Annotated in this window: 97 protein-coding genes and 3 tRNA genes (2 of these 100 cut by a window edge); 46 read left to right on the forward strand and 54 right to left on the reverse strand. The window is 62.9% G+C overall.

Translation table 11 applies throughout. From position 1 onward, the window contains the following. The 3 genes in view from FQ755_RS20880 to FQ755_RS20890 are tightly spaced (at most 13 nt apart) and all read left to right on the forward strand, a layout consistent with a single transcriptional unit that may run on beyond the window. Positions 1 to 2,183: the 3' portion of an FUSC family protein gene (locus FQ755_RS20880; protein WP_144156677.1), read on the forward strand. Its footprint begins 37 nt before the window's first position; only the last 2,183 of its 2,220 coding nucleotides appear in the window; the start codon falls outside the window, past its left edge; its stop codon occupies positions 2,181 to 2,183. Further along, the gene (locus FQ755_RS20885) at positions 2,173 to 2,373 is read left to right on the forward strand and encodes a DUF1656 domain-containing protein (RefSeq protein WP_144156678.1); all 201 of its coding nucleotides are present in this window, start codon (positions 2,173 to 2,175) and stop codon (positions 2,371 to 2,373) included. The genes FQ755_RS20880 and FQ755_RS20885 overlap by 11 nt, the downstream gene beginning before the upstream one ends. A gap of 13 nt (positions 2,374 to 2,386) precedes the next feature. Next, a complete protein-coding gene (locus FQ755_RS20890; protein ID WP_144156679.1) occupies positions 2,387 to 3,247 on the forward strand; it encodes an HlyD family secretion protein in 861 nt (286 codons plus the stop codon). Between the two features lie 712 nt (positions 3,248 to 3,959). On the opposite strand, the gene FQ755_RS20895 is transcribed toward FQ755_RS20890, so the two are convergent. After that, on the reverse strand, positions 3,960 to 5,630 hold the full coding sequence (locus tag FQ755_RS20895; RefSeq protein WP_144156680.1) for a methyl-accepting chemotaxis protein: 1,671 nt from the start codon (positions 5,628 to 5,630) through the stop codon (positions 3,960 to 3,962). Between the two features lie 421 nt (positions 5,631 to 6,051). Between FQ755_RS20895 and FQ755_RS20900 the strand changes: the two genes are divergently transcribed. After that, a complete protein-coding gene (locus FQ755_RS20900; RefSeq protein ID WP_144156681.1) occupies positions 6,052 to 7,311 on the forward strand; it encodes an MFS transporter in 1,260 nt (419 codons plus the stop codon). Between the two features lie 148 nt (positions 7,312 to 7,459). Next, entirely contained in the window at positions 7,460 to 9,373 is a 1,914-nt protein-coding gene (locus FQ755_RS20905) for a propionate--CoA ligase (RefSeq protein WP_144156682.1), read from the forward strand. Here FQ755_RS20905 and FQ755_RS20910 read toward each other — a convergent pair. Together FQ755_RS20910 and FQ755_RS20915 are read right to left on the reverse strand one after the other, a co-directional pair. Then, the gene (locus FQ755_RS20910; RefSeq protein WP_144156683.1) at positions 9,370 to 10,170 is read right to left on the reverse strand and encodes a 5'-methylthioadenosine/adenosylhomocysteine nucleosidase; all 801 of its coding nucleotides are present in this window, start codon (positions 10,168 to 10,170) and stop codon (positions 9,370 to 9,372) included. The genes FQ755_RS20905 and FQ755_RS20910 overlap by 4 nt on opposite strands. Continuing rightward, positions 10,167 to 12,518, reverse strand: coding sequence for a UvrD-helicase domain-containing protein (locus tag FQ755_RS20915; RefSeq protein WP_144156684.1), 2,352 nt, complete (start codon positions 12,516 to 12,518; stop codon positions 10,167 to 10,169). The genes FQ755_RS20910 and FQ755_RS20915 overlap by 4 nt, the downstream gene beginning before the upstream one ends. Positions 12,519 to 13,269: 751 nt before the next feature. Here FQ755_RS20915 and FQ755_RS20925 point away from each other — a divergent pair. The 3 genes from FQ755_RS20925 to FQ755_RS20940 all read left to right on the forward strand — a co-directional run bounded on the left by FQ755_RS20925 (position 13,270) and on the right by FQ755_RS20940 (position 19,829). Next, the gene (locus FQ755_RS20925) at positions 13,270 to 16,149 is read left to right on the forward strand and encodes a valine--tRNA ligase (RefSeq protein WP_144156686.1); all 2,880 of its coding nucleotides are present in this window, start codon (positions 13,270 to 13,272) and stop codon (positions 16,147 to 16,149) included. Positions 16,150 to 16,209: 60 nt separating this feature from the next. Beyond that, a complete protein-coding gene (galU, locus tag FQ755_RS20930; protein ID WP_074263933.1) occupies positions 16,210 to 17,091 on the forward strand; it encodes a UTP--glucose-1-phosphate uridylyltransferase GalU in 882 nt (293 codons plus the stop codon). A gap of 389 nt (positions 17,092 to 17,480) precedes the next feature. After that, the gene (locus tag FQ755_RS20940) at positions 17,481 to 19,829 is read left to right on the forward strand and encodes a PAS domain S-box protein (protein ID WP_144156687.1); all 2,349 of its coding nucleotides are present in this window, start codon (positions 17,481 to 17,483) and stop codon (positions 19,827 to 19,829) included. Positions 19,830 to 19,855: 26 nt separating this feature from the next. Here the strand turns inward: FQ755_RS20940 and FQ755_RS20945 are convergent, their stop codons facing one another. The 4 genes from FQ755_RS20945 to FQ755_RS20960 all read right to left on the reverse strand — a co-directional run bounded on the left by FQ755_RS20945 (position 19,856) and on the right by FQ755_RS20960 (position 23,248). Further along, on the reverse strand, positions 19,856 to 20,089 hold the full coding sequence (locus tag FQ755_RS20945; RefSeq protein WP_144156688.1) for a sulfurtransferase TusA family protein: 234 nt from the start codon (positions 20,087 to 20,089) through the stop codon (positions 19,856 to 19,858). Positions 20,090 to 20,320: 231 nt separating this feature from the next. Next, complete coding sequence (locus FQ755_RS20950; protein WP_144156689.1) at positions 20,321 to 21,355, reverse strand: Gfo/Idh/MocA family oxidoreductase; 1,035 nt, start codon at positions 21,353 to 21,355, stop codon at positions 20,321 to 20,323. Beyond that, positions 21,355 to 22,374 carry an inositol 2-dehydrogenase gene (iolG, locus tag FQ755_RS20955; RefSeq protein ID WP_144156690.1) on the reverse strand — a complete coding sequence of 340 codons (1,020 nt, stop codon included), beginning with the start codon at positions 22,372 to 22,374 and terminating at the stop codon, positions 21,355 to 21,357. The genes FQ755_RS20950 and iolG overlap by 1 nt, the downstream gene beginning before the upstream one ends. Continuing rightward, positions 22,367 to 23,248 (reverse strand): MurR/RpiR family transcriptional regulator, encoded by an 882-nt coding sequence (locus FQ755_RS20960; protein ID WP_144156691.1) that lies wholly within the window; start codon positions 23,246 to 23,248, stop codon positions 22,367 to 22,369. The genes iolG and FQ755_RS20960 overlap by 8 nt, the downstream gene beginning before the upstream one ends. Before the next feature lie 278 nt (positions 23,249 to 23,526). Between FQ755_RS20960 and FQ755_RS20965 the strand changes: the two genes are divergently transcribed. The 7 genes from FQ755_RS20965 (at position 23,527) to iolB (ending at position 32,613) form a co-directional block, all read left to right on the forward strand. Further along, positions 23,527 to 24,573 (forward strand): sugar ABC transporter substrate-binding protein, encoded by a 1,047-nt coding sequence (locus FQ755_RS20965; RefSeq protein WP_144156692.1) that lies wholly within the window; start codon positions 23,527 to 23,529, stop codon positions 24,571 to 24,573. A gap of 197 nt (positions 24,574 to 24,770) precedes the next feature. Further along, positions 24,771 to 25,943 carry an ABC transporter permease gene (locus tag FQ755_RS20970; protein ID WP_144156693.1) on the forward strand — a complete coding sequence of 391 codons (1,173 nt, stop codon included), beginning with the start codon at positions 24,771 to 24,773 and terminating at the stop codon, positions 25,941 to 25,943. A 13-nt stretch (positions 25,944 to 25,956) separates the two neighbouring features. Then, positions 25,957 to 26,811, forward strand: coding sequence for an ATP-binding cassette domain-containing protein (locus FQ755_RS20975; protein ID WP_260858734.1), 855 nt, complete (start codon positions 25,957 to 25,959; stop codon positions 26,809 to 26,811). Between the two features lie 94 nt (positions 26,812 to 26,905). Then, positions 26,906 to 28,930 carry a bifunctional 5-dehydro-2-deoxygluconokinase/5-dehydro-2-deoxyphosphogluconate aldolase gene (gene iolC / locus FQ755_RS20980; protein WP_144156694.1) on the forward strand — a complete coding sequence of 675 codons (2,025 nt, stop codon included), beginning with the start codon at positions 26,906 to 26,908 and terminating at the stop codon, positions 28,928 to 28,930. Then, complete coding sequence (iolD, locus tag FQ755_RS20985; RefSeq protein WP_144156695.1) at positions 28,927 to 30,882, forward strand: 3D-(3,5/4)-trihydroxycyclohexane-1,2-dione acylhydrolase (decyclizing); 1,956 nt, start codon at positions 28,927 to 28,929, stop codon at positions 30,880 to 30,882. The genes iolC and iolD overlap by 4 nt, the downstream gene beginning before the upstream one ends. Before the next feature lie 10 nt (positions 30,883 to 30,892). Continuing rightward, on the forward strand, positions 30,893 to 31,819 hold the full coding sequence (gene iolE / locus FQ755_RS20990; RefSeq protein WP_144156696.1) for a myo-inosose-2 dehydratase: 927 nt from the start codon (positions 30,893 to 30,895) through the stop codon (positions 31,817 to 31,819). After that, positions 31,816 to 32,613, forward strand: a complete 798-nt coding sequence (gene iolB, locus FQ755_RS20995; RefSeq protein WP_144156697.1) for a 5-deoxy-glucuronate isomerase — start codon at positions 31,816 to 31,818, stop codon at positions 32,611 to 32,613. Before iolE ends, iolB begins: the two co-directional genes overlap by 4 nt. A gap of 165 nt (positions 32,614 to 32,778) precedes the next feature. Here iolB and FQ755_RS21000 read toward each other — a convergent pair whose 3' ends face one another. From FQ755_RS21000 to FQ755_RS21025, 6 genes are all read right to left on the reverse strand, one after another. After that, a complete protein-coding gene (locus FQ755_RS21000; RefSeq protein WP_144157091.1) occupies positions 32,779 to 34,956 on the reverse strand; it encodes a hypothetical protein in 2,178 nt (725 codons plus the stop codon). A 636-nt stretch (positions 34,957 to 35,592) separates the two neighbouring features. Next, positions 35,593 to 36,039, reverse strand: a complete 447-nt coding sequence (locus FQ755_RS21005; protein WP_144156698.1) for an acyl-CoA thioesterase — start codon at positions 36,037 to 36,039, stop codon at positions 35,593 to 35,595. A 37-nt stretch (positions 36,040 to 36,076) separates the two neighbouring features. Beyond that, positions 36,077 to 37,225: an iron-containing alcohol dehydrogenase gene (locus FQ755_RS21010; RefSeq protein WP_144156699.1), complete on the reverse strand. Its 1,149-nt coding sequence runs from the start codon at positions 37,223 to 37,225 to the stop codon at positions 36,077 to 36,079. Positions 37,226 to 37,413: 188 nt separating this feature from the next. After that, positions 37,414 to 37,944, reverse strand: coding sequence for an NUDIX domain-containing protein (locus tag FQ755_RS21015; RefSeq protein WP_144156700.1), 531 nt, complete (start codon positions 37,942 to 37,944; stop codon positions 37,414 to 37,416). A 109-nt stretch (positions 37,945 to 38,053) separates the two neighbouring features. Then, a complete protein-coding gene (locus FQ755_RS21020) occupies positions 38,054 to 39,085 on the reverse strand; it encodes a threonine aldolase family protein (protein WP_144156701.1) in 1,032 nt (343 codons plus the stop codon). A 93-nt stretch (positions 39,086 to 39,178) separates the two neighbouring features. Beyond that, a complete protein-coding gene (locus FQ755_RS21025; RefSeq protein ID WP_186308620.1) occupies positions 39,179 to 40,336 on the reverse strand; it encodes a YbfB/YjiJ family MFS transporter in 1,158 nt (385 codons plus the stop codon). Positions 40,337 to 40,565: 229 nt separating this feature from the next. Here FQ755_RS21025 and FQ755_RS21030 point away from each other — a divergent pair, with 229 nt between their 5' ends. Further along, complete coding sequence (locus tag FQ755_RS21030; RefSeq protein WP_144156703.1) at positions 40,566 to 41,486, forward strand: LysR family transcriptional regulator; 921 nt, start codon at positions 40,566 to 40,568, stop codon at positions 41,484 to 41,486. A 138-nt stretch (positions 41,487 to 41,624) separates the two neighbouring features. Here FQ755_RS21030 and alaS read toward each other — a convergent pair whose 3' ends face one another. After that, positions 41,625 to 44,249 carry an alanine--tRNA ligase gene (alaS, locus tag FQ755_RS21035; RefSeq protein WP_144156704.1) on the reverse strand — a complete coding sequence of 875 codons (2,625 nt, stop codon included), beginning with the start codon at positions 44,247 to 44,249 and terminating at the stop codon, positions 41,625 to 41,627. A gap of 327 nt (positions 44,250 to 44,576) precedes the next feature. On the opposite strand from alaS, the gene FQ755_RS21040 reads away from it, so the two are divergent. Next, positions 44,577 to 45,797 (forward strand): CaiB/BaiF CoA transferase family protein, encoded by a 1,221-nt coding sequence (locus tag FQ755_RS21040; protein ID WP_144156705.1) that lies wholly within the window; start codon positions 44,577 to 44,579, stop codon positions 45,795 to 45,797. A gap of 156 nt (positions 45,798 to 45,953) precedes the next feature. On the opposite strand, the gene FQ755_RS21045 is transcribed toward FQ755_RS21040, so the two are convergent. Beyond that, positions 45,954 to 46,520, reverse strand: coding sequence for an RBBP9/YdeN family alpha/beta hydrolase (locus FQ755_RS21045; RefSeq protein WP_144156706.1), 567 nt, complete (start codon positions 46,518 to 46,520; stop codon positions 45,954 to 45,956). A gap of 44 nt (positions 46,521 to 46,564) precedes the next feature. Further along, on the reverse strand, positions 46,565 to 48,301 hold the full coding sequence (gene ggt / locus FQ755_RS21050; RefSeq protein WP_144156707.1) for a gamma-glutamyltransferase: 1,737 nt from the start codon (positions 48,299 to 48,301) through the stop codon (positions 46,565 to 46,567). Positions 48,302 to 48,553: 252 nt separating this feature from the next. On the opposite strand from ggt, the gene FQ755_RS21055 reads away from it, so the two are divergent. Beyond that, positions 48,554 to 50,263 carry a glutamine--tRNA ligase/YqeY domain fusion protein gene (locus FQ755_RS21055; RefSeq protein WP_144156708.1) on the forward strand — a complete coding sequence of 570 codons (1,710 nt, stop codon included), beginning with the start codon at positions 48,554 to 48,556 and terminating at the stop codon, positions 50,261 to 50,263. A gap of 110 nt (positions 50,264 to 50,373) precedes the next feature. Then, positions 50,374 to 51,258 carry a transporter substrate-binding domain-containing protein gene (locus FQ755_RS21060; RefSeq protein WP_260858778.1) on the forward strand — a complete coding sequence of 295 codons (885 nt, stop codon included), beginning with the start codon at positions 50,374 to 50,376 and terminating at the stop codon, positions 51,256 to 51,258. Between the two features lie 79 nt (positions 51,259 to 51,337). On the opposite strand, the gene FQ755_RS21065 is transcribed toward FQ755_RS21060, so the two are convergent. Together FQ755_RS21065 and FQ755_RS21070 are read right to left on the reverse strand one after the other, a co-directional pair. Further along, entirely contained in the window at positions 51,338 to 51,787 is a 450-nt protein-coding gene (locus FQ755_RS21065) for an NUDIX hydrolase (RefSeq protein ID WP_144157093.1), read from the reverse strand. After that, entirely contained in the window at positions 51,784 to 52,173 is a 390-nt protein-coding gene (locus FQ755_RS21070) for an RT0821/Lpp0805 family surface protein (protein WP_144156710.1), read from the reverse strand. The genes FQ755_RS21065 and FQ755_RS21070 overlap by 4 nt, the downstream gene beginning before the upstream one ends. A 217-nt stretch (positions 52,174 to 52,390) precedes the next feature. On the opposite strand from FQ755_RS21070, the gene FQ755_RS21075 reads away from it, so the two are divergent. Further along, entirely contained in the window at positions 52,391 to 52,621 is a 231-nt protein-coding gene (locus tag FQ755_RS21075; protein ID WP_144156711.1) for a hypothetical protein, read from the forward strand. Between the two features lie 172 nt (positions 52,622 to 52,793). Then, positions 52,794 to 53,423 carry a glutathione S-transferase family protein gene (locus tag FQ755_RS21080; RefSeq protein ID WP_144156712.1) on the forward strand — a complete coding sequence of 210 codons (630 nt, stop codon included), beginning with the start codon at positions 52,794 to 52,796 and terminating at the stop codon, positions 53,421 to 53,423. Between the two features lie 10 nt (positions 53,424 to 53,433). On the opposite strand, the gene FQ755_RS21085 is transcribed toward FQ755_RS21080, so the two are convergent. Both FQ755_RS21085 and FQ755_RS21090 read right to left on the reverse strand, forming a co-directional pair. Further along, positions 53,434 to 54,969, reverse strand: a complete 1,536-nt coding sequence (locus tag FQ755_RS21085) for an MFS transporter (RefSeq protein WP_144156713.1) — start codon at positions 54,967 to 54,969, stop codon at positions 53,434 to 53,436. 93 nt (positions 54,970 to 55,062) lie between these two features. Next, positions 55,063 to 55,554, reverse strand: coding sequence for a MarR family winged helix-turn-helix transcriptional regulator (locus FQ755_RS21090; protein WP_144156714.1), 492 nt, complete (start codon positions 55,552 to 55,554; stop codon positions 55,063 to 55,065). Positions 55,555 to 55,765: 211 nt separating this feature from the next. Between FQ755_RS21090 and FQ755_RS21095 the strand changes: the two genes are divergently transcribed. The 3 genes from FQ755_RS21095 (at position 55,766) to yfcF (ending at position 59,063) form a co-directional block, all read left to right on the forward strand. Continuing rightward, positions 55,766 to 57,769, forward strand: coding sequence for an AI-2E family transporter (locus tag FQ755_RS21095; protein ID WP_144156715.1), 2,004 nt, complete (start codon positions 55,766 to 55,768; stop codon positions 57,767 to 57,769). 95 nt (positions 57,770 to 57,864) lie between these two features. Next, positions 57,865 to 58,368, forward strand: coding sequence for a M48 family metallopeptidase (locus FQ755_RS21100; RefSeq protein ID WP_144156716.1), 504 nt, complete (start codon positions 57,865 to 57,867; stop codon positions 58,366 to 58,368). 26 nt (positions 58,369 to 58,394) lie between these two features. Beyond that, a complete protein-coding gene (gene yfcF / locus FQ755_RS21105) occupies positions 58,395 to 59,063 on the forward strand; it encodes a glutathione transferase (protein WP_260858737.1) in 669 nt (222 codons plus the stop codon). Positions 59,064 to 59,081: 18 nt separating this feature from the next. On the opposite strand, the gene FQ755_RS21110 is transcribed toward yfcF, so the two are convergent. Beyond that, positions 59,082 to 59,158: transfer RNA gene (locus tag FQ755_RS21110), tRNA-Arg, on the reverse strand. Between the two features lie 199 nt (positions 59,159 to 59,357). Beyond that, positions 59,358 to 60,188 carry an undecaprenyl-diphosphate phosphatase gene (locus FQ755_RS21115; RefSeq protein ID WP_144156717.1) on the reverse strand — a complete coding sequence of 277 codons (831 nt, stop codon included), beginning with the start codon at positions 60,186 to 60,188 and terminating at the stop codon, positions 59,358 to 59,360. Positions 60,189 to 60,826: 638 nt separating this feature from the next. Here FQ755_RS21115 and FQ755_RS21120 point away from each other — a divergent pair. The 3 genes from FQ755_RS21120 to FQ755_RS21130 all read left to right on the forward strand — a co-directional run bounded on the left by FQ755_RS21120 (position 60,827) and on the right by FQ755_RS21130 (position 63,153). Beyond that, positions 60,827 to 61,753: an aldose epimerase gene (locus FQ755_RS21120; protein WP_144156718.1), complete on the forward strand. Its 927-nt coding sequence runs from the start codon at positions 60,827 to 60,829 to the stop codon at positions 61,751 to 61,753. Positions 61,754 to 61,963: 210 nt separating this feature from the next. Continuing rightward, on the forward strand, positions 61,964 to 62,704 hold the full coding sequence (locus FQ755_RS21125) for a peptidoglycan DD-metalloendopeptidase family protein (RefSeq protein WP_144156719.1): 741 nt from the start codon (positions 61,964 to 61,966) through the stop codon (positions 62,702 to 62,704). Between the two features lie 122 nt (positions 62,705 to 62,826). After that, a complete protein-coding gene (locus FQ755_RS21130) occupies positions 62,827 to 63,153 on the forward strand; it encodes a hypothetical protein (protein WP_144156720.1) in 327 nt (108 codons plus the stop codon). A gap of 766 nt (positions 63,154 to 63,919) precedes the next feature. Here the strand turns inward: FQ755_RS21130 and FQ755_RS21135 are convergent. Continuing rightward, positions 63,920 to 64,630, reverse strand: coding sequence for a pentapeptide repeat-containing protein (locus FQ755_RS21135; RefSeq protein WP_144156721.1), 711 nt, complete (start codon positions 64,628 to 64,630; stop codon positions 63,920 to 63,922). Between the two features lie 185 nt (positions 64,631 to 64,815). Here FQ755_RS21135 and FQ755_RS21140 point away from each other — a divergent pair, with 185 nt between their 5' ends. Beyond that, positions 64,816 to 65,124 carry a DUF2288 domain-containing protein gene (locus tag FQ755_RS21140; RefSeq protein WP_144156722.1) on the forward strand — a complete coding sequence of 103 codons (309 nt, stop codon included), beginning with the start codon at positions 64,816 to 64,818 and terminating at the stop codon, positions 65,122 to 65,124. A 261-nt stretch (positions 65,125 to 65,385) separates the two neighbouring features. Here FQ755_RS21140 and FQ755_RS21145 read toward each other — a convergent pair whose 3' ends face one another. Then, a complete protein-coding gene (locus FQ755_RS21145; protein WP_144156723.1) occupies positions 65,386 to 65,586 on the reverse strand; it encodes a hypothetical protein in 201 nt (66 codons plus the stop codon). 184 nt (positions 65,587 to 65,770) lie between these two features. On the opposite strand from FQ755_RS21145, the gene FQ755_RS37550 reads away from it, so the two are divergent. After that, positions 65,771 to 65,944: a hypothetical protein gene (locus FQ755_RS37550; protein ID WP_186308614.1), complete on the forward strand. Its 174-nt coding sequence runs from the start codon at positions 65,771 to 65,773 to the stop codon at positions 65,942 to 65,944. A 39-nt stretch (positions 65,945 to 65,983) separates the two neighbouring features. On the opposite strand, the gene FQ755_RS21150 is transcribed toward FQ755_RS37550, so the two are convergent. Next, positions 65,984 to 66,589, reverse strand: a complete 606-nt coding sequence (locus FQ755_RS21150) for a helix-turn-helix domain-containing protein (protein ID WP_144156724.1) — start codon at positions 66,587 to 66,589, stop codon at positions 65,984 to 65,986. Positions 66,590 to 66,712: 123 nt separating this feature from the next. On the opposite strand from FQ755_RS21150, the gene FQ755_RS21155 reads away from it, so the two are divergent. The 5 genes from FQ755_RS21155 (at position 66,713) to FQ755_RS21175 (ending at position 70,060) form a co-directional block, all read left to right on the forward strand. Next, positions 66,713 to 67,480, forward strand: coding sequence for an SDR family NAD(P)-dependent oxidoreductase (locus FQ755_RS21155; protein WP_144156725.1), 768 nt, complete (start codon positions 66,713 to 66,715; stop codon positions 67,478 to 67,480). Further along, a complete protein-coding gene (locus tag FQ755_RS21160) occupies positions 67,477 to 68,586 on the forward strand; it encodes an S-adenosylmethionine:tRNA ribosyltransferase-isomerase (RefSeq protein WP_260858739.1) in 1,110 nt (369 codons plus the stop codon). The genes FQ755_RS21155 and FQ755_RS21160 overlap by 4 nt, the downstream gene beginning before the upstream one ends. 86 nt (positions 68,587 to 68,672) lie before the next feature. Further along, positions 68,673 to 68,749: transfer RNA gene (locus FQ755_RS21165), tRNA-Pro, on the forward strand. 166 nt (positions 68,750 to 68,915) lie between these two features. Beyond that, positions 68,916 to 69,110: a hypothetical protein gene (locus FQ755_RS21170; RefSeq protein WP_144156726.1), complete on the forward strand. Its 195-nt coding sequence runs from the start codon at positions 68,916 to 68,918 to the stop codon at positions 69,108 to 69,110. Between the two features lie 5 nt (positions 69,111 to 69,115). Beyond that, entirely contained in the window at positions 69,116 to 70,060 is a 945-nt protein-coding gene (locus tag FQ755_RS21175; RefSeq protein ID WP_144156727.1) for a LysR family transcriptional regulator, read from the forward strand. Between the two features lie 8 nt (positions 70,061 to 70,068). Here the strand turns inward: FQ755_RS21175 and FQ755_RS21180 are convergent, their stop codons facing one another. After that, positions 70,069 to 71,013, reverse strand: a complete 945-nt coding sequence (locus FQ755_RS21180; protein ID WP_144156728.1) for a cupin domain-containing protein — start codon at positions 71,011 to 71,013, stop codon at positions 70,069 to 70,071. 287 nt (positions 71,014 to 71,300) lie between these two features. Here FQ755_RS21180 and FQ755_RS21185 point away from each other — a divergent pair, with 287 nt between their 5' ends. After that, on the forward strand, positions 71,301 to 71,672 hold the full coding sequence (locus FQ755_RS21185) for a Rap1a/Tai family immunity protein (RefSeq protein WP_144156729.1): 372 nt from the start codon (positions 71,301 to 71,303) through the stop codon (positions 71,670 to 71,672). Positions 71,673 to 71,799: 127 nt separating this feature from the next. Here the strand turns inward: FQ755_RS21185 and FQ755_RS21190 are convergent, their stop codons facing one another. Next, positions 71,800 to 72,117, reverse strand: a complete 318-nt coding sequence (locus tag FQ755_RS21190; RefSeq protein ID WP_144156730.1) for a DUF4148 domain-containing protein — start codon at positions 72,115 to 72,117, stop codon at positions 71,800 to 71,802. 552 nt (positions 72,118 to 72,669) lie between these two features. Here FQ755_RS21190 and FQ755_RS37555 point away from each other — a divergent pair. Beyond that, complete coding sequence (locus FQ755_RS37555; protein WP_186308615.1) at positions 72,670 to 72,840, forward strand: hypothetical protein; 171 nt, start codon at positions 72,670 to 72,672, stop codon at positions 72,838 to 72,840. A 91-nt stretch (positions 72,841 to 72,931) separates the two neighbouring features. Here FQ755_RS37555 and FQ755_RS21195 read toward each other — a convergent pair whose 3' ends face one another. From FQ755_RS21195 to FQ755_RS21205, 3 genes are all read right to left on the reverse strand, one after another. Further along, a complete protein-coding gene (locus FQ755_RS21195) occupies positions 72,932 to 73,423 on the reverse strand; it encodes a hypothetical protein (protein ID WP_144156731.1) in 492 nt (163 codons plus the stop codon). A 317-nt stretch (positions 73,424 to 73,740) separates the two neighbouring features. Next, positions 73,741 to 74,010 (reverse strand): DUF4148 domain-containing protein, encoded by a 270-nt coding sequence (locus tag FQ755_RS21200; RefSeq protein WP_144156732.1) that lies wholly within the window; start codon positions 74,008 to 74,010, stop codon positions 73,741 to 73,743. Between the two features lie 187 nt (positions 74,011 to 74,197). Continuing rightward, on the reverse strand, positions 74,198 to 75,094 hold the full coding sequence (locus FQ755_RS21205) for an AraC family transcriptional regulator (protein ID WP_144156733.1): 897 nt from the start codon (positions 75,092 to 75,094) through the stop codon (positions 74,198 to 74,200). A gap of 160 nt (positions 75,095 to 75,254) precedes the next feature. Between FQ755_RS21205 and FQ755_RS21210 the strand changes: the two genes are divergently transcribed. Continuing rightward, a complete protein-coding gene (locus FQ755_RS21210) occupies positions 75,255 to 76,034 on the forward strand; it encodes an SDR family NAD(P)-dependent oxidoreductase (RefSeq protein ID WP_144156734.1) in 780 nt (259 codons plus the stop codon). A gap of 36 nt (positions 76,035 to 76,070) precedes the next feature. On the opposite strand, the gene FQ755_RS37560 is transcribed toward FQ755_RS21210, so the two are convergent. Both FQ755_RS37560 and FQ755_RS21215 read right to left on the reverse strand, forming a co-directional pair. Continuing rightward, complete coding sequence (locus FQ755_RS37560) at positions 76,071 to 76,229, reverse strand: hypothetical protein (protein WP_186308616.1); 159 nt, start codon at positions 76,227 to 76,229, stop codon at positions 76,071 to 76,073. Positions 76,230 to 76,524: 295 nt separating this feature from the next. Continuing rightward, positions 76,525 to 76,800, reverse strand: a complete 276-nt coding sequence (locus FQ755_RS21215; protein WP_144156735.1) for a DUF4148 domain-containing protein — start codon at positions 76,798 to 76,800, stop codon at positions 76,525 to 76,527. Between the two features lie 536 nt (positions 76,801 to 77,336). Here FQ755_RS21215 and sixA point away from each other — a divergent pair. After that, a complete protein-coding gene (gene sixA, locus FQ755_RS21220) occupies positions 77,337 to 77,795 on the forward strand; it encodes a phosphohistidine phosphatase SixA (RefSeq protein WP_144156736.1) in 459 nt (152 codons plus the stop codon). 134 nt (positions 77,796 to 77,929) lie between these two features. Beyond that, a complete protein-coding gene (locus FQ755_RS21225; protein ID WP_144156737.1) occupies positions 77,930 to 78,745 on the forward strand; it encodes a GNAT family N-acetyltransferase in 816 nt (271 codons plus the stop codon). 124 nt (positions 78,746 to 78,869) lie between these two features. On the opposite strand, the gene FQ755_RS21230 is transcribed toward FQ755_RS21225, so the two are convergent. Then, positions 78,870 to 80,450, reverse strand: coding sequence for a Ppx/GppA phosphatase family protein (locus tag FQ755_RS21230; RefSeq protein WP_260858742.1), 1,581 nt, complete (start codon positions 80,448 to 80,450; stop codon positions 78,870 to 78,872). Positions 80,451 to 80,661: 211 nt separating this feature from the next. Between FQ755_RS21230 and ppk1 the strand changes: the two genes are divergently transcribed. Next, positions 80,662 to 82,725 (forward strand): polyphosphate kinase 1, encoded by a 2,064-nt coding sequence (gene ppk1 / locus FQ755_RS21235; RefSeq protein WP_144156739.1) that lies wholly within the window; start codon positions 80,662 to 80,664, stop codon positions 82,723 to 82,725. Positions 82,726 to 82,842: 117 nt separating this feature from the next. Here the strand turns inward: ppk1 and phoR are convergent, their stop codons facing one another. From phoR to FQ755_RS21290, 11 genes are all read right to left on the reverse strand, one after another. Further along, on the reverse strand, positions 82,843 to 84,156 hold the full coding sequence (gene phoR, locus FQ755_RS21240; protein ID WP_144156740.1) for a phosphate regulon sensor histidine kinase PhoR: 1,314 nt from the start codon (positions 84,154 to 84,156) through the stop codon (positions 82,843 to 82,845). Between the two features lie 145 nt (positions 84,157 to 84,301). Next, positions 84,302 to 85,003: a phosphate regulon transcriptional regulator PhoB gene (phoB, locus tag FQ755_RS21245; protein ID WP_006051991.1), complete on the reverse strand. Its 702-nt coding sequence runs from the start codon at positions 85,001 to 85,003 to the stop codon at positions 84,302 to 84,304. Between the two features lie 27 nt (positions 85,004 to 85,030). Further along, positions 85,031 to 85,735 (reverse strand): phosphate signaling complex protein PhoU, encoded by a 705-nt coding sequence (gene phoU, locus FQ755_RS21250; RefSeq protein ID WP_144156741.1) that lies wholly within the window; start codon positions 85,733 to 85,735, stop codon positions 85,031 to 85,033. Between the two features lie 29 nt (positions 85,736 to 85,764). Beyond that, positions 85,765 to 86,613 (reverse strand): phosphate ABC transporter ATP-binding protein PstB, encoded by an 849-nt coding sequence (pstB, locus tag FQ755_RS21255; RefSeq protein ID WP_144156742.1) that lies wholly within the window; start codon positions 86,611 to 86,613, stop codon positions 85,765 to 85,767. 15 nt (positions 86,614 to 86,628) lie between these two features. Continuing rightward, positions 86,629 to 87,525, reverse strand: a complete 897-nt coding sequence (gene pstA / locus FQ755_RS21260; protein ID WP_144156743.1) for a phosphate ABC transporter permease PstA — start codon at positions 87,523 to 87,525, stop codon at positions 86,629 to 86,631. Further along, positions 87,522 to 88,508, reverse strand: coding sequence for a phosphate ABC transporter permease PstC (gene pstC / locus FQ755_RS21265; RefSeq protein WP_144156744.1), 987 nt, complete (start codon positions 88,506 to 88,508; stop codon positions 87,522 to 87,524). Before pstC ends, pstA begins: the two co-directional genes overlap by 4 nt. Positions 88,509 to 88,619: 111 nt before the next feature. Next, a complete protein-coding gene (gene pstS, locus FQ755_RS21270; RefSeq protein ID WP_144156745.1) occupies positions 88,620 to 89,651 on the reverse strand; it encodes a phosphate ABC transporter substrate-binding protein PstS in 1,032 nt (343 codons plus the stop codon). A gap of 381 nt (positions 89,652 to 90,032) precedes the next feature. Beyond that, entirely contained in the window at positions 90,033 to 91,391 is a 1,359-nt protein-coding gene (glmM, locus tag FQ755_RS21275; protein ID WP_144156746.1) for a phosphoglucosamine mutase, read from the reverse strand. A gap of 28 nt (positions 91,392 to 91,419) precedes the next feature. Continuing rightward, entirely contained in the window at positions 91,420 to 92,328 is a 909-nt protein-coding gene (gene folP, locus FQ755_RS21280) for a dihydropteroate synthase (protein WP_144156747.1), read from the reverse strand. 92 nt (positions 92,329 to 92,420) lie between these two features. Beyond that, entirely contained in the window at positions 92,421 to 94,310 is a 1,890-nt protein-coding gene (gene ftsH / locus FQ755_RS21285) for an ATP-dependent zinc metalloprotease FtsH (protein WP_144156748.1), read from the reverse strand. Between the two features lie 191 nt (positions 94,311 to 94,501). Then, complete coding sequence (locus tag FQ755_RS21290; RefSeq protein WP_144157100.1) at positions 94,502 to 95,164, reverse strand: RlmE family RNA methyltransferase; 663 nt, start codon at positions 95,162 to 95,164, stop codon at positions 94,502 to 94,504. A 198-nt stretch (positions 95,165 to 95,362) separates the two neighbouring features. On the opposite strand from FQ755_RS21290, the gene FQ755_RS21295 reads away from it, so the two are divergent. Beyond that, positions 95,363 to 95,923, forward strand: a complete 561-nt coding sequence (locus FQ755_RS21295; protein WP_144156749.1) for a YhbY family RNA-binding protein — start codon at positions 95,363 to 95,365, stop codon at positions 95,921 to 95,923. A gap of 71 nt (positions 95,924 to 95,994) precedes the next feature. On the opposite strand, the gene FQ755_RS21300 is transcribed toward FQ755_RS21295, so the two are convergent. The 7 genes from FQ755_RS21300 to gloB all read right to left on the reverse strand — a co-directional run bounded on the left by FQ755_RS21300 (position 95,995) and on the right by gloB (position 106,317). Then, on the reverse strand, positions 95,995 to 96,510 hold the full coding sequence (locus FQ755_RS21300) for a DUF4149 domain-containing protein (RefSeq protein ID WP_144156750.1): 516 nt from the start codon (positions 96,508 to 96,510) through the stop codon (positions 95,995 to 95,997). A 43-nt stretch (positions 96,511 to 96,553) separates the two neighbouring features. Next, positions 96,554 to 97,030: a transcription elongation factor GreA gene (gene greA / locus FQ755_RS21305; protein ID WP_074263878.1), complete on the reverse strand. Its 477-nt coding sequence runs from the start codon at positions 97,028 to 97,030 to the stop codon at positions 96,554 to 96,556. Positions 97,031 to 97,183: 153 nt separating this feature from the next. Beyond that, a complete protein-coding gene (gene carB, locus FQ755_RS21310) occupies positions 97,184 to 100,438 on the reverse strand; it encodes a carbamoyl-phosphate synthase large subunit (RefSeq protein WP_144156751.1) in 3,255 nt (1,084 codons plus the stop codon). 225 nt (positions 100,439 to 100,663) lie between these two features. Next, positions 100,664 to 101,821, reverse strand: a complete 1,158-nt coding sequence (carA, locus tag FQ755_RS21315) for a glutamine-hydrolyzing carbamoyl-phosphate synthase small subunit (RefSeq protein WP_144156752.1) — start codon at positions 101,819 to 101,821, stop codon at positions 100,664 to 100,666. 419 nt (positions 101,822 to 102,240) lie between these two features. After that, positions 102,241 to 103,473 (reverse strand): MFS transporter, encoded by a 1,233-nt coding sequence (locus FQ755_RS21320; protein WP_144156753.1) that lies wholly within the window; start codon positions 103,471 to 103,473, stop codon positions 102,241 to 102,243. A gap of 191 nt (positions 103,474 to 103,664) precedes the next feature. Continuing rightward, positions 103,665 to 105,371 carry a transglycosylase SLT domain-containing protein gene (locus FQ755_RS21325; protein ID WP_144156754.1) on the reverse strand — a complete coding sequence of 569 codons (1,707 nt, stop codon included), beginning with the start codon at positions 105,369 to 105,371 and terminating at the stop codon, positions 103,665 to 103,667. 154 nt (positions 105,372 to 105,525) lie between these two features. Continuing rightward, positions 105,526 to 106,317, reverse strand: a complete 792-nt coding sequence (gene gloB, locus FQ755_RS21330) for a hydroxyacylglutathione hydrolase (RefSeq protein ID WP_144156755.1) — start codon at positions 106,315 to 106,317, stop codon at positions 105,526 to 105,528. Between the two features lie 19 nt (positions 106,318 to 106,336). Between gloB and FQ755_RS21335 the strand changes: the two genes are divergently transcribed. The 4 genes from FQ755_RS21335 to FQ755_RS21350 all read left to right on the forward strand — a co-directional run bounded on the left by FQ755_RS21335 (position 106,337) and on the right by FQ755_RS21350 (position 108,548). Further along, positions 106,337 to 107,152, forward strand: coding sequence for a class I SAM-dependent methyltransferase (locus FQ755_RS21335; RefSeq protein WP_144156756.1), 816 nt, complete (start codon positions 106,337 to 106,339; stop codon positions 107,150 to 107,152). Next, positions 107,149 to 107,595, forward strand: coding sequence for a ribonuclease HI (gene rnhA, locus FQ755_RS21340; RefSeq protein ID WP_144156757.1), 447 nt, complete (start codon positions 107,149 to 107,151; stop codon positions 107,593 to 107,595). The genes FQ755_RS21335 and rnhA overlap by 4 nt, the downstream gene beginning before the upstream one ends. A 95-nt stretch (positions 107,596 to 107,690) precedes the next feature. After that, positions 107,691 to 108,425: a DNA polymerase III subunit epsilon gene (gene dnaQ / locus FQ755_RS21345; protein ID WP_144156758.1), complete on the forward strand. Its 735-nt coding sequence runs from the start codon at positions 107,691 to 107,693 to the stop codon at positions 108,423 to 108,425. Positions 108,426 to 108,473: 48 nt separating this feature from the next. After that, positions 108,474 to 108,548: transfer RNA gene (locus FQ755_RS21350), tRNA-Val, on the forward strand. A gap of 435 nt (positions 108,549 to 108,983) precedes the next feature. Here the strand turns inward: FQ755_RS21350 and FQ755_RS21355 are convergent. The 3 genes from FQ755_RS21355 to FQ755_RS21365 all read right to left on the reverse strand — a co-directional run bounded on the left by FQ755_RS21355 (position 108,984) and on the right by FQ755_RS21365 (position 113,420). Further along, positions 108,984 to 110,330, reverse strand: a complete 1,347-nt coding sequence (locus FQ755_RS21355) for an AAA family ATPase (protein WP_144156759.1) — start codon at positions 110,328 to 110,330, stop codon at positions 108,984 to 108,986. Positions 110,331 to 110,332: 2 nt separating this feature from the next. Further along, positions 110,333 to 111,319, reverse strand: coding sequence for a reverse transcriptase domain-containing protein (locus FQ755_RS21360; RefSeq protein WP_144156760.1), 987 nt, complete (start codon positions 111,317 to 111,319; stop codon positions 110,333 to 110,335). A gap of 676 nt (positions 111,320 to 111,995) precedes the next feature. Then, positions 111,996 to 113,420, reverse strand: a complete 1,425-nt coding sequence (locus FQ755_RS21365; RefSeq protein ID WP_144156761.1) for a phospholipase D-like domain-containing protein — start codon at positions 113,418 to 113,420, stop codon at positions 111,996 to 111,998. Between the two features lie 504 nt (positions 113,421 to 113,924). On the opposite strand from FQ755_RS21365, the gene FQ755_RS21370 reads away from it, so the two are divergent. Continuing rightward, a protein-coding gene (locus FQ755_RS21370; RefSeq protein WP_144156762.1) for an ABC transporter ATP-binding protein crosses the window boundary here: on the forward strand, positions 113,925 to 115,343 show its 5' portion. The gene runs 468 nt beyond the window's last position; only the first 1,419 of its 1,887 coding nucleotides appear in the window; its start codon is at positions 113,925 to 113,927; its stop codon lies off the right edge, out of view.

Consider the following 115,343-nt stretch of genomic DNA (forward strand, 5'->3'; position numbering starts at 1 on the left):
TCGGCTTTGCGGCGCTCTACGCAGCCGCCGCCGACTGGGCGCGCACCGACGGCCTCGCGTGGATCTACGTCTTCAAGGCGTTGACCGCCGCGTTTCTCGCGCTCGGCATCGCCATGAAGCTCGACCTGCCGCAGCCGCGCACGGCGATGACCACCGTGTTCATTCTGATGACGCAACAAAGCGGCCGCGTGCTTGCCAAAAGTTTCTACCGGATCTGCGGCACGCTGGTCGGGCTCGTCGTGATGCTGGTGTTCATCAGCCTGTTTTCTCAGCAGCCCGAACTATTTATTCTCGCCACGGCAATCTGGGTCGGCATCTGCACTGCCGGCTCCGCGCGCAACCGCAACTTCCGTTCGTATGGCTTCGTGCTGGCCGGCTACACGGCGGCGCTAATCGGCATTCCGGCCTCGCAGAATCCCGATGGCGCCTATATGTCGGCATTGACGCGGGTGGCCGAGATCACGCTCGGCATCGTCTGCTCGGGCGCCGTTAGCGCGCTGCTGTTTCCGCAGCACGTCGGCGAGCAGATGCGCACGACCGTGCGGGCGCGCTTCAGCGGCTTCGTGGAATATGTCTCGGCGACGCTCGCGGGGCGCATCGACCGCGCGCAGATCGAGGCCACCAATGCGCGCTTCGTCGCGGACATCGTCGGCTTCGAGACGACCCGCAGCGTCGCCGTATTCGAAAGCCCCGACTCGCGGATGCGAAGCGGCCGGCTCTCGCGCCTGAACAGCGAATTCATGACTGCCGCGACGCGTTTTCACGCGCTGCATCAGTTGCTGAACCGCCTGCACGATGCGCAGGCCACCACGGTGATCGACGCGTTCGAGCCGTATTTCAAGGAGATCGCGCCGCTGCTGCACAAGTCGGGCGAGCCGGTTTTAACCGCAGCGGATGCCGCGCAGGCCGCCGCGCAACTCGCCGCGTACAAAGCCGAATTGCCACAGCGCGTGCGCGCGACGCGCGCCGAACTGGAAGCGCGCACCGAGTCCGCCGTGCGGATGCTCGACTTCGATACCGCCTCGGAACTGCTGTACCGCTTCATCGACGATCTGCACGCCTACGCCGCCACGTATGCGTCGCTGGCTGTGGACACGCACGAACGCGAACGCTGGGTCGAACGCTACACGCCGAAAACCAACGCGCTGGCGGCGGCCATCGGCGGGCTGCGCGCGGCCTTCGTGGTGGCTCTGCTGGGCGCCGTGTGGATCGCAACGGCATGGCCGAGCGGCGTCTCGCTGGTGCTGACGGGCGCGGCGGTGTGCGCGCTGGCGTCGTCGTCGCCGTATCCGGCGCGCATGGCTTTTCATATGGGGATGGGCACGGCGCTGGCGTCGATCGTCGGGCTGGTGTTGACGTTCGGCGTGTATCCGCACATCGACGGCTTTCCGCTGCTCTGTGCCGTGCTGACGCCCTGTCTCGGCCTCGGCGTATTCATGACGACGCGTCCCAAACTGCTTGGCTACGGCTTCGGCTATTGCGTGTTTTTCTGCACCCTCGCAGGCCCCGACAACCTGCTCCACTACGACCCCACTGCGTTCATGAACGACGCAATGGCGATCGTGCTGTCGATGCTGGTGACATCCGTGGTATGCGCAACCATGTTGCCGCCCTCGACACCCTGGCTGCGCAACCGTCTGCTGATCGACCTGCGCCGCGCGGTGGTGACAACCTGTCAAGCGCGACTGACGCCCCTCACGCGGCTGCGTGCGCGCTTCGAAAGCGGCGCGCGCGACCTGGTGTTCCAGATCAACGCCCTCGCCGCCGGCGAAACCGAATTTCAGCACGACACGTTTCGCTGGCTGTTCGCGGTACTGGAAGTGGGCAACGCGGTACTCGATTTGCGCCGCGAGGTGACGACGCTGCCCGCCGAGCCACGTTACGCCGCCAATACCGCGTGGCGCGACGCCGAACGCAAGACGCGCAATGCGGTAGCGGCGTTATTCGACCAGCCGGACGCAGCACGCATGGCAGCCGCATTGTCCGCGACGTCCATAGCAACCGCCGCCGTCCAGCATGTGCTGACCGCGTTCACACCGCCGCGTGAGGAGCGCCATCAATTGCAACGTATTTTGAGTCATCTGCATTTCATTCGTACCGCGCTGCTCGATCCGCAATCGCCGCTAGGACCGCTGGTGGACAAACGGAGCGAAGCGCCAGAAGGAGTTCGCCATGCCACGTGAAGTTGCTGTGCTTGATGCGTATGTGCCGGCCATCGTGCTGCTGTTCATGGCCGGCGCTGCGCTGACCTGGCTGCTGGACCGTGCGATTGCGTACACGGGTCTGTATCGCGTGGTGTGGCATCCCAACCTGTTCCGGGCCAGCCTGCTCGTGTGTGTGTGCGGCGTGCTGGGTCTCGCCGTTTATCGTTGATCAGAGTCGAATCATGACCATCCGAAATATTCTGGGTTTCGTCGCGACAGCTATCGTGTTCATTGTCGCGCTGCTGATTGGCCGCGCCTTGTGGGTTCACTACATGGACGAGCCGTGGACCCGCGACGGACGCGTGCGCGCGGACGTCGTCAACATCGCGCCGGACGTCTCGGGCGCGGTCGTCGAATTGCCGGTACACGACAACCAGCTGGTGAAAAAAGGCGACCTGCTGATGCAGATCGATCCTTCGCACTATCAGATCGCCGTGGAGCAGGCGCAAGCAGCCGTGGCGGCACGCAAGGCCGAGCTGCAAATGCGCCGCGACGACGCGCAACGCCGCGCGGACATGGACAGCCAGGTGGTGTCGAGGGAAAGCCAGGAAAACGCGACGCATACGGCGTCGGCGGCGGAAGCGGGCTATGAGCAGGCGCAGGCGGCGCTCGACGCGGCGAAACTGAATCTGGCGCGCACGCGAGTAGTGTCACCGGTGGATGGCTACGTGACCAACCTGAACGTATTCCAGGGCGACTACGCGACAGCGGGCGCGGCGAAACTCGCCATCGTGGATAGCCACTCGTTCTGGGTGTATGGCTATTTCGAAGAGACGAAGTTGCCGCACGTCAATATCGGTGACAAGGCGGAAATGCGGCTCATGAGCGGCGGCGTGCTGCAGGGCCACGTCGAAAGCATTTCACGGGGCATCTATGACCGGGATAATCCGCAGAGCCGCGAGTTGCTGGCCGATGTGAATCCCACTTTTAACTGGGTGAGATTGGCACAGCGGGTGCCGGTGCGGATTCAGATTGATCATGTGCCTGAAGGGATGGTGTTGTCGGCGGGGACTACTTGTACGGTTATTGTTAAGCGGGGGTGATTTTTTGCCTTGCGGGGCGCTTTGGTTGTCGTGTTTCTGGCTGTTTTGGCCTTTCCTTGCTGTGTTATTGGTTTGCCTGCGATGCCCCTGTGCGGGGCGGCACTTACTTTCTTTGCCGCCGCAAAGAAAGTAAGCAAAGAAAGCGGGCTTCCAACCGCCAGCCTGTAGGTGTCCGCCTCTTATGTGATGCCGGAGTGGTCCGAAACGAGACCTTCCCTCGCATTTCCCCGCCCTGGTGACACGGGGCTCATTCATCCCGCGAGCACACTTCGTGTGCCGCGGATGGGTCTGCCGGATTGCAGGCTTCGTTCGCGGCGGGCAGAAGGTGCCAGGCAAAATTCGCAAAAGCACCGGCCACCCATTTGATACGAACTACTAACGAAGTTTGACCACGAACAAAAGTTGGCGGCCGAAGAACCCGTTATGCCCGACGGCGGGGCGCGCAGCGCGACGCCGGAACGGATGAGCCCTGTGTCATTAGGAGTTGGAGGCGCGAGGGCACGTCTCGTTTTGGGCCGTTTCCCGTTGCAGACCGGGACGGCTCACTACCGACTAGCGGTGTGAGCCCGCTTTCTTTGCTTACTTTCTTTGCGGCGGCAAAGAAAGTAAGTGCCGCCCCGCACAGGGGCAACCCAGGCAAACCAATAAGACTGCAAGGAAAGGCCAAAAACAGCCAGAACAACCACCAAAGCGCCCCGCAAGGCAAAACCCCCTACACCTTTAACCTAAACCTCCCCACCATCACCTTCAAAGCCTGAGCCTGATCATCCAGCGACCGCGCAGCGGCCGTAGCCTGCTCCACCAAAGCGGCATTCTGCTGGGTCCCTGCATCCATCTGCGTCACAGCGAGATTGATCTCCTCGATCCCCGAGCTCTGCTCGGCAGACGCCGCCGAAATTTCTCCCATGATGTCCGTGACGCGCTTCACCGCTTTCACCACCTCGTCCATCGTCTGGCCGGCATCCTGCGCCAATGTCGAGCCGTTGCTTACGCGCTCCACCGATGCGCTGATCAAGCCCTTGATCTCCTTGGCCGCCGCCGCGCTGCGTTGCGCCAGATTGCGCACTTCCGCGGCCACCACCGAGAAGCCGCGCCCCTCTTCGCCCGCGCGCGCCGCTTCGACGGCCGCGTTCAGCGCCAGAATATTGGTCTGAAACGCGATCCCTTCAATCACGCCGATGATGTCGCCGATGCTCTTCGCGCTGTCGTTGATCTCGCTCATCGTCGCCACCACGCGCCCCACCACCGCGCCGCCCTTCTCCGCGATCTCCGAGGCATTATTCGCTAGCGTGCTCGCCTGCTTCGCGTTGTCGGCGTTTTGCCGGACGGTCGAGGTCAATTCCTCCATGCTGCTCGCCGTGCGTTCCAGCGCCATCGCCTGCTGCTCGGTCCGCTGCGACAGGTCGAGGTTGCCCATCGAAATCTCGCCCGAGGCCGTCGCGATCGCATCGGCGCTCGCGGCAATGTCGGAGACCGTCGTCGAAAGTCCGCTTTGCATGTCGTGCAGCGCCGCCAGCATGCTCGAATGATCGTTACGCGCCAGGGCAATCCGGTTCGACAGGTCGCCGGCGGCGATCCGGCTCGCGATCTCCTTGGCATACACCGGCTCGCCGCCGAGCTGGCGTGCGAGCCGCCGCACCACCGATTCGCTGACGACAAACGCCAGCACGATCAACCCGACCGTCATCGCGGCGATCATCACGAACGACGAGTGGTAAATGAAGGCCGAGGCCGCGATGGTCGCCTTCGCGGCGACGCTGCGCTGCTCGACCAGCGCGTCGACCATCTTTTCGAGCTTTTCGGTTTCCACCAGCAACGACACGTCCTGCATGCCGACCTGCCAGTTCATCTGCGAGAGGTCGAGCGGCTGCGCCTTCACCAGCGTCACGAAATCGCGCAGGTGGCCGCTCCAGGCCGTCACGGCGGCGGCGAACTTCTTCTGCTGCTCGACCTGGGCGGCGTCCGACGTGTCCACATAGGTTTGCAGCGTGCCCATCTGGGTGGAAATGCCGGCGAGACCCTTGTCGATGTCCGAACCGAGTTCGTCGCGCTCCTTGGCGGTGGTCGCCGTCAGCAGCATCTTTTGCGCGCGGCTTGCCCGCAGCACGTAGCCGCGCGCCTCCTCCGCCGCCCGGCTGGCGACGTGGCCCTGGTCGTAAATGGATTGCGCGGATGCATTGAGGCGGCCGATCTGCAGCAGCGAAAACACCCCGATCGCCAGCGTGCCGACCAGCAGCACGGCAAAGGCGAGCCGCAGCATAGCCTTGACGGATAAACCCTTGAGCCGCCCCACCGGCCTGTGTGCCGGCGTTGGGCCGCCTACCGGCTCGCCGCTCGCCACAAATCCCACGCCAGTCTGGCTACCCAGCGATACTGCTTTCATATTTGGTCCCCACGTATGACCTGCCGGAAGGTTGGCACCGGCAATGCTCTTTATCTCACCGGGTCTACGGCATCCGCGACCGCAATCTTTAATGCCGCCGTCGCGCAACGCCGCGCCCGCCGTGCGTCTTCACCTTCTTAATCCCGCCCCGCGAGCGTTTTATACACGGTCAAAATTCGCCCCGGCGGCGGTGGCGGCAATTTGCAGGGCCGCGGCAAACATGACAGACAGATGTCCACGCGCCCCATCGAGGTGCCTATTTTTGCCGAATTGATGTCCGGTTCGCGACAAAAGTTGTCCGAACATTTCACGCGAGCCACATTACACTTCGTGAAAGACGCAAAAAGCGCCGGTCGCCGTGTCGAAATGCCGCACCAGGTAAATCCGGCTCTCACCACCTTTTTCTCCTTTTTTCAAGCGTATGGAATCGAGCCTCGACAAAAACGCCCTGGCCGCCGCTGCGGCAAGCTCAGCCGGTGCCTCGGCGCCGCCTCTCGCCGCCAAAGCTCAGCGCACCGTCTACTCGGTGCTCGGCGCGATCAGCTTCTCGCATCTGATCAACGACATGATCCAGTCGCTGATCCTCGCCATTTATCCAATGCTGAAGGCCAATTTCGCGCTGTCGTTCGGGCAGATCGGCCTGATTACGCTGACCTACCAGATCACCGCGTCGCTGCTGCAGCCGCTGATCGGCATTTATACGGACAAGCATCCGAAGCCGTATTCGCTGCCTGTCGGCATGGGCTTTACGCTTGCCGGCCTGCTGCTGATGTCGGTGGCGCCGAGTTTCGGCATTCTGCTGGTGGCGGCGGCGCTGGTCGGCTGCGGCTCGTCGGTTTTCCATCCGGAGTCGTCGCGGGTCGCGCGGATGGCGTCGGGCGGTCAGCACGGCCTCGCGCAGTCGCTGTTCCAGGTGGGCGGCAACGCCGGTTCGTCGCTCGGACCGCTGCTCGCCGCGCTGATCATCATTCCGCACGGCCAGCGCAGCATCGCGTGGGTGTCGGTGGCGGCGCTGGTGGCAATCTTCGTGCTGACGCAGATCGGCCGCTGGTACAAGCGTCATCCGGCCGTCAAGAAGGCCAAGGGCGCCCAGGCCGGGCATGCGACGCTGTCGCGCAGCCAGGTGCTGTTTGCAATGGGCGTGCTGGTACTGCTGGTGTTTTCCAAGTACTTCTATCTGGCCAGCATCAATAGCTATTTCACCTTTTATCTGATCGACAAGTTCCATCTGCCGGTGCAGGCCGCCCAGGTCCATCTGTTCGTGTTCCTCGCCGCGGTGGCCGCCGGCACCATCATCGGCGGTCCGATCGGCGACCGGATTGGCCGCAAGTATGTGATCTGGGTGTCGATCCTCGGCGTCGCGCCGTTCACCCTGCTGCTGCCATACGCCAATCTGTTCTGGACCGGCGTGCTGACGGTGGTGATCGGCGTGGTGCTGGCTTCGGCCTTCTCGGCAATCCTCGTCTACGCGCAGGAACTGATTCCCGGCAAGGTCGGGATGGTGGCCGGGCTCTTCTTCGGCTTCGCGTTCGGGCTCGGCGGGATCGGCGCGGCGGTGCTCGGCCAGCTCGCGGACGCGACCAGCATCCCCTACGTCTACAAGGTCTGCTCGTTCCTGCCGCTGATCGGCGTGCTGACGGTGTTCCTGCCGAATATCGAAGGCAAGCGCGCCAAAGCCTGAACCAGCCAAACGCGAGGGTGACGAAAAAGGCGCTGCGGCGCCTTTTTCCATTGACGACGCCCCTATGGTGAACCCGCGTTGTCCACGCGGGCGGCCCTGCTCTATGCTTGTGCGGAGCCTACCCATTCCGCCGCAGAAAGGATCGCCGATGAGCCGTTACCGCGAGTTCCACCGCCGTTCCATCGAAGACCCCGAAGGCTTCTGGCGCGACGAGGCGCGGCGCATCCATTGGGAGACGCCGTTCGACACGGTGCTCGACCGCTCGAATCCGCCGTTCGCGCGCTGGTTCGTCGGCGGCCGGACCAATCTGTGCCATAACGCCGTCGACCGCCATCTGGCCGAGCGGGCGCAGCAGAACGCGCTCGTCTATGTGTCGACGGAGACCGGCATCGAGCGGCGCTACACGTATGCCGAGCTGTACGCGGAAATCAACCGCATGGCCGCGGTGATGCGCTCGCTCGGCGTGAAACCTGGCGAGCGCGTGTTGCTTTACCTGCCGATGATCCCCGAAGCGGTGTTCGCGATGCTCGCCTGCGCGCGGCTGGGCGCGATTCACTCGGTGGTGTTCGGCGGCTTCGCGGCGCCGAGCCTGGCCGCGCGCATCGACGATGCAAAGCCGGCGCTGATCGTCACCGCCGACGCCGGCGCGCGCGGCGGCAAGGTGATCGACTACACGCCGCTCGTCGACGAAGCGCTGGCCCGCGCGCAGCACAAGCCGCCGCACGTGCTGCGGATCGACCGCCAGCTCGCGCCGGAACGTCTGAATGCCAGTTACCTCGTCGATTACGAACCGCTGCGGGAGCAGTTTTTCGATGCCCACGTGCCGTGCGAATGGCTCGAATCCAACGAGCCGTCGTATGTGCTTTACACCTCGGGCACGACCGGGCGGCCGAAGGGCGTGGTGCGCGACGTCGGCGGCTACGCGGTCGCGCTCGCCGCGTCCATGGAGTACATCTACGAAGGCCGCGCGGGCGACACGATGTTCACCGCCTCGGATATCGGCTGGGTGGTCGGCCATAGCTACATCATCTACGCGCCGCTGATCCCGGGACTCACCACGGTCATGTACGAAGGCACGCCGATCCGTCCGGACGGCGGCATCTGGTGGCGACTCGTCGAGCAGCATCGGATCAACCTGATGTTCACCGCGCCCACCGCCCTGCGCGTGCTCAAGAAGCAGGATCCGGCGCTGCTGAAGAAGTCCGACCTGTCGAGTCTGCGCACGCTGTTTCTGGCCGGTGAGCCGCTCGACGAACCAACCGCCTCGTGGATTGCCGACGCGCTCGGCAAACCGGTGGTCGACAACTACTGGCAGACCGAAACCGGCTGGCCGATGCTGGCGATCCAGCGCGGCGTCGAAGCCCTCACGCCGAAACTCGGCTCACCGGGGCTGCCGGTCTACGGCTACAACCTGACATTGCGCAACGAACAGACCGGCGAAATCTGCGCGCCGGGCGAGAAAGGCGTGATCACGCTCGGCTATCCGCTGCCGCCGGGCTGCATGTCGACGGTATGGGGCGACGACCGGCGTTTCGTCAGCACCTACTGGTCGAGCGTACCGGAACACCAGCTTTATTCGACCTTCGACTGGGGCATTCAGGATGGCGACGGCTACGTGACGATCCTCGGCCGCACCGACGATGTGATCAACGTGGCGGGCCATCGACTCGGCACGCGGGAAATCGAAGAGGCGCTGTCGAGCCATCGCGCCGTAGCGGAGGTCGCGGTGGTGGGCGTGGCCGATCCGCTGAAGGGCCAGGTGGCGATGGCCTTCGCCGTGCTGCGCGATGCCGACGCTTATGCGGCAGACAAGGCGCGCGTCAAGCTGGAGGCCGACCTGATTGCGACGGTGGATCGTCAGCTCGGCGCGATTGCACGGCCGGCGCGGGTGCATGTGGTGTCGATGCTGCCGAAGACGCGCTCCGGCAAACTGCTGCGGCGCGCGATCGCGGCGCTGGCGGAAGGTCGCGAGCCCGGCGACCTGCCGACCATCGAAGATGCCAGCGCCTTGCAACAGGTGCGCGACGCGCTGGCCGCGAGTGAATCCGCGAAGAAAAATTAACGGACGGCGGCAGCGGCGCGCGCCGCTAAAAACCGCTTGAGAACACCGTTCGAATAGGTCCCGGCAATCTCGGTGAGGAACGACGTGAACGAGGCGGGCGCGTGCGCGTCGGCAGTGTCCGAGATGGTTCGCACGATCGCGCACGGCACGCCGTATTCGTGACACACCTGGGCAATCGCCGCCCCTTCCATTTCGACGGCCAGCGCGTCGGGCAGCGCCTCGCGCAATGCCGCGACCGCCGCCGCGCTGGCGACGAACTGATCGCCGCTGATGATGAGCCCGCGATGCACCCGCGGCAGTTGCGTGCCGAAGCGGGCCGCGAGCGCGCCGCCCTCTTCCGCGACAAACTTCTCCACCGCCGCCGCAAGCTGCCCGGCCAGCGCCTCGTCCGCGGCGAAGCGGCCGATGCCGAGCAACGGCACCTCAAAGCGCGGAAACAGCGGCGAGGCGTCGAGATCGTGTTGCGTCAAGGTATCGGCGACGACGACGTCGCCAATCCGCACCTCACGCCCCACCCCGCCGGCGACGCCTGTGAACACCACCGCCTCGACATCGAACGCATGAATCAGCGCGCTGACCGTCGCCGCCGCGGCCACCTTGCCGATGCGCGCGAGCGTCACGACGCACGGCGCGCCGTGCACGGTGCCGAGATGATAGTCACGGCGACCGTGCGTGACCGTGCGCACGCCGGACTCGGCGCGCATGGCCTCGATCAGATCGCCCAGTTCCTGCGGCAACGCCGCCATTACGCCCAGCGGACGACGCGCGTCCCCCGCCCCGTTCTGCATTGTGTTCATTCGACCGCCTGCAGTTTGGCGACAGCAAGCGCCAACCACTTCTCGCCGTGCCGCTTGAATTTGACCTGGGCCTTGGCGTCCGCGCCGCCGCCTTCCAGCGCGGTGATGGTGCCTTCGCCGAACTTGGTGTGGAACACCTGCTGGCCGACCCGGAAGCCGCTTTCGGCCGCGCGCTGTTCGTTGGCGAAAGCCGGCAGCGGCGCCGAGGTGGTCGACGCGGGCCCCGTGTAACCGGGACGCGCGAACCAGTCGCGGCCATAGCCGGCGTTATCCGACCGGCCGCCCCAGCGCGATCCCGCTTCGACCTTGGGCGTGAGCCACTTGAGCGTCTCCTGCGGCAGTTCGTCGAAGAAGCGCGAACGGATGTTGTAGCGCGTCTGGCCGTGCAGCATCCGGCTTTGCGCGAACGACAGATACAGCCGCTCCTTGGCGCGCGTGATCGCCACATACATCAGGCGGCGCTCTTCTTCGAGACCGTCGGTTTCCATTGCGCTGTTCTCGTGCGGGAACAGGCCCTCTTCGAGACCGGTGATGAACACGGCAGTGAACTCGAGCCCCTTCGCCGCGTGGACCGTCATCAATTGCACGGCTTCCTGGCCGGCCTGCGCCTGGTTGTCGCCGGCTTCGAGCGAGGCGTGCGAGAGGAAGCCGGCGAGCGGCGTCATCGTGTCCGGGTTTTGCGCGGGGTCGGTGAGGTTCGGCGCGTCGAGGACCACGGTGTTCGGGTCATCCGTTTGCGTCACCAGCTCCGGTGCGGAAGTCGCGCCCGGACGCAGCGGAATGGAGCGCGCCGGCGTATCGAGCCCATAGCCTTCCTCGCTGACGAACGCCGCCGCCGCGTTGACCAGTTCCTGCAAGTTTTCGAGGCGGTCCTGGCCTTCGCGCTCGGTCTGATAAAACTCCGACAGACCACTCGCCCGCACGACATATTCGACCGTCTCGGGCAGACTCATCTGCTGCGTTTCCGCGCGCATCTTGCCGACCAGATTGGCGAAGCTGGCGAGACTCGACCCCGCTTTGCCCGCCACATACGGAATCGCCGCGGCCATCGAGCAGTTGTAGAGCCGCGCCGCATCCGCGAGCTGCTCGATCGAGCGCGCACCGATGCCGCGAGTCGGAAAATTGACGACGCGCGAAAAGGCGGTGTCGTCATTCGGGTTGTCGATCAGGCGCAGATAGGCAAGTGCGTGCTTGATTTCCTGGCGCTCGAAAAAGCGCAGACCTCCATACACGCGATAGGCGATACCGGCGTTCACCAGCGTGTGTTCGATGGTGCGCGACTGCGCGTTGCTCCGGTACAGCACGGCGACTTCGCTGCGCGAGGTGCCGGTGTTGATGAGCGCCTTGATTTCCTCGACGATCCAGCCGGCTTCCTGGGTATCGGTGGCGGCTTCATAGACGCGCACCGGCTCGCCGTGGCCCGCATCGGTACGCAGGTTCTTGCCCAGACGCCGCGAGTTATTGGCGATCAACTGATTGGCCGCATCGAGGATGTGGCCGTGCGAACGATAGTTCTGCTCCAGCTTGATCAGATGGCGGACATTGAACTCCTGTTCGAAGTCGCGCATGTTGCCGACGTTCGCGCCACGAAAAGCGTAAATGGACTGATCGTCGTCGCCGACCGCGAAGATCGAATTGGTTTGTCCGGCCAGCAGCTTGAGCCACGCGTACTGCAGCTTGTTGGTGTCCTGGAACTCGTCGACGAGGATGTGACGAAAGCGCGCCTGATAATGCGCCCGCAGCGGCGGATTGTGCGCGAGCAGTTCGAAGCAGCGCAGCAGCAACTCGGGGAAATCGACCACGCCTTCACGCTGGCACTGCTGGTCGTAGGCTTCGTAAAGTTCGACGAACTTGCGGTTGAAGTTATCGGTAGCGTCGACGTCTTTGGGACGCAGGCCCTGCTCTTTGGCGTTATTGATGAAGTACTGGAGATTTTTCGCCGGATATTTTTCGTCGTCGATGTTCAAGCCCTTCATCAGACGCTTGATCGCGGAGAGCTGGTCGGCGGTGTCGAGAATCTGGAAGGTGGCGGGCAAGGCGGCGTCACGGTGATGCGCGCGCAGCATGCGGTTGCACAGGCCGTGGAAGGTGCCGATCCACATGCCGCGCGTATCGATGGGCAGCAGCGCCTGCAGGCGCGCCATCATTTCGCGGGCGGCTTTATTGGTGAACGTTACCGCGAGGATCGTGGCGGGCGACGCCAGGCCTTGCTGGATGAGCCACGCGATGCGGGTAATGAGGACACGGGTTTTGCCGCTGCCCGCGCCGGCCAGAATCAGCGCCGGTTCATTTGGCAGCGTGACCGCTGCGTGTTGTTCGGGGTTCAGGTTATTGAGGAGTTCGGGCATTTTCCAGGGGGGTCGGCGGCGGTTCGTTCGTCATTATAAGGTTTGGGGGTGGGTTTGGTTTTTGCCCTCGGGTGGGGGTTGTGCCTGCGGCGCCTTGGTTTGGGTTGGTTGCCCTGCGGCGTTGGCCTTTCCTTGCGTTCTTATTGGTTTGCTGGCGTTGCCCCTGTGCGGGGCGGCACTTACTTTCTTTGCCGCCGCAAAGAAAGTAAGCAAAGAAAGCGGGCTGCAACCGCCAGCCTGTAGGTGTCCACCACTTACGCAGCCCCAGAGTGGTCCGCGCACGAAATGACCTCTCGCACCGCCGCTGACTTTGACAAAGGGCTCATTCATCCCACTCCGCACTGCGTGCGTCGCGGTCGGGTCTGCTCAGGAAAGCCGCCCGTGGGTCCCGCGGCCGCCGAACCGGGTGTTATGCCCAGCGGCGGCGCGCAGCGCGACGCCGGAACGGATGACGGCCTTGTCACTACCGCGTGTGGCGCGAGGACAGATTTCGTGCGCGAACCACTCCGGTTTGATGCCAGCGGTGGACACCTACAGGCTGGCGGTTGCAGCCCGCTTTCTTTGCTTACTTTCTTTGCGGCGGCAAAGAAAGTAAGTGCCGCCCCGCACAGGGGCAACGCCAGCAAACCAATAAGAACGCAAGGAAAGGCCAAAACAGCCAGAACAACCACCAAAGCGCCGCAGGCAAACCTCCCCCCAGGCGCACCGCTTATAATCGACAATTCCACAGAATCAGCGCAGACCACGAACAATGAGCGACACCACGCTTGCCAAGAGTTTCGAACCCCACAATATCGAAGCCCAATGGGGCCCGGAGTGGGAAAAACGCGCCTACGCCGCGCCAGCGTTCGCGGCAAACGCCAAAAACTTTTCGATCCAGCTTCCGCCGCCAAACGTCACAGGCACCCTCCACATGGGCCACGCCTTCAACCAGACGATCATGGACGGCCTTACCCGCTACCATCGGATGCTCGGCGAAAATACCCTGTGGGTCCCCGGCACCGATCACGCCGGCATCGCCACCCAGATCGTCGTCGAACGCCAGCTCGACGCCCAGAAGATCTCGCGCCATGACCTCGGCCGCGAAAAGTTCGTCGAACGCGTCTGGGAATGGAAGCAGCAGTCCGGTTCCACCATCACGAGCCAGGTGCGGCGCCTCGGTGCGTCGATTGACTGGTCACGTGAATACTTCACCATGGACGACAAGATGTCCGCCGCCGTGCGCGACGTGTTCGTCCGTCTGTATGAACAGGGCCTGATCTATCGCGGCAAGCGTCTCGTCAACTGGGACCCGGTCCTGATGACCGCCGTCTCCGACCTCGAAGTCGCCAGCGAAGAAGAAAACGGCCATCTGTGGCACATCCAGTACCCGCTCGCCGACGGCTCGGGCCATCTGACGGTGGCCACCACCCGGCCGGAAACCATGCTCGGCGACGTCGCCGTGATGGTTCATCCCGAGGACGAGCGCTACGCCGCCCTGATCGGCAAGATGGTCAAACTGCCGCTTGCCGACCGTGAAATCCCCGTCATCGCGGACGATTATGTCGATCGCGAATTCGGCACCGGCGTCGTCAAGGTCACCCCCGCGCACGATTTCAACGACTATCAGGTCGGTCAGCGTCACAAGCTGCCGCAGATCGAAATCCTCACGCTCGAAGCGAAAATCAACGACAACGCGCCCGAAAAGTATCGCGGTCTCGATCGTTTCGAGGCGCGCAAGCAGGTGGTCGCTGATCTCGAAGCCATCGGCCTGCTCGAGTCCGTCAAGCCGCACAAGCTGATGGTGCCGCGCGGCGACCGTACCGGCGTCGTGCTCGAACCCATGCTGACGGACCAATGGTTCGTCGCCATGAGCAAGCCGGCGCCCGAAGGCACCTTCAACCCCGGCAAGTCGATCGCCGAGGCCGCGCTTGACGTGGTCCGCGACGGCCAGATCCGCTTCGTGCCGGAAAACTGGACTACCACGTACTATCAGTGGCTCGAAAACATCCAGGACTGGTGTATCTCGCGCCAGCTCTGGTGGGGCCATCAGATTCCGGCCTGGTACGGTGAAAACGGCGAAATCTTTGTCGCCAAAACCGAGGAAGAAGCCCGTGCGCAAGCCACTGCCCAAGGCTATGACGGCGCCCTGAAGCGCGACGAAGACGTGCTCGACACGTGGTTCTCGTCCGCGCTGGTGCCGTTTTCGTCGCTCGGCTGGCCGAACGACACGAAGGAACTGGCAGCCTTTCTGCCGTCGTCGGTGCTCGTCACCGGCTTCGACATCATCTTCTTCTGGGTCGCGCGGATGGTCATGATGACCGCCCATTTCACCGGCAAGGTGCCTTTCGACACCGTCTATGTGCACGGTCTGGTGCGTGACGCCGAGGGCCAGAAGATGTCGAAGAGCAAGGGCAATACGCTCGACCCCATCGATATCGTCGACGGCATCGGTCTGGATGCGCTCGTCGCCAAGCGCACCACCGGGCTGATGAACCCGAAGCAGGCGGCGTCGATCGAGAAAAAGACCCGCAAGGAATTCCCCGACGGCATCCCCGCCTTCGGTACCGACGCGTTGCGTTTCACCATGGCGTCGATGGCCACGCTCGGCCGTAACGTCAACTTCGACCTCGCCCGCTGCGAGGGCTATCGCAACTTCTGCAACAAGCTGTGGAATGCCACCCGCTTCGTGCTGATGAACTGCGAAGGCCACGATTGCGGCTTCGGCAAACCCGCCGACGCCTGCGGCCCGAATGGCGAAGGCAACTGCGGCCCCGGCGCCTATCTCGACTTCTCGCAGGCGGACCGCTGGATCGTCTCGCACCTGCAGCGCGTCGAAGCCGAAGTGGCCAAGGGGTTTGCCGACTATCGCTTCGACAATGTGGCAAACGCCCTATACAAGTTCGTCTGGGACGAATACTGTGACTGGTATCTCGAACTCGCCAAGGTGCAGATCCAGAACGGCGCGCCGGAACAGCAACGCGCCACCCGCCGCACCCTGTTGCGCGTGCTCGAAACCGTGCTGCGCCTTGCGCATCCGGTGATTCCGTTCATCACCGAGGCGCTATGGCAGAAGGTGGCGCCGCTTGCCGACCGTTACCCGCAAGGGATGGCCGAGGGCGAAGCCTCCATCATGGTGCAGCCGTATCCGCTGGCGGATACGGCCAAACTGGACGAATCCGCCGAGCAATGGGTAACCGATCTGAAAGCCGTGATCGACGCCTGCCGTAACCTGCGCGGCGAGATGAACCTGTCGCCCGCCACCAAGGTGCCGCTGCTCGCCACCGGCAACGCCGAACGCCTGCGCACCTTTGCACCTTACGCCCAGGCGCTGGCCCGATTGTCGGAAGTGCAGATCATCGCCGACGAAGCCACGCTCGACGCCCAGACACATGGCGCGCCAATTGCTATCGTAGGCAATGACAAGCTGGTGCTGAAGGTGGAAATCGATGTCGCAGCCGAACGCGAACGCTTGTCAAAAGAGATTGCGAGATTGGGCGCTGAAGTGTCGAAATGCAATGCAAAGCTGCAAAATGACAGCTTTGTCGCAAAAGCCCCGCCCGCAGTCGTTGAGCAGGAGCAGAAAAGGCTGGCAGAATACGAAACGACCATCGGCAAGCTGAACGCGCAACTCGCGCGACTGCCAGCCTGATTGACGCTCCATGCCTGTGCTCGCGCAGGCGTAGCCACCAGAGGATTCAGGGGTAATTACATGCTAAAAGTTACAAAAGCGGTATTTCCGGTAGCAGGTCTTGGCACCCGGTTCCTCCCCGCCACCAAGGCGAGCCCGAAGGAAATGCTGCCCATCGTCGACAAGCCACTGATCCAGTACGCGGTCGAAGAAGCCATGGCCGCCGGCATCACCGAGATGATTTTCGTCACGGGGCGCAGCAAGCGCGCCATCGAAGACCACTTCGACAAGTCGTATGAGATCGAAGCCGAACTCGAAGCGCGCGGCAAAGACAAGCTGCTGGAACTCGTGCGCAGCATCAAGCCGAGCCATGTCGACTGCTTCTACGTGCGCCAGCCGGAAGCGCTCGGCCTCGGCCACGCAGTGATGTGCGCCGAAAAGCTGGTGGGCGACAATCCGTTCGCCGTGATCCTCGCGGACGACTTGCTGTACGGCAAGCCGCCCGTGATGGCGCAGATGATCGAGGTGTTCGACCACTATCACAGCTCGGTGATCGGCGTGGAAGAAATCCCCCATTCGGAAACGAAGTCATACGGCATCGTCGACGGCAAGGAATGGGAGGATTCGATCATCAAGATGTCGGGCATCGTCGAAAAGCCGGCGCCGGAAGTCGCGCCGTCGAACCTCGGCGTGGTGGGCCGCTACGTGCTCAAACCGCGGATTTTCGAACATCTGCGCGCCCTGAAGCCGGGCGCCGGCGGCGAACTGCAATTGACGGACGCGATCCAGTCGCTGCTCGCCGACGAACAGGTTCTCGCCTACAAGTATCACGGCACGCGTTTCGACTGCGGCAGCAAGCTCGGCTATCTGAAGGCAACAGTGGAATTTGCGCTGCGCCATCCGGAAGTCGCAGCGGATTTCGAAGAGTATCTGCGCACGCGCTCGCCGGTGCTGGAAGGCTGAGTGTTTGCTTGAAGGTGTGAACGGTCAGCCAGGCGCCGCGGAGGTACGAGCGGCGCGTAGCGGGAACCGGCGAAGGCGCTGTCGCCCAGCATAGCGGGCCACGGCGCCTTTTGTTTTAGCCGTTGGGTTTGGGCTTGGATTTGCGTTTGCGTTTGCGTTTGCGTTTGCGTTTGCGTTTGCGTTTGCGTTTGCGTTTGCGTTTGCGTTTGCGTTTGCGTTTGCGTTTGCGTTTGCGTTTGCGTTTGCGTTTGCGTTTGCGCTGCGCAACCGCAAACCAGGCGGGCGGCATACGTTACCCGCCGCCTACCCGCGCCAAAATAGTATATTGAGCGACAGCCTCAGCCGCCGTACCCGCTTCATCATCAAAGACGGATAAATCGGAGCCCCCTATGCCGAACGAACGGCACTCAAGCAATACGATCCTGCATTGGACCGACGAATGGGTTGCCTCTGTCTCCGACTATTCGATTTTCGCTATTTCTCCCGACGGCCGGATTCTCACCTGGAACGCAGGCGCGGCGGCGATCCACGGCTATCAGCCCGACGAAATCGTCGGCCGTCCGCTCGATGTCCTGTATACGGAAGAAGACCGCAAAGATAACGTGGCGGCGAATGGCCTCGAAATCGCCCGGCGCACCGGCCGTCACGACACGGAAGGCTGGCGGCTTCACAAAGACGGCACGCAGTTCTGGGCCAGCGTGGTTATCAACAGCCTGCATGATGCGGACGGGCAACTGACCGGTTTCGTGAAAATCGTCCGCGACATGACGGATAAAAAAGCCGCCCACGAGGCCGTGCTCGAAAGCGAGCGGCGCTTTCGCATGCTGGTCCACGGCGTCACCGATTACGCGATCTTCATGCTCTCGCCGCAAGGCATGGTCACCAACTGGAACTCCGGCGCCCGGCGCATCAAGGGCTATACGGCGGAAGAGATCATCGGTTCGCACTTTTCGCGCTTTTATCTGCCCGAGGACGCCGCGACCGGACTGCCGCAGCGCGGCCTCGACGCCGCCGCGAAAGACGGCCGCTTCGAAGCGGAAGGATGGCGCGTCCGCAAGGACGGCACGCGCTTCTGGGCGCACGTCGTGATCGACGCGATTCGCGAGGACGACGGCACGCTGGCCGGCTTCGCCAAGATCACCCGCGACATCACCGAGCGGATGGAATCGAACCGCCTGCTCGAAGATGCCCGCAAGGCGCTGTTCCAGTCGCAAAAGATGGAGGCCATCGGCAAGTTGACGGGCGGCGTGGCGCACGACTTCAACAACGTCCTGCAAGTCCTGCGCGGCAACCTCGAACTGCTGGAGCGGCGCCATGCCAGCGACAGCTGGACTCGCGAACGGCTCGACAAGGCCATCGACGCCGTCGAACGCGGCGCCAAACTCGCCTCGCAACTGCTCGCCTTCGGCCGTCAGCAGCCCTTGCAGCCGGTGGTGATCAATCTCGCTGCGGCGATCCGCGGCATGGACGACCTCCTGCGGCGGGCGCTGGGCGAGACGATCGAGGTGGAGACCGTGGTCTCGGGCGGTCTGTGGAACACCTTCGTGGACATCCATCAGCTCGAAAACGTGATCCTCAATCTGGCGATCAACGCCCGCGACGCGATGGCGGACGGCGGCAAGCTGACCATGGAACTCGCCAACGCGATGCTCGACGACCAATACGTCGCCGGCCTGCCCGAGGTGCCCGCCGGCCAGTACGTCCTGCTGGCCGTCACCGACACCGGCACGGGCATGCCGCCCGACGTGGTCGAACGGGCATTCGAGCCGTTCTTCACGACCAAACCGGAAGGCCAGGGCACTGGCCTCGGCCTCGCCACCGCCTACGGCTTCGTCAAGCAAAGCGGTGGCCACGCGCGCATCTACAGCGAGCTGGGACACGGCACGACCGTCAGGATCTACCTGCCGCGCTCGACCGAAACCGCCGTCGAACCGCCGCCGCGAACGAGCGTGAAGCTGCGCGGCGGCACGGAGACGATTCTCGTGGTGGAAGACGACCCGAAGGTGCAGTCGACGGTGGTCGACACCTTATCGGGCCTCGGCTACAGCGTGTTGAAGGCGGACGGCACCGAGCAGGCGCTGATGGTGATTCGCAGCGGCGTCCATATCGATCTGCTGTTTACCGACGTCGTCATGCCCGGCTTGCCGCGCAGTCCCGAAATGGCCGCCCAGGCGGTGCAGCTTCTGCCCCGTCTGAAAGTGCTGTTCACGTCCGGCTACACGCAAAACGCGATCGTGCACGGCGGGCGGCTGGACCCCGGCGTCGAATTGCTGAGCAAGCCCTATAGCCGCGAACAGCTCGCCTCGAAGATTCGCCAGATGCTACGCACGCCCGGCACGCCCATCCCCCTTACGGACACGCTGCAGCCGCCAGCAAGCGCGCCCGCGACGAGACTGCGTGTGCTGCTGGTGGACGACGATCTGGCCTTGCTGGAAGCCACGAGCGAACTGATCAGGATGCTTGGCCACGAGCCGGCACAAACCGGTTCACCGGACGACGCGCTACGCCAGCTTGGCGAGCAGGCTTTCGATGTCTTGCTCGCGGATCTCAGTCTTCCCGGCAAATCCGGTATCGAACTCGCGGAAAAAGCGGTGCAATTGCGGCCGGCATTGCGCGTGATCTTCGCTTCGGGGCACGAGATGACCGATGTGCCTGACCTGACGTTCCGCTGGAAGGCGTTGCGCAAGCCCTATACGCTGGACGAACTGAGCAAGGTGCTCAACAGTTCGCGGCCCTGATCGACAGGCGGGAGACGGCGTCGCGCTCAGCGGCGGCGCATCAGAAACACGAACACTTTGTCGTGAGTCGAAACTTCGACGATCTCGTTGCCGGTCTGCTTGGCGAACGCGGCGAAATCGCGTTGCGAGCCGGGGTCGGTGGCGAGCACCTTGAGAATCTGGCCGCTTTCCATGTCGGCGAGCGCTTTTTTGGCGCGCAAAATGGGGAGCGGACAGTTCAGCCCGCGCGCATCGACTTCCTTGTGAACCTGAGTTTGCATCGACGATGACCTTCGGGATGAGGCGCCGCAACGGCGCCGGACAGAGGGTCAAATTCTACCGCAGCCGTCATCTCCACGCCGGTGCCGCGCGGGTATGACGGTTATCGCAGAAGCGCGTCGATCACGCGGTGTTTGCGGCGCGCGCTTGTCTCGTCTGCGCGGGCCCGTCAGGCCTACCAGGCCCGTTATCAGGCGCATAGCCTCGCTGGGCCGCCAGCCGGCAGCCCAGCCTTACAACGTCACCGCCTGGCCCGTTTGCAACGATTCCCGCAGCGCGCTGCCGATCCGCGTCGCTTCCAGCGCGTCGGCCAGCGTCGCGCCCGCGGACGCCCCGCCCTGCACCGCCACAACGAAGGCGCGCGCCTCGTACAAAAACGCGTCTTCGAAGCGATCGAAGAAGGTTGGCGTGCATTCGTTGCGAATCCCGCTGGCGTCCGCAATTTCGACCCGGTTCAGACGCGGATTGTGGCCAATCGTCAAAGCGCCCGCCGTGCCGATCACTTCGCTGCCCGTGTCGTTGCCGTGCGCCATGGTGCGCGAGGCATAGAACATCGCGAGGCGGCCGCCTTCGAACTCGCAGATCGCCACGCCGTTGTCGACGTCGCCGAATTCGCGCAGTCCTTCGTGCAGCGCAATCGTGCCGCTGGCGAACACGCGTTTGGCGCGTGGCTTGCCGAGCAGCCAACGGGCCACGTCGATGTCGTGCACCGTGCAGTCGAGAAAAATCCCGCCCGAGGTCGGCGCGAAGCGCACGAAGAAACCGTCGGGATCGTTCTTGTCGGTAGTCTGCGAGCGCACCATGAACGGCCGGCCAATCACCCCCGCGGCGATCTTGTCGAACGCGTCGCGGTAGCTCGGATCGAAGCGGCGCATGAAACCGATGGTCGCCTGCAGATGCGGCCGCTGCTGCGCCTCGGCCAGCACGCGCTCGCATTCCGCCAGATCGAGCGACAGCGGCTTCTCGCAGAACACATGCTTGCCTGCGCGCAAGGCATCGATAATCTGCTGCGCGTGCAACGCCGAAGGCGTGACGAGCCACACGGCGTCGACCTCGCGGTCTTCGAGCAAGGCGGCATAGTCCTCGTAGAGGCGCGGCGCGGGCAACGCCTCGCTCGCCCATGCCAGTTCCTCTGCAACCGGACTGCACGCCGCCACCAGCGCCGCGCCCGGCACCCGATAAGCCAGGTTCTCGGCGTGACGCTTGCCGAGCCGCCCGAGCCCGACCACGCCCACTCGCACCGGCTGACGATTCGACGTAGCGGCCATCACGCCCCCTCGCCGAGACGCACCGGCCGTCCTTCGCGCCACGAACGCGTCGCCGCCTCGGCCAGTTCCAGCGCCTTCAGGCCGTCCGCCACCGTCGTGCGCACCGGCTTGCCCTGCGTGACTGCTTCGAAGAAATGCGCGATTTCCGCCGCGTAGGCCGCGCGGTAGCGTTCGAGGAAGAAGGCTTCGGGGACGTCGCTCGATACTTCCGTTTTCGAATACGCCACCACTTCCGTGGGCCGCACGTTACCGGCCTGCAGCATGCCCGTACTGCCAAGGACTTCGAAACGTTGGTCGTAGCCATACGCCGCGCGCCGCGCCGTGTTGATCTGGCATAGGCGCCCGCTCTTCGTGCGGATCGTCACCGCCGTGGCGTCGATATCGCCTGCTTCGGCGATCGCCGGGTCGCTCAGGCAGCTGCCGGTGGCATCCAGCGTCTCGGCTTCGTCGTCGAGAATCCAGCGGAAAATGTCGAAGTCGTGGATCAGCATGTCCTTGAAAATGCCGCCCGAATGCTTGATGTATTCGACCGGCGGCGCACCCGGATCGCGGCTCGTCACGATCAGCATTTCCGGCGTGCCGATCTCGCCCGCGTCGATGCGCGCTTTCAATGCCGCAAAGGTCGGATCGAAACGGCGCTGAAAGCCGATCATGCACACCACGCCCGCTTTCGCCACCGCGTCCGCGCAGGCTCGTGCGCGCTCGAGCGTCAGGTCCACCGGCTTCTCGCAGAAAATATGCTTCTTTTGCGCCGTGGATTTCAGAATCAGGTCCGCGTGGGTGTCCGTGCTCGAACAGATCACCGTGGCGCCGATCGAGGCATCGCCCATCGCGCCGTCGATATCCGCCACCTGTGCGCCGTGCAGGGCCGCGAGCGAATTCGCCGCGTCCCGGTTCACGTCCACCACATATTTGAGCCGCACGCCCGGTTGCCGCGCGAGATTGGCCGCGTGAATCCGGCCGATGCGCCCGGCGCCGAACACGGCTACGTCGATTGTCTTGCCTGCCACGTCAGTCATCGTATCCTCCAGTGTCTTTCGATTCTTCTACGTTTAATTCCAGCTTGTACGCAAGCGCGATGAACAGCGCCTGGCACAGGCAGATGGTGCTGGTCAGCGAGCGGAACGCGAACGCGCTCCCCTCCTTCACATAAAGTTGCGTGGTGGCGTAGCGTGCGAGCGGCGACAACTGGCTGTCGCTGATCACCAGCGTCTTTGCCTGATGGTGATGCGCCACTCGTAAGCAGTACTGCGTTTCTTTGCCGTAGGGTGCGAAGCTGATCGCAATGACCACGTCGCCTTTGCGAACGCTGCGAATCTGTTCGCGATACATGCCGCCGAAGCCCGAGACCAGATGCACGCGCTTGGGCGTGTGCTGCAACGCGTAGACGATGTAGCTCGCCACCGGAAACGACCGCCGCACGCCGACCACGTAGATATTGTCGGCCTGCTGCAGCATTTTCACGGCGGCGTCGAATTCCTTGTCGTCGAGACCCGCTTCGAGTTCTTCGAGACCGCCGCGCGAAGCCGCGATGAATTCTCGCGCCACCGAACCGCCCGACAGCGCACCCGGCTTCTCGTCGATCAGCTTGCGAATGCGTTGCTGATAACTCGGCGACGAGGTGCCGTGGCCGGTATACGCCTGACGAAACACCGCCTGCAGATCCGAGAAACCCGAAAAGCCGAAGCGCTGCGCAAACCGGACCACCGCCGAGGGATGCACGCCGCAACTCGCGGCGATGTCGCTGGTGCGATCGACCATGACGCTGGAACGATGCTGCTCGATATACGTTGCGACGCTCTTCAACTGACGCGGCAACGACTCGTAGTTTTCCGCGATGCGCTGCATCAAATCTTCGACACTCGACAACTCTTCCGTACCGTCTTCCGCCATGGCTCTTCCTTTACCGCTTTATTGCGCTGCAAAACGGCGCCCACATAGGCTCCGCGCATTGCACTGACGCTGCCGATTATAGGCAGGCGCTTCGTCAAATGGAACATATTTTCCATTTTTCTTTGTCATGAAATTTTCATTGCAACACGGCAAAAGTTGGCCTACTCTTGGTTTTGAGCGATGGCGATGCGAGCTGCGTGAAAACGCTAAGAGGGCTTGCAGGTATGAAGAAAGCCAGACGCTCCCTTCAATAACGAAGACCGAGAAAGGTGGAGACAATGAGACTTTGCAATGGCAAGGCAACGCTGAAGATTCTGGTAGCGGCACTGGCACTCACGGCGGGCCTGGCCGCCACGACCGCGGCCCGCGCGGCCGATGCGCACTTCGTGTTGATCAGCCACGCGCCGGATTCCGATTCCTGGTGGAACACCATCAAGAACGCCATCAAACAGGCCGACGAAGATTTCAACGTCGAGACCGACTACCGCAACCCGCCTAACGGCGACATCGCCGACATGGCGCGCCTGATCGAACAGGCGGCCGCGCGCAACTACGATGGCGTGATCGTCACCATTGCCGACTTCGACGTGCTGAAGGGCTCCATCGGCAAGGTCACCGAAAAGCACATTCCGCTCGTCACGATCAATTCGGGCACCGAACAGCAGAGCGCGGATCTGGGCGCGGTCATGCATATCGGCCAACCGGAATATACGGCGGGCAAGGCCGCCGGCGAAAAGGCCAAGGCGGCCGGCGTCAAATCGTTCCTGTGCGTGAATCACTACGCCACCAATCCGGCTTCGTTCGAACGCTGCCGAGGCTTTGCCGACGCGCTCGGCGTCGACTTCAAGACCTCCACGCTCGACGCCGGCACGGACCCGACCGGCGTCCAGTCGAAAGTGAGCGCGTATCTGCGCAATCACCCGGATACCGGCGGCGTGCTCGCACTCGGCCCGCTCTCGGCTGCGCCGACCATCAAGGCCGTGCAGCAGATGGGCCTCGCCGGCAAGATCTGGTTCGCCACCTTCGACTTCGACGATGACATCGCCAAGGCCATCAAGGACGGCACGATCAAGTTCGCCATCGACCAGCAGCCCTATCTGCAGGGTTATATCGCGGTAGCCGTGCTGGCCATCGTCAAGCACGACCACACCACCGACCCGGTCAAGATCCGCCAGATCCTTCAGGCCAATCCGAAGTTCCAGGCACGTCTGTCCACCTACGGTCTCGCCCCTTCCTATGGACCGCGCAATATCGGCTCAGGCCCGGGCTTCATTACGAAGGAGAACGTCGACAAGGTGATCCAGTACGCTGGTCAGTATCGCTAAGCAATGTCGCATTGAGTTCGGGTACGGGGCCAACGCGGCCCTGTACCGGCAGGCCCGAGGGGAAGCGCGCCGCCAGCGGCGCACCCGCCGCCCTTCGCAATGTGTCAGCCGCACTTCATTTGCATTTCATCTGCATCAAGCGCCTTCAGGCGCAGCGTCGTCACGGCGCCTGCGCCGGCGCATCAAGGAGAGCTTCAATGGGCGTCGCCAACCCTTTCCACGCCAAACATCACCCTTCCGACCAGGACGCGGCCAACGCCGCGGCGTCCGGCCCCGCTGCGGCGGCAGACGAACGGGTGCGTCGCGAATCGTGGTTCAAACACCTGCTGAGCCGGCCGGAATTCGCCGCCCTTGCCGGCACCGTGATGGTGTTCCTGGTGTTCGGGCTCTCGGCCGGCAATTCCGGCATGTTCAATCTCGACGGCGTGATGAACTGGTCGCAGGTCGCCGCCTACCTCGGCATCATCTCGGTGGGCGCGTGTCTGCTGATGATCGCCGGTGAGTTCGACCTTTCGATCGGTTCGATGATCGGCTTCTCCGGCATGATGGTCGCACTGCCGACGATGTACTTCCACTGGCCGATCGCCTTGTCCATCGTGTTCGCGTTCGCCGGTTCCATGCTGCTCGGCGCGCTGAACGGCTACCTCGTGATGCGCACGCGGCTGCCCTCCTTCATCGTGACGCTGGCGTTCCTGTTTATTCTGCGCGGCCTCACGCTCGCACTCTCGGTGATGTTTGCGGACCGCACCATCATTTCGGGGGTCGGCGACGTCGCCGCGCACGATTGGCTCGCGCATGCCCTGTTCCAGGGTGTCGCATTCAAGGGCCTCTTCACCTGGCTTGGACATATCGGCGTGGTCAAGCTGCTCGACAGCGGCCTGCCTCTCGTCCCCGGGATTCCGAAAGTGATCCTCTGGTGGTTCGCGCTCGCGGCGATCTGCGCCTTCGTCCTCGCCAAAACGCAGTTCGGCAACTGGATCTTCGCCGTGGGCGGCGACTCCAATGCGGCGAAGAATGTCGGCGTACCGGTGCGTCGCGTGAAGATTTCGCTGTTCGTGCTGACCGCGTTCTGCTCCTGCCTCTATTCGGTCCTGCAGGTGTGCGACATCGGTTCAGCAGCGGCGGATCGCGGCCTGCAGGCGGAATTCGAAGCCATCATCGCGGCGGTGATCGGCGGCACCTTGCTGACCGGCGGCTATGGCTCGGTGGTTGGCGCATCGTTCGGAGCACTGATCTTCGGTGTCGTGCAGATCGGCATTACCTATACGAACATCGATTCGGACTGGTTCCGCGTTTTCCTCGGCGCGATGCTGCTGTTCGCGGTGCTGTTCAACCACTACGTGCGCAGCCGCGTCGCGGCGGCCCGCTAAGCGAGAGTCCATCATGAACACTCCATTGAATCCCACGGCTGATACGGCAGCTTCGCAAGCAACTGTCAAAACGCAGCCCGCGGACGGCGACTATATCCTCGCGCTCGAAAACGTCAGCCGCTACTTCGGCAACGTGATTGCGCTGAAGGACATCACTTTGCGCTTAAGGCGCGGCGAAGTGCATTGCCTGCTGGGCGACAACGGCGCCGGCAAATCCACGCTGATCAAGACGCTCGCAGGCGTGCATCAGCCGAGCGAAGGCACTTATCTGGTCGACGGCAAGCCGGTGCGTTTCACCTCGCCCAAAGACGCGCTCGACCTCGGTATCGCCACCGTTTATCAGGATCTTGCATTGGTGCCGCTGCTGTCGGTGGCGCGCAATTTCTTCATGGGACGCGAGCCGCAGAAAAAACTGTTTGGCTTTATCAACGTGATGGATCTCGACCATTGCGCCAGCGCCTCGCGCGACAAGCTCGCGGAAATGGGCATCAACGTGCGCGACCCGCATCAGCCGATCGGCACGATGTCGGGCGGCGAAAAGCAATGCCTAGCGATTGCGCGGGCGATTCACTTTGGCGCCCGCGTGCTGATTCTCGACGAACCGACGGCGGCGCTCGGCGTGAAGCAGAGTTTCAACGTGCTGAAGCTGATCCACACTGCGCGCGCCAAAGGCATCTCGGTGATCTTCATCACGCACAACGTGCATCACGCGTATCCGATCGGCGATTCGTTCACGCTGCTCAATCGCGGCAAGTCGCTCGGCACCTTCACCAAGGACACCATCAGCAAGGACGAAGTGCTCGACATGATGGCCGGCGGTGCCGAGATGCAGAAGATGATCGGCGAACTCGAAGGCGCGACGATCTGATCCGCGCCATGCAGCGGATGCACGGCCCATGCCCCGCAGCAGCCGCGTTTCACCCTTGCCGCCAAGTCACGCGTTAGGACATACAGGACATTCCATGGCTCTCACCAGCACCCCCACGCCGTCCGTTGCCGGCCGCTTCGCGCCGGACCGCAGCCGCGACATCATCTGCCTTGGCCGGCTCGCGGTGGATCTTTACGCCCAACAGGTCGGCGCCCGTCTCGAGGACGTATCGAGCTTCGCCAAATATCTCGGCGGCTCGTCGGCGAATATCGCGTTCGGTTGCGCGCGACTCGGGCTTGCTTCGGCGATGCTCGCGCGCGTCGGCAACGACCATATGGGCCGCTTTCTCACCGAAACGCTCAGCAAGGAAGGTTGCGACATCAGCCACGTGCGCGTCGACCATGAACGCCTGACCGCGCTCGTGATACTGGGCCTGAAAGACCGCGACACCTTCCCGCTGATTTTCTACCGCGAAAACTGCGCCGATATGGCCGTCGATGAAGCCGATTTCGACGAAGCATTCATCGCTTCATCGAAAGCCCTGCTGATCACCGGCACGCACTTCTCCACCGAGCAGGTCAACCGTACCAGCCGCCGCGCGCTCGATCACGCGCGCCGCCACAACGTGCGCACGGTGCTCGATATCGACTACCGTCCAGTGCTGTGGGGACTCACCGGCAAGGCCGACGGCGAGACCCGTTTCGTGGCCAATGAAGATGTCACGGCACACCTCCAGCGCATTTTGCCGTTGATCGATCTGGTGATCGGCACCGAAGAAGAATTCCGCATTGCCGGCGGCAAGGCGGAATTGATCGACGCCCTCGCGATGGTGCGCGCCGTCACGCCCGCGACGCTGGTGGTCAAGCGCGGCCCGCTCGGCTGCCAGATCATCGACGGCGCCGTGCCGGCCTCGCTCGACGACGCGCCGCTTCACGGCGGTGTCGAAGTGGAAGTGCTGAACGTGCTTGGCGCGGGCGATGCCTTCGCCTCCGGCTTTCTCTCCGGCTGGCTGCGCGACGAACCGCTCGAAGCGTGCGCGCGCGCCGCGAATGCCAGCGGCGCGCTGGTGGTGTCGCGCCATGGCTGTGCCCCGGCAATGCCGACGCCCGCCGAGCTCGACTACTTCCTCTCCGAAGCGAAAGCCGATCCGCAGCGCATGCGCCGCCCCGATCGCGATGCGAAACTCGCGCGGCTACATCGTGTCTCTCCGGCCCGCAAGCAATGGGACGAAGTGCTCGGCTTCGCGTTCGATCACCGCAACCAGCTTTTCGATCTGGCCCAGCAGACCGGCGCGGACGAAGCGCGCATCGCCCGCCTCAAGAGCCTGTTCGTCGAAGCCGTCGCGCAGACCGAGAGCGCGCTTGATCTGCAGGGACGCATCGGAGTCCTGATCGATGACCGCTACGGCCAGGACGCATTGAACGCTGCGACAGGACGTGGCTGGTGGATCGGCCGTCCGGTGGAGTTGCCGGGCTCGGTGCCGCTGGTATTCGACCACGGACGCTCGATCGGCACCTCGCTGATCGCCTGGCCGCAGGAACACGTCGTGAAATGCCTCGTGCAGTTTCATCCCGACGAGCCCATCGAGCAACGCCTCGAACAGGAAGCGCAATTGCGCGCCCTGTACGACGCCACCCAGGCGAGCGGTCATGAACTGCTGCTCGAAGTGATTCCACCCAGGCACGCGCATCTGCCGAACGGTTCGGACACGGTGTATCGCGCATTGAAACGTCTGTACAACATCGGCATCTATCCGGAGTGGTGGAAGCTGGAGCCGATGGAAGCAGCGCAGTGGCAAGCCGTCGATGCATTGATCGCCGAACGCGATCCGTACTGCCGTGGCGTGGTGCTGCTCGGCTTATCCGCTGCGGTCGAACAGCTTAACGAGGGCTTCCGGGCGGCGGCGCAGTCGGCTACCTGCCGCGGCTTCACGGTGGGCCGGACGATTTTCCACGAGCCGAGCCATGCGTGGCTCGCCGGCTCCATCAGCGACGACGAACTGATCTCGCGCGTGCGGCAGACCTTCGAAACATTGATCGAATCGTGGCGCGCCACGCGCGGCAGTGCCGCGCCGCACGGCGCCACACCGCAACCCATTCACCAGGAGCAAGCTGCATGAACCAGCGCATCTTGCATCACGATACGAGTCCCGCCTTTTCCGCATCGGCATCTGCGGCGCCGGCCGCGGGTACCGTGCGGCTGACCATGGCGCAGGCGATGATCCGCTACCTCGCGGCGCAGCGCGTCAGGACCGAGGACGGCGCCGGCATCGAGCCGCTGTTCGGCGGCGTCTTCGCGATCTTCGGTCACGGCAACGTGGCGGGGATCGGCGAGGCGCTGTACCAGCATCGCAAGGAATTGCCGACACTGCGCGCACACAACGAGCAGGCCATGGCACACAGCGCGATCGCCTACGCGAAGGCGCATTTCCGGCGCAGGATGATGGCGGTCACCACGTCGATCGGCCCTGGCGCGACGAATCTGCTGACCGCTGCGGCCCTCGCGCACGTGAACCGCCTGCCGGTTCTGCTGTTGCCCGGCGACGTCTTCATCACGCGTGCGCCGGACCCGGTGCTGCAGCAGGTCGAGGACTTCAACGACGGCGGCATCTCCGCCAACGACGCGTTCAAGCCGGTCTCGCGCTACTTCGATCGCATCGTGCATCCCGCGCAATTGCTGACGGCGCTGCCACGCGCGATTCGCGTGCTGACCGACGCCGCGTTGTGCGGACCGGTCACGCTTGCTTTGCCGCAGGACATCCAGGCCACCGCATGGGATTTCCCGGCGGAGTTCTTTGAACCGCGCGTCATCAACTTTCATGCTCCTGCACCGGTTGTCGAAGAGATCAGCGCCGCGGTCGAGCGCTTGCGTCAAGCAAGGCGGCCGATGATCGTCGCCGGCGGCGGCGTGCTGTACGGCCACGCAACCCATGCGCTGCAGGCGTTCGCGAGCGCGTATGGGATCCCTGTGGCGGAGACCCAGGCCGGCAAGGGCTCGCTCGCCTGGAACGATCCGCTCAACACGGGCGCGCTCGGCGTGACCGGCTCGCCCGCGGCAAACGCCCTCGCGCACGACGCCGATTGCGTGCTCGCCATCGGCACCCGTTTGCAGGACTTCACGACGGGCTCGAACACGCTGTTCACCCAGGCCGACGTGATTGGCATCAATGCGAATGCCTTCGACGGCCTCAAGCATCGCGGCCAGGTCGTGGAGGCCGATGCGCGCCTCGCGCTCGGCGCGCTCACCACCGAACTCAGCGGCTGGCGCGCCGATCCGGGCTGGACCGCGCGGGCGCAAAAGCTCGCCGCCGACTGGCGCGACACCGTGGGCATGCTCACGCACGCGCCGCAACACGAATCCGTGCTGCCTTACGACGCGGACGTGATCGGCGCGGTGCAACGCTCGAGCGCCACCTCGGCGACGGACGACATCGTCGTTTGCGCGGCAGGCACGCTGCCCGCCGAATTGCACAAGCTATGGCGCGCGGGCCGTCCCGGTGCGTATCACGTCGAATACGGCTATTCGTGCATGGGCTACGAGATCGCCGGCGGTCTCGGTGCGAAACTGGCGCGGCCCGAGCGCGACGTGATCGTGATGGTGGGCGACGGCAGTTACCTGATGCTGAACAGCGAGATCGCCACTTCGGTGATGCTCGGCGCCAAGCTGATCATTGTCGTGCTCGACAATCGCGGCTACGGTTGCATCAATCGACTACAACAGGCTTGTGGCGGCGCGCCGTTCAACAACATGTTCGACGATTGCGAGCAGGGTCCGCTCGGCGCACCACCGGTCGACTTTGCCGCTCACGCGCGCGCGCTCGGCGCGCAGTCCGAACACGTCGCCAACGTGGCCGAACTCGAAGCCGCGCTGCAACGTGCGCGCGCCGCCGATCGCACCTATCTGATCAGCATCGACACCGACGCCGCCCGCACCACCGACGACGGCGGCTGGTGGTGGGAAGTGGCCGTGCCGGAAGTGTCGCCGCGCGAAGGCGTGCGCGCTGCGCGTGCGCAATACGAAACCCATCTTGCCGAGCGCGCCAGGGCCGCCGGCGACGCCAAACATGATTGAGGACGCTGGCATGACTCAGTTCGAAGTACGCATCGGCATCAACCCGCTGTCGTGGATGAACGACGACCTGCCCTCGCTCGGCGGCGAAACGCCGCTCGAAGTCGCGCTGACCGAAGGACGCGAAATCGGCTACGACGGCTTCGAGCTCGGCAACAAGTTTCCGCGCGAACCGCAGGCGCTGAAAACACTGCTCGCGCAATACGACCTGGCGCTCGTCTCCGGCTGGTACTCGGGACGGCTCGCGCGCGGCAGCGTCGCGGACGAAATCGCCGCCGTGGATGCACATCTGGAATTGCTGTCGCGCAACGGCGCGACGGTGATGGTGTACGGCGAAGTGGCCGATTCGATCCAGGGCGCGGCGCAACCGCTCTACCAGCGCCCGCGTTTCTTCAGCGACGCGCAATGGGACGCCTACGCCGCGCGTGTGGACGAATTCGCCCGCTATACGCTGAGTCGCGGCGTGCGACTGGCATACCATCATCACATGGGCGCGTATGTGGAAACACCCGCTGACGTCGACAAATTGATGGCGCGCACGAGCGACGCCGTCGGCCTGCTGTTCGACGCGGGACACATCACGTTCGCAGGCGGCAACCCCGTAGAAGTGCTCGATAAACACATCGGACGAGTCTGTCATGTCCATTGCAAAGACGTGCGGCCCGCGGTGATGAAACTCGCGCGCAACCGCAACTGGAGCTTTCTGGACTCGGTGATCAACGGGGCGTTTACGGTTCCGGGCGACGGCGCGGTCGACTTCCCGAGCATCATTGCTCGCCTGAAACGGCATGGTTATCGCGGTTGGCTGGTGGTGGAAGCCGAACAGGATCCGGTGATCGCCAGGTCGTACCCCTATGCACAGAAGGGATACCAGACGTTGCGCGCGCTAGTGGATGCACCGCTCGATGCCGGCACGTCTGCAACGAAGGAGGCAGCATGAGTTTGCTAGTGAAGGCACAGCGCGAGGGCCAGACGATCGCGCGAGTCACACCGGAGACGGCGGCATGGCGCTACGTGGGTTTTGCGGCTTACCGCATGAACACGGATGAGGTGGTGCACGTCTTCGAGCCGGCACGCGAAGTGTGCATCGTGGTGTTGGCAGGCGCGGTGGATGTGGAAACGGCCGACCAGAAATGGAGCAGCCTGGGTTCACGCGACAGCGTGTTCGAAGACGCCGCACCGTATGCGGTGTATCTACCGCCAGGCTTGCGCACGACGGTGCGGGCGCTGCGCGATGCGGAAGTGGGCGTAGCGAGCGCACCAGCCAAAGGCGGCTTCCCGGCCCGATTGATCGAGCCCTCGCAGATGAATCGCTCGACGCGCGGCAAGGGTCTGAATACGCGCTACGTATGCGATATCTTGCCTCAGACTGAGGCAGCGGAGTCTTTACTGGTGGTGGAGGTTCGCACGCCGGGCGGACATGCTTCGAGCTATCCGCCGCATAAACACGACACCGACAACGTGCCGGCCGAGAGTTCGCTTGAGGAGACTTACTATCATCGGCTCAATCCGCCACAGGGGTTTGCTTTTCAGCGCGTGTATACCGATTCGCGCGATATCGATGAGTCCATGGCGGTTGAGAATCACGACGTGGTGATGGTGCCGCGTGGGTATCATCCGGTTGTTGTTCCTTATGGATATGATTCGTACTACTTGAATGTTATGGCCGGGAAGCAGAGGGTCTGGCATTTTAAGAACGATCCGGCGCACGAGTGGATTATCAATAGGGAGTGAGGGTGGTGGCTGGGCGGCCAGGGTTTGCACCCAGCTTTCCATATTCAGAGCAAATTCTCTCTATTTTTTCGGACGGCGGGTGGACTATTCGAGCGGCTAGCGCGCCTGTTCGGGCGCGTGGCTCGCACGCTCGTGTCAATTTCTTACTTAGTGCCGCCCCAACAGCTACTTCCTCCGCTTCAAATCAACATCCAATCCCCCATCCTCAGCCATCCTAACCATCCCAAGAGCCACATCCCGCCGGTAAGCATAAAGATCAAACTTCATCGCCCCAGCAACCCCGCTATCCCGAATGAGAGTCCGCCCATTCGTAACCAGCGAATCGAACATCTTCACATCTCCACCTTCGATCCACACAAAACTCTCCCCAGCCGCCGCAGGAGGATGCGCCATAGGCGCGCCGGCATCGCGTCGAAACTTCAGCACCAGGCCCTCGTCCGTAACGGTCGCGCTCACCAGATGTCCCTGCAACACCGGAGCAGGAAACACCGTGTACTGGTCGAACACCAGTTCGTTACCCTGCAGGGCTACCCCCTTGCGCACAAACGGCGTCAACGACGCCAACGGAATATCCAGTGCCCGCAGCAACCCCGCCTGCGGCACGCCCAGCACTTTCACCGAGGTCGGCGCATACACCAGATGACGTTCGTCACGTGCGACGATCGTGCCGCTCATCGTCGTCGGTAACCATGCGCCCGGAAAGTGATTCCAGAGCTTGATGCCGCCCGTCACCTTCAGCTCGCCGTTCTCCGGCGTCAGCTTCAGATCGTTCAGCGAGCGCGGTTCGTAGTCCAGCAGGTAGTCGTTGAACAATGCCGCCATCGCCGGCCAGGGTTCCACCACCTCGCCACCCAGGATGTGAATGTCGTATTGATGCGGGTCGTCCAGATCGACCGGTTGGCCCGGCGTTCTCGGCACCATCTGCGCGTCCAGCGACCGGACGTGAAAGCCGATCTTCCCCGCGACGAAGAAGTCGACGTTCTGCATGTGGATCAGCGGCGCCGGTCCCGTTGAGCGTCGTTCGTCTGCGATTGCCGAGCCTGACGTGGCCGCGTTCGCGCCCGAGAACGCGGCGCGGGTTCCGACCGGTATGGCTCGGGCTTCGGCGTTGAGCAAATCCGCGGGGACCCGCTGCCATTGCCTGCGCGCCGCCGCCAGCGAGGCCTGCTGGGCGCGGATAAAGCTGTCGTTAAAGCGCGCGCTCGCGCTGCCGGTTTGCGGCGCAGTGTCGTGGGCGGCGCTCGCCAGCGTATCGAAGGACGGCAGGCGCACATCGAGCGCGCCAGCTTCATCGAACGTGAAGTAGCCAGCCGCCATCTGCTCCCGGTAGTGATACAGGTCCAGCACGAATGGCGCGTGCGGATCGAGCGGCGTGAGCGCCATGTCGATGTTCATCGGCATCGAGCGCATGAACTTTACGTCGCCGCCCTCCACCAGCATGCCGCATGGCGGCATCGTCGCGGGCCACGCGATGTCGGGCAGCGTGTGGTCGTCGAGCGTAAAGCGCACGCCCGCCGATGAGGTGTCGATATGTGTGATCGTCATGCGCAGCGCCGGCGGCGGCGTGAGTTTGGCGACCTGCATCACGACGTCGTCGCCGTCCAGACGCGCAATCGGCGTGTTCACTTTCAGCAGATCGGCCATCTTCACGTGAGCGGCCTGCATCAGCCGGTCCGCGGCCACGCCCGCCACTTCGATGTGATCGGCGTGGAACACGAGCTCGTCCGCGTTGTGCATCGACAGCGTGCCGCTCAGCACGATCGGCACCCACGTTTCGCGATGCATCTCGCCGGTGATGCGCAAGGTGCCGCCGTCTTGCGGCACCACACGCATATTGCGCAGCGGCGAGCCCTGATACTGGAACAGGTAGAGATTGAAAATCGCCGTGAGCTTGGCGCTATCCAGCGTGACGTCGCCGCGATGGACGTCGATCGTGACGCTGGTCGGATCGTCGAATACGACGGGTGCGCCCGCATGCGTCGGTGTCAGCGTCGCGGCCATAGCGTGGATCATGAAGCCGATATCGCCCGTCACGCGAAAGTCGACATCGCGCGCGAACATCAGCGAGCCGTCGATGCCGGAATCGCGCAGCGTCAACGCACGGGTGCGCTGCTCGGCGAGGCCGCTTAGGGACGGCACGCGCGCGGCAACGCGCTGTTCGTCGGCGAGCTGGCGCGCTTTGGCAACTTCCAGCGCGGGACGTGGGGAGGACGCGGCATGGGGCGCGCCCGGGGCCGATGCGAAGGCGGCGCCGGAGGCCTGAGCCACCGTCCCCGCGGCGGCGCTGCTTGAAGCGCTGGCAGAAGAGCTTGCATCCGCGCAGGCCGACACGAGCAACGCCATCGTCACCAGCACGGCGCCAGGCGCGACGCGCGCGTACCAGGGCGTCGGTCGTGCTTGCGGCGGTGGCGCCGGCTGCCGCTGCGGGCGTAGCCTGCCCACAGCCGCAGCCACAGTCACGCACCGCGCCCACCACGCCGCTTGCCCGCGCTCGACCCCGCGCGCATCCGTTCCTGCCGCTGCATTCCGCATGATGTCCCCTCCCTCCTACGCCGCGACGCGAGAATCGCGACCGCAGCGCAGGGTTGTCTATGGCCGCAGCGGAACAACTTGAAACGCCATGCCGCCGCTCGCGCCTATGCCTTGATTGTCTTTATTTGAGGCCGCAATGCCGACAAGATTTCTGGAGGACGCTCACCAAACGATCAAGCGTTTGAATCGGTCAAGCCCCACCACGCCAAGCCCTGTGGGCTATGGCCTGAGCGGGTTTTCCGCTGGCGGATTCAAACAGGAGAATTGGCCCGTCCGAGAAATGCACGGGCCGCAAAGGAAGGGAGAACAATGGGTCAGCGCCAAAAAAACGATCGAAACCATTCATGCCGCGGCGCAACACCGGTTATCGAATGCGGCGCCGCAAAGCCGTCCGGCTGCACCTCAACCTCATACCCTTCGCACAACGTATCAATTGAACCGTGATGCTCAACACGCCTCTTTAACAACCAGCGGCTCGAGCACCGCCCGCAACTTCACAGGCAACGCAACCGGCCGGCGCGTGACACGGTCCACGTACACGTGCACAAAATGCCCTTGTGCGGCCGGCTGCGCGGCGCCCTCCTTGAACAGACCCACCTCATAGCGCACGCTCGTCGAACCGAGCCGCAGCACCCGCAGACCGGCTTCGACCCGCTCGGGGAACACCAGCGGCGCGAAGTAGTTGCACTGCGTTTCGACCACCAGTCCGATGGTCGCGCCGTGTTCGACGTCGAGTACGCCGGCACGAATCAGATACTCGTTCACGACCGTGTCGAAGTAGCTGTAGTAGACGACGTTGTTCACGTGGCCGTAAACATCGTTGTCCATCCAGCGGGTCGTGATCGGCAGGAAATGGCGGTAAGCCGTGCGCGGCGCGGGAGCGGGTTTGTTCATCGTCAACGGTGGTCGAATTGTCGGGGTAAAAGTGCGGTTAAAGCGACTCGGTCAGCATGCGGCGATAGTCGTCCGCCGTCGCTTCGCGCGGATTGGTCTTGTGGCAATGATCGGCGAGCGCGCCTTTGATCACCTTGTCAAACACGCTTTCGTCGACGCCCATTTGCCGCAGACCGGTCGGCAGGCCGAGGCGCGCGGTCATGTCGAATAGCGCCTGGGCGAGATCGGCGTTATCCGCGAGACCCATCACGCGTCGCATGCGCGCGTAGCGGCGATTCGCCACCACCGATTCCGCGTGCTCATTGAACCGCAGCACCGCCGGCAAAACGACGGCGTTAAGCGTGCCGTGATGCAGCGACGTGCGTCCGTTCACCGGCACCCCGCCCAGCGGATGCGACAGCGAATGCACGCAGCCAAGCCCTTTCTGAAACGCCATGGCCCCTTGCATCGATGCGCTCATCATGTGCAGACGCGCATCGCGGTCGCTGCCGTCTCCGGTCGCGCGTTCGATGTTGGCCCAGCCGCGCTCCAGTCCGTCGAGCGCGATGCCGTCGGCCGGAGGATTGAAGGACGGCGCGAGGAAGGTTTCGATGCAGTGCGCGATGGCATCCATGCCGGTGGCGGCGGTCAGCGAGGGCGGCAGGCCGAGTGTCAGGCCCGGATCGCAGATCGCCGATTTCGGCAACAGATGCCACGAGTGGAACCCGAGCTTGCGGCCATCGTTGAGAATCACGATCGCACCGCGCGCCACTTCGCTGCCGGTGCCGGAGGTGGTGGGAATCGCGATCAGCGGAGCGGCGGCGTCGGTGATCTTGCCGCTGCCGCCTTCGATGGTGGCGTATTCGGTCAAGGTCCCCGGATGGGTGGCGGCAATCGCGACGCCCTTCGCAAGATCAATGGAAGAACCGCCGCCCACCGCGATCAGCCCGTCGCAGCCTTCCTCTTTGTAGCGCGCCGCGGCGGCCAGCACCATCGCCTCAGTCGGGTTGGAGGGCGTGTCGTCGAAGACCGGCACCGCGCCAAACTGCAGCGCGTCCAGCGCGCGTTGCGCGACGCCGGCCGCGACCACGCCCTTGTCGGTAATGACGAGCGGCCGCTTGATGCCGATGCGCGCGCATTCCGCAGGCAGTTGCGCGAGGGCGTCGTAGCCGAGATGGATGTGGGTCAGGTAGTAGATATAGGCCATATCAGAGGTGCATTCCGGATGAGAGGAAAGAAGCGCATCGCCGGTGGGTACGCAGTACTTTTCCGGACGATGCGTGCCTGCATAGCGCGCCTGTGGCACAGACGGGTCGCATGCATTGATTGCACCCGCTCATTGCACACATCACGCGCGCGATCGATTCTGCCCGCAATCGACCACGCTCTATCTCACTATTGTCCCGGCCGCTCGACGAACTCGAACGGCAAGCCGCGCCGCCGCATCCATTCGCCGAGCGCCTGACCCGTGCCGGCGCGCCACGGCCGCAATTTGGCCGGTTCGACGAGCCGGTACTCGAGCAATTCCGGCGACAACGCAACCGTCCCGTTCGCCCGCACGTGATACGCGATGATCAGCTCGTTCTTGCGCATGAACTCGTAGACGCCGATCAGTTCCACCGACTCGGCCACGAGCGATGTCTCCTCGCGGACCTCGCGCGCGATGCCCTCCTCCGGCGTCTCGCCGTTTTCGAGGAAGCCGGTGATCAGCGCGAACATGCCTTCGGGCCACGCGGCATTGCGCGCCAGCAAAATCTTGCCTTCATATTCGACGATCGCGGCCACCACCGGCAGCGGATTGTTCCAGTGCACATAGCCGCAGGTTTCATCGGGGCAGATCTGGCGAACCCGGCCGCCTTCGTGTTCGGGATCGGTGCGTTCGGTGAGGGGCGTCGCGCAGCGGGGGCAGAATCGGTAGTCACTCATGTCAGGCGGGTTCGTCTCTTGAGATGTCGTTGTAGTGTGGCGCATTGCTGCACGGATCCGGTTGCAGGCGCGGGGCTCGTTCAGCACTCAATCAGCACCCAGCCTGCGCTCACGCCGCGCACAGCTCGCGCACTTCGGCCGCGAAGCGTTCCACGGTCTCCGGTTGCGTATCCCACGCGCACATCAACCGGCAGCCGCCCGCGCCGATGAACTCGTAGAACTTCCAGCCCTTCGCCCGCATCGCCTTGGCCACGCGGGTCGGCAGTTGCGCGAACACCGCGTTCGATTCAGTGGGGAACATGATGTCGACGCCCGCAATCGCGCTCAGGCGCGTTTCCAGCAACTTCGCCATGGTGTTGGCGTGACGCGCGTTGCGCAGCCAGACGTCGCCGTCGAGCAGGCCCAGCCATGGCGCGGAGATGAAGCGCATCTTCGACGCCAGTTGGCCGGCCTGTTTGAGACGGTACGCGAAATCGTCGGCGAGCGCGCGGTCGAAGAACACCACCACTTCGCCGACCGGCAGGCCGTTCTTGGTGCCGCCGAAGCACAGCACGTCGACGCCCGCGCGCCAGGTGATCTCCGACGGATGCACGTCGAGCGCGGCCACGGCGTTCGCGAAGCGCGCGCCGTCCATGTGGACTTTCAGATGGCGGCGCTTGGCGATCGCGGCAATCGCGCGCACTTCTTCGACGCTATAGACCGTGCCCACCTCGGTGGACTGCGTGAGCGTCACGACCTTCGGCTTCGGATAGTGGATGTCGGCGCGGCGCGTCACTACGGCTTCGATCGCATCGGGCGTCAGCTTGCCGCCGATGCCCGGCGCGGTCAGCAGTTTCGAGCCGTTCGAGAAAAATTCGGGGCCGCCGCATTCGTCGGTTTCGATATGCGCGAGTTCATGGCAGATCACCGAGTGATACGACTGGCATAGCGAGGCAAGCGCCAGCGAATTGGCCGCCGTGCCGTTGAAGACGAAGAAGGCTTCGCAGTCGGTCTGGAACAGCTCGCGCAGACGGTCGCAGACTTGCTGGGTCCAGGAGTCGTCGCCATACGCGGGTTCGTGGCCGCTGTTGTTGGCGGCGATCAGCGCATTGAGCGCTTCGGGACAGATGCCCGCGTAGTTGTCGGACGCGAAATGTTGCATGGCTGGCGACGCGCCCGGCGACGGGCGCCAAAGAAATGACGGAAAGCGGTCATTTTAGTGCGCCGGCCGGTTATTTGTTTTTGCCTCGCCAGATTAGTGCGGCTGCCGCTCGCGCACCACCTTCGGCCTTGCCCGCGCGACCGCGACCCAAGCGAGCGCGCCGAGCAGCAAGGCGCCCGCCGCCAGCCACAGTGCGAGTGAGAAGGAGCCGGTGTGGACGGCAATCGGCGCGGCCACCAGCGGGCCGACGATCTGTCCGACGCCGTATGCCGCCGTCGCATAGCCCATCAGCCCGGCCGCCTGATCGCCGCGCAGACGGCGTGCCTCGCGCATGGCGAACAGGGTGATTGCGGTGAACGGCAGGCCGATCAGCATGCTGCCAATCGAGAAGCCTGCCGCCGTCGGCCAGACGATGCCCGAGGCCACACCCGCGGCCTGCAGCACATAGCAGACGGCGAGCAGGGTCCGATTGTCCCAGTGATGCGGCAGACGCGCGGCGCCCAAAGCGCCGACGATAAGCGCTGCGCCGAACATCGGCCAGAACAGGTCAGGCCACGCGGTGCCCGGCAAGGCGTGGCGGGCAATCACGGGCAGGAAGGTCGCGGTGATGATGTAGCCGAAGCCGGGGATCGCGTAGAGCAGGACCAGGTAAACGGCGTCGGCACGGCGGGTTGGAGAGGCCGCGTGGCTGGCTGCCGGCGCCGCGCCCGACATACCGACACCGGGAGCCTTTGCCGGTTCCGCGACGAACACCCGCCAAACCAGCGCCGACAGCAGCGTCGCCGCCAGCCCAAAACCGAGCCAGCCGGCCCGCGCGCCCCAACCGCCGGCCACGCTCACGAACAGCCCCGTCGCGACGATTCCCGCGCCCGGACCCGCATAGATCACGCCGCTCCAGCCATGCGCATCCAGTTCGGCCAGCCGCCGCAGACCCCATTGCGAGGCGAACACGAACGTCCAGGCGCTGACGGCGCCCGCCGCGAAACGCACAATCGCCCAGAGCCAGAACTGGCTGGTCAAGCCCATCGCGAGAGTCAGCAGAGCGGTCAGCGCCAGGCCCGTGCGCACCATCCGCGCGGGTTCGACGCGCAAGGCGGCACACGTGATCGCCCCGACGAAGTAACCGGCGTAGTTGAACGACGCCAGCCAGCCGCCGTGGCGAATATCGAGGCCCCCGCCATGCAGCATCAGCGGCAACAGCGGCGTGAAGGCGAAACGCCCGATCCCCAGCACCACCGCCAGCGCCACCATACCTGCCAGGGCGGCATGACGAGCCAGGTGGGAGCCGGCAGGAGCAACGAGGCGCTGCGGCAAGGTTAAATCATCCATATGGCAGTAAAAGTGATGAAAATCGCGCTTAAAGACGGCAAAAGTGGGAATGTGGCCGAGCAGCCGCCCCACCGCTCGCAACCATCTTAGCTTGACGCTTGAATCATAAAAAATGAATAATTCGGATATCAACGATCACATATAGAGAACCATGGATCTCGCCGCCCTGTCGATTTTTCGCGCGGTCGTGCGCGAAAACGGTGTGACGCGCGCCGCCGCGAAGCTCAACCGCGTGCAGTCGAACGTGACCACCCGCATCAAGCAACTCGAGGAACAGCTCGGCACCGACCTGTTCATCCGCGACGGCCGCCGGCTGGTGCTCACGCCCGCCGGTGAAACGCTGCTGCCATATGCCGAACGCCTGCTCGCGCTCGCCGACGAGGCCCGCCACGCATTGCGCGAAAGTCGGCCGAGCGGGCGGCTGCGTCTGGGTACGATGGAAAGCGCCGCGGCTAGCCGGCTGCCCGGCGTGCTCGCGCACTATCACCAGAGTTGGCCGGAAGTAGCGCTCGAACTGGAGACCGGCACGACTGGCCGGCTGATCGAACGGGTACGGGAATTCGAGGTCGACGCGGCGCTGATCGCCACCCAACTCGAACCGAACTTGAATGGCGATTTATTCGACAGCGTGACGGTGTTTCGGGAGGAGATGGTGATGCTGACGCCGCGCGGCCATCGCCCGGTTCACGAGGCGCGCGACATCGCGCTGTCGACGCTCATCGCATTCGAGCGCGGTTGCGCATATCGCAGCTATATCGAGAAGTGGTACATGGAGCACGGCATCCGACCGGCTCGCGTGCTGGAACTGGGCTCGTATCACGCGATCGTCGCGTGTGTGGCGGCGGGCGCAGGGGTAGCCGTCGTGCCGCGCTCGGTGCTGGAGTCGCTGCACGAGCTAGGCAACGTCGCGGTTCATGCGCCAGACGGTTTAGGCAGCATTGACACGCTGCTGGTCTGGCGGCGCGGGCATTTCTCGTCGGCGCTGAAGGCGTTGCGCGAAACCTTGCTGGCGAACGGCAATTTGACCCCGCCCACGATGGGAGCGAGCGAAACGGGGTTGGAGACGGTGTAAAAGCCGCCGTACTGCCCGGGCGGCGGCCCCGCGCGGCGCCGCGCCAAAAAAGAGCCGCGAGTTTTAACGCTCGCGGCTCTTTTGCTGCAAATGCCCCTTCAGACGCTCCGTTACAGCAACGGGGCTAATCCGGGTGACTTACAGTTGCGCTTCGACCCAACCCTTCACGCCTGCCAGCGCCGCCGGCAGATTGGCCGGTTCAGTGCCGCCAGCCTGCGCCATATCGGGACGGCCGCCGCCCTTGCCGCCCACCTGCTGCGCCACGAAGTTGACCAGTTCGCCGGCCTTGACCTTCTTGCTCGCGTCCGCCGTCACACCGGCGATCAGGCTGACCTTGCCGCCTTCCACCGAAGCCAGCACGATAGCCGCACTCTTCAGCTTGTCCTTCAGCTTGTCGACGGTTTCGCGCAGCGTCTTGACGTCGGCGCCGTCGAGCGTGGCAGCCAGCACATGCACGCCGGCCACTTCGATGGCCTGGCCGGCCAGTTCGTCGCCCTGGCTCGAAGCCATCTTCGACTTGAGCGCGCCAAGTTCCTTCTCCAGCGCCTTCACCTGATCCTGCACCTGGACGATGCGCTGCGTGAGTTCCGACGGCTGCGCCTTCAGCGCCGCAGCCGCCGCGTTGATGCGCGAATCGAGCTCCTGCACGTAGCGCACGGCGTTGTCGCCGGTGATCGCTTCCACGCGACGGATACCGGCCGCGACGCCGCCTTCCATCACGATCTTGAAGAAACCGATGTCCCCCGTGCGCTGTACGTGCGTGCCGCCGCACAGTTCACGCGAGAAGCCGAGGTCCAGCACGCGCACTTCGTCACCGTATTTTTCGCCGAACAGCGCCATGGCGCCGCCCTTCACGGCTTCGTCGAACGGCATCACGCGCACGATGCCCGGCGCATTCGCCAGCACTTCCGCGTTGACGATAGCTTCGACCTGGCGGATCTGCTCGTCGGTCATTGGCGCGTTGTGCGCGAAGTCGAAACGGGTCTTTTCCGCGTCGACGAGCGAGCCCTTCTGTTGCACGTGGGTGCCGAGCACTTCGCGCAGCGCCTTGTGCATCAGGTGGGTTGCCGAGTGATTGCGCTCGGTGCGGGCGCGGCGCACCGCGTCGATTTCCGCCTTGACGACATCGCCGATCTTCAGTGTGCCCTGCTCGAGTGTGCCGTGGTGGCCGACCACGTCGGCTTGCACCTTCAACGTGTCCGCCACCGCGAAACGCAGGCTCGCATTGGCAAGCACGCCGGCATCGCCGACCTGACCGCCGGATTCCGCGTAGAACGGCGTGTGATCGAGCACGACCACAGCCTGCTGGCCCTGCGCCACTTCCTTGACCGAAGCGCCGTCCACATACAGGGCAACGACCTTGGCGTCGTCGAACACGACTTTTTCGTAGCCGTGGAACGTGGTCTTCGCGCCCGAGTATTCAAGGCCCTGCGCCATCTTGAACTTGCCGGCGGCACGCGCCTGATCGCGCTGACGCGCCATGGCTTCGTCGAAAGCAGCTTCGTCGACCGTCACTTCACGTTCGCGGCACACGTCCGCCGTCAGATCCAGCGGGAAGCCGTAGGTGTCGTGCAGCTTGAACGCGAGCTCGCCGTCGAGCGTCTTGCCCCCCTTCGCATCGAGATCGGCCAGCGCGCTTTCGAGAATCGACATACCGTGCTCGATGGTTTCGAAGAAGCGCTCCTCTTCCTGGCGCAGCACGTCGGTCACGCGTTGTTCCGCGTCCTTCAGTTCCGGGTAAGCCTCACCCATCTGCGCGACCAGATCCGGCACCAGACGATGGAAGAACGAACCCTTCTTGCCCAGTTTGTAGCCGTGACGGATAGCGCGGCGCACGATGCGGCGCAACACGTAGCCGCGGCCTTCGTTGCCCGGAATCACGCCGTCGACGATCAGGAACGAGCACGCGCGGATGTGGTCGGCAATCACCTTCAGCGAGTTGTTGCCGAGGTCGGCCACGCCAGTTTCACGGCCAGCCGCCTTGATGAGCGCCTGGAACAGGTCGATCTCGTAGTTGCTGTGAACATGCTGCAGAACCGCGGCGATCCGCTCCAGACCCATGCCGGTGTCGACGCACTGCTTGGGCAGCGGCGTCATGTTGCCTTGCGCGTCGCGGCTGAACTGCATGAACACGAGATTCCAGATCTCGATGTAGCGGTCGCCGTCTTCTTCAGGCGATCCCGGCGGCCCGCCCCACACGTCCGGGCCATGGTCGTAGAAGATTTCCGAGCAGGGGCCGCACGGGCCGACGTCGGCCATCTGCCAGAAGTTGTCCGATGCGTAGCGCGCGCCCTTGTTGTCGCCGATGCGAATAATGCGCTCGACCGGCACGCCCACTTCCTTGGCCCAGATGTCGTGCGCCTCGTCGTCTTCGTGATAGACCGTGACCCACAGCTTGTCTTTGGGCAGCTGATAAACGCCTGTCAACAGTTCCCACGCGTAGTGGATGGCGTCACGCTTGAAATAGTCGCCGAACGAGAAGTTGCCGAGCATTTCAAAGAACGTGTGGTGACGCGCCGTGTAGCCGACGTTCTCCAGATCGTTATGCTTGCCGCCGGCGCGCACGCTGCGCTGCGCCGTGGTGGCGCGCGAGTATGGCCGCGATTCCGCGCCGAGGAATACATCTTTGAACTGCACCATCCCCGAATTGGTGAAGAGCAGCGTGGGGTCGTTGCCGGGCACAAGGCTCGACGAGCGAACGATCGTATGGCCCTTCGATTCGAAGAACTTGAGGAATTTCTCGCGGATTTCGGCGGCTTTCATAGCGTACTGGGGACGGTCCTGGCTGGATCTGGCGACATCCGGGGTGACCTCTGGGATGCGCCAACCGAATGTTGCTGAAACGACCGATTATACGGGATCGGAGCCCTTAAGCGGCGGCGTGCGCAGCCTCGCAGGCGGGATTAGCCGTTTGGCCAGGTTTTGGCGTTGGTCGCCGGGCCGGCCGGGTTTGCAGGCAGCGCTGCGCGCATGTGATTCGGCCTATGCCGTTTGGCCGAATGGGCCGTCTCGCGGGAATCGCTTAAGATTCTGCACATTGTGATGCTGCAACGACAGCGACACCGTAGCCATCGGAGACATCGAAACCATATGGGCGCTCTTAGTCATATCCGCGTGCTGGATCTCACCCGCGTACTGGCAGGTCCGTGGTGCGCGCAGACACTTGCCGACTTCGGCGCGGACGTCATCAAGGTCGAACGTCCGGAAGTCGGCGACGACACGCGCCACTGGGGCCCTCCCTATCTGAAAACACCGGATGGCGCGGACACGCGCGAGGCCGCCTACTACCTCGCGGCGAACCGCAACAAGCGCTCGGTGACCGTGGATATCGCCACGCCCGAGGGGCAGCGCATCGTCCGCGAACTGGCTGCGCACAGCGACGTGGTGCTGGAAAACTACAAGGTCGGCCAGTTGAAGAAATACGGGCTCGACTACGCGTCGCTGAAAGAGATCAAGCCGGACATCGTCTACTGTTCGGTTACGGGCTTCGGCCAGACCGGGCCGTATGCGCAGCGGGCGGGCTACGACTTCATCGTGCAGGGCATCGGCGGCTTCATGAGCATTACCGGAGAGCGCGACGGCCTGCCCGGCGGCGGTCCGCAAAAGGCCGGCGTGGCGATTGCGGATCTGATGACCGGCATGTATTCGAGCGTCGCGGTGCTGACCGCCCTCGCCCACCGCGACCGCACCGGCGAAGGCCAGTACATCGACATGGCGCTGCTCGACGTGCAGGTCGCGATGCTGGCGAACATGAACTCCAACTTTCTCGCCAGTAGTGAGCCGCCGGTGCGCTGGGGCAACGCGCATCCGAACATCGTGCCGTACCAGACGTTCCAGACCAGCGACGGCTGGATCATCGTCGCCGTGGGCAACGACGGGCAGTTCCGCAAATTCGTCGAAGCCGGCGGCCGGCCGGAACTCGCCGACGACGAGCGCTTCGCCACCAACCCGGAGCGCGTGCGCAATCGCGACACGCTGGTGCCGATCCTCGCGGACATGGTCCGCACGCTCGGCAAGCAGCAATGGATCGCGGCGCTCGAAGCCGCCGGCGTACCCTGCGGCCCGATCAACGATCTGGCGGAAGTATTCGAGAACGAGCAGGTGATCGCGCGCGGCATGCAGGTCGATCTGCCGCATCCGTCCGGCGGCACGGTGAAGCTGGTGCGCAACCCGATCAACATGAGCGGCACGCCGCCGCAGGCACTGTCCCATCCGCCGACGCTCGGCGAGCACACGGAGAGCGTGCTGCGCGAAGTGCTGGGCTACGACGAGGAACGGATTGCGCAGTTGCGCGGCAAGTCGGTGATCTGAGCTGGCGGCGTAACGCCGCTCAGTTGACCCGCAACTGACGCTCAGGTACTGCGAAAGTGCCAGTCAGGTGCTGCGACGGTGCCGCTCAGTTGACGCCCGGTTGACGCTCAGTTGACCCTCAGGCGCTCCAGCCAACGTCGCCCCACAGTTGCCGCCTCATGCGCCCGCCGAACCCCGCGTGAGCGACGCCAGCCACTGCTGGGCCTCGTCCCAATCGCCGAGGCCGCTGTCGGCATTGATATGCCCGCGCGCGCCGATCTCGCGCCAACTGCTGCCCCACGCGGTGGCGCATGCGCGCGCGAACGGAATGCCGGCATACGGGTCGTCCGTGCTGGCGACCAGGATGCTCGGAAACGGCAGCGCCACCATCGGCACCGTCGCATAGGCGCTCAGCTCCGGCGGAAACTCGGGGCCGGCCGGATCGGGCGGCGCCACCAGCAGCGCGCCCGTCACTTTCGCAAGGCTCTCGGACGTGGCGTACTGCGCGGCCCAGAACGCCACGGTGAGACAACCCAGGCTATGCGCGGCGAAAGCCAGCGGACCGGTAGAAGCCGCCACGGCCGCATCGAGCGTGCGGCACCACTCGTCGCGCACCGGATGATCCCAGTCCGGCATCTGCACGCGCTCGAAACGCGTGTGCAAGGCTTCCCATCGCGTTTGCCAATGCCCTTCGCCCGAGTTCATATAACCCGGCAACACCAGCACCTTCTGCCCGAAAACCATCGCGCTACCCCGTTGTCATGTGATCGCCAATTGTAGTTCGCCGCTCACTGGAACACCCGAGCCACCCCCACGCCGCGCGGGTCGGCGGCCGGTTGCGGCGTCGTGCCGTCCACGCGGATCAACTGCACGTCGCCATTGAACGACTGGCCTTCCAGCGTATAACCCTTGCTTTTCAGTTGCTCGGCCAGATCGCCGGTGATGGGATGATACGGCTCCCAGTAGATTGTCTTCTGTGGCAGCAACTGATGATGGAAACGCATCGCGGCCAGTGCGTCGGTGGGCGACATGCCGAAGTCGATCATATCCGTCATCACCTGGAAGATCGTCGTGAAGATGCGCGAGCCGCCTGGCGTGCCGATCGCGAGCGCCACCTTGCCGTCCTTGAGCAGGAGAGTCGGCGTCATCGACGACAACGGCCGCCGGCCCGGCGCAATCGTGTTCAGTTCATCGTTGCCCGCGCCTGTTGCATCCGCTGCGGCCGCAGCCGCTGCAGCGGGCGTGGTGACGAAATCGTCCATCTCGTCGTTGAGCAGAAAGCCGCCGCCGTCCACCACCACGCCCGAACCAAACGAGCCGTCAAGCGAATATGTATTCGAGACCGCGTTGCCCCATTTGTCGACCACCGAGAAGTGTGTGGTCTGCGGCTTGTCGGCGCTCGCATCCGCGAGACCCGGTTTGACGGGCGCCGCGCCCGGCACTTCGGCGGCGTTCACTTCGCCGGCACGCCGGGTGAGGTACGCGTCGTCGAGCAGCTTGTCTGTGGGCACCGGCGTCGCATCGGGGTCGTCCAGGTATTGCTGGCGGTCGGCGAACACCCGGTCCTCGATCTGCGCGATCAAATGGATATACGGCGCGGAATTCAGCTCGACGCCGGCGAAAGCCTGCTTCAGATCGGCCTTCATTTTGAGCATCTGGATCAAGCCGACGCCGCCCGAACTCGGCGGTGGCGCGGTGACGATCTGATAGCCGTTCCAGTCGGCGGTGAGCGGCTGGCGCCAGACCGCCTTGTATTGCCGCAGATCCTGTTTGGTAAGGAGTCCATGACCATACATCTGGTTCGTGATCAGGTCCGCCGTGCGGCCTTCGTAGAATTCGCGGCCGCCGTCGCTCGCGATGCGGCTGAGCGTCTGCGCCAGTTCGGGCTGCTGAAAGTTGGCGCCCGCCTTCAGTGTGGCGAAATACGCGCTGAAGTTGGTCTTGCCCGCAAAGGCGGCCGCAGCGTCGTCGCCGCTCTTTTGCAGGCGTGCGTCGACCTTGAAGCCGTCCGTTGCATAGTGGATAGCCGGCGCCAGCACCTGTTTCCACTTCAGCTTGCCGAAGCGCCGCTGCGCCTCCCACAGCCCTTCGACCGTACCCGGCACGCCCACCGCGCGATAACCCACCTCGCTCATGCCCGGCACGGCTTTGCCCTTGTCGTCCACGTACATATCGCGCGTGGCCGACTGCGGCGCGCGTTCGAGGTAATCGAGAAAATACGGCTTGCCGTCGATGTACAGCGTCATGAATCCGCCGCCGCCCAGATTCCCCGCGTCCGGATAAGTCACGGCCAGCGTGAAGGCAATCGCCACGGCTGCGTCCACGGCGTTGCCGCCCGCGGCGAAAATCTGCTGCGCCGTGTCGGCGCTGTACTGATCGGGCGTCGCCACGGCCGAGCCGTCCAGCACCGGCTTCGGCGCGCTTTTCGCCAGCGCCGGCGTGGCCGTCACGAGGCTCGCCGAGCAAACGGCGAACAGCACGGTGGTCGCGATCAGTTTCAACCCCTGAGGGAGGGCGTTGCTCATGATGGGATTCCTTTCAGGCAAGTTTCAGGTGCAGCGAGACGGCCAGGGTGGCGCCGCGACGGTCGCATCCTAAGGTGGCCGCGTATGCGTCAACAAAGCGATTTACGTCCTGTTACAGCCTGCCATGTGGCCCGAAAAGACTCGAATCGTTGGCTGGAAGCCGCACTCGGTCTGTCAGAAGGGTACTCGTCAGGTAGAATCGACAGATAAGTGAGCGCATTGCGCGCCCTCGACCGACCTTCTCCATCTCGCATGAATACCGAACGCAACGACGCGCCAGCGGCATCCAATTTCATTCGCAACATCATCGACGAAGACAACCGCTCCGGAAAGTGGGGCCAGCGCGTGGAAACGCGTTTCCCGCCGGAACCGAACGGTTATCTGCACATCGGCCACGCGAAAAGCATTTGCCTGAATTTCGGCGTCGCGCGCAGTTATGGCGGCATCTGCCATCTGCGTTTTGACGACACCAATCCGGAAAAGGAAAGCGTCGAATACGTCGATTCGATCATCGACGCCGTCAAATGGCTCGGCTTCGAATGGAAGAAAGGCGCCAGCGAACATCTCTACTACGCGAGCGATTACTACGACAAGCTGTACGAATTCGCGGAGCTGCTGATCCAGCGCGGCAAGGCGTATGTGGATAGCCAGTCGGCCGAAGAGATGCGCGCCAATCGCGGCTCGGCCACGGAAGTGGGCACACCCTCGCCGTTCCGCGAACGTTCGGCCGAGGAGAACCTCGATCTGTTCCGCCGAATGAAAGCGGGCGAATTCAAGGAAGGCGAGCACGTGCTGCGCGCGAAGATCGACATGGCGTCGCCGAACTTCAATATGCGCGACCCGGTCATCTATCGCATCCGCTTCGCGCATCACTACCGCACCGGCGACACGTGGTGCGTGTATCCGATGTACGACTACACGCACTGCATCTCGGACGCGCTGGAAAACATCACGCATTCGCTGTGCACGCTGGAGTTCGAAGATCACCGCCCGCTCTACGACTGGATCCTCAACGAACTGGCCGAAGCCGGCATCTTCACGCGCCCGCTGCCGCAGCAGATCGAGTTTTCGCGCCTGAATCTCACGTATGCGATCACCAGCAAGCGCAAGCTGCTGCAACTCGTCAACGAAGGCCACGTGGACGGCTGGGACGATCCGCGCATGCCCACCATCGTCGGCGTGCGCCGGCGCGGTTTCACGCCGGAGGCGATCCAGCTGTTCTGCGAGCGCATCGGCGTGACGAAGGTCGATTCGTGGATCGACATGAGCGTGTTCGAAGGCGCACTGCGCGACGATCTGGACGACAAGGCGCCGCGTATAGCCGCCGTGCTCGACCCGGTCAAGCTCATCATCGACAACTATCCTGAAGGCCTCACCGAGGAATGCAACGCGCCGGTGCATCCGCATCATCCGGAACATGGCACGCGCATTTTTCCGATCTCGCGCGAACTGTGGATCGAGCGCGACGACTTCACCGAAACGCCGCCCAAGGGCTACTTCCGCCTGTTCCCGGGTAACAAGGTGCGTCTGCGTTACGGCTACGTGATCGAATGCACGGGCGCGGACAAGGACGAGAACGGCAACGTGACCGCCGTCCACTGCAATTACTTCCCGGACAGCAAGTCAGGCACCGAAGGCGCGAACAACTACAAGGTCAAGGGCAATATCCACTGGGTCAGCGCTGCGGGCGCCGTGCCAGCCGAAGTGCGGATCTACGACCGCCTGTTCAAGGAACCGCAACCGGACGCCGGTGGCCGCGACTACCTCGAAGCACTCAATCCGGACTCGAAACGGGTGGTGAACGCTTACCTGGAACCGGGCGCGCGCGACGCGCTGCCTGAGCAGCGCTATCAGTTCGAGCGGCACGGCTACTTCGTCGCCGATCGGGTCGATTCCAGGCCGGGCCAGCCGGTCTTCAATCGCATCGTGACTTTGCGCGACAGTTGGGGCAAGCCGGCGTAAGCTGGGTCTGGTGATGCGGCCACGCGGCCGCATCACGTTTTGGCCAGATTGACGGTGCGCGCACCGCTCCGGGAGGAACGATGAAGTTTGCTGCCTGCCGCTCGTCACGCATGCGCTCCACCCTGGCCGCGCTGGTCATGGCATGGCTCGCGGGCGCCGCGCAGGCGCAGGACCTCACCGGCACACTGCGGAAAATTCACGACGACGGCGTCGTGCGGCTTGGGGTGCGCGAAGCCTCCATTCCGTTCTCCTATTTCGATGGACACGGCACGGTGGGTTATTCGCAGACCATCGCGCTTGCCATCGTCGAGCAGATCAAAAAAACGCTCGACTTGCCCGATCTGAAGGTGCGCGAGGTTCCGGTGACCTCGTCGAACCGCATCCCCATGCTGCAGAACAATCAGATCGATCTGGAATGCGGCTCGACCACCCACACGCACGACCGCGAAAGCGAAGCGGCCTTTTCCGACAGCTTCTTTCAATACGCGGTGCGAATGATCGTGCGCCGTAGCAGCGGCATCACCGATTTCCCGGATCTGGCGGGCAAGGCCGTGGTAACCACCGCCGGCACGTCCGACGAGCGCCTGCTGCGCGAGCTGAACGCGAACAGGCATCTCAATATGCGCATCACCAGCGCGCGCGATCATCCGGATGCGTTTGCTGCGGTCAAGGAAGACCGCGCGGTGGCTTTTGTAATGGATGAACCGATCGTCTACGGCTTCAAGGCCACCGATCCGCACCCGGACGACTTCCTCGTGACGGGTACGCCGCTTGGCTACGAGGCCTACGCCTGCATGTTCCGCAAAGGCGACGCGCCGATGCGCGGGCTCGTGAATGGCGTGATCGACCGCATGCAGACTTCCGGCGACGCGGAACGCCTCTATAACACCTGGTTCACGCAGCCAATCCCGCCTCACGGGATCAATCTCAATTTCCCGTTGTCGGCGTCGATGCGCGCGTTGTTTGCCCATCCGAACGATCACGCCCTCGACTGAGCGCGTTTTGCGCGCCCATCCGTCCTGTTTCGTGCCTCGGGTTTCGTGCCTCGGGTTTCATGAAGACGCGCTGCCGCAGTCACACGCTGCGATGCAGCTCGGCCAGCGACAACGTAGTCTGAAACAGCCGCGCGAGACTACGGCTCGCGTACCGTTCGACTTCCTCCGGCGCGGTCCAGCGATAAGCGTCCATCTCGGGAATCAATGTGCCGTCCGAGCGGCGCGGGAACATCGACGTGCACGTGCAACGCGTCAGATCGAGTTCATCGGCATGCGCGCGGGCGCCGAACAGATGCAGGTCCTTGTCGCGCCGGTAGACGAACAGGCCGAGATCCTTGAGACGCCCAGCCTCGATCACCATGCCGGTTTCCTCGACCATCTCGCGCAAGGCCGTGACGTGCGGCGCTTCGCCCTCTTCGCCGTGCCCTTTCGGGATATCCCAATGCGACGTCTCGGTGGCATGCGCGAGCAGCACACGCCCGCCCGGGTCCAGCAGCACGACCCCGCAGGAGACGATCCGCGCGCTCAATGCTTCTTCTGAAGTTGCCACGCGCCGCTGCCTTCACGGCAGAATTGCGGACGCAGCGTCATGGACTGCCCTTTCGCATTCAGCACCACCGTCGTATCGCGGCAGGTGCGCTCGCCTTCTTTCGCGGTGCCTTGCGGGGTAATGGTGGCGTCGATATGCACGCTGTTGCCGGTGCCTTCGTTGACCCAGGTGGCGGCTTCGCCGTCCTGTTTGGAATCGAGCGCGTCCTGCACGGCCTTCTTCACCGAATCGATGTCGCGCTGCTTCATGTAGGCGATCGGTGTGTCGCTCAGGAAGCCGAGGTTCGCCGCATAAGCGCCCACGGATGCAGCCAGTAGCAATCCGCCCACGGTGACGTGAAACAGGGCACGGGTTCGCATCGACATTGAGTGTTCTCCTCGAGAGATCGTTCGGGCGGTCACGAGACGGTTCGTGATCTGGACCCTGAAAAGCATAGCATGACGCCCGCCTGACAGTGGCCGGATGCTTATCCATTAAAGGCGTTTTCAGATTTCTCTCATAGTGCTGGGCGCGCCGAATTAATAAGATGGCTCGCTTAACGCAAAATCGTTGCACACATCGCGCATCCGCCGCGCCGTCATCATGGATCTCTCGTTCGCTCTCAAGTTTTTTTCGTTCGTGCTCGTGCTCTTTTGCATCGCGCTCATGCCGTTTCTGGTGCGGCGCGATCCGGCGCCCGTGCCGAGCATCGTCAGCCTCAGCGCATTGCCGCGTCCGAAGTGGCCAGGCGTCGTCACGCGCATGGGCGTGGTAACGCTGCTGGCATCGTTTGTACTGCTGATCGGCGGCTGTTATCTGCTGATCAACGGTTAAGTTTCGAGGCGTGCTGAACCACGCGCCTTGAAGAATGGCGCCCGTCCGACCGGACGCGCCGCCCGGTTCGTCCCGCACTGTCCTTGTCGTTGTCCTTGTCGTTGTTCTTGTCGTTGTCCGTCCCCGCCCGGCTCCCCTAAACTGTTGCGTGCCGCCACTCACTGGAGCACGCATGCTGCAAATACTCGGGAAAACCACCTCGATCAACGTCCGCAAGGTGCTTTGGACCTGCGCGGAACTGCAATTGCCGTTCGAACAGGAAGACTGGGGCGGCGGTTTCCGCTCCACCCATAGCGCCGATTTTCTCGCGCTCAATCCCAATGCGATGGTGCCCGTCATCAAGGACGGCGACTTTGTGCTGTGGGAATCGAATTCGATCATTCGCTATCTGGCCAGCCGTTATAGCGACCGCGCCGCGCAGCTTTATCCCACCGAGCCTCAAACGCGGGCGCGAATCGATCAATGGATCGACTGGCAAGCCGCCGAACTGAACCGCTCGTGGAGTTATGCGTTTCTTGCGCTGGTCAGAAAGTCGCCGGCTCATCAGGATGCCGAAGCGATCGCGGCATCCTGCGCCAACTGGACGTACCTGATTGGCATCCTCGACGAGCAGCTAGCCGCAACAGGCGCTTACATCGCGGGCCGGGATTTTTCGCTCGCGGATATTCCGATCGGCTTGTCGCTCAACCGCTGGTTCAGTACGCCGCTGGAGCATCCGCACTTCGCCGCAGTGTCCGCGTATTTCGAGCGCCTCGCGCAGCGGCCGGGCTTTCTGGCCCATTGCCGCAACGGCACGCCCTGATCCCGCGCACTCAATCCACGGAAAGCTCCATGACCTGCGGCGTCGCCGCTTCATGCGGCGCGGTTTCCGCCGCGCTCACGAGCCACCACGACAGCACGGCGGCAGCCAGCGCGACGAGTCCGGCGCTCAGCAACACGCCTTCGTACCCGTAGCCGAGACTGGCCCTCGCGATGGATGCGGCGCCGCCATGGGCCTGAATCAGCGCGGTGGCGGACGTTAGATTGCCGTCGGCGATCGCATGCGTGATCGCGAGCCGGTTGGCGCCGGCGAGATCGGGCAACGCGTCCGCGACGCTGGCGCCGATCCGCGCAAACAGCACCGCACCCAGCGCCGCGAAACCCACCACGATGCCGCTAAAGCGCATCGTCCCCGACACGCCCGAAGCCATTCCCGCCCGCTCGACGGGAATCACCGTCATGCTGACCTTGGCAATCTGCCCATTGAGAATGCCAGCGCCCATCGAAGCGATCAGCATGCTTTCGAAAATCACCGGGTAGTGAAACAGCGTGATGTGCCAGGCCGTGAGCAGCAGCCCCACGCTGACACAGGCCAATCCGATAACGAGCAGCGTGCGGCCGGACAGACGTTTGTCGAGATAAAGCGCGACGATGCGCGGCACGACGAAGAGCGGCACGGCCAGCGGCAGCATCAGCAGCCCCGCCGTCAGCGGCGCATAGCCCAGCGCGCTCTGGAAGAAAAACGGCAGATAGGTCAGCATCGTCAGGAACGCCACGGCATACGCGACGCCCGCGATATTCGCGCCGAGATACGTGCGGCGCAGAAAGTACTTCAGATCGACCATCGGCCGGGCCTGAATCGTCTCGACCCACAGGAAGGCGATCAGCATGACAACGGCCACGCCCAATTCTGCCAGGATCGCGCGGCTGAACCAGCCATCGCGATTACCGGAAATCAGCGCGAGTGTCGTCATGCCGAGAAAGCCGCTAAACGTCAGCACGCCGGCCGTGTCGACCCGCATCGCATGCGGGTCTTTCGACTCCTTCACCGCATACAGCGTCAAGGCGATCATTGCCGCGCCGACCGGCAGATTCACGTAGAAGGCCCACTGCCAGCCGAAAAATTGCGTGATCAGCCCGCCCGCCACCGGCCCAAGCATGATGGCCACGCCGATCACCGAACCCCAGAACGCGAACGCACTGGCACGCTCCCGGCCCTGGAAGCTATGCGCCAGAATCGCGAGCGCGGCGCTCAGTTGGAGCGCCGCACCCACGCCCTGCAGGGCGCGCGCGTAATTGAGCACGGTAGTGGACGTCGCCGCGCCGCAGATGCCCGAAGCCAGCGTAAAGACAGCGAGACCCACCACCAGCATGCGCTTGCGGCCGAAGCGGTCGGCCAGCGCCCCGGCCGGCATGACCAGGGTGGCGAAAGCCAGCGTGTAGGCGCTGATCACCCATTCGATCGCGGCGAAATCCGCGTGCAGCGAGCGTGCGATCGACGACAGCGACACCGCCACGATGTTGGCGTCGAGGTTGATCATGAACGACGGCACGGACACGCACAGCAATACCAGCAACCTGTTTTGCATTTCAACCACCTGTGAGGTACAGCGGGTTCTGCCGCGCGCCATCCGGACATGTCGTGCCATGCCGGCGGCGCAGGAGACAACTCAGGACACCACTTAGGACATCGATTCAAGCAACGCAGTCATGCGCTCGGAAAAATTCGCGGAGGAAATCAGATCCAGCGTGGCTCGCAATTGCGCGGCACCCGGCTGGCCGAAAACATCGTCAAAGCCGACCTGGACTTTTTTCCAGATGAGGCGTGCCTGCGCCAGCTTGGCGCGGCCTTCCTTGGTCAGATGAACCCGGCGGCGGCGGCGATCCTCTTCATCCACCACCAGTTCCACGAAACCGTCGCGCATCAACGGCTTCAGGGTGTGACCCAGGGCCGACAGGTCCATCACGAGGTGCTCGGCCAGCACGCGCATGGTGGGCGCGCCCACCCGATCGATCTGCGCCATCAGCGAGTATTGGGTGGCGCGCAGCCCGATCGGCTCGAAGGCGTCGTCGTAGATCTGCCCCATGCGACGCGCGGCCCGCCGGATCGCCGCGTTGACGCAGACGCTGGGGCCGCCGTGAGGGTGATCCGATGCCGTCTGCCGTGATTTCATCGCATGCTCGAATTACAGGTATATGCCAGCATTCTATCTCAATAAGGTCGACTGACAAGCGCCGCGTGCAAACGCCTCGCCGCAGAATGCGGGGCGGATCTGCGAAGCGGGCGTGTGGATTGCTATGCTGTGCGGTTGTATCCTCAGACCCTGAGGGACACTCAGAGCCTTGGGGACATCTTCCCGCCCCGCCAACCAGAACGTCGCCAACATGAAACTTTCGCTGCCGCCCCACGGACGGACCAACCGCGTGTATCCGCCGGGCTCGCCCAGCCTGCACGGCCTCGCGTCGGTGATAACCGGGGTCGTCGTGGTGTGCGGGCTGTATTTCGGCCGCGCCGTCCTGATTCCGATCACGCTGTCGGTGCTGCTGAGCTTCCTGCTCGCGCCGCTGGTGGCGGCACTGCGGCGCCTGCGCATGGGGCAGTTGCCGTCGATCTTCATTGCGGTGTTTTTCGCGCTGGCCATCGTGCTCGGTGCGGGCGCATTGATCACGGCGCAGATCGTCCAGCTGGCGGCCGATCTGCCGCAATATCAGGTCGCCATCGAGCAGAAGATCGAAACCGTGCAGGAAAAGACCGTCGGCCGCGCCGATGTCCTGATGGGCAGGGCCGCGCTCACCCTGCAACGGGTTGCGCCGTCGCGCCCGGCCGCACCGCGCAGCTTCGGCAAGGCCAACCGCAACGCCCCGCAGGCGCCGCTGCCCGTCGAAGTGCACGAGCCCGCGCTCACGCCGATGCAGCTCGCACAGCGGGCGTTCTCGCCGGCCATCGCGCCGCTCGAGACCACTTTTATCGTGCTGGTGGTGACCATCTTTATCCTGCTGCAGCGCGAGGATTTGCGCGACCGCCTGATCAGCCTGTTCGGTTCGCGCGACCTGCATCGCACCACCACCGCCATCAACGACGCCGCGAGCCGCCTGAGCCGCTATTTCGTCGCGCAACTCGGCCTGAATCTCAGCGTGGGAGCGGTGCTCGCCGTTGGCCTCGCGGGCATCGGCGTGCCGGGCGCGCTGCTGTTCGGGGTGGTCGCGGCGCTGCTGCGCTTTGTGCCGTACATCGGCATCTGGATTGCGGCTCTGCTGGCCACCTGTCTCGGCGCCGCGATCCAGCCGCAGTGGACCATGGCCGTATGGACGCTGGTTCTGTTCGTGGTCGTCGATCTGGTGGCCGGTCAGGTGGCCGAGCCGTATCTGTATGGTCGCCGCTCGGGCCTGTCGCCGCTCGCCGTCGTGGTGGCGGCGATTTTCTGGAGCTGGCTGTGGGGCCCCGTCGGGCTCGTGCTGTCGACGCCGCTCACGCTGTGCCTCGTCACATTGGGCCGCTATGCCGACCGCCTCAACTTCCTGACCATCCTGCTCGGCGATCAACCGGCTCTCACGCCCGCGCAGACTTTCTATCAGCGGCTCCTCGCCGACGATCCGCACGAAGCCATCGTGCAGGCCGACCGGCTGCTCAGCGAGATGTCCGTGATCGATTACTACGACCAGGTCGCGCTCGAAGGGCTGCGCCTCGCACGCAACGACGCGCTGCGCGGCGTGCTGACCGCCGAGCAACTGCTGCGCTTTAACGAAGCGGTGGTCGATATCATCGAAAATCTGGAAACGGTGCGCGGCCTGCCGGACGAAATCGGCACGCCCGAAGCGGCCGAGGCGACCAGCGCCGCGCCGCCGCGGGACCGTACCGAGCCGCATTACGGCGATGGCGTCGAAGAGACGGACGCCCGCCAGCAAGCGATGGAACACGCGGTAGTGCTGTGTATCTCGGGACGCGGCGCCTTCGACGAAGTGGCCACGGCGATTGCCGTGCAACTGCTCGGCCGGCAGAACATTGCGACGGTCGCGACGACCTACGAGCAATTCCGCAGCACGCGCGGCGAAGTGATCGAAGCCGAACGCGTGACGCTGCTCTGCGTGGTGTCGCTCGATGCCGCCGAATCGCCGCCGTATCTGCGCAACCTGCTCCGGCGAATCCGCAGTCAGCCGCTGCCCATGACGGTAATCGTCGGCTTCGGCGGTGTGGTGGAAGGCCCCACGGACAGTGGCGCGGATGAAGTCGCGCACGGCAGCACGCGCAATGCCACGACGTTCCGTGGTCTGATCGAAGAGTGCCGGGCGGCGACACTTGTGACGCCGCGCCGCCAGGAGCAGACGCGCGCCGAAGCCGAGCCGCCGCTGCAGGAGCAGGTTCAGGGGGCGGTTCAAGGAGCCGACTAGCCGGCCGATTAGCGGCTTAGCGGTCGATCAGCGGCTGACCAGGCCGCTACAATACCCATCAAGCCTCCCCCGAACCCGTCATCCTGCGACCCGTCATGCATCTGAAATACCTTAGCGCCTATCCGGCCGCGCTACAGGACAAGGTTCGCCGGCTGATCGCCGAGCAGCAACTGGGCGCCTACCTCGCCGACCGATATCCGCAGCGGCACACGGTGCAAACCGACCGCGCGCTCTACGAGTACGTCGCCGACCTGAAGCGCGAATTCCTGCGCAGCGGCCCCGCCATCGACAAGGTCATCTACGACAGCAAGCTCGACGTGCTGCGGCATGCACTCGGCCTGCACACAACCATCTCGCGGGTGCAGGGCGGCAAGCTGAAGGCGAAGAAAGAAATCCGCATCGCCTCGCTGTTCAAGGAGGGCGCGCCCGAATTCCTGCGCATGATCGTCGTCCACGAACTCGCGCATCTGAAGGAAAGCGACCACAACAAAGCCTTCTACCGGCTTTGTGAGTTCATGCAGCCCGGCTATCATCAGACCGAATTCGACCTGCGTCTCTACCTGACGCATCGCGAGCTGGTGCGCGAACAGTCCACCTGAGCCCTACTCCCCGCAGAGGCAAGCCTGTGTCAGCAAGCAATCTTCAGTCTGGTGTTCTTCCGAATCTTCATCGGGGTCTTCATCTTTACGCGGACGCGCGACTCACCAGCCCCTATGCGATGTCGGTGTTCGTCGCCCTTCATGAAAAGGGCTTGCCATTCCAGTTCTCGACCGTCGATCTCGAACGCGAAGCTAATCGCGAACGCGACTTCGCCGCGCCGTCGCTGACGCAGCGGGTGCCGATGCTGATTCATGACGGCTTCACGCTGACGGAATCGTCGGCCATCACGGAATATCTCGATGAGGTGTTCGCAGGCACCCGCCTCTACCCGGCCGACACACACCAGCGCGCGCGAGCGCGCCAGGTGCAGGCATGGCTGCGCAGCGATCTCATGCCGATCCGGCAGGAACGCTCGACTGAAGTGGTGTTTTATCGCGCTTGCGATATCCCGCTCTCCGACGCGGCACATGTGGCCATCGACAAGCTGTTCGCCGCCGCCGAAGCGCTACTCGCGCACGGTGGCCCAAATCTCTTTAACGAATGGTGTCTCGCCGACGTGGATCTCGCGGTCATGCTCAACCGTCTCGTACTGAATGGGGATGCCGTGCCGCAACGCCTCGCGCACTACGCCACGTATCAGTGGCAAAGACCGTCCGTGCAGCGCTGGGTCAAGCTGGAGCGGCCCGCGGCTTGATGCCTTGACCAAAAGGAGTGGCCCGCCCTACACGATTCGAACGTGTGACCTACGGCTTAGAAGGCCGTTGCTCTATCCGTCTGAGCTAAGGGCGGAAAACAGGAGATAAGACTGGAATTTTAACGGCGCGTGCGAAGCCGCGCAGGGGCCGGATTATAACCGAACCTGAAAGACGGACTACGAAGCGGGACTACGAAGCGGGGCGACGAAGCAGCCTGCCAGGCAGCCCACCAGGCGGGCTGCGGCCATCGTCAGGCCGCTGCGCCCCAGGTTTCACGCCAGTGCCGCGCCGGCTCAGACCGGCTGTGCATGCAGCATGAACCAGCCAAGGCAGACGATGCCGGCAATCACGCAATACACGCCAAAACTCGCGAGACGCCCGCGGCCTTCGAAATAACGCATCAGGAAACGCACGCTCAGATAAGCCGCGATGGCCGTCAGCACGCCGCCGAGCAGCGCGTCGCCCAATTGGCCGGGCGCGTGAAACAGCTTCGGCAGTTCGAGAATACCGGCCGCGAAAATGATGGGCGTGCCGAGCAGGAACGAAAACTCCGCCGCTTTTTCCGAGGTAAGACCGGCCGCATTGCCGGCGATCATCGTCAGGCCGCTGCGCGAGAAGCCCGGAATCAGCGCGCCGATCTGCGCCAGTCCCACAAAAAACGCCTGGCGGAAGGTCAGCTTCTCGGGAGCCTGATGCACGCGTGCGCGCTGCAGACGGTCGCCGAACCACAACAGCACGCCATTGACAATCAGCGCCACCGCGACGATGCGCAGATCGTGGAACAGTAGCTCGAGCCGCTTTTCCAGCACGAGACCGACCACGCCCGCCGGAATCGTGCCGATGATCAACGCCCACATCATGTGGCCGTCGTCGTTGCGGCGACCGCCCAGCGAAGCGAAGAAGCCGCGGATCAGCGCGACCCAGCGCTCGCGGAAGTACCAAAGCAGCGCGAGCGCCGTGCCCAGATGCAGCGCGACGAGGAACGGCAGCAGTTGGGGCGCGTGGGCGTCAATGTGCATGCCGAACAGCGCGGGCACGAGCAGGGTATGACCGAGGCTGCTGACGGGGAACAGTTCCGTGACGCCCTGCAGCACGCTCAAAAAAATCAGAAACGACAAGCTCACGCGGCAGTCCTTTTAGTGAGTAATGAATCAAGGAGCAGCACGCCGGCCTGATGCAGCCGACGCCTGGAAGCGCACCGATTATGCCTGGCCGCTATGTCAGCGCCAAGCGTTTGCGCCACGTTTGGGGAAATTTCGCCGCCCGGCGTCACAACTCGATACGGTTGTTACGCCGCAGCAAGCCATCTGGCCGATTGCCTGGGCGAATCTTCGCAAATGAGGAACGGGAGGGATTTGCGCCGCAGGAAAGCGGCGCGGCAGGACTTGGGACAACCGGAGAGCGGCTACGGAGGCAACCTGTTGAATAACCGCAAGACAGCCACAGGGAAAGCTGAGACGGGCCGGCTGCCGCGTTTAACGCCCGAGCTGGTAAAAGAAATACACCGTGCTGACGGCGAACATGCCGAAAAGGGCTACGCCCATTGCCATTGCGAGATCCATCGCGCCTCCGGAGACAGTCAGGTCCGGCCCTCGATATGGCCGGTCAGTTCAGACGAATTATCGTCACCCCGGACGGCCCCGCGAACCCGTAATTGCCCGAGAAGGGTTTCCCCGTAGCTCAAAGCAGCGCAAAATCAGCCTCGCGCCGCGCATTTTGGCGCGGCCCGTCGAATTCACCGCCTTCAACTACACCGTGCAACATGGCCCAATTCCAGCATCAGGACATCATTGAGATCGCGCAGGGCGCTTCGCTCCTGCGTTTCGCGCCGCAAGCCGGCGGCCGGCTACTGTCGTGGCAGATCGACGGCCAGCAGGTGATCCACTGGCCCGACGCGGCCGACTGGAGCCAGCCCGCGCGCATTCGCGGCGGCAATCCGCTCCTCTTTCCGTTCCTTGGACGCCATCGCGTCGACGGCCAGATTGGCCGCTGGCGCGACGCCGCCGGCACGGTGCGCGATCTGCCGATGCACGGCTTCGCGCGCGACCTGCCGTTTGCGGCTGTGGTCGAACCCGCCAATGGCAGCGGCACCGCACTGCGCATGACGCTCGCCGATAGCGACGCCACCCGCGCGGCGTATCCGTTCAGCTTCCGTTTCGAAGCGGTCTACCGCCTCGTCGACGCCCATACGCTCGACGTCGAGCTGACGACCGTCAACACCGGCACGCCCGGCACGTCCGCGCTGCCCTACTACGCCGGTCACCACTTTTACTTCTCGCTGCCGCATACACAGCGCGGCAAAACCGTGCTGGAACTGCCGCGCACCGAAGGCCGCTACCAGAAGCCCGATGGATCGATCAGCGCCGCCGAGCCCGGCCAGGCAAGCTACACGCTCGACGAGGCCAAAATCATCGATTGCTTCCATGTTTTCGACGGCGCGCCGGATCAGCCGGTGCGACTCGTGGCGCCGGGCCTGAACCGCAGCGTCACGATCGACCTGAACCGGCCGGGCTCGGTGCCCTGGTACGCGGTCACCACGTGGACCGAAGCGGCGGAGTCGGACTTCTATTGCGTCGAGCCATGGCTCGGGCTGCCCGATGCGATCCACAACGGCCTTGGCCTGCGCTGGCTCGAACCGGGACAGACCGAGACGGCGGCGCTGCGCATCAGCGTCGACACTCTGCGCTGATTCGCCGGGCAAAAGGAGGCTCGCGCATGGCGGGCCTGCCTTCACGTGCCCATCCTTGCGACCGCCTGCGGTCTCAGCCGTTTCGCGTGCTGCACTGCAAAACCGTTAAAATCAGACGTTTATTTGCCCACCTGCTGCGTGACCGGGACCATCGGGGGCCGGCGCGGGATCGACGCCGGATCGGCGCGCGGCAGCGCTTTGCGAGGTCCAATGTTGGGAACAAGAAGAATGAAACGGCTTGCATGCGTGTCGTTGCTCGCCGTACTCGTCGCGTGCGGGTCTGCGCCGGTCGGCCCGGGGTTCTATCGCGTCGAACGGGGCGATACCTTGTCGAAAATCGCGCGCAGCAACCGGCAGTCGGTGCAAAGCATCGTGCGCTGGAACAATCTGCCGAATCCGGACAGCATCGAGGTCGGCCAGGTGTTGCGCGTCGCCCCGCCGGGCAATTCGGCGCCGGTGACGACCGCCACGGTCAGCGGCGGCAGCGGCGCCGCGCGCAGCAATGGCGGCCGTGGCGGCGCCGCTGCCGCGCCGGCGCCCCGCAGCGCACCGGACGATGCATCGCCGGCCGTGGCGCCCGCCAGTTCGATCTCGCTGATCTGGCCGGTCAACGGCTCGGTGATCCGCCGTTTCGACGGCTCGAACTCGAAAGGCATCGATATCGCCGCCAGCGCCGGCACGCCGGTGGTCGCGGCCGCGGCCGGCACGGTGGTATACGCGGGCAACGGCCTGCGCGGTTACGGCAACCTGCTGATTCTCAAGCACAACGCGGATTACCTGACCGCCTACGCGCATAACCGCGTGCTGCTCGTGAAGGAAGGCCAAAGCGTGACGCAAGGCGAGAAGATCGCCGAAATGGGCGACACCGACACGGATCGCGTGATGCTCCACTTCGAATTGCGCTACCAGGGCCGCTCGATCGATCCATCGCGCGCCCTACCGGCACGCTAATTGCGTCCTCGGTGACTTGGCTGGCTGCGTCGCGCGGGAACCTCGGCTCCCCGGCGACGCTCCATCAGACACTGGACACGGCGAACCACCGCGTCCGTCACCCACTCTGCGAGGAACCTCCGATGAAATCTGGCTGGACCTCAACGGCCGTCGCCGTGGCGGCGAGTTGCGCCGCCCTGACACTCCTGAGCCTCGGCGGTTGCGCCAGCTCGACCAAAATGACCTATTTGCCGAGCGGCGACACCGGCTTTGCCATCAATTGCAGCGGCAGCGACGCGAGCCAGAGCTGGGCCGAATGCTACAAGCGCGCGGGCGAAGTCTGCGGCTCGTATGGCTACGACGTGGTTTCGAAGGATGTCGACAATGGCGCGACATCGGGCGGGACGGTGGGCGGCATCTTCGGCGCCAACGTCAAGAACCGCTCCATGGTGGTGCGCTGCAAGCAGTAATAACGGGGCGGCGCATCTGCCGCCCGAGATCGCCCGCACGGCGGCATAGCGGGGGCAGGCACGAGACTTGATCGCGCGCATTTGCCTCGGACCTCGCGCTCGATGTCAATTAATCCGCAATAAATCGCATCGAATGCAACGCCATAATCGGACGAAAAAAAGCCCGGCTCTAGGCCGGGCTAACGGGGGTTCGGCGCATATCGGTAAAGGACCGGTTCACCATGCGCCAGTACGGAATCTATCAATGCATTCCGGCATATGCAATCAATTAATTGCGCAGATAATGTGAGTCGCCGCACGGAATACGCATTCCGTGAACATAAAATAGCGAGATAACTCGAATAAACCGAGTCAAATGAAACGGGATGGAAGCCTTGAGCAGGCTCCGAAATAAGGCATTGAAATCCCGCTGGGCCCTTGCCGCATATAGCCAGGTCGACAAGTCAAGGGTGGCAGGAAATCACGTGGGCGTGGTAAAAATATCTGCGCCTTAAAAGCGTCAGCTTCAACTTTTATAGCTTACAACCCTTGGTACGAAACCGCACGCATCGGCGAATTAAATCATCAATCTTTTTTTCAACCGCTCGTTTCTTTCATCGGATTTTCTGATTTATTCGCATCATGCGGAGCATTTTATCTGTTAAATATGCCGAGATAAACCTCTGAATGATCGATACCGCACATTCGGAATCGAGCCGCCTGGCATTGCGGCCATATCCGGATAACAGCGGCGCCGGCCATTATTTCGCTATTTGCGAATTCCGCCTCAAAGCACACGCAAACCCAGTTCGGTGACCAGAACCGCGGCCTGCTGATGCGAAATGGTGGCGCCCTTGAACAATCCCGCATCGACCAGCCGGACGCCGCTCAGGTCCACCAGACGCAGATCCGCGCCGTCGAAGCGGGCGCCCTTGAGATTGGCGTCCTTGAGACTGCCGCCAGCAAAAGTCGCCTCGCGAAAATCAGCGCCCGCCAGATCCGCATCGGAGAAATCGAGTTCCTGCAGCGTGGCTTTACGAAACGACAGGCCGCGCAGATACGCGCCGATCAGCAAGGTTTCCACAAAACTCAGCCCCAACGCGCTGCAATCCTCGAAATTCGCGCCGGTCAGCTTGCAGCCGTTGAAGCTGGCCGAGGCGAGCCTCGCGCGGCGCCAGGTCGTATTGTTGAGATCGCTCGACTGAAACGCGGCGTCGACGAGGTCCGCGGAAGCGAAATCCGCCTGCCGGCCGCGACAGCGCAGCCAGCGGCTCTGCGTCAGCGTCGCGCCGAAAAACGACGTCTCGGCGATCGTGCAACGATGAAATTCGACACCGCGCAAATCGAGCCGCGATAAGTCCGCGCCCTCGAAATCGCAATCTTCGAAGCGCAGCGGCTGCCGATGCGCGGCGAGAAGCTGCTGCACGTCTTCGCGAGCGAGCGTGACGCCGGCGACGGTATGAATGCCGGCGGCCGGCGTCGTAGAATTGTTCGGCATGAAAAAGCGATTCCTGTTCGGCGCGGCGTGCGCCGGCCCACGGACGGTGACGGTCCGGTGAAGTTAAGGCAAAAACGGCGCGTCCATCGGCGCAAAATGCCGGGCGTACCGGCGTCAGCTGCGGCCGTGACGCACGCGCCCATGGTTTATAGTAACGGCCCGCCGACCCGCAATCCGCTACCAAGATGACCTCGAACGACGCCGCCCATAGCCCGCTCTACCTCTCGCTGCTGGCCGAAACTGCGCAGATCGGCTGGCCGGAACTGGAGCGCTTCTTCGCCCGCGGCATCCTGCTGCGCGTCGCGCGCGACCTCGATCTGGTGAGCGTCGCCGAGGCTATCGCCAACGACGATACGACGCAAGTCACGCAGTGGCTGTCGGCAGGTCTGCTCGAACGGGTTCAGGCCGAGACCGCCGCCGATTTCGCCGCGCGCGATCCGGACCTCTGGGCCGTGGTGGTATCGCCGTGGGTCTGCGTGCAGGAACGCGGTTGACGGCGCCATGCCCCGTTTTGCCTGCGCATCGGCTCGCGCGCATTCCCGTTACGGGTTGAAACAAGCGCATACATATCGGGCAGGCCGCGCGTCCTAGAATGGCTGCAGCCCGCGCTCTCCGCGCGAACAGTCTGCGCGGGTCAGAAGCGCCGGCGTGCCCGCGTCGGCGCTTCGCCTTCATTCCGCCTTCTGCACGATCGGCTCGGGGTATCGCAGATTGCCGGGCGGGCACGCCACGCCGGCAATGCCGTTCGCACGCGTTTATTTCGGTGCGGCTTGCTGCGGTGCGGCCTGCGGCGCATCCGGCGTGTCGAGGATGGTCGGCGGACGGTCGTCGGTGGGCACGCCGTGGTAATCCGGCGGATCTTTTGGCGGCGGCCCGTGATGGCCGGCAGCGGGATCGTTCGAACAGCCGGCGAGAGCGGCCACGGCAAAAACAGCAGTCAAAAGGGCGCGATTCATAGACTCTCAAAAGTAAACCTAACGACGTAGGCGCGCCGAGAGTCTACCTGCAAAGCGCCAGCCGCCGCATCGACGGCGGCGCTGCGCATAGGGCATATGCATAGCCCATGCGTCGCGCATATGCCGTTTTGGCGAAGCGTGAACTACTATGTACGGATGGCTGCAATCGTCAAAGGAGGCTGCCATGGATACCGAATCGATCGCGGGTTTTATCGGGCTAGGTGTAGGCCTGCTGGTGCTGATAGGGCTGTCGATTTTCGAATCGCGGACCTATCGCCGTGAACACAACGGCGAAGGCATGATGCACCACTGGTTGTCGGAGCATCACCTGCTCAACTGGACGCGGCGCAGGCATTAAGCGGCAACGGTTCGCAGCGCCGCCGGCACTGCGAACCGCTTACACTCCCGCCTTCGCCAGCACAACCACCGAGACCCCAAGCGCCTCGCTCTGCGCATCCTCGTTGCGATACGAATGCGGCACGTGCCCTGGAAAGGCGAGCACATCGCCCGTCTCCAGAGCGTGCCGCTCTCCCGCTACGAAAATCGCGACGCGCCCTTCCATGCAGGTGAAATACTCGCGCGTGCCGGGCAGATGCGGCGTGCCGCGCATATAGGCACCCGGCGCGAAAGACATCGTCTCGAGAATGCCGTCCGGCATCGGCTCCGGGACCAGCGGGCGGATCGTCAAACCGTTGCCGCGATTTTGCGCCGAGATATCGTCCGCGCCCCACTTGCGCACCTTGGCGCGCGGCGACGCCAGCAGTTCATCGAGCGGCGCGCCGAGCGCCCCCGCCACCTTCATCAGCACCGCCAGCGACGGATTGCCCTCGCCCGATTCCAGATTCGCCACCGTCGAGCGCGGCACGCCCGAGGCCTTCGCGAGCCCTTCTTGCGTGAGCGCGCGGGCGTGGCGCAATGCGACCAGGTTGCGCGCCAGATGCTGCGCCGCATGTGACGCATCGGCTGCGCTCTCGCGTGCGGGTTCGTAAGCGGTCTCGTCCATCGTATCGACTTTCTGACAAGGAGTTGGACATCGCACTCGGCCGTGCGGCGTGGGGTTCCTATTATCGGGCCATCGAGACAGCAGAGGTAAAGCGCAACGTCTCGCCCTCAACGGAGAACCCGCATGAAATCAACCCACCCGAGCCTGCATGGCATTCGCGTCGCGCTCACCGGCGGCACCTCGGGACTCGGCCTTGCCTTGCTCGACGAACTGCTGGCGCGCGGTGCGAGCGTCGCCTTCGTCGCCCGGCGTGAACGGCGCGTGGCCGACATCGCAGCGGCGCGTTCGCACGCGGAGCGCGTGGTCGGCATCGTTGGCGACATCGCGAACAAGGCGGACATCTATCCGCTTGCGACGCAGATCAGCGGCGTGCTTGGCGGCGTCGACGTGCTGGTGAACAACGCCTCGGCGCTCGGCCCCGTGCCGCTCGCCCTGCTCGCCGACACGCCATGCGAAGACTTCGAGACCGCGCTCGCGACCAATCTGCTCGGACCGTTTCGCCTCACGCGCGCCCTGCTCGGCTCGTTGAGCGCCGCGGCACGCGAACACGGCGGCGCGCTCGTGCTGAACGTTTCGAGCGACGCGGCCATCCAGCCGTATCCCACATGGGGCGCCTACGGCGCGAGCAAAGCCGCGCTGCATCATATGAGTCGCATCTGGGACCAGGAACTGGCGGCGCAGCGCGTGCGGGTGTTGTCGCTCGACCCCGGTGACATGGACACGCCGCTGCACGCGCTGGCCGCGCCCGGCGACGACCCCGCCACCTTGAAGCGCCCCGCCGACGCCGCCCGCGAATTCGCCGATGCCATCGAATCTGCCTTGCAAGCCCTGCGGCAAGCCACGCCTGGGCGCGAAGAAACCACCACTGCGGAAGAAGGAGAACGGCCATGACGATGCGCGCTGCTACCCTGCCGATCCAACGTCCGCACGATGCACGCTTGCTGGTGATCGACCCGCGCGGCCACATCGAGCATCGTCCGCGAAGCACCTTTGCCGATTTGCTGCGACCCGGCGATTGCGTCATCGCCAACGATGCGGCCACGTTGCCGGCCAGCCTGCAAGGCATCCATGAACCCAGCGGATCGCAGATCGAAATTCGCCTTGCCGGGCGCGCGTCGCTCGATCCGAAAGACGTCGAACGGTTTAGCGCCGTGGTGTTCGGCGCGGGCGATTTCCATACGCCGACCGAAGCGCGTCTCGCCCCGCCCGTGCTTAAATCTCGCGACCGGCTGACGCTCGGCACGCTCGGCGCGACGATCGTGCGCATGCTGGATCATCCGCGACTTGTAGAGCTGCAATTCGACGGCGACGCCGCCCACATCTGGCGCGCCCTGGCGAAACAGGGCAAGCCGGTGCAGTACGCGCATCTGCACGATGCGCTGGCCTTGTGGGACGTGTGGACCGCGATCGCCGCACAGCCGGTGGCGTTCGAAGCACCATCGGCAGGCTTCGTGCTCGACTGGCGGATCGTCGAAACGCTGCACGCGCGCGGCGTTTCGTTCGCTACGCTCACGCATGCGGCCGGCCTGTCGTCCATCGGCGATGCCGCGCTCGATCAGCGCCTGCCATTCGACGAGCCCTACCGCATTCCCGCGACCACCGCCGCCCTGATCGCGGCGACGCGCGCCCGGCGCGGACGCGTCGTGGCGATCGGCACGACGGTGGTACGGGCGCTGGAGCATGCGGCGGCGCGCGACGGCATCATCCGCGCGGGCGATGGAGTCGCGACCCAGCGCATCGGGCCGCAGACGCAATTGCGCGTCGCCGACGTCATCGTCTCCGGCACGCACGAACCGGACACGAGCCACTACGCCCTGCTGCGCGCCTTCACCGATGCCGTGACGTTGCTGGATGCGAACGAGGCTCTCGCGACACATGGCTATCGCACGCATGAGTTCGGCGACTCGGTCTGGATCGAACGCCGCACCTGCGTGCTTCGCGATGGCCAGCCGCATCCCCGCCATGCAGGCGAACAGGAGCGATGCGTGACGTGTTGAATCGGGCATACGGAACGCCCGCTCCTGGTTTTTCGCAATTCGAGATTGACGCCCTCAGGTCTGACACGATATGATCTCTGATTCGTCGGAGCGTAGCGCAGCCTGGTAGCGCATCTGATTTGGGATCAGAGGGTCGTAGGTTCGAATCCTATCGCTCCGACCATAGAATCAAAGGGTTACACGTTTCGGCGTGTAACCCTTTTTCTTTTGTCTTTGGGTTTCCCTAATAATGACGTCCGGTTGAGCGGATTCAGACGGGCGGATTCAGACGGCCCCCCCCCCCCCGCTCACGGACTGAAGCCATTAGAAAGCCATTTAAGGATCGATCCGTGCGTAAATTCGTATCGCTCATCCTGCTGGCGGCATTCGCCGCAGCATTCGCGCCCGTCAGTGCCGAGGCGCATCCCCGTGTGGTGTGCAAACGTGTCTGGTATCGCGGCCATCTGGTGCGCCGCTGCCGGCCGGTGCCGCCGCCGCGTCATCATCATCGCCGGCCACCGCAGCGGCGCGGCAATTCCGTCTAACCCCCATGGACTACTTCGCCGCCGTTCGGGCCTTCGTTTGCGCAGCGGAACTGCAGAGCTTCAGCAAGACGGCGCACGAACTGGCCGTCAAGACCTCCACTGTCTCCCGCTACATCACCGAGCTGGAAAAAGATCTGGGCATCGCCCTCTTCAACCGCTCGACGCGTGGGCTCGTCCTGACAGAAGGCGGCAGGCTGTTTCGTGAGCACGCCATGCTTGCGCTGCAGGCGCTCGACGACGCGCGCGAGGTCACGTCGTCGCTCAATCGCACGCCGCAGGGCGTGTTGCGCGTCACCATGCCGCCGGCATTCGGGCGCCGTCATATCGTTGCGCATCTGCCGGATTTCATGGCGCGCTATCCCGCCATCGACCTCGATATCGTCTCGACCGACGAAACGCTCAACATGATCGACGCCGGCGTCGACGTCGCCATTCGCATCGGCGTGCTACCCGATTCGTCGTTGATGGCGCGACGCATTGCGCCGCATCGTCGTATCGTCTGCGGCAGCCCCGCGTATTTCGCGCGCAACGGCATGCCTCACGCCCCGCAGGATCTGGCCGCGCACGAAGTGCTGCGCCTGTCGCTCGTGCCGGACGACAAATGGTCTTTCACCCGCGCCGCTGCCGATGCGCAAGCGTCGCCGCAACAGGTGCTGGTGGAATTGCAGGGACGCCTGCGTGCGGACGATTCCGAAGCCGTGCTCGCGCTCGCCGTGGCCGGCTGCGGCGTGGCGCTTCTGCCAACCTGGCTCGCCTCCACCGCGCTGCGCGAAGGCCGCCTGCAGCATGCACTGCCTGAGTGGGAAGCGCGCATCGGACGCGCCGAACCCGCAGTCTGGGCGGTCTACCCGCCGAAGAAAATCGTCTCGTCGAAAGTACGTGCCTTCGTGGATTTCTACGCCGAAGCGTTCGGCGAGCCGCCGTACTGGGACGACGGACTCGCGCTATAGCGTCAACCTTAATGAGCGAAGCGGATGTCGAGCGTGCGCAGATAGGTCTGCAAGCCGGCGTCCTGAATCGGAATCACGTAGGCGTTTTCGTTCGTTTCGTTGAAATGCGCGTGCCAGTATCCCGGCGGCGTGACGAACGCCATGCCCGCTTCCCAATCGACGCGAGTCGGATTCACGATATTGCCCTCGCCGTCCAGTTCGGTTCCGACCAATGTATAGACGCCCGGCTTGCCCCCGGCGATGAAGTCGAGCGCAATCGACTGGTGCCGGTGCGGCTTCTGCACGGAATGAGGCGGCACGATGCCGAACATGGCCCACAGCACGTGCGTGACCGTGCGCGTCTGCGGGAAGTTGGCATTGCCCATCAGCACGCTGATACGGTTGCGCCGTCCCGCATTGGCTTCTTGCGCGACCTTGCGCAATTCGGCCTGCGCCAGGGCGGCCGGATAGCGTGTGGGCGCAAAGCGCGCCTGCACGCCGGTCGTGCCCAGATAGGTCAGAAGCGGCGCATCGTTGACGTAATAAAGCGTCGCCGTCGCGTCCGCGGACAACACGGCGGCATGGCCGCCTGGCAGCGTGAAGAAATCGCCTTGCGCGAACGGAAAGCTCGTTTCGCCCTGCGTCACGCTGCCCGTTCCGCTGATGACGTAGCAAACCTGCGAGGTCGCATTAGGGTCGAGCGTCAACGCATCGCCCGCGTTGATACGCAGGAAGTTGGCGCTCAAGCCGGGACCGGTCGCGGGACCGGGACAGCCCAACTCCGCCGACAGGTCGAGCGGTACGATGCGGGTTGCGCCGTCCGCATAAAGCGAGGGCGCGAAGTTACGGAACGGCACGCGCGAGATGAGCTTCGCGCCAATCGGATTGGCGGACGAGGTGTATTCGAAGTATTGCGCGTCGTCGGTCGCGATGGTGGATTCGGCGAGAAGCGCGGGGGACGTTTTCGTCAGCATGATCTACTCCTTTTTGCTTGATGGGAGCTTCGTGCGGGTCTTCTTTGCGAGAGGAGCCGCGGCCAGAAGCTGACCTGACTTTAGGCGTGCGGCCGGGGCGCCAGAAGTGCCGTCGATCGAATTCAGCTTTGCATAAAGGGGATGACCGCGGGAACTGCTGCTCGGATTCAGGGCGCAGATGTCTTGCGGTGGCGGCCTTGAGGATGACGGCGATTTAGGACGTCCCCGCAGAATCGTCACAATCGCGGCAGACAATAGCGCACCCTTTTCTTTTGAACCGACATCAGATGAACAAATCCCTAGCCGCTCTGGCGCTCGTCGCTCTTTGCTCCACCGTCCAGGCGGCTCCGGCATCCGATGCCGACGACGGCTTTCTCACCGGCAAGTTCTTTCGCAGCGGCAGTGAAGCGATGCGCGCCGCCTACGTCATCGGCATGCTCGACGGCTTCTCTTACTCGACGGCGCTCGGCGCGCCCGATGCGAAGATCGAGAAACTGCGTCACTGCATCAGCGGCATGAATGCCAATACCAAACAGGTCGGCACCATCGTCGATCAATACCTCGACGCCCATCCGGAATCGTGGGGCGAGAAGATGCAGCCGATCGTCTTGCGCGCCATGCGTCAGGCTTGCTCGGCGCATGGCCTCGCGCTCGACTGAAACGCCGTCAGGCGATAGCGCTTCCCGTCTGCAATACAAAAAAATGTCCCGCTGTCTGTCGTCCATCAGGACGACGTATAGCGGGACATTTCAGTAAACCTGACGCGTAAAAACTATGGCGATGAATTTAGTGGCCAAAATAAACCGAACGCGAGCCAGCGAACGCCGATGCAGTAGCGGCCGGAGCGCCCGATTCCGACGAACCGCCTGCTACGCCACCGACGCCACTCGTCGAGCCATTCCGGGCGGCAACCTGCGCTTCAGCGGCCTGGATCTGGTCGGGATAGCTGGCGTGTCCGCCACCCGGACGATAGCCGGTGCTTTCGAGTTGGACCAGTTGGCTGCGGACTTCCGCGCGGCTCAACGGCTGATTCGATTGAGCGAACGAAGCGACCGGTGCGGAAAGGACAACAGCAATAGCGACAGCCTTGATAAGCGATTTCATGGTAACGACCTCCAGTGATTGTTTTTACGGCACTGCAAACATGTTTGTGTGCAGCCAGTGATCACAGTGTAGAAAAGCATTCACCCAGGGTAAATACCTAAGATTTGAAATCACTTTTCCTGCAAATCGCACAATGGAAAAGTTGTGCGAATATGACGCAATATGGGCGGGCACGGAAACTGCTGTTAAGCTAACGGTACCTTTCCTGGAGCATACCTATGAAGAAGATTTGCATCGCTGTAGCCGTCGCCGCAACCACCCTGTTCGCCACGGCACCGGCATTCGCGGATTATTATCACCATCATCATTGCCATTGGGCCTGGCACCATCACCATCGGGTCCATGTCTGCAACTAATACGCATGACGGATCGGTGAGGTAAGGCAAGGCGTTCGCCCGATAATCGGGCAAACGCCGGCTGATACCCGTCTCCATATCCGAAGGTTTTTCGCGCCATTAAACGAGACAATCGGTGTAAAAAGGCCTAGAATTTTTCGGCAAGCTGCGGCAAGCATTAACCGCCCAATGCCAAAGCCAACACCGGAGGTCGAGCATGACTGCGCCGCAAAAACTCTATGGTGTGACGCTGAAACCTCGCGCCAAACTCCCTCCCCGCAAGCTGATTGAAACCCCGGCTTCTGAAACGCATCCGGATCTGCTGGAAGCGGTTCGCCGCGCCGTGATCGAGCAACGCGAAATGGCCGAGCGGCCGTCCCCGCATTAAACCGTTTGAATTGATTTGCCGGATTTATCGCAGCCCGCTTCGAGCGGGCTTTTGCACGTAAAGGGTCGAAAATGGCGTGTGAATAAACCGCTCAATAGCGTCGCCGTCGACTTACCCGGCGCAGCGCGAGCCCACCCATGATCATGCCGGCGATTCCCGCCAGCGCGCCCACCAGGCTGGCGATCACCGTCACGTAATTGGTCCATCCCGTCGTCGTTGCGGGCGGGCTGGCGAGCGGCGCCGCCGCGATCACCGCAGGCGCCGGCACAGAGACGCTAGCCGGCGGCGCTTGCTCCGGCAGCGGCGACGTCGTCACCGAAGGCGTCTGCACGGTCGATACGGCCGCGGATTGCCCGGGAGCCGCATACAGCCCGGTCGCGAGCGCCATCGATGCGGCGGGCGTGTTCTGAGCGATATCCCCGGCCAATGCGGGCGCGCCATGCAGCGACACCAGCAACATGGGCAGCGCCGCCACGAGCGGGCGCGCAAATCCGACGGGATGCCGTAAAGCGTCCGAGGCGCCCGGTCCGATGAGCGAGTCGTCGCTGAAAGACAGACGGACGATAGTCGAAAGGCTGGCCATCCGGTCACTCCGGTAGGAATTCGATCGACTGATTGTAACGACTACCGGACGTCGCCCTGATTACATGAATGAAATCGACGCGCGTCGCGGTAATGTGAAATCCGTTCGCCTCGTGTCTTTGGCGTCGCGAGTCCAGAAAGCAACTGCCCCGCTACCGCACGTTTTCTGCGCGATAGCAGGCCAGTTTCACGCAGCGCAAGTTATTGAAATCGCATGTGGCGAAAAACCGCGGCCAAAGCGTCGCTCAACAATCCGCCTTAATACTCAATGATCAATCTTAACCAGGCGCCAAACCGGTCAATGCCGCGGCCGACGAATTACCGCGCGCCTGCCGCCGACGAACCGCTCACCGCGCCACCGACACCGCTCGTCGCGGCGTTCTGAGCCGCCACCTTAGCTTCAGCGGCCTGAAGGTCGGCCGGATATTGGGTGTCGTTCGAGTTGGACGGGTTGTAACCTGCCTTTTCCAGCTGGATCAGTTCGTTACGGACTTGAGCGCGCGTCACGGGCTGATTCGACTGGGCGAACGAAACAATCGGAGCAGCGATAACAGCAGCGAGTGCAACAGCCTTAATAAGCGATTTCATGATAACTACCTCCAGAACTTGTTTTTAGCGAGGCCGCAAGCAGGTTTGTTTGCAGCCGGTAAAGACAGTCTAGAGATCGGGCGACCTAGGGTAAATACCTAAGTTTTGAAATCACTGTTTCTATAAATCTCACAATCAGAATAACTCCTGCTCGTGAATAAGCGCGCCCGGCGCGGCGCAGCCAGCCCTATGCCATCACGGCCGTTTTCAGCGTAGCAATGTCACGCCGCGGCGGCGCGCCAAACATGCGCGTGTATTCGCGGCTGAATTGCGACGGACTTTCATAACCCACCTGGTACGCCGCCGCCTCCGCGTTCGCCTGGCCCGCCACCATCAGATTGCGGGCCTGCAGCAGGCGCATCTGCTTTTGATACTGAAGCGGCGTCATCGACGTCAGCGCCTTGAACTGCCGGTGAAATGCCGACGGGCTCATCTGCGCCACGGCGGCCAGGTCTTCGATACGCACGGTTTCGGTAAATTGATCCCGCAAGGCATGGATTGCATTCACGACGCGCTGCGCGTGACCGTTGGCCAGCACCATCCGCGCGACTTCGTTGCCGTCGGGGCCGGTCAATAGCCAATAGCAGATTTCCCGCATGATCAGCGGCGCGACAATCGGAATGGCCTGCGGCGTGTCGAGCAGACGCACGAGGCGCAGCACGCAGTCGCTCAGCGGGCCTTCGAAGTCGGTGACGAATACGCCGTGTCCAAACGGGTCTTCGGGTGTGGGCGGTGAGTCGAGGCGCTCCATGACGTCGCGCGCGACCGCCAGATCGAACTCGATCACGAGACCGAGGAACGGCTCGGCGGGACTCGCGTGTGCCACCCGGCTGAGCGCGGGCATCTCGACGCTCACCACGAGCGCTTGTCCCGCCCGGTAGTCGTAGCGCCGATCGCCAAAGGTGGTCCACTTGGCCCCCTGCACCACGACACAAAGCGCCGGCCGCATGATCAGATGAGACGGCGGCCGCTCATGATCCGCGCGCAGAATCGCCATGCCGTCGATGGCGGTCAGGATGGGATTGGACTGCCCGGCGTGCTGGTCGGTATAGCGCTTGACGGCTTCGAGCAAGGCATTTGACATGAGAACTCCCTTCGCATCGGCATGGGTGCATGTTACCGCCGCTTGCGCCGGCAAATGAGCCGCCTGGCAGGATCAGGCAAGAACGGAGGCAGTTCGGGCATTCAGCGGCGCGAGCGGGCGGCATAAGCTGGCTGTTCCCTATCGAATCCGGAGTGCAGCAATGACAGCAGGACAAACAGCAGATACCACCAGGAAGATCGCCATCGTCACCGGCGGCAGTCGCGGCCTGGGGCGCAACACGGTGCTCCATCTGGCGAAACGGGGCGTCAGTTCCATCTTCACCTACCGCGCCAATCAGGCCGAAGCCGATGAGGTCGTCAGCCTTGTGGCGCAAGAAGGGCAACGGGCCGTCGCCTTGCCGCTCGATACGGGCAAGGTAAGCGCGTTCGATCCATTCGTGGCGCAGGTCCGCGAAGCGCTGACGCAACTGGGCGCCGAGCGTTTCGACTATCTCGTCAACAACGCCGGCACGTCGCATCACGTGGCAATCGAGCAAACCACCGAGGAAGAACTGGACAGTCTCTACCACGTCCATTTCAAAGGAGTGTTTTTTCTGACGCAGAAGCTGTTGCCGCTCATTCAGGACGGCGGCCGCATCGTCAATATTTCGTCGGGGCTCACGCGGGTTGCCGTGCCGGGCAGCGCGTCGTATGCATCCATGAAGGGCGCGGTCGAAGTGCTGACCCGTTATCTCGCCAAGGAGCTCGGCCCGCGCCGGATCGCCGTCAACACGGTGGCGCCCGGCGCCGTCGCCACCGATTTCAGCGGCGGCATGGTGCGTGACAACCCGGAGGTCAACAAACGGGTGGCGGAATGGACGGCGCTCGGCCGTGCGGGCGTACCCGACGACATCGGCCCGATGATCGCGTCGCTGCTGGGCGAGGACAATCGCTGGGTCAACGCGCAGCGCATTGAAGTCTCAGGAGGGATGGTAATCTAGCGCCTGCGCGGAGTCAGGCGTGATGCGTGATGCGGCTCAGTGTTTCGGGCGGCTGAATTCATAACCACGACGGCGCTGCATCTCGCCGATCACACGCCGGCGCGCCGACTCGCGCCGGTAGTGGCCTACCGCGAAGATCAGCGCAAACAGCAAAACCGAAAACCCTACGGCGGTGGTCAAAACAGTTGCGTCCATGACGGCCTCTTGTCAGGTGCTGCGCCCAGCCGCAGCGGCGTTCCAATTACTGCCCACACCCACAACAACCTGCACGGCGCACCTGCGAAAAGCGCTGCCTGGCAAACCAGGCCAGCCTCTCTGGCGAGAGCCGACCTGCCTGATACTGGCGCGCGCTGTGGACAGCGCCCGCCTCACAATCTTCCAGCTACTCGAGTCGTCCGGCCCCGCGGTGGCGCATCATAACGGCACACCGCGCTGCACAACACACCTCACAGCGCGGCGCGCAATCACGCGCCGTCGCGGCCGGCTACGCTTACTGCGAAACTGCGCGCTGGCCCGCTTGCGACGAGCCGTTGCTGCCCGAACCATAGCTGGCCGAGGCACCCTTTTCGGCGGCGATGCGAGCTTCAGCCGCCTGGATGTTGGCCGGATAGTGGTACCAGTCATGCGGGTTGTAGCCAGCCTGCTCGACGCGAACCAGGTCGGCGCGCACTTCAGCGCGGGTCAACGGCTGGTTCGATTGCGCAAACGCCGCTAGCGGCGCGGCGATCAGTGCAGCAATAACTGCGGCTTCGATAAACGACTTCATGATGACGACCTCTGGTATCTGTTTCTGCGTTGCCAACAACCACCCTGGTTGCGGCAGATGGACACAGTCTACGGATTCATCGACCTAGGGTAAATACCTAGACGCCGAAAACACTGTTGCCGAAATCGTCATAATCGCGGGACCAAGGTGCGGATACGCCGTAACCCCGCGGAAAGTCGCTGTCCCCAAATCTCTTTTTGCGAACTGTGGGCTACGCCACGTTCATCTGAAAAATGCCCGTCTAAGATGGCTGCTAGCAAAATTCCGTCGAGTTCCGCCATGCGCTACCCGTTCGACATCGCCGTCGCGTATGCCCTGCTGCTGCTCGTCATGTGCTGCATGGTAAATCTGACCCTTTCCTGAGCGACGCTTCATCCGGGCTGGCTTCATACGCCTGGCTTCATACGCCGCAACCGTCCCGCCGCCTTGCCTCCTCGTCATCCCACCTTGCTGTCACGCGCGCGCCCATGCGACAGTGATACAAGAAAGACCGCGTCGCGGCCCTTGGCGACGCGGACAAGACCGGGAGACGCACCATGAACCTGATCCTCTGGCGCCACGCCGAGGCCGAAGAAAACGCCCCGAGCGACCTCGCCCGTCAGCTGACTGTGCGCGGCCGCAAGCAGGCGCAAGCCGTGGCCAAGTGGCTGCGCGCCCGCCTCGACGAGGATGCCGTGATCCTCGCCAGCCCCGCCGCGCGCACCATCCAGACCGTCGAAAGCCTGACCGATCAATACCGCGTGGTGCGCGAACTCGCGCCCGGCGGCAGCGCAGCCGACGTGCTCAACGCCGCCGGCTGGCCGGAAGGCATCGCGCCGACCGTGCTGATCGTCGGCCATCAGCCCACTCTGGGACACGTCGCCGCCCAACTGCTCGCCCAAAGCAGCGCGAGCTGGCCGCTCAAAAAAGCCGGCGTATGGTGGCTCGCAAGCCGTGAGCGGGACGGCGACGAACAGGTGGTGTTGCGCGCAGCCATCGGTCCCGATCTTTTGTAAAACAACGAAACGCAAATTACGCGGGCACCTTACGGACCGTCATCTAATGGTCACGACGCTGCCACGCGAGCGTCACCGGGCGTTACTACATTGGCGAAAAAGCGAAATCCTCCTTTTCCGCCTAGGACGCCCACATGCAAGATCTGCCGACGTCTTCCCTGCCGCTCGCTTCGACCCTCGAGACGCGCCGTCGGCTGCCGCGCGCCGAGGAAACGGTCACCGCGCAACATCGGCTGCAGGTGGCCTGGGCGCGCACCGACGAAGAGCTTCGCGAAGCGCAGCATCTGCGCTATCGCGTCTTCGCCGACGAAATGGGCGCCCGCCTGACCGGTCCCGCGGGCCTCGACGTCGACGCCTTCGATCACTATTGCGACCACCTGCTGGTGCGCGACCTCGACACGCTGAAGGTGGTGGGCACCTATCGCGCGCTGCCGCCGCACCAGGCGGCACGCATCGGGCGTCTCTATGCGGAGAGCGAATTCGACGTCTCGCGTCTTACGCACCTGCGCCCCAAAATGGTCGAAGTGGGCCGCTCGTGCGTGCATCCGGACTATCGCAGCGGCGCGGTGATCATGTCGCTGTGGGGCGGACTCGGCGCGTACATGCTGCATAACGGCTACGAAACCATGCTCGGTTGCGCCAGCGTGGCGATGGGCGACGGCGGCCACTATGCGGCGAATCTGTACTGCGCACTGCGCGACAACGCGCTGACGGCGCAGGAGTACCGCGCGTTTCCGCACACGCCGCTGCCCGTCGAAGAACTGCAAACCGGCGCGGACGTCGCACCGCCGCCGCTCGTCAAAGGTTATCTGCGGCTCGGCGCGAAAATCTGCGGCGCACCGGCTTGGGATCCTGATTTCAACACCGCCGATTTTCTGACGCTGCTGCGCCTGTCCGAAATCAACGCACGTTATGCGCGTCACTTCCTGGGCGATGCCTTGCCGGTTTAAGCCGAAGCACAACGATCAAGCACTACGGGGGTAGTTGCCAATAAAACAGCCCGGCGGAGCGTGTGCTCCGCCGGGCTGTTTCCTTTCGCTGCGCCCCTTCGATATGCCTGAAGACGGCGGATCGTCAGTCGTCCGTATAAACGACGCGATACGGGATGCCGACCTTCTCCCATTCCGCCGCTTCCTGGATCAGGCTGTAATCGGTAAGTGGATTGTTCGCCACCCACTCCTTGGGCAGGCGCACTTCATAGCCATTATTCGCACGCGAGACGGCGATGCCCGGCAGGCCCACGTCGGCACGGCGCCGGCACAGCAATGCCGCGAGACGCAGACAGAACAGCAGCGGCCATTCCACTTCACGCGTTTGCGACAGCTTGCCGAGCTTGCCCGCATGACCGAGCACGAGCGCCGCCAGACGCGCCTGATCGGTGCGCGAGAAACCGGGCATGTCCGCGTTGCTGGCGATATACGCCGAATGCTTGTGATAGGCGCTGTGCGAGATCGACAAACCGATCTCATGGAGCGACGCCGCCCAGCCCAGGAACATGCGGTTTTCGGCGCGCCGCTCCGAATCCGGCTCGGCAAACTGGTCGTAGAAACTCACCGCCAGTTCGCCGATGCGCCCGGCCTGCGCGCGATCCACACCATAGCGGCGCATGAAGCCTTCCACCGTGACCGTGCGCATGTCTTCGTGCTGCGAACGGCCCAGCAGGTCGTACAGCACGCCCAGACGCAAGGCGCCGTCGGTGGTGTCGACATAATCGACGCCCAGTTCGTCGAACACCGCGAGCATGATCGACAGACCGCCCGCCAGCACCGGAATGCGATCGCCTTTGAGCGCCACCAGTTTCAGGCGATTGACGTTTTCGGCCTTGATCAGCGCGCGCTTCAGCCGTTCAAGGCCGCCGCGCGAAATGCCGTGCGTGATGCCGGGGTCGTTGAAACCGTTCGCTTCGACCAGTTCCGCCAGCGCGCGCGCCGTGCCGGACGAACCGATGGCCTGCTCCCAGCCGGTCTTCTTGTACTCGTTGGAAATAATCTGGATTTCGCGGCCGGCCGCGAGTTCAGCCTGGCGCATGGTGTATTCGTCGACATTGCCCGCCGGGAAGAAAGTCCGGCTATGGCTCACGCAGCCGATATACAGGCTCTCCATCTTGATCGGCGTGTAATGCGAGCCGATGATGAATTCCGTGGAACCGCCGCCAATATCGACCACGAGCCGTTTGCCGGGACTCGCCGGCACCGAGTGCGCGGCGCCTGCATAAATCAGACGAGCCTCTTCGCGCCCGGCAATCACTTCGATCGGAAAACCCAAGGCAGCCTGTGCCTCGCCGAGGAACTCGCCGGCGTTTTTGGCGATCCGCAGCGTGTTGGTGGCCACCGCGCGCACGTGATCGGGATGGAAATCGCGCAGCCGTTCGCCGAAGCGTTTGAGCGCGTCCCAGCCGCGCACCTGCGAGGCGCGGTCGAGCATCTTGTCGCTCGACAGGCCCGCCGCGAGCCGCACCGGCTCGCGTAACGCGTCGACCTGATAGATCTGGCTGCCGGCATCGGTTTCTTCGACCCGTCCCACGATCAGACGAAAGCTATTCGAGCCGAGATCGACCGCAGCGAGAAGTTGTGGAGTGTTGACCATCGATTGAGCGGACTCCATACGCGCAAGCGCAGCCAGTTTGTTACCGGCTCCGCCGTTTAAAGCCCCCATTTTAAGCGTACCCGACCTCACGATGTAACCTTCGCGGTGAATGCCTGCGTTATGGACCCATATGGTCCCACGATTATTACGTCATATTTACGACATAAGCCGCGCCACTCGAAAGTTTATAATTTGTAAATTGTCATAAGAGCTTCATCATACTGTGAGAATTTCCGAGCGTCTTTCGTCGTCCCTACCTGACCTTCCATTCTCGCCGCCGATGTCCACCCGCTACCCCCTGTTGAATCGCGAACTGGGCATCCTGGGATTTAACGAGCGCGTGTTGGCGCAAGCCGCCGACCCCGCCGTGCCCCTGCTCGAACGCCTGCGTTTCATCTGCATCACCAGCAGCAATCTCGACGAATTCTTCGAAGTCCGAATGGCCGGTTTGCAGGAGCAGATGCGCGACAACCCGGGCGCGTTGTCGCCGGATGGCATGTCCTTGCAGCACGTGTACGACCTCGTGGTCGAGCGTGCGCAGAAGCTCGTGCATCGCCAGTACCGCATGCTGCACGACACAGTACTCTCTGCGCTCGAACAGGAAGGCATTTATTTTCACGGCACGGAAGCGTGGAACGAAGCGCAGACCGAATGGGCGCGCAATTATTTCTTCGACGAACTGCTGCCCGTCCTGACGCCGATCGGCCTCGATCCCGCGCATCCCTTCCCGCGAGTGCTCAACAAGAGCCTGAACTTCGTCGTCGAACTGGAAGGCAAGGACGCGTTCGGCCGCCAGGCGCTGATGGGCATCGTGCAGGCGCCGCGCGCCTTGCCGCGGCTCGTGCGCATGCCGCAGGAACTGTCGGGTTATCCGCATGGCTTCGTGCTGCTGAGCTCGCTCTTGCAGCGTTTCGTCGGCGAGCTGTTTCCAAATCTGGTGGTGCGTAGCTGCAACCAGTTCCGTATTACACGCAACAGCGAACTGTTCGTCGATGAAGACGAAATCACCAATCTGCGCGTCGCGCTGCAAGGCGAACTGCCGGCGCGGCATCTGGGCAACGCGGTGCGCCTCGAAGTGTCGGCGGATACGCCCGCGCATCTGGTGCGGCGCCTGCTCGACGAAAGCAGCCTGTCCGATAAGGATTGCTACTTCGTCAACGGCCCCGTCAATCTGGTGCGGCTGATGCAGTTACCGGAGATGGTGGACCGGCCCGACCTGAAATTCGTCCCGCATATTCCGTCGATTCCGCCGCAGATCGCCAATAGCGCCAGCCTGTTCGACGTGGTCGATCAGGGCGACGTGCTGCTGCATCATCCTTACGAGAGCTTCCAGCCGGTGCTCGAACTGCTGCTGCAGGCCGCCAAAGACCCGAACGTGATGGCGATCAAGCAGACCATCTACCGCACCGGCACCGATTCGCCGCTGATGGACGCGCTGATGCAGGCCGCGCGTAACGGCAAGGAAGTCACTGTCGTGGTGGAACTGCTCGCGCGCTTCGACGAAGAGACCAACATCAACTGGGCGGCGCAGCTCGAAGCGGTGGGCGCGCACGTCGTGTACGGCGTGGTGGGCCACAAGTGCCACGCGAAGATGATGCTGATCGTGCGGCGCGTCGCCGAACACGGCAAGATGGTGTTGAAGCGCTATGCGCATCTGGGCACCGGCAACTATCACCCGCGCACGGCACGCCTTTATACCGACTTCGGCCTGATGACCTCCGACCAGAAAATCTGCGAAGACGTCCACCATGTGTTCCAGCAACTCACCGGCATCGGCGGCGAACTGAAGCTGCACGAGTTGTGGCAGTCGCCGTTCACGCTGCATCCGAAACTCGTCGAGGCGATTCGCGCCGAGGCGGAGCACGCGCGCGCCGGCAAGAAGGCACGCATCGTCGCCAAGATGAATGCGCTGCTCGAACCGACTGTGATTGCTGAGCTGTACGAAGCGTCGATGGCGGGCGTGAAGATCGATCTGATCGTGCGCGGCGTGTGTTCGTTGCAGCCGGGCGTGCCGGGATTGTCGGAGAACATCACGGTGCGTTCGATCGTCGGGCGCTTTCTCGAACATCACCGCATCTTCTACTTCTACAACGAAGGCAAGGAAGACGTGTACCTGTCCAGCGCCGACTGGATGGATCGGAACTTCTTCCGCCGCGTCGAAGTGGCGTTCCCGATCAACAATCGGCGCCTGAAACGGCGCGTGATCGCCGAAGGCCTGTCAGCCTTCCTCGGCGATAACCAGACCGCGTGGCTGATGGCCAGCGACGGTCATTATCGGCGCCGCCGGCCAGGTAAATCGTCGCGCAATGCGCAGATGAGCCTGCTCGGGAAGTTCTGTTCCTGATGCAGGGCGGCCCTCGCGATTCGCTCGGGCCGCCCTGCAGTATCCAGGCTGGAAATAAAAAAACCGCCTGAAAAAGGCGGTTTTTTGTTGGGCCAGCGGTAACGCGGGTCTAAGCCGTCAAGCCGGCGCCGGCTGCCGCCGCGCCGTGCGGAACACCGGAAAGCGCACGGTGAACGTGCTGCCGCGCCCCTCTTCGCTCTTCACTTCCAGTTGCGCATCGTGCCGTTGCAGCACGTGCTTGACGATCGCCAAACCGAGACCGGTGCCGCCGGTGTCGCGCGAACGGCTGCGGTCCACGCGATAAAATCGTTCGGTAAGCCTGGGAATATCCGCGGCGGGAATGCCGAGACCGCTATCGGTGACGGAAAAAATCGCGTTGCCGCCGCTCGCCTGCCATGTCACATGAATCTTGCCGCCGTCCGGTGTGTAGCGGATCGCGTTGGTGACGAGGTTGCCGAGCGCGCTGAGAATCTCCGTTTCGACGCCGGTCACGGTGAGCCCTTCGTCCGCGTCGAAGCTGATCACGTGATGATCCTTGGAGAGATTCTCCGCGTCGTCGCGCAGATGCCGCAGCACGGCACGCATGTCGATCATCTGGTCGCTCGGCGGCTTGTTGTCGCCTTCCAGCTTGGCCAGCACCAGCAAATCGTTGACGATATGCCGCATGCGCCCCGCCTGCTGCTCCATCAATTCGAGGTAGCGGGCGCGCTCGGCTTCGCTCAGCGGCAACTCGCGCATCGTCTCCAGAAAACCGGACAACACGGTGAGCGGCGTTTTCAGTTCATGCGAGACGTTGGCGACGAAGTCGCGCCGCATCGCGTCGGTGCGTTCGAGTTCGGTGATGTCCTGCGACAGCACCAGCTTGCGGTTCTCTCCATACGGAAACACCTGCACCGACAGCACGTTCTGGCGCTTCTCGCCCATCCCGCGCATGATCAGCATCTGCTCGTAGTGGTGCGAATTCAGATAGCGCACGAAGTCGGGATGACGCACGAGGTGCGTGATGTGCTGACGCAGATCGCGCTTCGCATCGAGTCCGAAATGCACCTCGGAGATCGCGTTGCACCACTCGATCTGGTCGTGGTCGTCGAGCATCGCCACGCCGTTCGGCGACGCCTGGATGGCCTGAATAAAGCGCGAATGCTGCTGTTCCACCTGGCGCACCTGGGCATGCCAGCGCTTCGCGAGCTTGTGCAGCCGGTAATAGATTTCGCCCCAGATACCCGGCGCGCTCGGCACTTCGCCGTAGACCGGCGCATCGAGCAGGCGCCACAGACGCTGCTTATGGAAGGTGCTAAAGACGCTCTGCGCGAGCAGCACGAGGATCGCGACGATCAGTGCCGTCTTGACGCTGACGAACACGCCAAGCAACGCGCACAGAACAGCAAGCAGCACGACCGACACAATGGAACGCGCCCAGATGATGTTCATGTTCTAGCGATCGAAGAGAAGACGATACGCGCCGCAATCGATGCCGATCGATGCTTGCAGCGCGGGAGTGCCAACGGTGCTAACCGTATCCAGCCTTAAGAGCAAGCCGGGTGGATGGACTACCCAGCCTGCATACAACAGCGTGTTACGCGCTCTTGGCGAGCCGGTAACCGCTGCCCCGAACCGTTTCAATCATAGCATCGCACCCCGCCGGCTTGAGCGCGGCGCGCAGACGCTTGATATGAACGTCCACCGTGCGCTCTTCGACGAACACGTGGTCGCCCCATACCTGATCGAGTAGTTGCGTGCGGCTATGCACGCGCTCCGGATGGGTCATGAAGAAGTGCAGCAGACGGAACTCGGTCGGCCCGAGATCGAGCTTGATCTCGCTACCTTCCGCGTGCGCCGCGACCCGATGGGTAGCCGGATCGAGCTTCAGACCGTTGATCGCCACCACGTCCTCGGTCAACTGCGGTGCGCGGCGGCGCAACACCGCCTTGATGCGCGCCATCAGTTCTTTCGGAGAGAACGGCTTGGTGACGTAGTCGTCCGCGCCGATTTCGAGGCCGAGCACCTTGTCCTGCTCATCGCCACGTGCGGTCAGCATGATGATGGGAATGTGCTTGGTCCGCTCGTTGTTGCGCAGATCGCGGGCGAAGGCGATGCCTGATTTGCCCGGCAGCATCCAGTCGAGCAGGACGAGGTCGGGCAGTACATCGCTGATCAGGTTCTGCGCCTGCTCCGCGTTATAGGCGCGGATCGGGCAATGGCCCGCGTGCTGAAGATTGACCGAAATCAGTTCTGAAATCGCGGGCTCATCTTCAATGACGAGAATGCTGCTAGGCATCGGCACCTCTTGACCTTTATGCAGGGGTTAACTAAGTGCTTCGCGTTCGAGCGCGTCGCGCGACTTGTGCCGCACGTCGGTACCCTTGACGATGTAGATGATGAATTCAGCGATGTTCTTCGCGTGGTCGCCGATCCGCTCGATCGCCTTGGCGATGAAGAGGAAATCGAGGCCCACTGAAATCGAGCGCGGATCTTCGGTCATGTACGAAATCAGCTTGCGCACGAAAGCGCGGAATTCTTCGTCGATCGCCTTGTCGTCGCGCACGATCTGCGCGGCCGCCACCGTATCGAGACGCGCGAACGCATCGAGCGCACGGCGCAGGATCGACACCGCCATTTCGCCGGAGAGTTTGATCTCGGCGATATTGATGGTGCGCGAGGCGCCGTCTTCCATCAGGCGCTTGGTGCGCTTGGCGATTTTTTCCGCTTCGTCGCCGGCGCGTTCGAGATTCGTGATGGTCTTCGAAATCGCGATCAGCAGGCGCAGATCACGCGCGGCCGGCTGGCGGCGCGCGATGATGTTGCTGCACTCTTCGTCGATATCGACTTCCATCTTGTTCAGACGCTCTTCGGCGGCGATAACCTGCTCGCACATATCCAGGTCGAATTCGTTGAGCGCCTGCATCGCGTTGACAATCTGCGATTCAACCAGGCCGCCCATTTCGAGGACCTTCGACGAGACCAGGTTGAGGTCGGCGTCGAACTGGCTTGAGAGGTGTTTGTCGGACATGTCGTGCTCCCTTATGGTGCTCGCCGGAGTTAACCGAAGCGGCCGGTAATGTAATCCTCGGTTTCCTTGCGGACCGGCTTGATGAAGATCTTTTCGGTATCACCGAACTCGATCAGCTCGCCGAGGTACATGTAGGCAGTGTAGTCCGAACACCGTGCGGCCTGTTGCATGTTGTGGGTGACGATCACCACGGTGTAGTCGCTCTTCAGTTCTGCGATCAGTTCTTCGATACGGCCCGTCGAAATCGGGTCGAGCGCCGAGCACGGTTCGTCGAGCAGCAGCACTTCCGGACGGATCGCAATGCCGCGCGCAATGCACAGACGCTGTTGCTGGCCGCCCGAGAGGCCGTAGCCGCTCTGACCGAGCTTGTCCTTCACTTCGTTCCAGAGCGCCGCCTTGGTCAGCGCCCATTCGACGCGGTCGTCCATTTCCGAGCGCGGCAGCGTTTCGAACATCTTTACGCCGAATGCGATGTTGTCGTAAATCGACATCGGAAACGGCGTCGGCTTCTGGAACACCATGCCGATCCGCGCGCGCAGCAGCGAAATATCGCGCTTGGAGGTCAGCAGGTTTTCGCCGTCCATCAGGATCTCGCCTTCAGCGCGCTGCTCCGGATAGAGCGCGTACATCTTGTTGAAGGTGCGCAGCAACGTGGACTTGCCGCAACCCGACGGGCCGATGAACGCGGTCACCTTGCCTTCCGGAATGCGCAGGTTGATGTTCTTCAACGCGTGGTACTTGCCGTAGAAGAAGTTGAGGTCGTTGACCTCGATCTTCGGCTGCGCCGACGCTTGGGCACTGTCGCCCTGGGCGGGGTCGAAACCGGCGGGCGCGGTGGGACGCGCGATCGGATTGAGTTGAGTTTCTGCCATGTTCATCGGATTACTCCGCCCTTACTTTTTCGAAAAGATCGTACGCGCGAGGATATTCAATCCCAGCACCCCGAGCGTGATCAGGAACACGCCGGCCCAGGCAAGCGATTGCCACTGCGGGAAGGCGCTCATCGCAAACTGATAGATCGTGACCGGCAGGTTTGCGACCGGCTGGTTCATGTTCAACGAGAAGAACTGGTTCGACATGGCGGTGAACAGCAGCGGCGCCGTTTCACCGGCAATCCGCGCGACACCGAGCAGCACGCCCGTGATGATGCCGGCCACCGACGCCTTCAACGTAATCGACATCACCATCTTCCACTTCGGCGTGCCGAGTGCGAAAGCGGCTTCGCGCAGGGCGTTCGGCACCAGCTTCAGCATGTTTTCGGTAGTGCGGATCACGATCGGAATCTGCAGCAGCGCGAGCGCGACCACCCCGGCCCAGCCGCTGAAGTGACCCAGCTTCGAGACGAACAGCGCGTAGACGAACAGGCCCACCACGATCGACGGCGCCGACAGCAGGATGTCGTTGATAAAGCGTGTGACGGCGGCAAGCCAGCCCTTCTGGCCGTATTCCGCGAGATACACGCCCGCCAGAATGCCGATCGGCGTGCCGACGAACGTCGCCAGCGAAATCAGCATCAGACTGCCGACGATGGCGTTGGCGAGACCGCCGCCATCGGTGTTCGGCGGCGGCGTCGACTGCGTGAACAGTTCGATCGACAAACCGCCGATCCCGAGACGCAGCGTCGTGAACAGAATCCATACCAGCCAGATCAGACCGAAAGCCATGGCCGCGAGCGAGAGCGTCAGCGCAATCGCATTCTTCACGCGGCGGCGGCCCTGCAGTTTGGTCCGCATGGCCTCCAGAACTTCGGCGTCGTCCGAACCGGGAATATTCAGGGTGGACTGGCTCATTTCGCGCCCTCCCCTTTTTCGAGGCGAAGCAGCATGATCTTCGAGATCGCCAGCACAAAGAAAGTAATCACAAACAGGATCAGGCCCAGTTCCATCAGCGCCGAGGTGTGCAGGCCCGGTTCCGCTTCCGCGAACTCGTTGGCGAGCGCCGAGGTAATACTGTTGCCCGGCGAAAACAGCGAGACGTTATCGAGCAGGTTGGTGTTGCCGATCACGAAGGTCACCGCCATCGTTTCGCCGAGCGCGCGGCCGAGGCCCAGCATGACGCCGCCGATCACGCCGCTCTTGGTGAAGGGCAGGACGATCTTCCACATCACTTCCCAGGTCGTGCAGCCGATGCCGTAAGCCGACTCTTTCAGCAGGACCGGCGTGACTTCGAACACGTCGCGCATCACCGAGGCAATGTACGGAATGATCATGATGGCGAGGATCACGCCCGCACACAGGATGCCGATACCGATGGGCGGCCCCTGGAAGAACGCGCCGATAAAGGGAATGCCGCCGAGCACCGTGCCGAGCGGCTTCTCGAACCAGGTCGCGAAGATCGGCGCGAACACCAGCAGGCCCCACATACCGTAGACGATCGAAGGGATCGCAGCCAGCAGCTCGATGGCGATACCGAGCGGCCGGCGCAGCCACGCGGGCGCCAGTTCAGTGAGGAACAGCGCGATGCCGAAGCTGACCGGCACCGCAATGACGAGAGCAATGATCGACGTCGCAATCGTGCCGTAGATAGGCACCAGCGCGCCGAACTTCTGGCTGGGTGGATCCCAGTCCGCGGTCCACAGGAAGCTCAGACCGAATTGACGCATCGACGGCCAGGAGGCGACGATCAGCGAAAGGATGATGCCGCCGAGCAGCAGCAACGTGATGATCGCGGCGAGGCGCGCGAGGCCACCGAAAATAACATCGCCGGCGCGACTCGGCGCTTTCTGCTGCGCCGTGCGGCCGGACGTGCTCGACACGAGGGGGATGTCGGACATAAGAACCTATGCACCTGTGACCATATGCTGCATGACACGACGCCATGCAACCAGTACTAGAGCCGCCCCGCCTCACATGAGGCGGGGCGGCTTGTTGCTACGCGCTAACGCTTATTCGGCGACCGGCTTGCCCGAAGCGTCCTTCACCTTGTCTTTCCATTGCGACTTGATTTGCGTCACAACCGATTCCGGCAGCGAGATGTAGTCGAGGCTGTCAGCAGCCGGCGTACCGTTCTTGAATGCCCAGTCGAAGAACTTCAGCGTTTCGGCGCCTTGCGGTGCCTTGTCCTGCGTCGTGTGCAGCAGCACGAACGTTGCGCCGACGACCGGCCATGCGTCCTTGCCCGGCTCGTTCGTCAGGATCTGGTAGAACGACTTCGACCAGTCCGCGCCAGCAGCCGCGGCCTTGAACGTTTCCGTCTTCGGCTCAACCACGTTGCCGGCCGAGTTCTTCAGGTCGACGTAGACCATCTTGTTTTGCTTCGCGTATGCCCATTCGACGTAACCGATCGCGCCCGGCAGACGTTGCACGAAGGCTGCGACGCCGTCGTTGCCCTTGCCGCCCGTGCCCGTCGGCCAGCTGACCGTTGCGCCTTCACCGACCTTCGACTTCCAGTCCGCGTTGACCTTCGACAGGTAGTTCGTCCAGATGAAGCTGGTGCCCGAACCGTCGGCACGGCGGACCACGGCGATATCCGTATCCGGCAGCTTTGCCTTCGGGTTCAGCGCGGCGATTGCCGGATCATTCCACTTCTTGATCTTGCCCAGGTAGATGTCGCCGAGCACTTCGCCCGACAGCGTCAACTGGCCCGGGGTCACGCCCGGCAGGTTCACCACCGGCACCACGCCGCCGACCACCGTCGGGAACTGGAACAGGCCGTCCTTGGCCAGTTCGTCGTCTTTTAGCGGAGCGTCCGACCCTGCGAAGTCGACCGTCTTGGCGATGATCTGCTTGATGCCGCCCGACGAACCGATACCTTGATAGTTGACCTTGCCGCCGCCCGACTTCTGGTAAGCGTCAGCCCACTTCGTATAGATGGGTGCTGCAAAGGTGCTGCCCGCGCCGGTAATGTCGGCGGCTTGCGCTGCGATCGCGAAGAGCGCGCCAGCCATGCCAGCGAACGCGGTTTGCATCAATTTCATGAGACCTCCAGTGGTGTGAGCGGATTACACGACACCGCGAAGAATAGGGTCTCTTTGTGACAGTAACGTGACGAACCGTGAATGAAGCGTGACAGTAGGGTTACTGTCGTGAAAGGCTTTGACGGCAATTGAAAGCTGGCGTGACGAAGCGCCGGGCGACCAGATACAGATTAGATGAAAAACAGGTAGCGCGAGCGTTTGCACGCTAATGAAGGGGGTCTGGAAGGTGTTGCGGAGAAAATGGAAGGTTTTCGTAAGTACGCTAGATTTTGGCGGCAATGCGCGGTGCGTCTTTTTAGGGGCTGTTGGGCATCTGAGGGGACGGAAGTGCCGCGGCAATTGGCCGCAGCACCTCATTACATTTAAATTACATTTCGACTCTCAGGCCGTGGCCTGTTTGACCACTGCGGCGATGGTCTCGGCGTGATGAACCGCGTCGTCCACGCGCTGAGCCTCGACCATCACACGCAGCACCGGCTCGGTGCCGGAAGCGCGGATCAGTACCCGGCCATGGCCATCGAGGGCCGATTCGGCCGTGCCGATCGCGCGGCGGATCGCCTCGCTGCCCTTCCAGTCCGCGCCCGGCTGCATGCGCACGTTGATCAGCTTTTGCGGGAACAGCGTCACGCCTTCGAGCAGTTGCGCGAGCGTCTTGCCGCTGCGCTTCATCGCCGCCAGCACCAGCAGCGAGGAGACAATGCCGTCGCCGGTGGAATGCCGGTCGAGCGAGAGGATGTGCCCCGAGCCTTCGGCGCCGAGCTGCCAGCCGTTCTCGCGCAGTTGTTCGAGCACGTAGCGGTCGCCGACGGCGGCCCGCACGAACTTCACGCCGGCGCGCTGCAACGCCACTTCGACGGCCATATTGGTCATCAGGGTACCCACCGCCCCTTCTACCTTGCCGTCGGTCTGGATGCGGTCTTTGACCAGCACGTACAACAGTTCGTCGCCGTTGTAGAGGCGGCCCGCGGCGTCGACGACCTGCAGGCGGTCGGCGTCGCCGTCGAGCGCGATGCCGAGATCCGCGTGGTTGGCCCGCACCGCGCGCACCAGCGCGTCAGGGGCGGTGGCGCCCACGCCGTCGTTGATGTTGAAGCCGTTGGGCGCCACGCCGATCGGGATCACGTCCGCGCCGAGTTCATGGAACACGTGTGGCGCGATGTCATAAGCCGCGCCGTGCGCGCAATCCACCACCAGCTTCATACCGCGCAGGTCGAAGGCGGCCGGAAAGGTGCTTTTGCAGAATTCGATATAGCGGCCGGCGGCGTCGTCGAGACGGCGCGCCTTACCAAGTTGCTCGGATGCCGCGCAGTTGAGCGGCTGGTCGAGCTGCTCTTCGATTTTCAGTTCGACTTCATCGGGCAGCTTGTCGCCTTGCGCCGAGAAGAACTTGATACCGTTGTCGTAATACGCATTGTGCGACGCGCTGATCACGACGCCCGCGGCCAGCCGCAGCGCGCGCGTGAGATAGGCGATGCCCGGCGTCGGCATCGGGCCGGCCAGCATGACGTCGACGCCCGCGGCGGAAAAACCCGACTCGAGCGCGGCTTCGAGCATATAGCCCGAAACGCGCGTGTCCTTGCCGATCAGAACCGTGGGGCGTTGCCCGCTACCGGCCCAGCGATCACCGCCCGCCAACACCTTGCCTGCGGCATAACCGAGCCGCAAAACGAAATCGGGCGTGATCGGCGCGTCGCCGACCTTGCCGCGAATGCCATCGGTACCAAAAAAACGTCGTGCCATCGTGTAGTTATCCTCTCTTTTCGAAGGGTCAGCCGTGACGCATCGCGTCACGCATGGCTGCCCAAACCTTTAATGCGTCAACGGTTTGCGCGACGTCGTGGACGCGCAGTATGGCGGCGCCCCGCTCGGCCGCGCATACGGCGGCGGCGACGCTCGCGGCCAGCCGCTCGGGCGCGGCACGGCCGGTCACCGCGCCTAGCATCGATTTACGCGACATGCCCGCCAGAATCGGAAACGGCGCGGCGGCAGGTTCGCCGCGCGGCGCCGTGTCCGGCAGGTGCGCCAGTAATGCGTAATTGTGTTCTACCACGGCCTTGCCGAACCCGAACCCCGGATCGACGCTAATACGATTTTTCGCAACGCCGGCTTCGATTAGCGCCGTTATCCGCTCTTCCAGGAACTCCCGAACTTCGCGCACGACGTCCTGATAAGCCGGCTCGCCCACCTGCATGGTCTGCGGTTCGCCGAGCATGTGCATCACGCACAGGCCGCACTGGCTGTCTTGCACGGCGTCGATGGCGCCCGGCATGCGAAAGCCCCAGATGTCGTTGACGAGATCCGCGCCGGCCGCGACGGCGTGGCGCATCACTTCGGGCTTGTAGGTATCGATAGACAGCGGCACCTGGGCGCCGCGCAACTGTTCGATGAGCGGAATCACCCGCTCCAGTTCCTCGTCGAGCGGCACGGGCGGCGCGCCGGGACGCGTCGATTCGCCGCCGATGTCGATCAGGTCAGCGCCGTCGAGCATCATCCGCTCGGCCTGACGCAGCGCGTCGCCGCGCATGGCGAACTTGCCGCCGTCGGAGAAGGAGTCGGGCGTGACATTGAGAATGCCCATCACCAGCGGGCGCTCGAAGCTCAGCGTGAAGCGTCCGCATTGCAGCGGCTCAGGTAGAGGAAAAAGCGTGGGTGCGGCGTTCGACACGTTACGGGCCATACGGACAAGCTAATGGGATCAACGCAAAGGGAGCCAATGCAAAACGGGCCGGTGTGACTTCACACCGGCCCGCGTTTGAGACGTGGCTTCGATCAGGCCGGAGCAGTCGCGCTGCCCGGCTTTACTTCGCTACCCGCGCTGCCACCCGACGAAGCGTCGGTTGCCGGCGGCGGCGAGCTCTTCGGAGCGCGCGGCGGACGACCGGCCATGATGTCGTTGATCTGATCGGCGTCGATCGTTTCCCACTCCATCAGTGCCGCAGTCATGGCCTCGACCTTGTCGCGGTTCTCGTCCAGCAGGCGCTTGGCGAGGTTGTACTGCTCATCCAGCACGCGGCGGATTTCCGCGTCGACCTTCTGCTGCGTCGCTTCCGAGATGGTGCGGGTGAAGCCGCGGCCAAACGGCGTAGCGTCGTTTTCGTCGTCGACGTAGACCATCGGTCCGAGCGCGTCGGTCATGCCGAAGCGGGCCACCATGGCGCGGGCCGTGGCCGTTGCCTTGTTGAAGTCGTCCGACGCGCCGGTGCTGATCAGGTTCAGGAAGAGCTCTTCCGCCACCCGGCCACCGAACAGAATCGCCAGACGATCCAGCAGATAGTCCTTCGAATACGTTTCGTTGTCGTGCTCCGGCAACTGCCACGTCACACCCAGTGCGCGACCGCGCGGGATGATGGTGACCTTGTGCACCGGATCGGCCTTCGGCAACAGCTTGGCGATCACCGCGTGGCCCGACTCGTGATACGCCGTGGCACGCTTCGATTCCTCGCGGATCACGGCCGACTTGCGCTCCGGACCCATGAAGATCTTGTCCTTGGCATCTTCGAAATCGATCATTTCAACGATGCGCTTGCCGCGGCGTGCCGCGAACAATGCCGCTTCGTTCACCAGATTCGCCAGATCGGCGCCCGAGAAACCCGGTGTGCCGCGTGCGATCACGGCTGCGTCGACGTCGTTCGAGATCGGCACCTTGCGCAGGTGGACTTTCATGATGTGCTCGCGACCGCGGATGTCCGGCAGGCCGACATACACTTGGCGGTCAAAACGGCCCGGACGCAGCAGCGCCTTGTCCAGCACGTCCGAACGGTTCGTAGCAGCGATCACGATCACGCCGGAATTCGCTTCGAAGCCGTCCATCTCGACCAGCATCTGGTTCAGCGTCTGTTCGCGCTCGTCGTTACCGCCGCCCATGCCGGCGCCACGGTGACGGCCGACCGCGTCGATTTCGTCGATGAACACGATGCACGGCGCATGCTTCTTGGCCTGCTCGAACATGTCGCGCACCCGCGCCGCGCCGACACCAACGAACATTTCCACGAAGTCCGAACCGGAAATGCTGAAGAACGGTACTTTCGCTTCGCCCGCGATAGCGCGCGCGAGCAGCGTCTTACCGGTTCCCGGCGGCCCGACCAGCAGCACGCCGCGCGGGATGCGCCCGCCGAGCTTCTGGAATTTCTGCGGATCACGCAGGAAGTCGACCAGTTCGGAGACTTCTTCCTTGGCTTCGTCGCAACCGGCGACGTCGGTGAAATTGATTGCGTTGTTGTTCTCGTCGATCAGACGTGCGCGGGATTTGCCGAACGAGAACGCACCGCCTTTCCCGCCCCCCTGCATCTGTCTCATCATGTAGAACCAGAATCCGATAATCAGGATTGTGGGTCCGAGGTAATACAGCGCGGATACAAGCGCGTTCGGTTCGTCATCGGCCTTGCCGCTCACCTGAACGCCATACTTCATCAGGTCGCCGACCATCCAGATGTCGCCGGGCGACACGATCTGGTATTTCTGGCCGTCTGCTGGAGTGACCGTGAGGTTACGCCCCTGAACGATGACGTTCTTGACCTTGCCGTTCTTTGCGTCATCCATGAACTGCGAATAGGAAACGCCTTCCTGGACACGGGGCTTATCGAACTGCTTGAACACCGTAAACAGCACCAGTGCGATAACCAGCCACACTGCTGCCTTCGAAAACATATTGTTGTTCAAAGCACCACTCCTTCACTCATAGACGGGCGCCTACATTTGCCTTGCGGCACCACTAAAGCATTCTAATCCAGACCGCAGACCCCTGCCATAACCAATCTCTACCACAGAAATAGCCTGGGAGGCCGTCCAGTGCCTCTTTCCGCCAGATCCAGGACTTGAAAAGGTCGAGGAACGCCCGCCGGGCAACCCAACTAGGCGGGCCGTTTCAGATGCTTACCCAAAATAAAAGTTTCGGACGATTTGTCCCGCGAGGCTTTGGGCTTGCGGGCTGCCACCGTCTTAAACTGCTGCTTGAACTTTTCGACAATCTGACTGTAACCGCTGCCGTGAAAGCATTTGACTAAAAGGGCGCCATCCGGCTTCAGGTGATTCTGCGAAAATTCCAGCGCGAGATCGCATACATGCTCGATTCGCGCGGCATCCGCCAGCGCCACTCCCGACAGGTTGGGCGCCATATCCGAAATTACAAGGTCGACCTGACGCTCGCCCACCAATTCTTCGAGCTGATGCAAAACCGTGTCCTCGCGGAAGTCGCCCTGAATAAAGGTGACGTCGGCAATCGGCTCCATGGGCAGCATGTCGAGCGCAATGATCGTGCCGTCGATCCCGCCTTCGCGCGTGTCGTCCCGTCTGGAACCCTGCGCCAGCTTGTTGCGGGCGTACTGGCTCCAGCTACCGGGCGTCGAGCCCAGATCGACGATGACCTGGCCGGGACGGATCAGCTTGTCCTGTTCGTCGATTTCCTTCAGTTTGTAGGCTGCGCGGGCGCGATAGCCCTCCCGCTGCGCCAATTTCACATAGGGATCGTTGATGTGATCGTGCAGCCACGACGTGTTGAACTTGTTTTTTGCCATTAAACGTTGAACTCTTGCTGCGTAATGCAGCGCTTTTAGCGGATAATACGCGTTTAATTCGCGTGGCCGCGCTCCACGGGTCAATCACCCGGAGACCTCGGCCGCGATTCTGTGTTGTTCTGACGCGCCGCCCTGCTCGATCGACCGAAGCAATCGGAACTGCAGGCGCCGCCATTTTAGTCGAGTCTCCCACTTTCCATGCCAGCCCTTAAAGTCTCTTCCGATCAACGCGCCGAGTTGCGCTCCCAGGCACACGCGCTCAAACCGGTGGTGCTCATCGGCGCCGAGGGGCTGACCGAGGCCGTGCTGGCCGAGATCAAGGTCCACCTGGGCGCGCATCAACTCATCAAGATCCGCGTATTCGGCGACGAACGCGAAGAACGTCTGGCGATCTACGAACAGATCTGCGACACGCTCAACGCCGCGCCCATTCAGCATATCGGCAAGCTGCTGGTGATCTGGAGGCCCGAAGGCACAGCCAGGCCGGCCGCCACTCGCGCCAAACGCGGTGAGCTGCCCGGCATCAAGCGCGGCGAACTGCCGAGCGCCCGCCAGGCAGCGGCCGAAGATGCCAAACCAGGTAAAGGCCGCGCTCCGCGCGTGGTGACGGTGGTCAAGCCGTCGGAAATCCCCATGCGCAAGCCGAAGCCCAAAAAGGTGGTGGTACGCGGCAACGAACGCGTGACCCAGGGCGGCAACGTCAAGCGGGCCAAGAAACGCCAGGCCAGCGCGAAGCGTCCGCATCAGTCGGTGAAATAATTCCTGGTGTTACACGGCTGCGGGCGCCTTGCCCGCAACGCCGTGCCAGGCGGTGGCTCGTTGAGGCCTATTTAACCCGCCACACCCTTGCCGGCCGCGCCTCGCGCACCTTCCTGCCCGGCCACGCCGGCGCCTGCGGCGGTAGGCAGCTTCCACACCAGCGCGATCGCCAGCAGGCTCTCGATCAGATAAAACAGACTCGACACGCCGTGCAGCACGCCAAAGCGCGTGGCATCCGGCGAATGAGCGACGTCCGTTCCCGCTTCGAGCGCGGCCACACGAATGGCGTTCATGAACGGCTGCAGCGCGAAGTAACCGAGCAGCACACATACCAGCATCGCGGCAATCAGCCAGCGCAGGCGGCGATAGGCGTCATTACCACGCCGAATCAGCCCATTGGCGAGCACCAGCAACAGCACGCCGCAGATCACACCCAGCACGCCTTCGATGCGAAACAGTTGTGCCGCCACCGCGCCGGCCGAGATCCGGTCGAGCGCCGTAAACAGCACGGGCGCCACCGCATAGCCGATGGTGAGCAGACTGCCGACCCACACCACGGTCAGCAGCCGAAACACCCTATGGGGCACTGACGATACCTGGGTAGACGCCGGATTAGACACCTGGGCGCCCTCAGACGTAGCTGACCGCGATGATTTCGTACTCGCGCACGCCGCCCGGTGCCTGCACCGACGCCACGTCGCCTTCCGACTTGCCGATCAGAGCCCGTGCAATGGGCGAGCTGATGGAGATCAGGCCGTGCTCGAGGTCCGCTTCGTCGTCGCCGACGATCTGATATTTCACCGAAGCGCCCGATTTCAGGTCTTCCAGCTCCACGGTAGCGCCGAACACGATGCGGCCGTCCGCGTCCACCGCGGCGGGATCGATAATCTGCGCGCCGGCCAGTTTCGACTCGATTTCCGCAATGCGGCCCTCGATAAAGCCCTGCTTCTCTTTGGCAGCGTCGTACTCGGCGTTTTCCGACAGATCGCCTTGGGCACGCGCTTCGGCGATCGAGTTGACAACCGCCGGACGTTCAACCGATTTCAGGTGCTGCAGTTCGTCGCGCAACTTCTTTGCGCCACGCGTCGTCAATGGAATAGTGCTCATAAACAGCTCTAGTGGCAAAAAAACGGCCGTAAAAAAAATCACCGCGGTTAAGTGCATCCCCGCTGGCGCCTGAGCCCGGGCAAAGCCCATGCCGGTACCTTGGGGGACGCCGCTTAACCGCGGCACTTACATCTTGGACAGGTATTCGAAGCCTTAGTTTAGGCGAGCGTGGAGTCCTTGTAAATCATAGACTTCCAGGTCCTTCAAATACCGCAAGCCTTCGACGGCGGCCCGCGCGCCCGACATGGTCGTGTAGTACGTGACCTTGTTTGCCTGGGCGCTCATGCGGATCGAACGCGAATCGGCAATCGCCGCGCGGGTTTCGTCGACGGTCGTGAAGACCAGCGCGATATCGCCGTTCTTGATCATGTCCACGATGTGTGGACGGCCGTCCTTGACCTTGTTGACCACCTTGACCGGCACGCCGGCCGCTTCGATGGCGGCAGCCGTACCCTTGGTCGCGACAATCGGATAGCCCAGTTCGTGCAGCATGCGGGCGACTTCGACGGCCTTCGGCTTGTCGGCGTCCATCACGGTCAACAGCACCGTGCCCGACTCCGGCAAACGCGAACCTGCCGCGAGCTGCGACTTGAACAGCGCCTCGCCGAAAGTCTGGCCCACACCCATCACTTCGCCGGTCGAGCGCATTTCCGGTCCAAGCACCGGATCGACGGCCGGGAACTTGACGAACGGGAATACGGCTTCCTTCACGCTGAAGTACGGCGGATCGATTTCCTTCGTCACGCCTTGTTGCGCCAGCGTCTGGCCGACCATCGCGCGCGCCGCGATTTTCGCGAGCGGCAGGCTGGTCGCCTTCGACACATACGGCACCGTGCGCGAAGCGCGCGGGTTCACTTCGAGCACATAGATCACGTCCTCTTTCGAACCGTCCGGCTGCGGCACTTGCTGGATTGCGAACTGCACGTTCATCAGGCCGATCACGTTGAGCGCCTTGGCCATCGCGCCGGTCTGGCGCTTCAGTTCGGCAATGGTTGCCTGCGACAGCGAGTACGGCGGCAGCGAGCAAGCCGAGTCGCCCGAGTGGACGCCCGCCTGTTCGATGTGCTCCATCACGCCGCCGATAAACACCGCTTCGCCGTCGGAGATGCAATCCACGTCGCATTCGATTGCGTCGTTGAGGAAGCGGTCGAGCAGCACCGGCGAATCGTTCGACACCTTCACGGCCTCGCGCATATAGCGCTCGAGATCGCGCGGCTCGTGGACGATTTCCATGGCACGGCCGCCCAGCACGTAAGACGGACGCACCACCAGCGGATAACCGATTTCATCGGCCAGCTTCAGCGCTTCGTCTTCGGCACGCGCGGTGCGGTTCGGCGGCTGACGCAAGCCCAGGTCCTGCAGCAGCTTCTGGAAACGCTCGCGGTCTTCGGCGGCGTCGATCATGTCGGGCGAGGTGCCGATGATCGGCACGCCGTTCGCTTCGAGATCGAGCGCGAGCTTCAGCGGCGTCTGGCCGCCGTACTGCACGATCACGCCGACCGGCTTTTCCTTGTCGACGATTTCCAGCACGTCTTCGAGCGTCAGCGATTCGAAGTACAGACGATCGGACGTGTCGTAGTCGGTCGAAACGGTCTCAGGATTGCAGTTGACCATGATCGTCTCGTAGCCGTCTTCGCGCATGGCGAGCGCGGCGTGCACGCAGCAGTAGTCGAACTCGATGCCCTGGCCGATCCGGTTCGGGCCGCCGCCCAGCACCATGATCTTCTTGTTGTTCGTCGGATTCGCTTCGCACTCTTCCTCGTAGGTCGAGTACAGATACGCCGTGTTCGTCGCGAACTCGGCCGCGCAGGTGTCGACGCGCTTGTAGACCGGGCGCACGTTCAGCTCGATACGGCGCGCGCGCACTTCCGCGGGCTTGGCGCCGAGCAGCTTGGCGAGACGCCGGTCCGAGAAGCCGCTCTGCTTCAGATACTTCAGTTCTTCCTTCGACAGGCTCGCGAGCGTGCGGCCGTCCAGCGCCTTTTCCTTCAGCACGATCTGTTCGATCTGCGCGAGGAACCACGGGTCGATCGACGTCTCTTCGAAGATTTCCTGCTGCGTCATGCCGATACGGAACGCGTCACCCACGTACCAGATCCGGTCCGGACCGGCTTCGCCGATCTCGCGGATGATCTCGTCGCGGCTCACGGTCTTTTCATCGAGACCGTCCACGCCCACTTCGAGACCGCGCAGCGCCTTCTGAAACGACTCCTGGAAGGTACGGCCAATCGCCATCACTTCGCCCACCGACTTCATCTGCGTGGTCAGGCGCGGATCGGCTTCGCGGAACTTCTCGAATGCGAAACGCGGAATCTTGGTGACGACGTAGTCGATGGTCGGTTCGAACGAAGCCGGGGTCTGGCCGCCGGTGATCTCGTTCTTCAGCTCGTCGAGCGTGTAGCCGCAGGCGAGCTTCGCCGCGACCTTGGCGATCGGGAAGCCGGTGGCCTTCGAAGCCAGCGCCGACGAACGCGACACGCGCGGATTCATCTCGATCACGATCATCCGGCCGTCTTTCGGATTGATCGAGAACTGCACGTTCGAGCCGCCCGTGTCCACGCCGATCTCGCGCAGCACGGCGAGCGAGGCGTTACGCAGAATCTGGTATTCCTTGTCGGTGAGCGTCTGCGCCGGCGCGACGGTGATCGAGTCGCCGGTGTGGATGCCCATCGGGTCGAGGTTCTCGATCGAACACACGATGATGCAGTTGTCCGCCTTGTCGCGCACCACTTCCATCTCGTACTCTTTCCAGCCGAGCAGCGATTCTTCGATCAGCAGTTCGCGCGTGGGCGAGAGGTCGAGGCCGCGCTTGCAGATCTCTTCGAACTCTTCGCGGTTGTACGCAATGCCGCCGCCCGAGCCGCCCAGCGTGAACGACGGGCGGATCACCACCGGATAGCCGCCGCTGCCGGTTTCGGTCGCAATCTGCGCCTGCACCTGCAACGCTTCTTCCATCGAATGCGCGGTGCCCGACTTGGCCGAACCGAGACCGATCTTGGTCATCGCGTCCTTGAACTTCTGGCGATCTTCCGCCTTGTCGATGGCTTCCGGCGAGGCGCCGATCAGCTCGACCTTGTACTTTTCCAGCACGCCGTGCGCGTGGAGGTCCAGCGCGCAGTTCAGCGCGGTCTGGCCGCCCATCGTCGGCAGGATCGCGTCCGGGCGCTCCTTGGCGATGATGCGCTCCACCACTTCCCACGTGATCGGCTCGATGTAGGTGACGTCGGCCGTGTTCGGGTCGGTCATGATCGTCGCCGGATTGCTGTTGACGAGAATGACCTTGTAGCCTTCCTCACGCAACGCCTTGCAAGCCTGGGCGCCCGAGTAGTCGAACTCGCACGCCTGGCCGATGATGATCGGACCCGCGCCGATGATAAGGATGCTTTTAATGTCTGTCCGCTTGGGCATAACGCTCTCGCTAATGTATTCCTGAATTCTTTCCGTTGGCGCGCTTCGCCGCTGCAGTCGCCGCAGCCGTTAGCTGGTTCGGCTCCGCATAGCTGCCGCGGCGGCGCGCTCTGTTCTTTTCCGCTCGCCGGCGAAGCGGCCCGGCCTGGAGCACCGGGGTTTCGCCGTGCGCGGCCGTCTTGCTTTATGTAGACGCCCTTTTGGGCGGCTACCTAAGCGGACGCCTTACGCCGCCGCGGCCGTCTTGCCGGCCTTCTTGTGGTCCATCAAGCCGGTGAAGCGATCGAACAGATAAGCAATGTCGTGCGGGCCGGGCGACGCTTCCGGGTGACCCTGGAAGCAGAAGGCCGGTTTGTCCGTCAGCGCGAAGCCTTGCAGCGTGCCGTCGAACAGGGAGACGTGCGTGGCGCGCGCATTGGCGGGCAGCGTGGCGGCATCGACCGCGAAACCGTGATTCTGGGACGTGATCACGACGCGGCCGTCGTCCAGATCTTTCACCGGATGGTTCGCGCCGTGGTGGCCGGTCTTCATCTTCATGGTCTTCGCGCCCACCGCGAGGCCCATGATCTGATGGCCGAGGCAAATGCCGAAGGTGGGAATGCCCGCTGCAATCAGCTCCTTCGTGGCAGCGATGGCGTAGTCGCACGGTTCCGGGTCGCCGGGGCCGTTCGACAGGAACACGCCGTCCGGGTTGAGCGCCAGCGCGTCGGCGGCCGTCGCTTGCGCGGGCAGGACAGTGACGTGGCAACCGCGCTCGGCCAGCATGCGCAGGATGTTGTACTTGACGCCGTAGTCGAACGCGACCACGCGGTAAGTCGGCGCTTTCTGCGTGCCGTAGCCTTCGCCCAGACGCCATTCGGTCTGGGTCCATTCGAACGATTCCTTCGTGGACACGACCTTCGCCAGATCCATGCCGGCAAGACCCGGGAACGAGCGCGCGAGTTCGATTGCCTTCGCTTCGTCGTCCGAGCCAGCCAGGATCGCGCCATTCTGCGCGCCCTTGTCGCGCAGCAGGCGCGTCAGCTTGCGGGTGTCGAGGGCGGCGATGGCGACCACGCCTTCGTCCTGCAGATATTGAGAGAGCGTGCGCTCCATGCGGAAGTTCGAGGCGAGAACCGGCAGGTCGCGGATGATGAGGCCGGCGGCATGGACTTTCGAGGCTTCCACATCTTCGGCGTTCACGCCGACGTTGCCGATGTGCGGATACGTGAGGGTCACGATCTGACGCGCGTAGCTCGGGTCAGTCAGGATTTCCTGATAACCGGTGATAGCGGTGTTGAAAACGACTTCGCCAATCGTATGGCCGGGGGCGCCGATCGAGTAGCCACGAAAGACCGTGCCGTCGGCGAGCGCGAGCAGAGCGGGAGAAAAAGACGGCAACACGGGAGACTCCTTGGGGGAACACCCTGATGCCGACCTGTCTATCCGAGCCGTGCGAGCCGCAGCGAGGCGCATCTTTGGATGCGCGCGCAGGCTCGCTCGCGTACCGCGGCAAACGTCGCAAGGGCGCGATGGATCCATTGTGTGGACTGATCGGCTGGGTGCGGTGCGTTGGCGGCGCGCGGCGGATGAACGGTGTGGGAGAGGTAGGCGCTAGGGTGCGGGTTGATAAGCTCAAACCTTGCAATTGTAGCCCGAAAACGCCCTTCCCTCCAAATCCGAGATGGCATACCGGGCAGGTACAAGGCCCCGTCTGACGGCGCGGCGCCTTGTGCGACAGGGCTTCCAGCCTGCCTGCACGGAATTTTCGCAGCCGAATCGGGATACGGCCCTGGAGGGCCCACGCCGTCTTAAAGGCGGCGTTATTCGGACTGCAACTGGGCCGGTTTGGCGAGCGCCCGGCTCGGCAACACGTACCAGATTGCGCTGGCCACCTGCAGGACGACGAGGATGCCCCATGCGGTCAGGTGGGCGGCGGCCGGATAGTGCCCGGCCGTCGCCGGCCACTGCGACAGCACCGCGCCCACGCCGATCTGGAAACCGAAGATCAGCAGGAAGATGATCAGCGTCAGCGTGGTATTGCCGCGGCCGATCAGATGCGCCGGGAAATGCCGCGCCAGCACCGCGTAGCTCAGAATGCCCGTGCCGCCGAAGACGCCGTATGCCGCCCACAGCAGTCCCGAGGGCAAGGGCGCGCCGAACATGATCAGCAACTGGGTGACGACGAACAGCGCCATGCCGATCCCGCAAAAGGCATACAGCGACACGCCGCGCTTTTCCAGGCTGCGCGCCCCGGCGCCGAAACCGACGCAGCCGGCCATCATCGCAAAGCCGAGAATCGACACCTGGGCGGCCGCCTCGCGCGGCGCGAGGCCCATCACGTCGCGCATCCACGCTCCGACCCACAGCGATTGCATGGAGTAGAACACGCCCTGCGTCACGACCGAAAACGACGCGATCTTCCAGAACGCCGGGCTTTTGAGGATATGCCAGGTGCCTTTGAACTGCGTGACGAGGCTCGCCTGGCGGTGATTTTCCGGACCCTCCGGCGCGAGAGTCCACAAGGCGAGCGCGACCACGATGGTCAACACGCCGAGCCCGCCGCACACCGCGCGCCAACTCGCGAAGGTCAACACCCATGTCAGCGGCGAGCCCACAGCCACGCCGCCCAGACCGCCGACGGCCATGACAAGCCCGTTGATCAGCGGCAACCGGGCCGCTTCGAAATGCTGCGCCAGCGCCTTGAACGCCGCGCCCAGACAAACCGACACGCCCACGCCGATCAACAGCCGCCCAAGCATCATCATGCCGATGCCATGCGCCGCTCCGAATGCCCAGATGCCCGCCGCCGCAAACAGCAGCATGCCGGCCGTGACGCGCCGCGAGCCGAAGTGGTCGAGCAGCACGCCGGCCGGAAGCTGCGCGCCCGCGAAGCCGAGGAAATAGAGGCTCGTCAGCAGGCCGAGATCGCCCGCCGAAAGACCCAGTTCATGGGTAATCAGCGGCGCAAAACCGAGATTGACGCCGCGAAACACGTAGGAGACAAAGTAGCCCGCGGAAAACAGCAGGAACACGCGAAGCTGGATGGACGACATAGGCTGGAAGCGGATTCGGGTCAGACGAAAGCTGGAACGATAAAGGAAAATACCGGCATCGGGCACAAAGACCCTGAAACGAAAACGCCGTCACCACAGGTGACGGCGTTGAAAAACGAGAAGTGTTCGGAGCGCAATTCACGCGCTGCCCCCGCAGCGCATGTGGCCACTTCCGTCAGAGCCGCTTTGGTCTAATTACCCTTCTTCGTCTTGGCCGCGGTCTTCGGGCGGCCTGGAGCCGCAGCCTTCGACGCCTTGCTCGACGTGACCGGCTCGGCCACCTTCACCATCTTGCCCCTGGACGCCGAGCTCGATGCTGACGATTTGCCGGCCTTGCCCGTCGAATCCGACACCTTCACGACGGCATTGCGGCCACGACCCGATTTCTTATCGTAACGCGATTCGGAGCGGGTGTCTGTCATCTGGGTGCCGATCCGCTCGACGCCGCCGCCCTGCATGCTGGTGGCGATCCGTTCCGGACCGGGTTCGCTCGGCATGGCTTTGCCAACCGGTACGTGCAGCACGATCACCTGCCCCGGATTCACCTGGTCGCGATGCGTGCGGTTCCACGATTTCAACTGCCCGATCGACACGCCGTAGCGAACCGCCAGCGCCGCCATGGACTGTTTGCGACGCACGCGAATCAGCATCTTGCGCGTGTCGGGGACGTCCGGCTCCATGGCGAGCACGGCGCTTTCGGCGACGTCGGCGCTGATGTCTTCGTCGTCGTTGCCGTCGTCGCTACGCGGCACCACGATCGTCGAACCCGGCTTCAGACGCATGCCGACCGGAATCTTGTTGACTTCCATCAGCGTGTCCGCATCGACGCCGATTTTCTGCGCGATCACGGCCGGCGCGGCGCGCTCGGTCACGGTGTAGGTCGTCCACGACGACAGATTGCCGGTGTAGCCCTTCAGATTGTGTTCGAAAGCGCTCGCATTATCGAACGGCAGCAGAATCTGGGGCTGCGTGGCGCCAAGGATGACCGGCTTCTTGAACGACGGGTTCAGCGAGCGGAATTCGTCGGGCGTCATGTTGGCGAGCTTGGCCGCCACATCCACGTCGATGTCATGCGCGGTGGTGACCGTCACGAAATATGGGTGATTCGGAATGGACGGCAGCGCCAGACCGAACGCCTGCGGGTTCATGACGATGTTCTTGACCGCCTGCAGCTTCGGGACGTAGTTGCGCGTCTCGTTCGGCATGCGCAGATCCTGATAGTCCGTCGGCAGACCGGCCGCTTCGTTGCGCGCGATGGCGCGCTGCACGTTGCCCTCGCCCCAGTTGTAGGCGGCGAGCGCCAGTTGCCAGTCGCCGAACATATCATGCAGACGCGAGAGGTAGTCGAGCGCGGCGCTGGTGGAGGCGAGCACGTCGCGCCGCTCGTCCTGCCACATGTTCTGCTTGAGGTTATAGGTGCGGCCGGTGTCCGGCACGAACTGCCACATGCCGGCCGCCTTCGCCACCGACAACGCCTGCGGGTTGTAGGCGGACTCGATGAACGGCAGCAACGCGAGCTCGGTCGGCATGTGCCGCTGCTCGAGTTCTTCCACGATGTGATAGAGGTATTTCTGCGACCGCTCCGTCATACGCTGGACGTATTCCGGGCGCTGGGCGTACCAGTTGGCCTGCATGTCGACGAGGTCGCTTTGCAGGTCGGGCATCTGGAAACCACGGCGAATGCGCGCCCACAGATCCGCGTCGGCGCTCGTCAACTGGTCGACCGAACCTTGATCGACGTTGATCGTTTCCTGGGCAGAGGCGGTTTTGCGAAGGGCGTCGGCTACGGCTTGCTGGGTGGCAGGATTGGGAGTGGCGGTATTGCTACTCGTCGTCGACCCCTCACTCGCGCAAGCGGCGAGCATGAGGACCAACAACGCACTAAAGATAAATCTCATGAACGTCTCGGCTTCCACAGGACTGGAATTTGCAGCCGATAGTACGAAAGCGAAACGTTTACGTCAATCGGAAATATACGAAAAACCTTGGAAAATCTTGGGCTTGGCAGATTTTTCCGAAATTCAAGGTGAACTTGACCCCATGAAAACCAGGTCAACGGAACCTATTCTTCCATTCCCGCAACAGTGTGAACGCCGTTAAACGATCGAGCACTGATTCATGCAACTGTTCCGCGAGCGTCGTTTGAATGGCCGGTTGATCCGCGCGCAGGAACGGATTGACGGCTTTCTCGTGTCCGATCGTGGTGGGCAAAGTCGGCACGCCGCGCTCGCGCAGCGCCGTCGCCTTGTCGCGCCACGCCTGTAGCGCGAGATTGTCCGGCTCGGCGGCGAGCGCGAAACGGATGTTCGACAGCGTGTATTCGTGCGCGCAGTGGACCTGGGTGTCGCCCGGCAACGCGGCGAGTTCGTCCAGCGACTTCAGCATCTGCGCCGACGTACCTTCGAACAGCCGGCCGCAGCCGCAGGCAAACAGCGTGTCGCCACAGAACACGTGCGGGGTGCCGGCCGGATCGGCCGCCTGGAAATAGGCGATGTGGCCGCTCGTATGGCCGGGCACATCCAGCACCCTGAATTCGAGCGCTGGCTCGACGAGGCTCACGCGATCGCCGCTTTTCAGACGGTAAGTCAGCCGCTCGATCGATTCGCCGGCCGGCCCATAGACGGGGACGTCCTGGCCATTCAGCAGATCGGCCACCCCGCCGACGTGGTCTTGATGATGGTGCGTGAGTAAAATAGCGCTCAACTGCCAGCCCCGTTTCGCCAGATAGGCGCGAACCGGAGCGGCCTCACCCGGATCGACGGCCACCGCATGGCGGCCGTCCGACACGAGCCAGATGTAATTGTCTTCAAACGCCGGGACGGGTACGTACTCGAGCGCATTCATAGGCGACGCAATCTTCAATATGTCTGAGCGAACGATTATAGACTGGCCCGCCTGGACCGATTCGCCACCCGGACGCTACGTGCTGGAATGGGAACAGGCGCAGCTCGACCGCGTGGTGTCGGACGTGTTCGGCTACCACGCGCTGCAACTCGGCCTGCCGCAGCTCGACGCACTGCGCGAGAACCGCATGCCGTGCCGCGGCCTCGTGCTGGACGCCGCGAGCGGCGCCAGCGCGCCGTACCGTTTTCCGCGCACTGCCGGCAGCGGCGCGCGCGAACAGCATGCACCGCCAGGCCGCAGCACGGTCTGGTGCGATCTACTGGACCTGCCGTTCGAAGCGCAGAGCGTCGACCTGATCGTGATGCCCCATACGCTCGAATTCACGCGCGATCCGCACCGCCTGTTGCGCGAGGCCGAACGCGTGCTGATGCCGGAAGGTCAGTTGATCATCCTCGGCTTCAATTCGCTTTCGCTGTGGGGCGCGCGGCAGTCGGTCGGCAAGGTCACGGGCCGTCCGTTCGTGCCGGCCGCGCACGACCTGATTGCGTTCACTCGCCTGAAGGACTGGATTAAACTGCTCGGCTTCGACCTTGAGCGCGGCCGCTTCGGCTGCTATCGTCCGCCCCTCGTCAGCGACCAGTGGCTCGCGCGCTACGCCTTCATGGAAAGCGCCGGCGACCGCTGGTGGCCGATCTTCGGCGCCACCTACATGGTGAAGGCGATCAAGCGCGTGCGCGGCATGCGCCTCATCGGCCCCGTAAAGGTGAAAAAGCCCGTGCTTGCCGCGGGCCTCGCCCCCGCCGCCTCCCCGAACACACGCAACCAGAGAAAATGACTTCCGAATTGATCGATATCTATACCGACGGCGCCTGCAAAGGCAATCCCGGCCCAGGCGGCTGGGGTGCGCTGCTGCGCTTCGGCGCGCAGGAAAAGGAGATGTTCGGCGGCGAGGCGAACACCACCAACAACCGCATGGAACTGATGGCAGTGATTGCCGCGCTCGAAGCGTTGAAGCGGCCTTGCAAGGCCGTCGTGCATACCGACTCGCAATATGTGCAAAAAGGCATCAGCGAATGGATCCACGGCTGGAAAAAGAAAAACTGGATGACGGCCGCGAAGACGCCGGTGAAGAATGCGGACTTGTGGAAGCGGCTCGATGCGGCAGTCCAGCAGCATGAGATCGAATGGCGCTGGGTGAAGGGTCACGCAGGGCATCCGGAGAACGAGCGCGCCGATGCGCTGGCGAATCGCGGCGTCGCGTCGCTGGCGGAAATCTGAGGCGCGTGCTTACGCGCTTCGCCTTCTACGCGAGCGAGGCTGCTTGCGTGTTTTGTTTTTCTTCACGCCAAATTTTTAGAGCGGGTTAATCCGACATGCGTCAACTCATCCTCGATACCGAAACCACCGGCCTGAATGCGCGCACTGGCGACCGCATCATCGAAATTGGCTGCGTCGAGCTGGTGAACCGCCGGCTCACGGGCAACAACCTGCACTTCTACGTTAATCCGGAACGCGATAGCGACCCTGGCGCGCTTGCGGTCCACGGTCTCACCACCGAGTTTTTGAGCGACAAGCCGAAGTTCGCGGAGATCGCCAACGAACTGCGCGATTTCGTGCAGGGCGCGGATCTGATCATCCACAATGCGCCGTTCGATATCGGCTTTCTCGATGCCGAATTTGGCCTGCTCGGCCTGCCGCCGTTCAGTTCGCATTGCGGCGAGGTGATCGATACCTTGGTGCGCGCCAAGGCGATGTTCCCCGGCAAGCGCAACTCACTCGATGCGCTGTGCGACCGCTTCGGCATCAGCAACGCGCACCGGACGCTGCACGGCGCACTGCTCGACTCGGAACTGCTCGCCGAGGTTTATCTGGCGATGACGCGCGGCCAGGAGAGCCTCGTCATCGATATGCTGGGTGAAACGTCAGCGAGCGGCGGCGAGCGCGCTCCGCGGGTGGCGTTTGGTTCGCTTGAGTTGCCGGTTATCGTCGCAAGCGACGAAGAGATCGCGGCGCACCAGGCCGTGCTGGACGGACTCGATAAGGCGGTTAAAGGCACCAGCGTTTGGCGTCTGGAATCTGCTCCCGCTGCGGATGAGCAAACCGCTTAAAAAGTGCTTTACGAGCTCAAGATCCTCTGACATAATCTCAATCTCTTCGGGTGGTTAGCTCAGCGGTAGAGCACTGCCTTCACACGGCAGGGGTCACAGGTTCAATCCCTGTACCACCCACCAGATTCCTCCGAAGCCTCTGGAAACGGGTCCAACATTAGTTTGACCAACTACTCCGGCCAGAACCGAGCTTCTGCTAAAGCAACACGAAAAAGCCCTGCACTCGCGGGGCTTTTTCGTTTGCTCGACGCTCAACAACGCTTCGTATATGCGGCCGGATCAATGAGCAGCTAACGACCCACTTCGGCCGTTCGACCCAGCGTGAACTCAACGGCAGCTCGCAAGGGTGCAACGGCCATCCGCGCCTCAGCGTCCGGAGGTGATTCGTCGTCGACCAAAGCGGGCCACTGGAACCCCAACTGGAAATCGAGTCCGGCGATCGCGGATCCACTCATTCGAACGCCAGCCCCCCGAGCCCCCAGCGAGCTCTGTCAACATAGTGCGGACATGGGCAGCATAGCTGGGTGTCCGCGACTGCTCGTATGACACGAGGTATCTCTAGGCTGGCGCGAGAAATTCCTCGATTTGCGCGACAAACGACCGAATCTCTTTTGCGTATTTTTCGCACAAATGTTCAAAAAGTTCGATCTGACTGTATAGTCCAGATCGCTTTAATGCAATATAAAGACCTTTCCCATCTTTTTTACTAACATCGCCTTTCCAGTCATGCGGCAGTTTTTTTAGTTTTCCATTCTGATATTCGATATAAATATCTTTTTCAACACTTAGGAAGGGAACAAAGAGAATGTCGCTGCGAGCGTGCGCATATCGCTCCCCTGTTTGATCCCCGTCTAGAACGCAAATGACAGTCGCTTCATCGGTGAAGAATTTTTCGCTTCTGTTTCTTGTCATCAAGTCAACAGTGTTCGACCCGCCTGCGATATGAACTATCGTGTACGAACTAAATATTCTTTTGATATACTTTCGAATAATGTGCTCGATGAATTCATTTAAAATTTTGTCCTCCGTCAAGATGTATCTATCCCATCCGGTGAATCCAAACAAAATGCTTCTAACGTAGTTATATGTTACTTCATTATGCTCGACTTGGCCATTTTCGTTTGTCAAGTACAATATCTCACCGTCTCGATCTAACGAGCGAAGCATGGCTAGAGAGTGAGTTGTGAAAACGATATTTACACTATAATCCGCGCAAAAGCGCCGTAAATTTTTTATCAAATGCACTTGAGCAGCGGCATCGAGCGATATGTCGATCTCATCAATAACAATTAGTTTCTTTCGATTTCTAATTTTCCGGTACAAACTTATAACAAAAAACTCCCCTGAACTGAAATAATCTTCGCGGATATATCGGCTATCGGGCCTGATTAGGCAAAAATATGATTTATTCTTTATTCGAATTTCTCGAAGATCGTCAAATCGACGTTCTCCGTAAATATCCGAAAGAAAATCGATAAGCTCTTGCGGAACGGAGTAGTTTTCCAAAACAACGTTCTGCCGTATTTCGGCGTCGTTGTTGCTAATTGTTTGAAAGTAATTAAACCGTTCTCCATGCGGCATGGGTAGCTCGACATCAATCTCATCCTTCAATGCACGCGGAACGGGCGTCTTGCTGTTCAGGGTGCCGATGTTCTCGTCGTACTCGAACAGGTAATCGGTGCCGCCGTAGCGATAAACAATACGGCTTTGCGGCGAAAAAATGCTGCGGTCCGACGTAAGGTTATACGTGTCCGCTACGCGAAGATTCCTCAGCGCTTTTACGATGGAAGTCTTTCCGACACCGTTTCTACCGACGATACAAAATAGCTGATTACCATCAAACGGGATTGCAATGCACGCACTGGTGATGTGCTGAATATTTTCGATCTGAACGAAAATTTCCATCGTCACTTGTTCCTCTTCGAATCCGTATTTTTCTGCCGATGGATCAGCGTATCGATCACCGTGACGCCATATCTTCGCCGAAGTTTGTCCAGATATTTTTGATCGATCGTGTTAACGTAGTTTACCAAGCCGCCAAGTACATCGACACTCTCGTCCAAATCAGTGTTTGTGAGATCCACCAGTGCGTCATTATTGCGGACGTAGAAATGCAACATCGTTTCTACTCGGTTTCTGATCTTCGAATCAACGGTAAGCTGCCCATTCGGAAGAATGACCATACCAAGTATCTTGATCTTCCGCCCGATGCTAGTCAGTTTGGTTTTCCGATCGTTAAGATGCATCTGTGGATAGTCACATTCAGCGAGAAGGCGCGTAATCGTAGCGTCCATTCCAAGCAAGGACTCTTTTTCTTGCGCTGAAATCGTGATGTCGTCAGAATACCGGGTGTAGACGAGGCCCTTTTCTAAGCAGACGCTCGATAGGGCATCGTCGAACAAAAGAAGAGCTGTATTGCTTATCGATGGCGATGTGGCAAAGCCAAGGGGAAGCGCGGATTCGACAGTGACGAGATCAATAATTCGGTCTAGATACTCAGCCACGTCGCTGACCGGAACTTGGTGGACTCCTCTTAGGATGGCTTTTTTAATAGAATCGGCCGAAATACTAGGGAAGAAATTTGCGATATCGGCTTGATAGAAATGGCGGCTATTGACATGCTTCTTGACAGCGTCGGCGGCATTCGTTCCCTTTCTGTACGAGAAGACTATATCTTCACGGATTGGGAGATGATTAAAAATGAAGAGATTAAGAAAAGAATGATATTTTACTAAAACCTTATCCGCCGCGTATACGATTCGCTCTTTCGCCGAATTATCGGATACCGTTTTGCGAGTAACCCGCTGCGCGACGTCACAAGTAGCGAAGTCTTGGAACGACTGCTTCCCGTGGTACATCGCATTGAAGAGGGTTTCTAGCGGTTTTTTGTTCATTTCGCGGAACTGCCCGATTTGGTCCTGCAAACGCGTCGCTAGGGACGTCTAGCGCGGCGGAGCTGGGGTGTTTGGGAACCTGATCGGGAACGATATCACGCCTCCGCGGCCGCCGAGGTGCCGTTAGGGAAATCTGCGTGAGGGATGACTGGGTCGGTGTCAGTTCGAGACGATGGAATTTCCATACGAAATGGGCGACTCCTTGAAATCAAGGAATCGCCCACACGTAACATTGATGCAGACCCGGTAGAGGCCAGACCTAAGACTGGAGATACTCCTAGTCGCTGGCATAGTCTTATTCTACTGAGCTCCGACGACAGACGCAACCTTCGCCAAACGGTGACGAAGCGCACGGACGATTCCTTCTCCCATGCAAATAACTATCGGGATGCGACCCTATGATAAAGGTATCGTTTGACGCTGGCGCCGGCTAAGGGCGGTACGGCGAGGTTGTGGCCACGGTGGTTCGTCACCCGGCAGTATGCGTGGAGACGCCAAGATAGCATCGTGACGTAAGAGCTCAGTGGCGGGGCGGCTGAATGCTCACGGCGAACGGACGCTCGAATGTCCTGATCGAACCTCAGGCAAGTGTCTGTAGCTGTCCGCCCACTGCACAACAGAGCGCGGACGGCGACCCGAAACCGGCCACATAGCTGCGCGACAGAGCACGCCGCGCTCAGAGGAAGCTCCTGATCAGCATCGTCACCCACCGCCAGGCGCCGCCGCAGCCGACGGCCCGGCAGCGCGCATCGGGATCCGCCAGAAGGCGGCCATTGGCGTCGCTCACCAAACTTGAGTTGCGCAGGAAGTACGCCACGCTGTCTTGCAAGGGATCGAGGCCGTCCTCAGGGATATCTATCCACAGGCCGTTTTCGGTATTCAGGTGGGCCGACAGCGAATCGAAATTGAAACTGCCGAGATAATATTGATGGCCGTCGATGAGAACCAGCTTGGCGTGCATCATGCGGTTCTCCCGGTCGGAATATTCGCGCACCTCGATCCCGGCATTCACCAGGCCGGGCAGATCGTCGGCGTAGGCGCGCGCGACGGCGGGGAATTCCTGCGTCAGGCTCGCCAGCGAGGCGCTTACCAGGACCACATGGACACCTTCGCGCCGCTTGCGCTCAAGCGCCTCGCGCAGTTCCGGCACCAGGATCACGTAGGGGTTGATGATCAGGATCTCGTGCTGCGCCGTATCGAACGCTTGCAGCATGTCCTGCAACGTGCCTGGCGAGCGTTTGTCGGGCCAGTCGTGGACATAGCGCAGACGCTCGCAGGCGATCGGCGTCCAGGCAGGATCGAAATACGCTCCGGGAGCGGGCGGAGCGGCGGCATCATTGGGCGTATCGGAGGCAGTTAGTGTATCGCTCGCAGCCAGGTCCGTCGCCGGGGCTCCAGCGTCGAGCGGAGCCAGCAGCCATTCGCGCCAATAATGGATGCGCGCCGGGTCCAGCGTCGCATCACCCTGCGAGACGCGATAAGGACTTGCGACTTTGAGGAATTTTTCCGGCTCGGGGCGAACCACTTCCGGGCTATTCCAGAACAAGGCGAAATGCTGGTACATGGCGTGCAGGGAGGACGCATCCTGGCCGGCGTCGCCCGACACCATCAGATCGCGCTCGCTGAGCCAGTCGCGGAAGCTCGCATCCCAGATCGAGGTACTGCCGATCACGGCCGTGTCGCCAACCAGGAACAGCTTGTCGTGCATGCGATGCGAAATCTCGACGAGATCCGAGCGTGGATGGAAGATTCGGAGTTCGATGCCGGGAGCCACCTCGTGCAGGGCGACGATGAACTCGTCCTCGAGCGGGAAGTGCGGCTCGGGGCCGATGCCGTCGATCAGCAGCTTGACCGGCACGCCTCGGCGCGCGGCGCCGACCAGATGACGCAACAGCAGACCACCGGTCTGATCGATTTCGAAGATGTAGGCGAGGATGCGGATCTGCTCGTCAGGCGTGGCACGGTCCACCAGCGCAATCCGCGACTGCATCAACTGACCGTCGGCAAGACTGGCGACCAGGTCGACACATTGCGCGTGAGCGTGCTGGGAAAAGGCAAACACGCATGCCAGAAAGAGCGCCAGGCTTCTCGTTGTAGTCATGTAATGTGGCGAACGGGTTCGATGTTTCTTAGGCCCTACGTCCTTGAACGTCTGGAAGGTTTTGTCGCGTTAGCGCGGTCAAGTAGCTCGCTGTTGAACAGAACGGCGAGCCCGAGATAGTTTCCGATAGCATTTCAAAAATCCCCCACCAAAGCATCCCTTTCCTCGTACCAATCCCGCCACACTCTCGCCCAAGACTTGCCACCGCAACAAACCCGCTATATATTCGAGCTTCGGACATCAGTTCCGATCAGCAACAAACCATCATCACTTCACCCAACACTAAAGGGAGGCATCACATGTTCAACGTGCACATTGCCACTCTTTACGTGGCCTCGCGACCTTAACTCGTCGCCTACGCAGGTCAGCCGTTTCGGCAAACCTGTGCATTTTTTCCAGACGGTCTGAAATCAGTACGCCGGTTCAATCCGGCACGCTGCGGCTGTCTATTCCTATTGCTCCTGACTGGAATCCCGGGGTCTCTGCGTCCCCAGGCCGTGACCAATGACTACTAAAAAACTCGACTTGCGCGGACAAGCCTTCAAGGACGTCCTCGGCTTCACTTTCCGCCACTGGCGCGAACAACCCTGGCGCATCTTCGCCGTCACGTCGCTCGTGCTGCTCTCGGCATTGGCCGACGTGCTCACGCCGATGTTCGCCGGGCATCTGGTCGACGCCATCGCCTCCGGCCCGGCCGGCAACCCGTCCGCGTGGCATGCGGCCGTCACCGCGTTCTGCATTCTGGCCGGACTCGGACTCGGCGCCACGCTGCTGCGTCAAGGTGTCTACAAGAACATCATCCCGTTGACACTCACGATGATGAGCACGATCGCCGCCGGCGCGTTTCATCGCGTGCAGCGTTTTTCGACCGACTGGCATGCGAACAGCTTCGCCGGTTCAACCGTGCGCAAGATCACGCGCGGCATGTGGGCGCTCGACATTCTCAACGACACGCTGCTGATCGCGCTGTTTCCGTCGCTGGTAATGCTGGTCGGCTCCACGGTGCTGCTCGGGGTGCGCTGGCCGTTGATGGGCGCGGTCGTCGGCGTCAGTTCGGTGCTGTATATCGTCGTCACGGCGATGTTGTCGCTCGGCTTCGTCGCGCCCGCCGCGCGTCTCGCCAACGCGTGGGATACGCGCATGGGCGGCGCGCTTGCCGATGCCGTCAGTTGCAACACGGTCGTCAAGGCTTTCGGCGCCGAAGAGCGCGAAGAGGTGCTGCTGGCCCGCATCATCGACAAATGGCGTCATCGCACCCGGCGCACGTGGGTGCGCGGCACGCTCAACGGCGGTGTGCAAGGCGGCATGCTGGTGCTGATCCAGGCGTCGATCCTCGGCGCGGCGCTGTTCCTGTGGGCGCGCGGAGAAGCGAGTGTCGGCGACATCACGTTTGCGCTGACCATGTTCTTCATGTTGCAGGGTTATCTGCGCGAAGTCGGCATGCACATCCGCAATCTGCAGCGCTCGGTCAACGACATGGAAGAACTCGTGGCGCTCGAAAAACAGCCGCTCGGTATCGAGGACAAGCCGAGCGCCCGGCCCATCGCCATCGGCAAGGGCGAGATCCGTTTCGAGCACGTCACGTTCCACTACGGCTCGCTCGCCACGCCGCTCTACGACAACTTTTCCGTGCGGATCGCGCCGGGTGAACGCGTCGGTCTGGTGGGCCATTCGGGCTCGGGCAAGACGACGTTTATCAAGCTGATCCAGCGGCTTTACGATGTCTCGGGCGGCCGCATCACGATCGATGGGCAGGACATCGCCCTCGTCAATCAGGCGTCGTTGCGCAGCCAGATTGCGATCGTGCAGCAGGAGCCAGTGCTGTTTCACCGCACGCTGGCGGACAACATCGCCTATGCGCGTCCCGGCGCCACGCGCGCCGAGATCGAGCAGGCGGCGAAGCTCGCCAGCGCCCACGACTTC

Source organism: Paraburkholderia sp. BCC1885 (genome assembly GCF_900996235.1).
Classification (GTDB): Bacteria; Pseudomonadota; Gammaproteobacteria; order Burkholderiales; family Burkholderiaceae; genus Paraburkholderia.

Coding starts and splice junctions, on each gene's coding strand:
- FQ755_RS20885 (WP_144156678.1), top strand. CDS start 2,173: ATGCCACGTGAAGTTGCTGTGCTTGATGCGTATGTGCCGGCCATCGTG.
- FQ755_RS20890 (WP_144156679.1), top strand. CDS start 2,387: ATGACCATCCGAAATATTCTGGGTTTCGTCGCGACAGCTATCGTGTTC.
- FQ755_RS20895 (WP_144156680.1), bottom strand. CDS start 5,630: ATGAAAGCAGTATCGCTGGGTAGCCAGACTGGCGTGGGATTTGTGGCG.
- FQ755_RS20900 (WP_144156681.1), top strand. CDS start 6,052: ATGGAATCGAGCCTCGACAAAAACGCCCTGGCCGCCGCTGCGGCAAGC.
- FQ755_RS20905 (WP_144156682.1), top strand. CDS start 7,460: ATGAGCCGTTACCGCGAGTTCCACCGCCGTTCCATCGAAGACCCCGAA.
- FQ755_RS20910 (WP_144156683.1), bottom strand. CDS start 10,170: ATGAACACAATGCAGAACGGGGCGGGGGACGCGCGTCGTCCGCTGGGC.
- FQ755_RS20915 (WP_144156684.1), bottom strand. CDS start 12,518: ATGCCCGAACTCCTCAATAACCTGAACCCCGAACAACACGCAGCGGTC.
- FQ755_RS20925 (WP_144156686.1), top strand. CDS start 13,270: ATGAGCGACACCACGCTTGCCAAGAGTTTCGAACCCCACAATATCGAA.
- galU (WP_074263933.1), top strand. CDS start 16,210: ATGCTAAAAGTTACAAAAGCGGTATTTCCGGTAGCAGGTCTTGGCACC.
- FQ755_RS20940 (WP_144156687.1), top strand. CDS start 17,481: ATGCCGAACGAACGGCACTCAAGCAATACGATCCTGCATTGGACCGAC.
- FQ755_RS20945 (WP_144156688.1), bottom strand. CDS start 20,089: ATGCAAACTCAGGTTCACAAGGAAGTCGATGCGCGCGGGCTGAACTGT.
- FQ755_RS20950 (WP_144156689.1), bottom strand. CDS start 21,355: ATGGCCGCTACGTCGAATCGTCAGCCGGTGCGAGTGGGCGTGGTCGGG.
- iolG (WP_144156690.1), bottom strand. CDS start 22,374: ATGACTGACGTGGCAGGCAAGACAATCGACGTAGCCGTGTTCGGCGCC.
- FQ755_RS20960 (WP_144156691.1), bottom strand. CDS start 23,248: ATGGCGGAAGACGGTACGGAAGAGTTGTCGAGTGTCGAAGATTTGATG.
- FQ755_RS20965 (WP_144156692.1), top strand. CDS start 23,527: ATGAGACTTTGCAATGGCAAGGCAACGCTGAAGATTCTGGTAGCGGCA.
- FQ755_RS20970 (WP_144156693.1), top strand. CDS start 24,771: ATGGGCGTCGCCAACCCTTTCCACGCCAAACATCACCCTTCCGACCAG.
- FQ755_RS20975 (WP_260858734.1), top strand. CDS start 25,957: ATGAACACTCCATTGAATCCCACGGCTGATACGGCAGCTTCGCAAGCA.
- iolC (WP_144156694.1), top strand. CDS start 26,906: ATGGCTCTCACCAGCACCCCCACGCCGTCCGTTGCCGGCCGCTTCGCG.
- iolD (WP_144156695.1), top strand. CDS start 28,927: ATGAACCAGCGCATCTTGCATCACGATACGAGTCCCGCCTTTTCCGCA.
- iolE (WP_144156696.1), top strand. CDS start 30,893: ATGACTCAGTTCGAAGTACGCATCGGCATCAACCCGCTGTCGTGGATG.
- iolB (WP_144156697.1), top strand. CDS start 31,816: ATGAGTTTGCTAGTGAAGGCACAGCGCGAGGGCCAGACGATCGCGCGA.
- FQ755_RS21000 (WP_144157091.1), bottom strand. CDS start 34,956: ATGGCGTTGCTCGTGTCGGCCTGCGCGGATGCAAGCTCTTCTGCCAGC.
- FQ755_RS21005 (WP_144156698.1), bottom strand. CDS start 36,039: ATGAACAAACCCGCTCCCGCGCCGCGCACGGCTTACCGCCATTTCCTG.
- FQ755_RS21010 (WP_144156699.1), bottom strand. CDS start 37,225: ATGGCCTATATCTACTACCTGACCCACATCCATCTCGGCTACGACGCC.
- FQ755_RS21015 (WP_144156700.1), bottom strand. CDS start 37,944: ATGAGTGACTACCGATTCTGCCCCCGCTGCGCGACGCCCCTCACCGAA.
- FQ755_RS21020 (WP_144156701.1), bottom strand. CDS start 39,085: ATGCAACATTTCGCGTCCGACAACTACGCGGGCATCTGTCCCGAAGCG.
- FQ755_RS21025 (WP_186308620.1), bottom strand. CDS start 40,336: ATGGTGGCGCTGGCGGTGGTGCTGGGGATCGGGCGTTTCGCCTTCACG.
- FQ755_RS21030 (WP_144156703.1), top strand. CDS start 40,566: ATGGATCTCGCCGCCCTGTCGATTTTTCGCGCGGTCGTGCGCGAAAAC.
- alaS (WP_144156704.1), bottom strand. CDS start 44,249: ATGAAAGCCGCCGAAATCCGCGAGAAATTCCTCAAGTTCTTCGAATCG.
- FQ755_RS21040 (WP_144156705.1), top strand. CDS start 44,577: ATGGGCGCTCTTAGTCATATCCGCGTGCTGGATCTCACCCGCGTACTG.
- FQ755_RS21045 (WP_144156706.1), bottom strand. CDS start 46,520: ATGGTTTTCGGGCAGAAGGTGCTGGTGTTGCCGGGTTATATGAACTCG.
- ggt (WP_144156707.1), bottom strand. CDS start 48,301: ATGAGCAACGCCCTCCCTCAGGGGTTGAAACTGATCGCGACCACCGTG.
- FQ755_RS21055 (WP_144156708.1), top strand. CDS start 48,554: ATGAATACCGAACGCAACGACGCGCCAGCGGCATCCAATTTCATTCGC.
- FQ755_RS21060 (WP_260858778.1), top strand. CDS start 50,374: ATGCGCTCCACCCTGGCCGCGCTGGTCATGGCATGGCTCGCGGGCGCC.
- FQ755_RS21070 (WP_144156710.1), bottom strand. CDS start 52,173: ATGTCGATGCGAACCCGTGCCCTGTTTCACGTCACCGTGGGCGGATTG.
- FQ755_RS21075 (WP_144156711.1), top strand. CDS start 52,391: ATGGATCTCTCGTTCGCTCTCAAGTTTTTTTCGTTCGTGCTCGTGCTC.
- FQ755_RS21080 (WP_144156712.1), top strand. CDS start 52,794: ATGCTGCAAATACTCGGGAAAACCACCTCGATCAACGTCCGCAAGGTG.
- FQ755_RS21085 (WP_144156713.1), bottom strand. CDS start 54,969: ATGCAAAACAGGTTGCTGGTATTGCTGTGCGTGTCCGTGCCGTCGTTC.
- FQ755_RS21090 (WP_144156714.1), bottom strand. CDS start 55,554: ATGAAATCACGGCAGACGGCATCGGATCACCCTCACGGCGGCCCCAGC.
- FQ755_RS21095 (WP_144156715.1), top strand. CDS start 55,766: ATGAAACTTTCGCTGCCGCCCCACGGACGGACCAACCGCGTGTATCCG.
- FQ755_RS21100 (WP_144156716.1), top strand. CDS start 57,865: ATGCATCTGAAATACCTTAGCGCCTATCCGGCCGCGCTACAGGACAAG.
- FQ755_RS21120 (WP_144156718.1), top strand. CDS start 60,827: ATGGCCCAATTCCAGCATCAGGACATCATTGAGATCGCGCAGGGCGCT.
- FQ755_RS21125 (WP_144156719.1), top strand. CDS start 61,964: ATGTTGGGAACAAGAAGAATGAAACGGCTTGCATGCGTGTCGTTGCTC.
- FQ755_RS21130 (WP_144156720.1), top strand. CDS start 62,827: ATGAAATCTGGCTGGACCTCAACGGCCGTCGCCGTGGCGGCGAGTTGC.
- FQ755_RS21135 (WP_144156721.1), bottom strand. CDS start 64,630: ATGCCGAACAATTCTACGACGCCGGCCGCCGGCATTCATACCGTCGCC.
- FQ755_RS21140 (WP_144156722.1), top strand. CDS start 64,816: ATGACCTCGAACGACGCCGCCCATAGCCCGCTCTACCTCTCGCTGCTG.
- FQ755_RS21145 (WP_144156723.1), bottom strand. CDS start 65,586: ATGAATCGCGCCCTTTTGACTGCTGTTTTTGCCGTGGCCGCTCTCGCC.
- FQ755_RS37550 (WP_186308614.1), top strand. CDS start 65,771: ATGGATACCGAATCGATCGCGGGTTTTATCGGGCTAGGTGTAGGCCTG.
- FQ755_RS21150 (WP_144156724.1), bottom strand. CDS start 66,589: ATGGACGAGACCGCTTACGAACCCGCACGCGAGAGCGCAGCCGATGCG.
- FQ755_RS21155 (WP_144156725.1), top strand. CDS start 66,713: ATGAAATCAACCCACCCGAGCCTGCATGGCATTCGCGTCGCGCTCACC.
- FQ755_RS21160 (WP_260858739.1), top strand. CDS start 67,477: ATGACGATGCGCGCTGCTACCCTGCCGATCCAACGTCCGCACGATGCA.
- FQ755_RS21175 (WP_144156727.1), top strand. CDS start 69,116: ATGGACTACTTCGCCGCCGTTCGGGCCTTCGTTTGCGCAGCGGAACTG.
- FQ755_RS21180 (WP_144156728.1), bottom strand. CDS start 71,013: ATGCTGACGAAAACGTCCCCCGCGCTTCTCGCCGAATCCACCATCGCG.
- FQ755_RS21185 (WP_144156729.1), top strand. CDS start 71,301: ATGAACAAATCCCTAGCCGCTCTGGCGCTCGTCGCTCTTTGCTCCACC.
- FQ755_RS21190 (WP_144156730.1), bottom strand. CDS start 72,117: ATGAAATCGCTTATCAAGGCTGTCGCTATTGCTGTTGTCCTTTCCGCA.
- FQ755_RS37555 (WP_186308615.1), top strand. CDS start 72,670: ATGACTGCGCCGCAAAAACTCTATGGTGTGACGCTGAAACCTCGCGCC.
- FQ755_RS21195 (WP_144156731.1), bottom strand. CDS start 73,423: ATGGCCAGCCTTTCGACTATCGTCCGTCTGTCTTTCAGCGACGACTCG.
- FQ755_RS21200 (WP_144156732.1), bottom strand. CDS start 74,010: ATGAAATCGCTTATTAAGGCTGTTGCACTCGCTGCTGTTATCGCTGCT.
- FQ755_RS21205 (WP_144156733.1), bottom strand. CDS start 75,094: ATGTCAAATGCCTTGCTCGAAGCCGTCAAGCGCTATACCGACCAGCAC.
- FQ755_RS21210 (WP_144156734.1), top strand. CDS start 75,255: ATGACAGCAGGACAAACAGCAGATACCACCAGGAAGATCGCCATCGTC.
- FQ755_RS37560 (WP_186308616.1), bottom strand. CDS start 76,229: ATGGACGCAACTGTTTTGACCACCGCCGTAGGGTTTTCGGTTTTGCTG.
- FQ755_RS21215 (WP_144156735.1), bottom strand. CDS start 76,800: ATGAAGTCGTTTATCGAAGCCGCAGTTATTGCTGCACTGATCGCCGCG.
- sixA (WP_144156736.1), top strand. CDS start 77,337: ATGAACCTGATCCTCTGGCGCCACGCCGAGGCCGAAGAAAACGCCCCG.
- FQ755_RS21225 (WP_144156737.1), top strand. CDS start 77,930: ATGCAAGATCTGCCGACGTCTTCCCTGCCGCTCGCTTCGACCCTCGAG.
- FQ755_RS21230 (WP_260858742.1), bottom strand. CDS start 80,450: ATGGGGGCTTTAAACGGCGGAGCCGGTAACAAACTGGCTGCGCTTGCG.
- ppk1 (WP_144156739.1), top strand. CDS start 80,662: ATGTCCACCCGCTACCCCCTGTTGAATCGCGAACTGGGCATCCTGGGA.
- phoR (WP_144156740.1), bottom strand. CDS start 84,156: ATGAACATCATCTGGGCGCGTTCCATTGTGTCGGTCGTGCTGCTTGCT.
- phoB (WP_006051991.1), bottom strand. CDS start 85,003: ATGCCTAGCAGCATTCTCGTCATTGAAGATGAGCCCGCGATTTCAGAA.
- phoU (WP_144156741.1), bottom strand. CDS start 85,735: ATGTCCGACAAACACCTCTCAAGCCAGTTCGACGCCGACCTCAACCTG.
- pstB (WP_144156742.1), bottom strand. CDS start 86,613: ATGAACATGGCAGAAACTCAACTCAATCCGATCGCGCGTCCCACCGCG.
- pstA (WP_144156743.1), bottom strand. CDS start 87,525: ATGAGCCAGTCCACCCTGAATATTCCCGGTTCGGACGACGCCGAAGTT.
- pstC (WP_144156744.1), bottom strand. CDS start 88,508: ATGTCCGACATCCCCCTCGTGTCGAGCACGTCCGGCCGCACGGCGCAG.
- pstS (WP_144156745.1), bottom strand. CDS start 89,651: ATGAAATTGATGCAAACCGCGTTCGCTGGCATGGCTGGCGCGCTCTTC.
- glmM (WP_144156746.1), bottom strand. CDS start 91,391: ATGGCACGACGTTTTTTTGGTACCGATGGCATTCGCGGCAAGGTCGGC.
- folP (WP_144156747.1), bottom strand. CDS start 92,328: ATGGCCCGTAACGTGTCGAACGCCGCACCCACGCTTTTTCCTCTACCT.
- FQ755_RS21290 (WP_144157100.1), bottom strand. CDS start 95,164: ATGGCAAAAAACAAGTTCAACACGTCGTGGCTGCACGATCACATCAAC.
- FQ755_RS21295 (WP_144156749.1), top strand. CDS start 95,363: ATGCCAGCCCTTAAAGTCTCTTCCGATCAACGCGCCGAGTTGCGCTCC.
- greA (WP_074263878.1), bottom strand. CDS start 97,030: ATGAGCACTATTCCATTGACGACGCGTGGCGCAAAGAAGTTGCGCGAC.
- carB (WP_144156751.1), bottom strand. CDS start 100,438: ATGCCCAAGCGGACAGACATTAAAAGCATCCTTATCATCGGCGCGGGT.
- FQ755_RS21320 (WP_144156753.1), bottom strand. CDS start 103,473: ATGTCGTCCATCCAGCTTCGCGTGTTCCTGCTGTTTTCCGCGGGCTAC.
- FQ755_RS21325 (WP_144156754.1), bottom strand. CDS start 105,371: ATGAGATTTATCTTTAGTGCGTTGTTGGTCCTCATGCTCGCCGCTTGC.
- gloB (WP_144156755.1), bottom strand. CDS start 106,317: ATGAATGCGCTCGAGTACGTACCCGTCCCGGCGTTTGAAGACAATTAC.
- FQ755_RS21335 (WP_144156756.1), top strand. CDS start 106,337: ATGTCTGAGCGAACGATTATAGACTGGCCCGCCTGGACCGATTCGCCA.
- rnhA (WP_144156757.1), top strand. CDS start 107,149: ATGACTTCCGAATTGATCGATATCTATACCGACGGCGCCTGCAAAGGC.
- dnaQ (WP_144156758.1), top strand. CDS start 107,691: ATGCGTCAACTCATCCTCGATACCGAAACCACCGGCCTGAATGCGCGC.
- FQ755_RS21355 (WP_144156759.1), bottom strand. CDS start 110,330: ATGGAAATTTTCGTTCAGATCGAAAATATTCAGCACATCACCAGTGCG.
- FQ755_RS21360 (WP_144156760.1), bottom strand. CDS start 111,319: ATGAACAAAAAACCGCTAGAAACCCTCTTCAATGCGATGTACCACGGG.
- FQ755_RS21365 (WP_144156761.1), bottom strand. CDS start 113,420: ATGACTACAACGAGAAGCCTGGCGCTCTTTCTGGCATGCGTGTTTGCC.